Below are 108951 nucleotides of genomic sequence, written 5' to 3'. Positions count from 1 at the left end.
GACACCGGTGCCTGGCCACCAAGCAGGCTGCTGTGGCTGAGGCGGCCGACGTGCCAGAGCTGGGCGAACATGCGCCCGCCCGCGGCATGCACAGCCTCGGTGACCAGGCGCCAGCCGTCGATCTGCGCCTGGGTGTGGATACCCGGGGTGCGGGCGTAACCCTTGCCCAGTGGCGAGATCCAGGTGCCTTCACTGACGATCAGCCCGGCACTGGCGCGTTGTGCGTAGTACTCGGCCATCAGCGCGGTCGGTACATCGCCAGGCTGGGCAGCGCGGGAGCGGGTCATCGGTGGCATCAGCACGCGGTTGGCCAGGTTAAGGGCGCCGAATTGCAGGGGTTGGAACAGTGGATCTTGAGCCATTGCGAGCATCTCCGTAAGGCGAATCTGGGGTCAGGCGCGGCTGACGACAGGTTGTGGCTGGGCAGGTACGCGGCGGTCGAGGCGGCCGCTGTACAGGGTCAGGGCCAGGGCACCGAGGGTGACCAGCGCGGCAATCCATGGGGTGTGGCCGAGGCCGAGCTGTTGCACCACCTGGGCACCGCCCCAGGAGCCACCGGCCACACCCAGGTTGAAGGCGGCGATGTTGAAACCGGCCGCCACGTCGACTGCGTCGGGGGCGACCTTTTCCGCCTGCTGCACCACGTACACCTGCAGGCCCGGCACATTGCCGAAGGCCACCGCGCCCCAGGCCAGTACGGTGATTACCACCAGCACCGGATGCGGCGCGGTGAAGGTCAGCGCCAGCAGCACCACGGCCAGCAGCAGGAAGATGATCGACAGTGCCTTGACCGGGCCTTTGCGGTCGGCCAGGCGGCCGCCCCAGATGTTGCCCAGGGCAACCGAAACACCGTAGGCGAGCAGCACCAGGGCGACGCTGTTGGCGCCGAAGCCGGCGAGGTCCTGCAGGATCGGGGCAAGGAAGGTAAAGGCGATCAGCGAGCCGCCGTAACCCACGGCAGTCATGGCATACACCAGCAGCAGGCGCGGTTGCAGCATCACCCGCAGTTGGCGCAGCAGCGGTGCCGGCTGGCTGTGCTGGATGCGCTTGGGCACGAACAGCAGTGCGCCGAGCAGCGCCACCAGGCCGAAGGCAGCCACCACCAGGAAGGTCACGCGCCAGCCGAAGTGCTGGCCGATGAAGGTACCCAGCGGGATACCGGTGACGAAGGCCACGGTCATGCCACTGAACATGGTGGCGATGGCGCTGGCGGCTTTTTCTTTCGGCACCAGGCTGGTGGCGATGATCGAGCCCACCGAGAAGAACACCCCGTGGGCCAGGCCGGTGAGGATGCGCGCCATGATCAGCGATTCGTAGCTGGGCGCCTGCCAGGCTACCAGGTTACCGGCGGTGAACAGCGCCATCAGGCCGACCAGCAGCAGCTTGCGCGGGACGCGACCGGTCATGGCGGTGAGCAGGGGCGCGCCGATGGCGACGCTGAGGGCGTAAAGGCTTACCAGCAGGCCGGCCGAAGGCAGTGTCACTGCCAGGTCATTGGCGATGGTCGGGATGAGGCCGACGATCACGAACTCCGTGGTGCCGATGGCGAAGGCCGCCAGGGTCAGGGCTAACAAGGCGAGAGGCATTTGAGAATCACCTGTGGAAGGTTGGGATGGGTGGATTCTCGGGGGGACGTGGGGATGGGAAAAAGATGGGCGCGGGACAATGAGTTTTGATCTGGAAGCAAAGGTTGCGACTGGGCTGTTGCGAAAGGGTCAATCTTTTGTGTTGCCTGACAGACGCATTCGCGGGCACGCCCGCCACCACCGGTGCAGCGCTGCGGGTCGACGGCGGCGTGGTCGACAGCCTGGCTATCTGAATTCAACCCCGGCTACCAAGCGACCGAAGCGCTGTTCAAGGCCATCTATGAAGGTGGCTTGGAAGCCTTGGCGAAAACCCCCGGCTAAGTGAATTGGGGCTGCTTTGCAGCCCACACCCGTCTCGAAAGGACCCGCACCCAATCGCTGGCGCGTGACGGCAGTTTTGCCGAGCTCTGCCTGCTCGATGCAAGCCTGGTCATGCATATCCACAGCGCGCTCAGCGACACCGCCGCGGCCGCCGTGCCCTGCCCCGCCCTGACCGCCTGGCAGGCCTTGGCCAAGGTTCCCGAAGGTGCCACAGCGCCGCGAGTTCACCTTCTCTGCTTTGCCACAGGCTCTGCGGCAGCTGAAAGAGGGCCAAGGCACAGGCAAATGGGTGACGCGCCTGGACTGAACGCTAAATGCGAAAACTTGGATCCCATTCTGCTACAAGGTATGCTGAGCAATAGCTAAACGCCACTACTTAGGCAGGCTTCGTGCCTGCCTTCAAGGACGAGCCCTTTGCCCAGCCACCCTACCCGCCACACCATCGCCCGCCAATGGCAGTTGCTCAAGCTGCTGCCAGGCCGTCACCCGGGGATGAGTTCCACCCAGTTGCAGGCCGCCCTGACCACCGTTGGCCATATCACCAGCAAACGCACGGTCGAACGCGACCTGGTCGAACTCGCGGCACTGTTCCCGCTGCAGTGCAACAGCAAAGGCATGCCCTACGGCTGGTACTGGCAAGCGGGCCTGAGCCCTGGCGAAGCGCAACAGCTGCAGCCCGATGCGCTCACACCTGCGGAACAGGTCGAGTTGCACGCCTGGGTCGATGATGCCCTTGCCCGGCGCCTTGAGGCGTCGCCGCTGTCGGCAGATATGCAACTGACGCTGCAGGCGGAAGGTGGTGCCACCCTGGTAGCTACCGTCGACGACAACCGCTCGCTGATGGGCTGGCTGCTGTCCCAGGCCGGCTCGATCCGCGTGCAGGCGCCGCAGGCATTGCGACAGGCCATGCTCGTGCAGTTGCGCCAGAGCCTGGCGCTGCACGAGGGTGGTTGTTGACCGGCAAGAACACCAACCCCGTGGCGAGTCACTGACTACCAGTGCCATTGGGCACTGACCTGTAGGAGCAGCCTTGTGCTGCGAAGAGGCCGGTACTGACCAAACATGTGTATCGCTCGTACCGGCCTCTTCGCAGCACAAGGCTGCTCCTACAAATGTGTATGACTGAAAAAACGGGTAACGATCTGCCAACGTCGGTAGCGTCTGGGATCTCTATTGTAGGTATCCCACACGGAACGGATGCGAGGAAGATTACATGGATCGTGCTGAGGCCAACCGGCTAGGTCGGGGGCGTTTTTCAGAGCCTGGCAGGCTGTACCTGCTGACCACTGTCACCCATGCACGCAAGCCACTGTTTCAGGATCTTCGTACAGCTCGCCTGGTCATCAGTGAGCTGAGGCAGACGGAACGCCTTGGCGCTTGCCGCTCACTTGCCTGGGTGCTGATGCCTGACCACTTGCATTGGCTGGTGGAGCTGCGTGCCGTCACATTGAGCAGCCTGATGCGACAGTTCAAATCGCGATCTGGTACGGCACTGTGCAAGGCGGGCGTGAGCCCGGGCCCAGTCTGGCAACGCGGGTTTCATGACCGAGCGCTGCGCCAGGAAGATGATGTGCGCAAGGTAGCCCGATACATCGTTGCCAACCCTCTGCGGGCTGGCCTGGTAGCAGAGATTGGCGATTATCCACACTGGGACGCAGTATGGCTCACTGACAGCCTGCACAACTCCTTGTAGGAGCAGCCTTGTGCTGCGAAGAGGCCGGTACAGGCGATACACATGTTCAGTCAGTACCGGCCTCTTCGCAGCACAAGGCTGCTCCTACTGGTGAGGCGTTCAGTGCGGGTTACGGCGCGACAGGCAGGCATACCCCAGGCCCAAAACGCTGGCCGCCAATACGCCCAGCAGCATCATCAGCTCGCGGCTGTAGCGGGCCACCCAGGCCGGGAAACCGATGACCTCGCGGTAAACCTGTATGTCAGCCTTGCCATCGGCGTGACTGATGCTGACCCCGCCCTGGCGGATCTGCGAATAGTCTGCATCGAAATACACCCATACCTTGCATACGCCACCCGGCTCGATGGTGGGGATATCCGCTTGCATGGTGGAGGTTTCCACGATGGTGTCATTGCCAGCTGCATCGCGCACCTGCACCAGGCCTTTCGCCGGCAGGCGGATTTTCACCTGGCGCACTTGCGCATCACCACGGTTGCGCAGCTCGATGAGCAGACCGGTACGGTGGTCGACCAACCCGGCCTCGAAGGGCTTGGCGAACAGCTGGGCATACGGCGCCTGGGCCATTTCGATCAGCCGCTCGACCTGATCGTGGCTCAGCCCGCCCTCGCTGATGGCATTGATACGCCCCTGCAACTGCTCGTACTTGAGCTGTTCACTGGCTTTGGTGATGCGTTCGCTGAACTGGCTGGGATAGGTGAGGTAGGCATAGGTCAGCGATGCCTCCAGGCGCGGGTTACCCCTGAGCAACCCATAGGCGGCCAGCAGGACCATCAGGCCAAGCAGCACGGCTACGAGGAGTTTCCCCACCTTGTCCCAGCTCAATGCGAACTTCCTTCTGTCGTGATACAGAGATTCAAACTGACCAAGGGTGCCAAGTTCATGGTCCCCAGGCAAGCCTGACTAAGGCTCCTGCTCGCCTCCCCGAGCCTGGCGCAACTGCTGCAACTGGCCGTCGATCAGCGCCTTGGCCATGCCTGCCAGGTAGTACGTGGCCTGCATCATCGCCTTGCGGTCACCGGGCCGGTCGATGGCCTTGCGGGTGAGTTCGGTAATACAGCCCATGATGCTCGAGGCCTCCATCAATGCCGTGCGCATCGGCAATTGCGCGTTCATCTGCACCAGTTCGGCACCGCCGTTGCCAAAACGGCCCGCTGCACGCACGACATTGAGATTGCCGCTTTCTTTCGGAGTGTCTTTGTCCATGTCCATTTCCTCGGGTTACGAGCGTGCCGAGACTAGGGCGCTGCCTGCCCCGCCACAATAACCTTGGGGGTGGAAAGGCTTACTTTCGGAAATGGACTACAAGAACCCTACAAAGAGGACGCTCCGCCACCCCGCTGGCTCTTGACCGGCAAGCGGCAGTGACGGACGATCAATCCCCCCTCACAAGGATGAACATCATGCTACGGATATTGGGCAGAGCCTCCTCCATCAATGTGCGAAAAGTCCTGTGGGCATGCGCCGAGTTCGAGGTCGCGTTCGAGCGCGAAGACTGGGGGGCGGGCTTCAAGCCCACGGACAGCGCCGAATTCCTTGCGTTGAACCCGAACGCCATGATCCCGGTGATCCAGGATGGCGACTTCACCCTGTGGGAATCCAACAGCATCATCCGCTACCTGGCCACGCGCTATGGTGCCACCGCGTTCTACCCGGGCGAGGCGCAGGCGCGGGCCAGGATCGACCAGTGGATCGACTGGCAGGCCTCGGACCTCAACCGTTCCTGGAGCTACGCGTTCATGTCGCTGGTCAGGCATTCGCCGGCCCACCAGGACCCACAGGCCCTGGCCGCCGGCTGCGCGGACTGGGCGCGCTACATGCACATTCTCGACCGCCAGCTGGCAAGCACCGGTGCCTACGTGGCCGGCAGCCAGTTCACCTTGGCCGACATCCCCATTGGCCTGTCGGTCAACCGCTGGTTCGAAACGCCCTTCGAGCACCCGCACCTGCCGGCCGTGCGCGACTATTACGAGCGGCTGAGCGAGCGCCCTGCCTATCACCTGCATGGCCGCAACGGTACGCCGTGATGGGCAAGACTGTGGGGCTGCCTTGCAGCCCATCGCGACACAAGGCCGCTCCTACAAGGAATCGCGGTTTCCTGTAGGAGCGGCCTTGTGTCGCGATGGGGCGCAAAGCGCCCCCGAAGATCTCCACCTGTTACACAGCAACTTGACTCGCCGCAGCCCCCGCCCGCCCCCGCCAAGCGAACAGCAGCACCATCACCAGGCCCAAAACCGCCATCGCCGCCCCCGCCAGGGAAACCGCCGAATACCCAAGCCCGGCATTGATCACCGCTCCACCCAGCGCCGCACCTATCGCGTTACCCAGGTTGAACGCACCAATATTCACCGCCGACGCCAGGTTGGGCGCATCCTTGGCCGCCTCCATCACCCGCATTTGCAGCGGCGGCACCAGGGCAAAGCTGGCAGCGCCCCACACCAGGATCGCCAGCGCAGTCGGCAGCGGCCAGTCCATCACCAGCGGGAACACCAGCAACACCGCAATCAGCACGGCCAACGACAGCATCAGGGTACGGTCGATCGAGCGGTCCGCGGCCTTGCCACCCCACACGTTGCCCAAGGTCAGGCCGACACCGAACAACACCAGCATGGCCGTGACGAAGGTGGTGGACGCTGCCGCCTCGCTCTGCAGGATCGGCGCGATATAGGTGAATACCGTGAACATCGCACTGGAGCCCACCACGGTCAGCAGCAACGCCGCCAGCACCGGCCCGTGGCCCAGCACGCGGATTTCGGCCATGGCCCCGCCACCCTTGGGCGACGGCACATCGGGTAGTGCGTACCAGAGGGTTGTCATTGCCACCAAGCCGAGCCCGGCGATGCCCCAGAACGCCGTACGCCACCCCAGCATTTCACCGAACCAGGTCGCCAGCGGCACACCGCCGATGGTGGCCAGGGTCAACCCCATGAACATGGCGGCCACGGCACCGGCGCGCTTCTCGGGCGGCACCACGCTGGCCGCGACGATAGAGCCGATGCCGAAGAACGCACCGTGGTTCAGCGAGGTGACCACACGGGCGACCAGCAGGCTGGCATAGTCGCTGGCCAGGGCCGACATCAGGTTGCCGAGGGTGAAGATGGCCATCAACCCGATCAGCAGGTAACGCCGCGGGATCTTCACCGTGGCCAGGGTCATCAGCGGTGCACCGATCAGCACACCGATTGCATAGGCACTGACCAACAGCCCGGCTGCTGGGATGGAGACGCCAAGATCGGTGGCGATGCTGGGTAACATGCCCATGGGGGCGAACTCGGTGACACCGATGCCGAAGGCACCGATGGCGAGCGCGACAAGAGGTGGATTGATACGCATGGCAAGCTCCTTATCTGTGCTGCAAATGCTACGATCCGAAGCTGAGCCGCACTAGACTGCATTTTTGCGAACCACCTTTGCCAAAGAGGCACAAATGGACTTCAGTGGAAGATCCGGAGAGATGGAAATCTTTGCCAAGGTGGCCCAGGAGGGTAGCCTGTCCGCCGCCGCCCGCGCGCTGGGCCTGACGCCGTCGGCGGTGAGCCGCATCCTCGCGCGGACCGAACAGCGCCTGGGCACCCGCCTGCTGCTGCGTACCACCCGGGCGATCACCCTCACGCCTGAGGGCGAAGCGTATCTGCGCGGTGCACGGCGGGTGCTGGCCGACATGCTCGAAGTGGAAGAGGCCATCACCGACCAGGGTGTGCCCCGCGGGCGCTTGCGGGTCAGCGCAGCACTGGGCCATGGCCGGCTGACCGTGGTGCCGTTGCTGGCGGCGTTCAGCGCGCGCTACCCGCAGGTGCTGGTCGACCTTACCCTCAGCGACGAAGTGGCCGACATTCTCGGCGGCCAGGCCGATGTGGCGCTGCGCTTCGGCCACCTGCCGGACAGCTCGTTGAGCGCCCGTGCCATTGGCGAAACCGGCCAGGTGATCGTCGCCTAGCCCGAGTACCTGGCGCGCTGCGGTACGCCGCTTGTGCCAGAGGACCTGGCCCGGCACAACTGCCTGCGTTTCAACTTCCGCCGCGCCGCACCCGACTGGCCGTTCCGTCGCGACGGGCAGGCGTTTTCATTGAAGGTGACGGGCAATATCGAATGCAGCAGCGGCGAGGCCCTGGCGCAGTTGGCCAGGCTCGGCGCCGGCGTGGCGCGCATCGGTACCTTTACCGTGGCCGATGACCTGGCCAACGGGCAGCTGGTGCCGTTGCTGCAGGCGTACAACCCCGGTGATCGCGAGCCGATCCATGCGGTGTTCGTCGGCGGCCCGGCGATGCCGGCGCGGGTGCGGGTGTTCGTGGATTTTCTGGTGGAGCAACTGTCAGGCATGCCCAGCGCCTTGTAGGAGCGGCCTTGTGTCGCGAAAGGGCTGCAGAGCAGCCCCAACAGACTATGCACAGTTGCTGAAATCCAGGGGCCGCTTTGCGGCCCTTTCGCGACACAAGGCCGCTCCTACAAGGGGCCACTGGATCCATGCGGCATCCGCTGATCTGGCAGTACAATGCCGCACTTTTACATCCACCATGCAAAGGACCGCCCATGCTTTACGTCGTCATGCTCGGAGGCCGCCACCCCGGCGCCAAGATCGAAGTTCACGATGTGGTGTTCGCCCTGGCCGACACCTTCGAACAGGCCTACCCGCAGTTGCGCCAGGCCTGGTTCGGCAGCCCGAAAGGTTTGCACATCGATTCATGGCTGGAAGTGCATGGTGTCGACGGCCAGCGCATCGAACTGCGCCCGCACGCCCCCGCCCCCGGTGCGCTGCGCCTGTACTTCATCAACCTCGGTGGTTATGAACGCGAAGTATTCGGCGAGGCCCACCGCTACCTGCTGGTCACCGCCCACAGCAAGACCGAGGCCAAGGCCCTGGGCAAGCAACGCATGCAGGCGGACTGGCTGAAGCCGCATACCGATGCCTTGCTGGATGTCGACGACTGCCTGGCGATCGACCAGGTGGCAGGGCAGTTCGTGCACCTGGTCGAAGGGGCGCATGAGCCGCTGATGGTGCGTAGTGACTACATCCTCATCTGATGCCGATAGCGCCTGTGGGTACTGAGGGCTTTCGTCACAGCGCACGGGTACACTTGCCTTCAGCTCACGCAGGAGTTGTTTCATGCCCTACCCCATCGAACAGAAACTGGTCATCGGCGTTGCTTCGAGTGCGCTGTTCGACCTCACCGTCTCGGACGACATCTACCAGACCGAGGGCGTCGAGGCTTACCGTCAGCACCAGCAGCAGAACCTGGACGAACCCTTCCCCAAGGGCGTGGCGTTCCCGTTCATTCGCCGCTTCCTGAGCATCAACCAGGCCTTCCCCGAGCAGTTGCCGGTGGAGGTGGTGCTGCTGTCGCGCAATTCGCCGGAGACCGGCCTGCGGGTGTTTCGCTCGATCAACCACTACCAGCTGGACATCACCCGCGCGGCATTCATGTCGGGCCGCTCGCCCTACGAGTACATCCCGGCATTCAATGCCTCGCTGTTCCTCAGTGCCAACGAGGAAGATGTACAGAAAGCCATCGACGCCAACTACCCGGCCGGGCGGGTGCTGCCGACGCGCATCTACGATGACGAGATCGACACCGAATTGCGGGTGGCCTTCGACTTTGACGGGGTGATTGCCGATGACGAGGCCGAGCGCGTGTACAAGCGCGACGACAACCTGGACGAGTTTCAGGAGCATGAACGTGTGCGCAAGGGGATCCCGCATTCGCCGGGGCCCTTGGCGGACCTGTACCGCAAGCTTTCGCTGATTCGCATGCTCGAGGACCGCAAGTTGGCCGAAGACCCGGCGTACAAGCGCATCTTGCGGATTGCCATCGTGACGGCGCGCAATGCCCCTTCGCATGAGCGGGTGGTGACGACGCTGAAGGACTGGGGCGTATCGCCGGACGAGTGCTTCTTTCTGGGCGGGATGGAAAAACCCAGGGTGCTGTCGATACTGAAGCCGCATGTGTTCTTTGATGACCAACGCAGCCATTTGCAATCACCGGCGGGGGATTTGCCGATGGTGCATGTGCCGTTCGGGGTGGCGAATCGCGAGCGCTCGGCGGCGGACTCTGCGTTCGACGAGCCAGCTCCCACTTCGATAGCACCGGTTTGATCTGATGCGCAACCTGTGGGAGCGGGCACGCCCGCGAAGGGCCGCAAAGCGACCCCAATCTGTTTAGCTGACAGGCACCAGGGCCTGCGAACACCGGCAGCACCAGCCCGCTTTACTCAGCTCGCCCAGCAGGACTGCCGAATGACGCTGCAGAAATTCCCAGGCCGGAATGCAGGCTCCTTGTCCGCGATCACATCCGCCTTCACGTTGCCAAACGTGGTCTGCGGCTTGTGCCGGATGCCGTCGTAAAACGCCTGAATGATCGCCTCCTTGAACCTTTCCCCACGCGGGTGCGCCTGGACCACGGCGTCCCGTGCGGCAATTTCCAGCCCTTCGTGGTGCAGCCCCAGCACATCGGTCTCCACCCCCGCCGTGACCAGGGCGATCAGCGGGTGCATGTGCTCTGGAATGCCCGGCGTGGTATGCAGCGCGATCGCCGTCCACACACGCTCGACATCGCGCTCGTCCACGCCGTGGCGCTGGAGGAAATCGCGCGCCGCATTGGCACCGTCCACCTCGAAGCGGCAGCAATCGCTGCTGTGCTGATGGGTCAGGCCCATGTCATGGAACATGCAGCCTGCGTACAGCAGTTCACTGTCGTAACGCAGCCCAAGCCGCTGCCCGGCAAGGGCCGCGAAGTAGAACACCCGGCTGGAGTGGTGGAACAGCAAAGGGGAAGCCGTGTCACGGACGAGCTCGGTGATTTCCCGAGCCATGGCGCTGTCGGGCACCTGGATACCGGCGATGGATGAGGACATGGTCGCTCCTGGGTGGGTTGATGACGAGCCCAGTCTGCGGTCATGGGCCAATGTCCTCAATTGACTTGTACAGCCAAATACTGCCATTGTCGGCGGATTACGGACTTGCGGCGCAACGCCCGGAGCCACCATGCCCTCTGCCCCCATCACGGTCGCCATACTGGCCATGCCCGGCGTACAACTGCTGGATGCCTGCGGCCCGCTCGATGTATTCGCCGAAGCCAACCGCCAGGCCGGCCGTGACGCCTATCGCCTGCTGTTGCTGGCTTGCGAACCGGGGCCGCTGGTGAGCTCTTCCGGTACACGCCTGGTCGCCGACGGCTGGATCGGCGAAGACCTGGAAGCCATCGACACCCTGCTGGTCGCCGGCACACCGCAGGCTGCCGAGCAATACCTGCGCCCCGGCATTCTCGACTGGCTGCAGCAACGCGCGGGCGCTTGCCGACGTTACGGCTCGGTGTGCACGGGGGCGTTTGCCCTGGCGGCTGCCGGGTTGCTGGATGAACGGCGTGTGACCACCCATTGGGCGGTGGCGCAGCCGTTGGCCGAGCGTTATCCGCGGGTGCAGGTGGATGCCGATGCCATTCAGGTGCATGACGGCAACCTGCGTACCGCTGCGGGGGTAACGGCCGGGTTGGACCTGGCGCTGGCCCTGGTGGAAGAAGACCTGGGGCGGGATATTGCCAAGCAGGTTGCCGGGCACCTGGTGATGTACTTCAAGCGGCCTGGCGGGCAGCTGCAGTTCAGCCGGCAAGGTGGGACATCACCGGTCGGGCGTTCGGCATTGCAGGGGTTGCAGCGTTACGTGGCCGCCAACCCTGCAGTGGACCACGGGGTTGCCAGCCTGGCTGCGCGGGTTGGGCTGAGCCCGAGGCATTTTGCGCGGGTGTTTCAGAGTGATGTGGGGATGACCCCGGCCGCGTGGGTGGAGCTGGCGCGGGTGAATGCTGCGCGGGCGCGGCTGGAGGCTGGGCGAGAGCCACCGAAGCAGGTGGCGGCGCTGTGCGGGTTTGCCAATGCGGATACGTTGCGGCGGGCGTTCGTGAAGCATGTGGGGGTTACGCCGGCGGAGTATCGCAAGCGGTTTGGGCGGTCGGGCTGAAATGAACCGTGGTGTGCGTGCGCTCGCGCCGGGTACGCTTTTGCGTCCCGGCCGAGGAGCGTTGCCTGTGGTTGCGGCTTGCAGCGCCGTAAAGCAGGCTAGCCCATCCGCCAATCATCGCCCGGCATGATACGCCGCATGAACTCATCGAAAAGCGGCACAGTGAACGCCGTATCACCGTGGTTCGGGCTGTAGATCATCCCTTTCTCGATCAATGCACTGCGCAGTGGTGCGAGCGTGGAAACCTTCCGCGCCAGGCTGGCGGCGATATCACCAGAACGATGAGGGCCGGCCCCCAGATCCGCCATGCCACGCAGGTACTTCTTTTCCGCAAGCGTAAGGCGGTCAAAGCGCACCCGGAAGAAGCTCTCATCCAGTGTGGCAATGGCCTGCTCTGAAGCGGTTTCGACATCAGCGCTGGTGATGGGGCTCTGCGAGGCTACATCCCATGAATGCTTGCCCCACTCCTGACTTATACCAAGATTAGGAAAGTTATCGAATTTGGATAACTTAACTAATCTCTCTTGATTCGGCAGTGTCAGCAAGAGCGGGCCCCTGTGCGCAGCACTTTTCTTGAGACCCGACGGTGTAGCCGCTAGCACTTCCGGGCCGTTGCTGGACACCTTTCACAACCAGAAGCGACAGTGAACCTTTGTGGCATCAGTGGCTCAGTTGTGCAAAGCGCGCTTACCACTCCGACAAGGGATTGCCATGAGACCTGCCCCGTCTACCGCCCCTCCCCAGGTTCGCATCGAACGTGAACTGAGCCCGCGGGCGGTGCTCACCGGCGTAGCGCTGGGCATTCTGCTGACGCCCTCGAATGTGTACGCGGGCCTTCGGATCGGCTGGTCGTTCAACATGTCGATCATCGCCTTGCTGGTCGGTTTCACCCTGTGGCAGGGCCTGGCGGGGCGCAGCAAGGGCCGGCCCGCATGGACGTTGCACGAAAGCAACATCAACCAGACAGTGGCCTCGGCCGCCGCTTCCATCGTTTCTGGCGGGCTGGTCGCGCGCATTTTCGACGTTCTGACCGGTGGCCGCCCGGACACCAGCAGCGGCCGCGTCGTTCTGCTATACCTCATTGCCTGGCTCACCCCAACGAGGATGGATTCTCATGGAGCCACTGTGCACCACGCACCCGGGCGACGAGGATGGCGTGCCTGGCCGTTCGCCCGCCATGCAGGCGCTGCAGGCCTTGCTGCGGCGGGTGGCGCAGAGCGACCGGCCGGTACTGATCTTCGGCCCGACGGGAGCCGGCAAGGAAGTCATCGCCCAGCAACTGCACCGCTTGAGCGCGCCGGGCAAACCATTCATCGACCTCAACTGCGGGGCAATACCCGAGCCACTGCTCGAGTCCGAGCTGTTTGGCCATGCCCGCGGCGCGTTCACCGGCGCGGTTGGCGAGCGCATGGGCCACCTGCAGATGGCTGGGGCGGGGACACTGTTCCTCGATGAGATCGGCGAACTGCCCCTGGCCCTACAGCCGAAGCTGCTGCGGGTGCTGGAAACCGGGCAGTACCGGCCGCTTGGTAGCAGCGAAAACCGGCGCTTCCGCGGCAGGGTGGTGGCGGCCACCCACCGTGACCTCAAGCGCCTGGTGGCCGAGGAGCGCTTTCGCGAAGACCTGTACTACCGCTTGTCGGTGTTCGAGCTCGAACTGCCGGGACTGAACGAGCGCCGTGAGGACATCCCGGACCTGATCGAGCATTTTTGCCGCCAACAACGGCGACCGCTGCGCTTCGATGCAGCAGCGCTGGAGCTGCTGTGCCAACGAGACTGGCCTGGCAATGTGCGCGAACTGCGCAATTCGATCGATCGCATCGGCACCCTGGCCCCGTCACCACTGGTCGATCGGGAAACCCTCGAACAATTGCTGGTACCGCCCTCGCCCGCCTCGGCGCCTGCCGTAGAGCTGGCCGAAGCGCTGCTCGGGCTTGAGGGGCCGGACAAACTGGCAGCGGTGGAGACACTGCTGATAGAGCATGCGCTGAACCGCTGCAACGGCAACAAGAGTGCTGCGGCGCAGCTGTTGGGGGTCAACCGCAAGGTGATCGAGCGGCGGGTCCGGTTGCGCCAGGACTTGCGCCTGACCGTGGAGCGCTACCTGGCCGAAGGCCGCAAGCTGATCGACGGGGCCGACTTCCGCGGCGCCCTGGGCCCTTTGCAGAAAGGCCTGGAAGTGGCCGAGCGGGTCTACGAGGGCAAAGACCTGTGGCGTTTGCAATTTGAGTTGCACCGGTTACTGGGAGTTAGCTTTCGCAGTATCGAGGGCTGGTTGAGCATCACCAGCCTGGCCAGCTACCGGGACGCCCAGGCCTTGGCCGCGCGTCAAGGCCAGCCGCAAGAGATGGCGTCGGTGTCGTTCGGCCTGTGGACCACCCTGTTGATGGGCCTGGAGCTGGCAGAGGCTCGCGCTACGGCACAACAGATGCTGCAGCAGGCGCAGATAGCCGGTGGCGAGGCACTGCGCATCGAGGCCCACCTGGCCATGGCCAATACCCTGTTCTGGCTCGGCGATTTCGAGGAAAGCCTGGCCTGCCTGACGCGCGGCAGGCTGCTGGAGGAGGACCAGGCCAGTTGGCCATCGAGCCAAGGGCTGGACCTGGTGGGCCTTGCCCGCACTTTCGAGGGCCTGGCCGCCTTCGAGCTGGGCCTGTTCAGCCAGGCGCGCCAGGCGCTGGCCCGCTTGCAGTCCCGCGCCGAGCAGGCGGTCGACAACCCCTTCAACCGCGCGGTCGCCCTGCAGGGCGCGGCCTGGCTCGCTGCAGTGCTGGGCGAGCGCGATGCACTCGGGCGCCTGGGCCGCGAGCTGGAACTGCTCAGTGCGCGCCACGAGTTCTCCTTCTACCGGGGCGTGGGCATGATCCTGCGCGGCTATCACCAGGGCCTATCGGGTGAGTACGAAGCCGGTGAACAGGCCATTGCCGAAGGCTACCAGCAGCATGTGCTGCGTAACGGGGGCCTGTTGTTCCACGGCTTCCAGGCCTGGAAGCGCGGCGAAGTGCTGTTGCTGGGCGGGCGCGCAGAGGCCTGCCTGGAACTGGTGGATGTCGCCCTGGACCTGGCCCAGGACCATCAGGAGCGTGCCTACCTGTGCGAACTGATGTTGTTACGCGGCCGGGCGCTGCTGGCACTTGGCGACGACCGCGAAGCCGAGGCGACCCTGCGCGTCGCCTTGTCCACCGCGCTGACCCTCGGCGTGGTGCCGGCGCGGCTGCATGCCGCCTTGGAATTGGCCCGGTTGCTCGAACGCAGCGAACGTGGCGCCCAGGTGCAGTCGATCCTGATGCGTGCGCTTCGCGGCCTCGACCCGCAACTGGACTACCCGCCCGCCAGCAACGTGCGTAGCTGGCTGGCACGTTTGTCGAGCTGACCCCCTCAACCGGAAAGCAGGAGCACGATCATGGCGTTCGAGCTGGAGCACAAGGATCTGCAAGCGTTGATCAACGGTGGTTGTTTCTTTGGCAGTGGTGGTGGCGGCACCTTGGCGTCGGCCCGGCACTTGCTGGCCGCGTTCAATATCGGGGAATTCTACCCGCGCGACCGCGTCAGGGTGGTCACGGTGGATGAGGCCCGTGCCGGCGACGCCGCGGTAGTGGCGTACATGGGTGCACCGGAAACGATCGGGCGTTGCCAGTACCCCCTCGGGCCGATCCAGGCCCTGGAATGCTTGCGCCAGCGCTTGAATGAACAGGGCCGCGAGCTTGCCTATGTCGTGCCGCCGGAAAGCGGCGCGCTGGGCTTTCTGGTTGCGTGCCTGGCCGCCGCCAAGCTGGGCCTGGCGGTGGTCGATGCGGACGGCGCCGGGCGCGCGGTGCCCTCATTGCCGATGCTCACCTTCGCTGCTGCCGGTATACCGCCGCGGCCGTCGTTCGTGGTCAGCCAGGGCGGACTGGTGGTGGAACTGAATGTAACGCCGCCGGCCGAGGCCCAGGGGTACGCAGAAAACGCCAATGTGATCGCCGAGCAAATGTTGCGCCCTGTGGTCGGCTCGCCGACGTTCGGTGAGTTCGGAGGCCTGGCGCTATGGTGCATGAGCCCCGACCAGCTGCCTTCCGCGCTGCCGCTGCGTGGCACCCTCAGCCGCGCCCTGGCGCTGGGCAGAGCCCTGGCTGCCGGGCAGTTGCACACTTGCCAGGCCGTGCTCGACTGGCTTGGCCAGTTCGGCCTGATGGCTCGGTGCCTGTCTCGCAATGCGCGCCTGACCCATGCTGGCGTGACTACCCAGGGCGGCTTCGACATCGGCCGCATCGACCTCGACAGCCACGAAGGAAGCTTGCGCCTGTGCTACGAGAACGAGTCGCTGTTGCTGTGGGACAAGCACCAGCCGCAACCGCTGGCCATGGCCCCGGACAGCATTGCCTGGTTCTTCGAAGGTGCGGGGCCGGCACTGGCCTCCAACGGCGACCTGGTGCGCGCCGATGGCTCGCTGGACCCGAGCTATGCCGGGCGCCCTGCCTGCCTGATCGGCTGGCAGGCGGCGGCGCCGCTACGCCAGCCCGGTGGGTTGATCGCGTGGAGCTTCGAGCAGTTGCTGGCAGACCTGGGTTACATGGGCGCTTACCGAAGCATCGAGCAACTGCAGGAGTTACGACCATGAGCCTGCGTATTGCGGTTCTCGCACCGGTCAACAGCAGCGACTACAACGAGGGCCTGCTGGCCTCGATAGCCCCAGTGGTGCCCCCGGATGTCGAGGTCCAGGTGTACAACATCGACCAGGGCAGCCCGTGTATCCAGAACCGGCTGAATCTCGCCGAGAACGCCCTGGCAGTGGTGCGCCTGGCCCAGCACCTTGAGCAGCAGGGGTTCGACGGCATCTGGCTGAGCGATTTCGACATGTGCGGCGTGGAGCCTGCCCGCGAAGTGATCGATATCCCGATCATTGGCGGCTTCCCCACCTCCGCGTTCAGTGCCCTGGGGTTGTGTCAGCGGTTTTCCATCATCACCATCCTGCAGAGCACCCTGGCCCTGCAACGCGGCCATGTGGCCAATTACGGCCAGAGCATCAATTTTGCCTCCATCCGTTCCATCGACTGCCCGGTGGCCCAGTTGGGTAATGTCGAGGTGGTACTGGTCAAGGCATTGCAAGCCGGGCTGGCGGCCATCAAAGAGGACGGCGCGCAGGCACTGTTGCTTGGCTGTACCGGCTTCATGGGTGTCGCCGAGCGCTTGTCGAAGCTCATCGAGCAGGACCTTGGCTGCTACGTACCGGTGCTGGACCCCAACCAGTGCGGGTTCGGCTTCCTGCTGTCGCTGGTGCGGATGAAGGTGCGTCCGAGCCGTTTGTGCTACGCCAGGGCGCCCCTTGGTTGAGGTGGTCGGATGCGTCCGTCGCGAGCACCCCGAGGTGGACGAAAACGTCCACCCGCCCCCTTGTTTTTCAACCTAACTGGTTGAAAAGCAAGCGATCAGCAGCTTGGCATGATCGATGCTCCTGTCACTGGGCCGAGCGCGTGACCCCATGCCCTCGGCCCACATGACAAGGAGAGCATCATGAGCACTGACTACTATGTCGACTTCGATAACCAGACCAACGATACCTGGACCCTCGCGGTCTACCAGACCTTGCCAAGCTCGGTAGGGCTCGACAGCGTGTCGTGGAAGCAGACCACCGTGCCCACCCAGGGCTACAGCGGGGTGGAGTGGACCATCGACTACAACGTGGTGATTGCCAATTATCGGCAAGTCGGGGGTGTCGGGGTGTACAAGGCCAGCCAGACGCTGTCGACGCAGCTCGGGTCGGTCTGGGATTGCGTGTTCAAGGACAACGTCCAGCAACTGGTGCTGGGTAGCGGCTCCGCGCCCGCAGACAGCATCCAGATCAACAACAAATCGAACTTGCCTGCCAACCTGGGCATCGGCATGAGCGGCCAGGGTTCGGTGTTCAAGCCGGATGTGGTCGGTGGCGGCCAGGCCCAGTTCAAGGTGACGCCCACGTATTACCTGGGGCTGTTCCAGAAGGTACAGCTGGGTGAAGTCATCAGCAGCAACGTCGTAGTCGGCCCAATGCAGATCCAGTTCCCCAGTGGCATGAACTGCGCAACAGCGTCTGCGCGCATGGATGGCGCCAATATCAAGCTGACGCTCACCTACACCCAGGTGACCAAGGTGTCCTACGAGGCTACTCAACGGTTGATCGCGGCCCGCAAGGAACGCCTTGGCAGGGTCCTCGAACACGCCTGAGACCACGGCCGGCGCGCAGCAGCGCGCCGGCCCGCTGTCGCCGGATTCGGCAAGGAGCTGGAAATGAACAAACCCCTAGACATCGCCCTCATCTACGCCGGGCCGCTGGCGTTTGCCGCCGAGCCAGAAGTGACCGGCGCCCAGTTGCTGGACTTCGTCCATACCGTGGATCGACAGATCGAAAGCGTCACCAAGGGCCTGGTCGAGCAGTTGAAGAAGGGCAACATCAACGCCCGCGTGGTGCAGCAGGGCCGTGAGTACCTGGTCATCCAGGAGGGCCTGAGCCCGGCGTCGCTGCCACCGCACGACGGCGTGGAGACCGATCCCGCCCCACAACCCTCGCGCATCCGCATCTTCGTCCGCAGCAGCGACGCACCACCCACCATCAATGCGATGCGACTGTTCTTCCGTGACTGGCGCGCAGTAGCAGGCCTGATCGCGGTAGGCGGCGCTTGGTATGCAGGCCAGTGGGTGATGCACGTGCGCCGACAGGACGAGTAGCAGCGCCCGTGGATGCGATGGGCTGCTGCCGGGCAGCCCATCGCCAGTTCACCCTTGACCCACACCCTCCACCCACCACATGCTCGATCGCTCCACCCACGCTCAAGGAACGATTGCATGAAGCTGGAAACCCTCGCTATCCACGCAGGCTTCAGCCCCGACCCGACCACCCGGGCAGTGGCCGTACCGATCTACCAGACCACCTCCTTCGCCTTCGACGACACCCAGCACGGCGCCGACCTGTTCGACCTGAAGGTGGCCGGTAACATCTACTCGCGCATCATGAACCCCACCAACGACGTGCTCGAGCAGCGCATGGCCGCCCTGGAGGGCGGGGTTGGCGCGCTGGCGGTGGCCTCCGGCATGGCGGCCATCACCTATGCCATCCAGACCGTCGCCGAGGCCGGCGACAACATTGTCTCGGTGGCCAAGCTGTACGGCGGCACCTACAACCTGCTGGCCCACACCCTGCCGCGCATGGGCATCCATACCCGCTTCGCCGCCCATGACGACATCGCCGCCCTCGAAGCGCTGATCGATTCTCGCACCAAGGCGGTGTTCTGCGAGTCCATCGGCAACCCTGCCGGCAATATCGTCGACATCGCCGCGCTGGCCGAGGCCGCTCACCGCCATGGTGTGCCGCTGATCGTCGACAACACCGTGGCCACCCCGGTGCTGTGCCGGCCGTTCGAGCACGGTGCCGATATCGTCGTGCACTCGCTGACCAAGTACATCGGCGGGCATGGCACCAGCATCGGCGGCATCGTCATCGACTCCGGCAAGTTCCCCTGGGCGGACAACAAGGAGCGCTTCGCCCTGCTCAACACCCCCGACCCGTCCTACCATGGTGTCACTTACACCGAAGCCTTCGGCCCCGCCGCCTTCATCGGCCGCTGCCGCGTGGTGCCGTTGCGCAACACCGGTGCAGCGCTGTCGCCGTTCAACGCCTTTCTGATCCTGCAAGGCCTGGAAACCTTGGCCTTGCGCATGGAACGCCACACCGAGAACGCGCTGAAGGTCGCCCGTTACCTGCAAGCCCACGAGCAGGTAGCGTGGGTGAAATATGCAGGGCTGCCTGACCACCCCGAGCATGAACTGGCCCAGCGCTACACCGGCGGCAAACCAGCTTCGATCCTGTCGTTCGGCATCAAGGGCGGCCAGGCGGCCGGTGCGCGCTTCATCGATGCGTTGCAGCTGGTGGTGCGCCTGGTGAACATCGGCGACGCCAAGTCGCTGGCCTGCCACCCCGCCTCTACCACCCACCGCCAGCTCAATGACGAGGAGCTGGAAAAGGCCGGCGTGCCACGGGACATGGTGCGCCTGTCGATCGGCATCGAGCACAGCGACGACATCATCGCCGACCTGGCCCAGGCGCTGGAGGCCAGCCGCAGCTGATTCATCTGCGCCCTACCAATATCGACGGCGGGCGCACCTTTCGCACATCTGGATAGCCCTGCGATGACCCTGTTCTACCTCAAGCTGATCGTCACCCCGCTCCTGATGTGGGCCATCTCCCTCGCCTCGCGTCGCTGGGGCGGCCTGCTCGGTGGGTTGCTGTCCGGCCTGCCGATCACTTCGGCCTTGGTAATGACCTTCCTGTGCCTGGAACAGGGCACGGCCTTTGCCCTGGGTGCGGTGCCCGGCGCGCTGGGCGGCCTGGCGGCGGTGCAGGCCACGTACACCTTCTACCTGTTCGCCACACGCAGGCTCGGCATCGGCTGGGCCGTATTGCTGGCGATGCTGTTCTATGGCGTCGCGGCCTACGCGTTTACCCACGGGGGCAACCTGTACCTGTCGATTGCCGTGGCGCTGGTGCTGATCGGCGTGCTGATACGCGCCAGCGGCCGCGAGCCCAGGCCGGACACCCTGGTCCGGCCCCGGCATCGATTTTGGGAAATCCCTCTGCGCATGGTGTCTGCCACTTCGTTGCTGATGGTCACCACAAGCTTGGCCAACTGGCTGGGCCCGGCGACCAGCGGGATGCTGGCGCCGATCCCGGTGATTGCCTGGCCGCTGGTGGTGTTCGCCCATGTGCAGACTGGCCGTGCAGGAATGGCGGCGATGGTGCGGGGCAATGCGATCGGGGCGGTGGGGGTGATTGCGTTTTATCTGGTATTGGCGGGGCTGCTCGATGCCTGGGGTGTCGCAATTGCCATCAGCCTGGCCATGCTTTGTGCCGTGGTCCTGACAGTGGGGCTGGCGGCTGCGTTGCGACGGGGGTGATACGCCGGCGAGCATGCCAGGGGGCTGCTGCGCAGCCCATCGCAGGCAAGCCAGCTCCTACAGGATCACCACAACCTTCAAGGCAGCCACAGTACCTGTGGGAGCGGGTTCACCCGCGAACACCGGCGCAGCCGGTGCCAGCCACCGCGCTGGATTCTTCGCGGGCTTGCCCGCTCCCACAGGATCACCACAACCTTCAAGGCAGATGCAGTACCTGTGGGAGCGGGTTCACCCGCGAACACCGGCGCAGCCGGTGCCAGCCACCGCGCTGGATTCTTCGCGGGCTTGCCCGCTCCCACAGGATCACCACAACCTTCAAGGCAGATGCAGTACCTGTGGGAGCGGGTTCACCCGCGAACACCGGCGCAGCCGGTGCCATACACCGAGTTGGATTCTTCGCGGGTAAACCCGCTCCCACAGGGGCCTGCCCTATCAATGGTCATTCCCTGCGCTGATCCAGGTCTACCGCGGGCTGCTCCACGCTCTGCCTGCCGTCATCAGCCAAGCTGTCTTCCTCCTGCCAATCAGCACCCTCTTCTTCGTTCATGAGCGGGTCGTCGTCAGGGGCGGGTATGGTCGGGCGGTCGGGGTCAACGGCCAGGTCAGGTGAAGTGGGCATGTCCAGGTTCGTGCCGCCTTGTGCATTCGGATCGGGGCTCATCGCTGCATACCTCGCAAGAAAAGGTGTGAACCGCATTCGTTCCGGGCAATTCCGTCAGCGAGGCTGCGGGTGCTCGGCAGAAACCGAATTGTTGGCCTGCACGTCCTCCATCTCCTCCTCGATCGGGCCTTCGTCATCCGAAGGTAGCGGGATCTCTCCGTCACCGCTGCCGGGCTGGGATTCGGTTTGCTCGAGGCCGGGGTCATTCTGATCGTTTGCCATGGACGTTCTCCTGGGTTTGCGCGTTGATCGCGCATACAGATCGGACGGAAAACGGCCAGCAGCAGTGCCTTGGGTTCGACAGGTGGCGCAAAAGGCCGGGGTACCGATCATGGCCCCATATAGAGCTAAACCATTATTCAGAGACGTTTCCTACAAGCTTTTAGGAAGCCCAATGCCTCTCTAGAAAGCGATTCCCCGTTAGTGTTCAGGGGTCGACAAGGCCCTGTCCAACACGAGGATCGCTCATGACCATCAGCCAACGTATTGCCCTCGCGATCGCCGAAGCCGGGCTGCCGCACGACCAGTGCATGTTCTGCGAGCGCCAGGGCCTGCCGATCCTGCCGCTGCGCCGCGCCCTGGTGCCCGATACCCGCCCCGAGTGTGTCTCCACCGTGGCGGATAACCGGCATATCTCGACAAAGATCGGCTTGCGCACCTTGCGCAGGGGCTTCCTGTATGTGCTGCTCGACCAGCAGGTCTGGCATGCCTATGCCGTCAGCGAGCAAGGTCATCTGCGCCGCTTCAACCCTTACGAGCCGCCAGATGGCCCGCCTTCGCCGCTGCCCGAAAAATGCGTGAACGCAGATCACGACATTCCTTCGGCCTTTCTCAACATCGATACCAGCAGGTACGCCAGCGCCTGGCTGGCCTTCTCCAGCGATCCTTGGCCGGTGTGCGTGCTGAACGCCTACAAGAGCGGCGCGTCGCCTGCGCATCGCTTCGAGGGCCTGGACCTGATTCAGGCCCGCAACAATCCCGAACTGCTGGGCATCGCCATGACGCCCGATAAGCTTGGGGTCGACCAGCAGGTGTTCGAGTATGCCCAGCATGGCTGCGCCCCCTTCGACAGTGCGCATGGCTTCCACAGCCGCTGGTTGCGCCGGTTCGCCCTGCGTGGGTATCTGGTCAATGCGATCAACCGGCACCAGCTGGAAAACGGCGTGCTGGCGGTGGTGCTCGACGACACCGTCGGGCTGATTCAGGAATACAACCATCAGCGCCTGAACTGGGTACTGAAGCGTCAGGCCTGGCGTGAAGAACCGATGCGGGCTTATCAGCTGCAGACCTCGCAGATCCTGCAGATCATTCGTGCCACGCACAGGGAATGGGCGGCGCAGAAGGTGCCGTCGCTGGTACCGATGACGGGCGATGGGCCGCCGGTGTTCACCGACCCGGCTGTCGAGCGGCAGCTGTTGGTCGAGCGTGCGCAGCAGGAGAGTGACGAGCGGCTTGAAGAGCGCTACCACGAACCGCAGCGGGCCGCGTTCCAGGCTGAATACGAGCAGCAGGAGCGCGAGTTTCAGCGTTACATCGACAAGGACACAAGGGCGTACGTTGCCTTGTTCGATACGCCCATGTTCAAGGTGGCCGAGGCGTACGACTACGACGGTAACGATCGTGAGTCCGGGGTGGCCTACGCCAAGACCATGGCCCTGTGCCTGGGTGGCGGCATTACGGAAGCTGTCGTCCCCCGCCTTGAACCGCATGTTCCCGCTTCCGGCACCAGCGAACTGCTCTGGTTGAAATGGCTAAAGGACCCGGACAGCCCGCCCTACCGCGCCTTGCTGATGCGCGACCAGGCACTGCTGGCCGGGCTGCTGCCCAGTTTCTCCGCCACAGAAGCGATCAACTGGAACGACAGCGACAAGCTCTACGGCATGCTGAGCAAGATCATCGCCAGCGATGACGCCGGCCTGCGCATGCGCAATACCCTCAAGCAGGCCATTGCTGAAACGCAGAGCGCGCTCAATGCGGCCAGTCAGCGGCTGGCGCCATGCCTGTCGCCTGGCATTCAGAAGGCCGTGCGGCATCTGAACAGCGCCACGCAGTTTCTCTACAACGGCGTCCACCTGATCGAGCTGGAAGTGAAGATGAAGCTGGGCGAGTACTACGCCTTGCAGAGCGCCCACCTCCGGGATTTGCAGCACAAGGCCAATGCGTCGATCGCCGAGGCGCGGGACCGGATGCGCCGCAATATCGATGACTTCGAGTTTGGCTCGATGAAGGCCATGCGCAAGGTGCGGCCGATCATCCAGCATGGCTTGATGAGCCTGGCAATGCTCGACCCGCGGTTCACCAATACGATGATCAGCGTGACGGTGTGGGTCGAGGGCAAGGCCGAGGAAGTGCATGGGCGGTTGTTCAAGGAGGCCAGCATGGGGGTAACCCAGGCGAGCAGCGTGGCGGAGCTTGCCTTGGTGGATATCTCGGTGGCGGCAGGGACGTTGGAAGCCGATGCGCGCAAATTATTGCAGGGGATGAAGGTCACGTCGCAGCAGGCGGCCCGATTGGTAAAAACCGGTTTTTCCGGGTTGCGCGGGATTGCTGGCAGCTGGGAAGTCCTGCTGGCGATAGGCGGGTTGTATCTGCAGCAGGACAGCCTGGGCAGGAATCAGGAAAAGGCGGAAACGGAGATCGGGCCCAAGGCGCATGAGGCCAGGTTGGCGTTGCAAGGATCGCAGTTGGGCGTGTTGGGAGGGCAAATCGAACTGGTTGGGCTCATTTTGAGATCAAGTGCTGGTCCACTGAATTTGGGGTGGGCAAAGGGTGTTGCAGCCAGTGGGGGGGCCTTGATAAGGCTTGGTGCTTTGGTGAGTGCGGTTGCAGGGGTCTTTGATACGGCTCAAGCAATCAAGGCCATGAAGCGCACCGCCGCTGCGGGTGATGATGCAGCGAGAAGCCAACACTTCTTTTCCTTCCTCTTATATGGCTCGGGCACTATGGTGTTTAGTGTTGCAGTACTCAAGCCCTTGTTTTTCGGCCCGTTGGGACTGGCGATAGCCCTCACGCTTGCTGCTTATCAACTAAGTAAACTGGCTCAGGAAAATGAATCAACTGATCTGGAGCGGTGGGTAAGGCGATGCTGCTTTGGAAAAGCAAACGAAAAGCCGAGCATTCATTGGAATGCTCCGGAACATGCGGATATCGCTTTTGCCGAACTCAATGCTGCCACGCTAGGCGTTCAGGCGAAGTTGAATTTTGAGTCGCGCTTGGCCACTGATCCAGGACTTCCGAAAATCGGTGGCTTGATTAATACCGAAATAACTAAAAAGCTAAAATTCTTGATCGCATTGCCTATGTACGATGAGCGGTCCTCGGGATATCGCTGGAAATTGATTGTGCATCGTCACGGTGACGGCAATCACCCTGATTACGTTGGCGGGGAAACTATTGCTTCGGGCAATTTCTTTGCAAACGCTGAACAACCTCTCTCACCGTCCTCTTCATTTTCCAGCTTTGCATCGCCACGGATCCCCGATCACGACCGCAGTATTTCAATTAGCGAGAAGCAGAAACCTTATTCTACTGGACTCTGTCAGTTAGAGATTTCTGGCTCAATATCGCTTATGGCGACTATAGGAAAACACACGATTCTGGCAGCTACGCTGTTGGTGATGTACTGGCCGGATCGGAGCTTGCCAAGTGGGTACATTGAGATTAGTGTCAGGGAGATTAACGAGTGAAGCGTGATGGTAAAGTTCTGTGGGAGCGTGGTTTTGGCTGGAGCCATGACCTTCCCAAGGTGGATGAAGGGCCAAAGTGGAGAAAAGTGTGGGCGAGTGTCAAACCGTCGCCCAACTATTTCGATGATGTTTATCTCGAGTTGCCACGGAGCAGCACCATCCTTCGAGGCGCTATATTTCTAATCGGTGTTGCGGGCCTGCTTTTTCTTTTTGGAATGACGCTTTACTTGTACTGGGATTTATTATACGACGACTGGCGGCACGACTGGCTGATGAATCTATCATTGGTAATTACCGCCTCAGCAATACTGTGGGCCTTGATTCCTTACATCAAGCTTGATCTGGTTGCCCCTAGAGACGAGCCTATTCGCTTCAATCGACTACGCCAAAAAATATATATTTATGAGTTTCGATATGACCGTATCTTCATCTTCAGTCGCAAACGCTGGGGCGTCAAACCGGTCGCCTACAACTGGGACGATGTAACCGCCGAAGTCTACCGAGTCTACGCCCCCGGCCACGGTGGCCTGATCGAAAACGTCATGCTGTCAATCCGCAACCCGGAAACCAACGAAGTTATCGACCGTGTGTTCTTCACCTATGACCTGTACCAAGGCGAAGCCTACTGGGCTATCGCCCGGCTATTCATGCAGCAAGGCCCAGAAGCCCTGCCAGCGTTCGTACACCCACCCCGTGACTGGAACGATGACGATGGCCTGAGCCACATGCATTGCCTGGCACCAAAGGTTCATTGGCCGGAGGAGATTGACCGTGAATCCCGCACTGCCCCATCTGACTGAGAAGGCCGATGCTTTGACGCAGCAGTTTTATACGGCCCGTGTCAGATGCCGAATCCATCTAAATATGGCGGCATGATCCGGAACTAAACTAACAAGTGGCACTTGTTTGCGAGGATAGGATCATGGCCTATGTCGATTGGCGATTGCGCGGCGCAGGGGTCGACCTTTGCAACTGCGATTATGGCTGCCCCTGCCAGTTCAATGCCTTGCCCACCCATGGCACTTGCGAAGCGGCAGTGGGCTATCACATCGAGGAGGGGTACTTCGACGAGGTGTCGCTGGCCGGCTTGAATGTGGCCTGCACCTTCGCCTGGCCTGGGCCCATCCACGAAGGCGGTGGGCAATGCCAGGCCTTTATCGATGAACGCGCCAGTGATGCCCAGCGCCAGGCATTGCTGACCATTCTCAGCGGCCAGGAGCAGGAACCCACGGCCTTCTTCGCCATTTTTGCCAGCACGGTGCAGACCATGCACGCACCGCAGTTCGTGCCGGTTGAGGTGCACACCGACCGCGCCGCACTGACCGCCAGCATCCACGTGCCCGGGGTGCTGGATGGCCGGGCCGAGCCGATCCGCAACCCCGTGGACGGATCGGTGCACCGGGCCAGGCTGGTGCTGCCAGAGGGCTTCGAGTTCGGCGAGACGGACTGCGCCAGCGCCACCTTCAACTGCTCCGGGGCGGTGAAGCTGGACTATGCCGGGCGAAACGCCATGCTCTACGACCTGGATATGGGGCCAAATGGCATCATCCGCGGCTAGCCGCTGGCCAGCCCCGGGCGCGCTGCTGACCGGCGCGCTGGCGCTGATGATCAGCGCGCTGGGTTGGTGGTGGCACGTCGAGCAGGCAACGACCATGGCGGCGATGGGCGAGATGCAGATGCCACCCACCGCCTGGTGGTCGCGCCAGGGCGCGCTGACCCTGCTGATGTGGTTGGCGATGATGCAGGCGATGATGCTGCCGGCCGCCCTGCCGGTGTTCCTGCTTTACCGACGCTGCCTGCTGCGCGACAGCACCGGCCCATTCAAGCTGCTGCTGTTCTGCGCGGCCTATGCGCTGCTCTGGTGTGGCTTCGCCCTGCTGATGACCCTGCTGCAGGCCCTTGGCGAATGGCTTGGCTGGCTCGATCCCATGACCCTGCGCCTGCCACCGCTCATGGGTGCGCTACTGCTTCTGCTGGCCGGTGGCTACCAGATGAGCCAGGGCAAGGCCGCTTGCCTGGAGCATTGCCAGAGCCCGCTGTTCTTTCTTCAGCACCATGTACGCCCGGGCCTTGGCGGCGCCTGGAGGCTGGGGTTGCAGCATGGCCTGTACTGCATCGGTTGCTGCTGGGCGCTGATGCTGGTGCTGCTGGTGGTTGGCGCCATGAGCCTGTGGGGCATGGCCGCGCTGGCGATGCTGGTTCTGGCGGAGAAAGTGTTGCGGTTGGGCGCGGCCTGGCGCCGCTACAGTGGCGCCCTGCTTATCGCTGGTGGACTGCTGCTGGCGCTCTGGCCGCATATCTGACAACCCGCCCGGGCCTGCCCGGGCGGGGTGCAGCGGTACCACGCCGAAGCCCTTGGCGTCAGGCCAGCGCCTCGCGGCTGTGCTGGCCGTCGACCAGGCGTTGCAGGCCCAGCGGGTTGGCGTTTTTCAGGGCGTCGGGCAGCAGCGCATCCGGGTAGTCCTGGTAGCACACCGGCCGCAGGAAGCGGTCGATGGCCAAGGTGCCGACCGAGGTCCCACGGGCATCGGACGTGGCCGGGTATGGCCCGCCATGCACCATGGCATCGCACACTTCGACACCGGTCGGGTAACCATTGACCAGCAGGCGCCCGGCCTTGCGCTGCAGCAGCGGCACCAGCGCGGCGAAGCGCTGCAGGTCTTGTGGCTCGGCAATCAGCGTTGCCGTCAGCTGCCCGTGCAAGGCTTGCAGCGCGCGGCGCAGTTCGGCTTCGTCGGCCACCGCCACGGCCACCGTGGCCGGCCCGAACACCTCCTCCTGAAGCAACGCATCACCGTCAAGCAGCAGGCTCACATCTGCCTGGAACAGCTGCGCCTGCGCCTGGTCGCCAGCCTGGTCGGCGCCGGCCAGATGACGCACGCCCGGGTGCTGGTGCAGGCGTTGCACGCCCTGGGCATAGCTGCGCAATGTACCGGCATTGAGCATGGTCTGCCCGGGCTGGTCGGCCAGCTGCGCACCAAGGGCCGCCAGGAAGTTGCTGAACGCCTCGCCGGCAATACCGATGACCAGCCCGGGGTTGGTGCAGAACTGCCCGCAGCCCAGCACCACCGAACCGGCCAGCTCCCTGGCCACCTGCTCGCCCCTGGCCTGCAAGGCCGCAGGCAAGACCAGCACCGGGTTGATGCTGCTCATTTCGGCGAACACCGGAATCGGCTGCGGGCGCGCTGCAGCCAGCTCGCACAGCGCACGGCCGCCCTTGAGCGAACCGGTGAAGCCCACGGCCTGGATCGCCGGGTGGCGCACCAGCGCTTCGCCGACACCGGCACCGTAGATCATGTTGAACACGCCTGCGGGCATGCCGGTGGCCACCACTGCCCGCTCGATGGCCTCGGCCACCCGTTCGGCAGTGGCCATGTGGCCGCTGTGCGCCTTCACCACCACCGGGCAACCGGCGGCCAGCGCCGCGGCGGTATCCCCCCCTGCGGTGGAGAAGGCCAGCGGGAAGTTGCTGGCGCCGAACACGGCTACCGGGCCGACGCCGGTACGGTATTGGCGCAGGTCAGGGCGCGGCAGCGGCTGACGCTGGGGTTGGGCACGGTCGATGCGCGCCCCCAGGTAGTCGCCACGGCGAAGCACCGTGGCGAACAGGCGCATCTGGTTGCTGGTGCGCGCGCGTTCGCCCTGGATGCGCCCGGCCGGCAGTGCGGTTTCGCGGCACACGGTGGCGACAAAACTGTCGTCCAGCGCATCCAGCTGGTCGGCAATGGCATCGAGGAACTGCGCACGGCGCTGCGGCGCCAGGACGTTGTATTCGGCGAAGGCCGCTTCGGCAGCCTGGGCGGCGGCGTCCACTTCCTCCGGGGTGGCTTGGGCAAAGGCCTGCGGAAGGGCTTCGCCGGTGCGCGCGTCGAGGCTTTGCAGGCGCACGCTGCCGGCAGCGCTGCGCTGGCCGCCAATGAAGTTGCTTCCGGTCATGGTTGGCTCCTGTAATGAGGAAAGAAGATTCAAAGGTTCATGTCAGCCATGGAGTGCACATGGCCCGTCATGTCAGCAGGCCCCCCTGTGGGAGCGGCTTCAGCCGCGAACACCGGCGCAGCCGGTGCCATGCACCGCGCCGGGCCCTTCGCGGCTAAAGCCGCTCCCACAGGTACGCGGGCGAACCCGACACACTGCTCGCCTGACTGCTCAAAGGCTTTTCACCACCCCGGGGCGAACCTGCCCGGGCGCGGCGGCAATGCCATTGCGCAGCGGCTGGCCGAACGCGTCGAGGCTGACTTCGAAGGTGTCGCCCGGGCGCGCCTGGATGCCGTCGGCGAACGACAGCGTGGCAGTGCCGAAGTAATGCACGTGGATATCGCCGGGGCGCAGGAACTGGGTGTACTTGAAGTGGTGGAATTCCAGGTTCTCGAAGCTGTGGCACATGTTCTGCTCGCCCGAGAGGAACGGCTTGCGCCACAGCTCCTGGCCGTCGCGCAGGATGCGGCTGGTGCCTTCCAGGTGGGCCGGCAGCGCACCCAGGCGCAGCTCTGGGCCGAAGCTGCAGGCGCGCAGCTTGGAATGGGCCAGGTACAGGTAGTTGCGCCGCTCCATCACATGGTCGGAAAACTCGTTGCCCAACGCATAGCCAAGGCGGTAAGGCGTACCGTCGGCACCGATCAGGTACAGCCCGACCAGCTCTGGCTCCTCGCCGGCATCCTCGGCGAACACCGGCAGCGGCAGGTCGGCGCCAGGGCGCACGACGATGCCACCGTCGCCCTTGTAGAACCACTCCGGCTGCGCGCCCTCCTGGCCTGCCGGCGGCCGACCGCCATCGAGGCCCCACTGGAACATGCGCATGCTGTCGGTCACCGCGCCTTCGGCCTGCTGCTGATGCATCTTGTCGCGGGTTGCGGCACTGCCCAGGTGGGTCAGCCCGGTGCCGGTGACCAGGCAGTGCGCCGGGTCCGGGTGGTCCAGTGGTGGCAACACGCGGCCTTCGGCCAGCAGGGCCAGGTAGTCGTGGCGCTCGCCCAGGCCGGCAGCCTGCACTTCAGCGGCCAGGTCACGGCCGGCGGCAATGGCTTGCAGGGCCAGCTGGCGGGTGCTGCCAGCGCCCTGCACCTGCAGGGCGTAATCGCCTTCCACCACGCCCACGCAGCGCTCGCCGGTGGCGGTTTCAAATTGGATCAATCGCATATTTGTGCTCGCTTCTCGGTTGCGAAAATTAGCGGGAGGCTTCGGCTGCCCGCGAGGAAGCCAGGCGCTGGCGGCGCTCCAGGCGGTTGTAGACAACCCCGGTGAGCAACAGCCCGAACAGCATCACCACAGCCAGGAAATACAGCCCCGACGAAAGTTGCCCGGTGTGCTCCTTGAGCGCGCCGATACCGAACGGGCCCAGGTAGCCGCCGAGGTTGCCGATCGAGTTGATCAAGGCGATGCCGGCTGCGGCGCTGGCCCCGGAGAAGAACCGGCCCGGCAAGGTCCAGAAAATGGCGGTGCAGGAGAACAACGCGAATGCCACCAGGCACAGCGCTGCCAGCTGCATGACCGGCACGCTAAGCCAGGCACTGAAGAACAGGCCGATCGCACCCAGGGCATACAGCAGGCCGAGGTGGCCATAGCGGTCGTTCAGGCGGTCGGAGCTACGCGGCACGATCAGTAGGCCGATGATGCCGAACAGGTAAGGCACGGCCGAAACGAAACCGGTGACCAGGTCACTGCCGCCAAACTGGTGGATCAGCGTCGGCAGCCAAAGGCCCAGGCCGTAGATGCTCAGAGTCACCGGCAGGTAGAACAGCGCCAGCAACAGCACCCGGCTGTCCTTCAGGGCATGCAACGGATTGCCATGGCGGGTCTGGCCGAACTCGCGCAGGTCGTTGGCCAGTTGTTCCTGCAGCCAGCTGCGCTGTTCGTCGCTGAGCCAGCGCACCTTGGCCGGGCTGTCTGGCAGCAGGCGCAGGGTCGGCCAGGCCAGCAGCACCGCGGGGGTACCGATGCAGATGAACAGCCATTGCCAGCCATGCAGGCCGTAGATGCCATCGAGCCCCAGCAGCGCGCCCGAGAGCGGCCCGGTGATCAGCATCGCCAGCGGCTGGGAGAGGATGAAGAAGCCGAGGATCTTGCCGCGATGGCGCACCGGGTACCACTGGGTGATGTAGTACAGCACGCCCGGAAAGAAGCCCGCCTCGGCCGCCCCCAGCAGAAAGCGCATCACGTAGAAACCGCTGGGCCCGGTAACGAAGGCCATTCCGACGGTGATCGCGCCCCAGGTGACCAGGATGCGGGCGAACCAGCGGCGCGCGCCAAAGCGGTCGAGCAACAGGTTGCTCGGCACCTCGAACAGGAAGTAACCAATAAAGAAGAGCCCGGCGCCAAGGCCGTAGGCCGCGTCACCCAGGCCGATGTCGGCGCCCATGTGCAGCTTGGCGAAGCCCACCGCGGAACGGTCGACATAGGCCACCAGGTAAAGCAGTACCAGAAAAGGGATGAGTTTCAGTGTGATCAGGCGGACGAGCCGCTGCTCCTGAATCATGGCGATGTCTCCAATTGTTCTTGTAATGGGTACAGCACCTGGTCGGGGACTTTTTGGCAGACCTCTGACCTGGGTGAATGATCTTATAGTATTACTAATTGAGCCAACAAGCCTTCACAGAGACCATTTTTATCAGTACAGTCGATCTCACAACGACAAATAGTAATACTAATTAGGTGTTCCCATGTCTGATAGCAAACGCCCACTGCGCTCCGCCCAATGGTTCGGCACCGCCGACAAGAACGGCTTCATGTACCGCAGCTGGATGAAGAACCAGGGTATTCCGGACCACGAATTCCAGGGCAAGCCGATCATCGGCATCTGCAACACCTGGTCGGAGCTGACCCCGTGCAACGCGCACTTCCGCAAGATTGCCGAACATGTCAAAAAGGGCGTGCTGGAGGCTGGCGGCTTCCCGGTGGAGTTCCCGGTGTTCTCCAGCGGCGAGTCCAACCTGCGCCCCACCGCCATGCTCACCCGCAACCTGGCGAGCATGGATGTGGAGGAAGCGATCCGTGGCAACCCGGTGGACGCCGTGGTGCTGCTGACCGGCTGCGACAAGACCACCCCGGCGCTGCTGATGGGCGCGGCGAGCTGTGACGTGCCGGCGATCGTGGTTACCGGCGGGCCGATGCTGAACGGCAAGCACAAAGGCAAGGACATTGGCGCCGGCACCATCGTCTGGCAGATGCACGAGGCCTACAAGGCCGGCCAGATCGACCTCAACGAGTTCCTCTCGGCCGAGGCCGGCATGTCGCGCTCGGCGGGTACCTGCAACACCATGGGCACCGCCTCGACCATGGCCTGCATGGCCGAAGCGCTAGGCACCTCGCTGCCGCACAACGCCGCCATCCCGGCGGTGGATGCACGCCGTTACGTGCTGGCCCACCTGTCGGGCATGCGCATTGTCGACATGGTGCGCGAAGACCTGCGCCTGTCGAAAATCCTCACCCGCGAAGCCTTCGAGAACGCCATCCGCGTCAACGCCGCCATCGGTGGCTCGACCAACGCGGTGATTCACCTGAAGGCCATCGCCGGACGCATCGGCGTGGACCTGCAGCTGGAAGACTGGACCCGCATCGGCCGCGGTACGCCAACCCTGGTCGACCTGCAGCCTTCGGGCCGTTTCCTGATGGAAGAGTTCTACTACGCCGGCGGCCTGCCTGCGGTCATCCGCCGCCTGGGCGAACACGGCCTGCTGCCCAACCCTGGCGCGCTGACGGCCAACGGCAAGAGCCTGTGGGACAACTGCCAGGCCGCGCCGCTGTACGACGAAGAGGTGATCCGCCCGATCGACAAGCCGCTGGTGGCCGACGGCGGCATCTGCATCCTGCGCGGCAACCTGGCGCCCAAAGGCGCCGTGCTCAAGCCATCGGCCGCCACCCCTGCGCTGATGCGGCATCGTGGCCGCGCCGTGGTGTTCGAGAACTTCGACGACTACAAGGCACGCATCAACGACCCCGAGCTGGATGTGGACGCCAGTTCCGTGCTGGTGATGAAGCACTGCGGGCCCAAGGGCTACCCGGGCATGGCCGAGGTCGGCAACATGGGCCTGCCGGCCAAGCTGCTGGCCCAGGGCGTGACCGACATGGTGCGTATTTCCGATGCCCGCATGAGCGGCACCGCCTACGGCACCGTGGTGCTGCACGTGGCGCCGGAAGCGGCAGCTGGCGGGCCGTTGGCTGCCGTGCGCGAAGGCGACTGGATCGAGCTGGATTGCAAGGAAGGCCGGCTGCACCTGGACATTTCCGACGAGGAACTGGCCGGCCGACTGGCCGACCTGCAAGCCCCGCCGCAGTTGATCAGCGGTGGTTACGCCAAGCTGTACCTGGACCACGTCATGCAGGCCGATGAGGGTTGCGACTTCGACTTCCTGGTCGGATGCCGCGGGGCGGCGGTGCCCAAGCACTCGCACTAAGGCCTGAAGCCTGTCGGTTAGCGTCATCGGGGCTGCTGCGCAGCCCATCGCCGGCAAGCCGGGCTCCCACAGGTACGGCGCCCCCCCAAGAGCTACGCGGTCCCTGTGGGAGCCCGGCTTGCCGGCGATGGGCCGCAAAGCGGCCCCCAGACCGCTTAATTGACTGGCATCAGGGCATGCCCGCGAACACCGGCAAAGCCGGTGCCATCCATCGCGCCGGATTCTTCGCGGGTAAACCCGCTCCCACAGGTACCGCGCTAGCTTCGAGGTGACGCTACACCTGTAGGAGCGGCTTCAGCCGCGAACACCGGCGTAGCCGGTGCCATCCACCGCGTCGCCTGCTTCGCGGGTGAACCCGCTCCCACAGGGGCGGCGCAGGCTTCAGGCTCACGCGGTACCTGTGGGAGCGGCCGTGGCCGCGAACACCGGCGCAGCCGGTGCCATGCACCGCGTCGACGCGCTAATGCTATGATGCTGCCCCCGCCCGAAGGATCCGCCCCGCCCCACATGAACTACCGCCAACCCACCACGCGCAAGAGCATGCACGCCACCCTGGTCCAGGACCTTGGCGTACAGATCGTATCCGGCCAACTCGCACCCGGGCAGAAGCTGCCTTCCGAGGCCAGCCTGTGCGAAGCCTACGCGATCAGCCGGCCGGTGTTCCGCGAGGCGATGCGCGCCCTTACCGCCAAGGGCCTGATCGAGGCCCGCCCGCGGGTGGGTACCCTGGTTCGGCCGCGCCATGACTGGCACATGCTCGACCCGGACGTGCTGCACTGGCTGATGCAGGCCACGCCACAGCAGGAATTCTTCAACATGCTGAGCAGCGTCCGCTGGGTCATCGAGCCCGCCGCCGCCGCACTGGCCGCCACCAACGCCAGCGCCGACGACGTCAATTCGATCGCCGAGGCCTACCAACGCATGGAAGCCGCCCGCAACCATGAAGAACGCCTGCAACCGGACCTGGACTTCCACGCCCGCATCGCCGACGCCACCCACAACGACCTGCTGGCCTACCTGTGCAACATGCTGTCGATGGCGCTGCGCGAGTCGGTGCGCTACTCCAACCAGCGGGCGAATTTCGACGAACTCGCCCTGCCCCGCCACAAGGCGATTCTGACCGCTATTCAGAACGGTGACGCGCTGGGCGCGCGGCATGCTTCACTGGTACAGCTTGAAGATGCCCGCGTGGCGCTGGCCAAGGTACTGGGGCAGGACCCGACAAGCTGAGGTATCGACCGAGCCTACCTCAGCCACCGGGCCCGCCGATCAGAACACCGACCAGCCGATCCGCGAACTGAGCAGTTCGAGCGCCGCCATCCCGGCCAGGGAGTTACCCGCCGCATTCAACTCCGGCGACCACACGCACACGGTAAATTGCCCCGGCACGATCGCCACAATCCCGCCCCCCACGCCACTCTTGCCCGGCAACCCCACCCGATAGGCGAAATTCCCTGCTTCGTCATACAACCCGCTGGTGGCCATGATCGAGTTCACCTGCTGGGTCTGGCGCCGGGTCAGAATCTGCTCACCGCTGTGCTTGCAGAACCCATCATTGGCCAGGAAACAGAACGCCCGGGCCAGGTCCAGGCAATTCATCTGGAGCGCGCAGTAGCTGAAATAGCTGCGCAGTACCGTTTCCACCTCGTTATGGAAGTTGCCGAACGACTGCATCAGGTAAGCCATGGCCGCGTTGCGCGCGCGGAACTGATACTCCGAGTCGGCAACGCGGGCATCGATCGCGATATGGGGATTGCCCGATAGCCGCCGCACGAAATCGCGCATCGACAACGTGGGTGCAGCGAAGCGCGACTGGTTGATATCGCAGATCACCAACGCACCCGCATTTATAAAGGGGTTGCGCGGCCGGCCGCGTTCGAACTCCAGTTGCACCAGCGAGTTGAACGGTTGGCCGGAAGGCTCATGGCCAAGCCGCTGCCAAATGGCTTCCCCGGAGTGCCCGATCGCCTGCACCAGGCTGAACACTTTGGAAATACTCTGCACCGAGAACGGCACCAGCGCGTCGCCTGCACAGTAATAGCTGCCATCGTTGCCATAGACCGCGATGCCCTGCTGGTTCGCCGGCACATCGGCCAGCGCGGGAATGTAGTCAGCCACTTTGCCCTTGCCGATCAAGGGACGTACTTCTTCGAGAATCTCGTTCAACAGCGTTTGCATGGAAGGCCCTGTATCAGTCCCCAGACGACGGCTAAGGGGTAGCATCCTTGACGAAGATCGAGCGAAAGAAATCACACTCCCGGCAAGAAATTGTCGGCCGACCGTGCACCACGCCATGGCCTATGCTGTGCTTGTTTCGACGGTATACAGACCGCGCACCCGCCAGGTACCCAAGCCAACCAAGGAACGGAGGACCCACAATGCCAGCTTGCCCCTTGCCCGCTGACGAAGCGCTGCGCCAGCGCACGCTCGACGACATGAACCTGGTCGACACGCCAGCCGAGCATTACCTGGATACCCTGGTGCGGCTCACCCAGGACCTGGCCCATGTGGACACTGTGCTTATCAGCCTGATCGACCAGGACCGACAGTGGTTCAAGGCCCGCATAGGCCTTGAGGCAAGCGAGACGACGCGCAGTGTTTCGTTCTGCGGCTACGCCATTCTCGGCGAGGACACACTGACGGTGCCCGACGCCCTGTGCGACGAACGATTCGTCGACAACCCGCTCGTGCTGAACGCGCCCTACATCCGCTTTTACGCCGGCCACCCCTTGCGCGCCGGCAACGGTAAAGCCATCGGCACGCTGTGCATGTTCGACCCGCGCCCGCGCGTGCTCAGTGAGGCTCAGCAAGCGAACTTCAGGGACCTGGCGACGCTCGCCGAGGGGTATCTGCAGCTGCGTACCTTGGCCCAGGTGAACCGCGATCTGCGGCTTGAAATGGATCGCGAGCAGCGCAAAGCCCTGCTCGACCCTTTGACACAACTGTGGAACCGCGGCGCGTTGTCGGCGTTTGAAGCGCATGAACGGCGATTGGCCGAGGTGAACGGCTTACAACTGGGTGCGGTTTATGCCGACCTGGATCACTTCAAGTCCATCAACGACAAGTTCGGCCATGGCGGCGGTGACAAGGTGCTTTGCGAAACTGCGCGTCGCCTGCGCGCTGCACTGCGCCCCGATGACCTGGTGGTGCGCCATGGGGGTGAGGAGTTTGTTGCAATTTTGCAGGTGAAGGACAGCGAAGAGCTGACCCGGATTGCTGAGCGGATTCGCGAACAGGTGGGTGCTAGCCCGATGCAGTTGCCCTGTGGTCAGTTGAACGTAACCCTGAGCATCGGGTGCACCCTGTTTGCCAAGGGTGAAACGCTGGATGACGCGCTGGAACGCGCTGACAAAGGGCTTTATGACGCCAAACAGAATGGACGAAACCGGGTTGTCTACATAGCGCCACCTCTCTGAGACGAGCACGATCCGGGCTGTACGGCATCTCTTCTCGCGTCTCAGCCCGGCTATTCATTGCCCCAGCCCCCGCCCCGCTCGACACTCCCGCTCCGCCAAGGCTGGATTATCTGAATGCCCCAACACAGCGCTCAAACCCTGCGCGCACCCCTGTGGGAGCGGGCGCGCCCGCGAACACGGGCGCAGCCCGTGCCATCCAAGGTAAACCCGCTAAAAAAGCCGCAAGCCACTCATCAATAAGCAGAACCGCACACAAAGGGTCTCCACGAACAAATCCGCCCTCAAAACTGCTCACATCTCCCTGAATTAGCAGGTCCCGCTGTAGGAGCGGCTTCAGCCGCGAACACCGGCGCAGCCGGTGCCATGCCCACGCCAGATTCTTCCCCGCCCAAACGCAATACTCAGGGCCATGAGACCACAGCTACCCGCCTCCAAAACCCAAGGCCTGGCACCTTGCCCAAAGGCACCTGCCAAATCGATCAGCCATATGCAGTTCCAGGACAACTGGCCAACGCCCAAAACAACCTGCCAATCGCCCCAAGCCCCGTCACTGCACCCCTGCCCCGCCAGCCCCGATCTCATCCATGAAATCCGCAAGAAACACTTCAAGCCGAGCATGACGTTCAGCAGCCAGCCGAGAGCATGCTCTGCAGTAACGACATGCCTTGTTTCAGATCATTGTCACGGCTGCGATTGATGTAACGCTTGTCATCATTGGCAGAGATCGAGGTGTGGCAAATATGATGAACCTCGTCATCCCCCTGATCGACCCACTTGATGACGTATTCATCCCAAAGCACCCGCATACGCCAAAGCAGGTCGATGAACCCTTGTGCCCTCGCGGTACGCTGCTCGGGCTCCGCCGGCTGCAGTAAATGGGACTCGAACAAGGTAAGCAGGTGCCGATCCAGCACGCGGGGCAGATCCGGCTGCCCTTGCTCTTTCAACCAGATACGCAGCACATGCAGAAGGAACAAAGGGAAGCCAATGATACTGCGCGCCCATGGTGCCTCCCCTTCGTCCGCCGCGATGGTCGCGTATCCATTGTCAAACTCGGAATCTGCACCGTTGACGATGTTCTCCAAGGTCAGTCGTTCAGCAGACTCCGCTTGTGCAGCCTCAGCTCTTCGCGACAGCAGCCCGTGCACAGCTACTGCGTGAAGCAACTGCCCTTTGCTATAGAGATCACCCAAACGGTGAGCCTCAAGCTGGGTATCTTGGCAGAGATTACGTTCGACAAAGCCACTCATGTCGGCACAAGCGTTCCACAAAGCTGCGTAACGGGAACGACTTTCGGCGGGGATGTCGCGCAGTAGCCTTGCCTTGAGAATTTCGTGATGCTGAAGCTGGATCCCGCGGTTGTTGATGACCTCAAACAACTTGTTCAAGTCCATCCCCTCAGGCACCTGTGTGAGCACGAGAGAAACCTTGCGGTAAACGAAGGAAGCCAGCTCCTTGAGGTATTCGTCATCCACAGGCTTGCCATCCGCACGCTTGTAGGTCTGCTTGAAAGAGGCCATCAGTTGCTGAGCTTCTCTCATGCTTTGAGTATCCGGGATCTCTGGGCTTGCTCCACTTTTGCCAGGCATCATGCTGGCAAGGAAGGTGTTCACCTGCTCGCGTATCGAGAAATGCAGGCGTGGAATCACGCTGTCCTTCAGCACTACCCTGCTGAAGTCGCCCATCACTTGGTTCCATATGGCGACCGTGCTGAGCATCCACAGCGTCGTGAAGCGCTGCTGCCCATCGATTAGGTCGAAGCGGCGCAGCCCCTTAAGGCGATCTTGCTCAGAGGTTTTTTCGACCAGCAGGGCACCACCCAGAAAAAACTGGTCTTCGCCCCGATCAAAGGCATTCGCCATATCGGTCAGCAATGTCTTGATCTGATCATCACCCCAGACGTACAGGCGCTGGTAGATAGGCACGTTGAAGCACCAGGCCGCGTCGTCTTGATTAACTAGCTGTTCCAAGGTGAAGAGACGGGAATCAATACTCATGGCGATGTTCCTGGCAAGCCTTCAAGTACGTTTCGAGCCATCGCGATTTACCCGCAAGGGTCGAGCAGTCGGAGTCCAACTGCCCTTGATAGAAATCCAGGACTGCCCTCTTGTATCGCCCCTGCACCCCCTGCCCTGCTGATACCGTTTCGTTAGCATACGAAGACGCCACCGCTTGTTGTCGGTGCTGAAGGAAATCCAGCACCTGCTTCGGGTGGTAACTCTGGGCAATCACATCCAATAGGTTCAGCTCGGCCAGCCTGAAGAAATTGGCCGCGGTTTCCTGCTTGACCTGTTTTTTCTCCAGGCGAATCGCGCCCAGCAAAAACTCCAAGCGCAGGGCAAAAGCGGTCAATTGCTCAACGTCGAACTGATCGACATACATCAGGCTACAGAGCATGAAGATCTCGCGCAGGTACTCCTGGTTACTACGCAGCAGCTGTTTGTAAATCGTGCGGAACCTACTGACCTGCGGACAAGGCGCAGGACCATTCATTAGCCGTTGCAGCAACGCTGCGTACTTGTCTGCGTATAGAAAGAACCCTACACCTTCATGGATGGGCTGACGCAACGCGATAGGCAGGCTTGCAGGATTTTGCCCGACTCGCAGCTGGCTACCCTGCAGCACATAATCACCATCTCCCGCCAGCGTCATGCAGGACGCTAGCCGATTGTGCCGGGTCGCGTAGAGCGGCACGCTGTCAATACGGCTACGGCTGTCGGCGGCGTGGGGCCAAGTGTCACGCTGGAATTCTGCCAGGAGCGGTTCGTGCTTCCCCGCAGGCGTGTGCGATCCGCGCCAACGCCGCGCACGCCAGAGAAAACGATTGAATAAGTTAGGGGCGAAGTCCTGACCTGGGCTCAGCACCGCCGGGTGGCGTTGCAGCCTCTCCCAGCGCTCTGCACAGTCCCGCTGCAGTGCAGCCTTGAGTTCAGTCTTCCCTTGCGCGTAGTCGATCGCACGCAGGTGATAGGCCTTGAGCAGGTCAGTGGCCTCCAAGCGCACCCCGCGGTTGTTCTGGGTGTCGAAGAAGGTGAAAGCGAGGTCAGTGCTGTCCACTTCGATCACTGTCAGCCGCAGCCTTTCGATGATCTGCGGCGCAATCGCCTCCATTTGCTTCAATGCTTGCAATCCCTCAGCAATATGTCGCGCGGATTGGCCCGAATAGCTGAGTACCTGCCCCACTGGCAGCTTGCCGGTAGAGCGGTGGTACAACAGTGAGAGCGCGGTGATGCGCTGCTGACCATCAATAATGAACCGCTTCGACTGGCTTGCATCACGATGCAGCAGTACACCACCCATGTAGTAAGGCAGGGAGGTATCCGCCTGTGCTGCATATGTTGCTAGGTCATTGACCAGTTGCGTCAGCTTGTCTGGCCCCCAGACGAAACCACGCTGATAGCTGTCCAATGCCAATGGCCAATCGCTTGCATTGAGTAATTCTGCGAAAGACAGAGTACTGACCCGTACAAGCGAACTCGGCTTCGCGGGTAAAATTTCCCGATTCAATTTTCGTCCCAACGTTTACGCAGCGTCCTGATCAGCGCGTTTCCTCGCAACGCGCGGCCGTCTGGCCCACAGAGTGCGACAGAGCCTTCCGGTAATCCGAAGACATCTTCGATCCTTGCCCGTATGGTGCTCACTTTCGCATCCGAGCGTGCGGCCCGATAGCGAGCCGCCTTCCGGTTTCCGATAACGACCGTCGAGTCTTCTTCCTGATCATCAGAAGCCTCCTGGTCCTCGGCATCCCAGCTCTCTTCCGCATCATCCTCCTCGATCAGCTCGCCATCGTCGTAAGCCTCTTCAGCCTCGTCGACTTCAGCGGTCAGGTCAGCCAGCGCTTGGGCATGGGAGTACCATGTGCTGGCATCCTCTTGTTCCCACACTAAGCCATCCTGGACATGGAAGGTGCGCAGGGCTGCGGAAGACGGAACGTAATCACTGAAGCGCGACTTCACGGCTGGCAAGCGTTCAAAACCGGCCCCCAAGGCGCGCAGCACCTTTTCTGGACCTGCAACCAGCAAAAACTCAGACCAGCACGGCTCGCGGAAATTGACGCTGACAGTACCGTACATGTAGAGAGTCGCCCGCAGTGATGCGTCCTGCTCAGCCAATTGGCTGAGTACCTGCATCACCGTGCGGTGGATGCTGAAACCTGCGTCCTCGATGGACTGCGAATCGACCTCGACTGTGGGTAAGGGCGATTTACTGTTGACGAACGCGAGCTCCGTCACCGATTTCTTGATCATTGCCTTCATTCCTTGAGCGGGACCTTGGGTGGGCGTCACGAGCTGGTTCGCCACGATTGCAAACGTTGGAGATGAGCTCACAGTGCGGCTAAGGCCTTTCCCTGAAAACAGCATGGCGCAAGGGCATAATGCCACCATATCATGTTAAAACTCTACCATCCCTCCTCGAACCTGTTGTCATGGGGGGCCACCTGGTACAGCAGCGTCAAACCAGATCAACTGCGTGACTGCGCCAACCACTACCCCTCTGAACAACCTGCGCAAGGCTATAGCTGAAACCTGCGACGACCTGAGCCTAATCAAGGAGCTGACCGAGACGTTCGACCAGCAGATCCAAAAGCAGGAGCAGGCGGTAGAGCGCGAGCTGCGAACTCTGAGCCAGAAGGGCGTCACCGAAATGCGCAGTTTCGTCAACCAGCTGTTCAACGGGCCCCGCACCGACGACGCGCAGCTTCAGCTGCGCGAGCGCCTGGCCACGGTGCTAGGCAAGCTGACTGGCGAGGCGATAAAAGGCATAGGTGAAAGCCAGCAAAATACGCTGCAGCGTGCGTTCGACACCAGCCGTCTCGGCGCTATCCCTGCTTACCGGGAAGTTACGGTCGAGAAGGAATACACCAGCGGCACCCGCAGCAGCACAAAAACTGCCTGGGGCGCTGGCGGGGCGGTTCTCGGTGGCGTCATTGGCTTCTTCGTTGGCGGCCCCGCGGGCGCAGCTGCGGGGGCCTCGCTGGGGAGTGCCGCGAGCATGATTGGCCGTGGCGCCGAGGCCATCCGCGCCAAACACAACGTGGTCGTCGGCGACAACCTGGAAGAACAACGCCAGGTGGCCATCGAGCAGTACGCCAATGCCCTACCAGATTATCTGACCGAGCAGGTACGGGGCATCTACGAGCCGCTAAGGGACTCCATGCTCGAGTACTGCCAAATCCTGACCATCGAAATGGAGCGCCTGCGTCAGGCACTCATCACCCTCGAAACGAGCACTGCACAATGACCCAACCAGGCCCGATGACCCAACTGCTGGCCCTCTATGAGGAAGTGGATGGACTGTGTGAAACCTATAACCCGCAGGCTGTCGCCAGCATTCGCGAACTGAGCCGGGCGAAGAAGGCCCAGGCCGGCGCGAGCATCATGGTGTACGGCGTCTACAACGCCGGTAAAAGCACGCTGATCAATGCCTTGCTCGGCCAAGAGCTGGCCTCGGTAGCCGATGTGCCGGAAACCGCCCGTGTGCAAGGCTATCGCTGGGGCGATTTCGAAGTGCTCGATACGCCCGGCATCGACGCGCCGCTCGAGCATGAAGCCATCACCCGAGAGCAGCTGGTGCAGTCGGATGTGGTGATCTTCGTAGTCAATCCGCTGGGCGTGGTCGAGGAAGAGAAAACGCTCGATGTGCTGCTTGAGCTGGTACTTGCCGGCAAGATGATCTTCCTGGTACTCAACTGCAAGAGCCGTTTCGACCCGATCGACCTGGCCCGCATCAAAGACGAACTCAGCGAACGCATTCAGCAGAAGGCCGGTAACCAGAAAGTGCTTGGGCATATCCCGATCGTCGAGGTCAACGCCCGCTCAGCGCTCAAGGCGAAACTGGAGAACAAGCAGAACCTGCTGAACAGCTCGGGCTTTCCGAAGTTCGAAAGCGATCTGGCTGGATTCTTTGCATCCGTAGAGCAAAAGGCCATCGTCGCACGTGTCGCCACCGAACTGCGCAGCTTCCTCGACGCGACGGTAGCCGAGCTGGACAAACACCAGGACCAAGCCTCGATTAAACGCCTGGACGCTTTCTATGGCGAAATCGCGCGTCGCGAGATCGATATTCGCCACGGTTTGAAATCGTTGATCGAAGCCAAGGCCGCCTTCGTCGGCAAGAGCACGATCACTGCGCTGAACCAGAACATCGATGGCGCTCAGGGCAAGATCGAGCAGCTTATCGGGCAGGCCAACGAACAGATCTGCAGCGAGCTTGAAGACGCACTCACTCGCCTGGGTCTAGACGCTTCAGAGATGCTCGACGAAGTCATTCGAGAGGTGCAGGTACAGCCACAGGCCTACAATACCCAGGCTGCACCGGACCTCGATACACCTGAAGCTCCCGCCGACCAGGCGCCCGTATCTCAAGGCATCGACCTGAGCCTACTCGAGTCCGGCGTCCGCCAGGCCAGCAGCATGCTCAAGGCCGAGCATGTCGTCAGCGTGCTGAAAGTCGGCAAGCAGTGGCTGCCGACACTGTTCAAAGGCGTCGGCCCGGTCACCATGGGCAAGGTTGCCGAGCAGATCGTCGGCAAGGTCATCCCGGTTATCGGTATTGCTTTTCAGGTAGGCAGCACGCTGTACTCCGCCTTCGCTGGCGACCCTGACCAGCAGCGCCTGGAGCAACAGGCCAAACGCGAGGCCCATGAGCGCGAGCGGCGCGACCAGGCGATCCAGGCATTTGCCGATGAGACTGCCTGGGAATTCTCGCGGTCGCTGAACACCATGGTCGATACCCACCTGAAGACTAACTTCGCCGAGATCAAGGACAAACTGCAGAGGCTGCGTGGCAGCCTCGGCCAGGAGCAGCGCCGCCTCAGCGAGGACCGCGAACGCCTTGTCCAGTGCCAGGCCGCAATGGGTGAGTATGCCTGACATTCCCTTGCCCTTTGCCTGCAGCCGCTGCATGGAATGCTGCCGACGCGTGCATCTGCTTGCCGATACCGCCGCGATGGACCGCGGCGACGGTGTCTGCCGGCACCTGGATGAAAACAACGCCGGTTGCCGCATCTATGACCAGCGGCCAGACGCCTGCCGTGTCGATCGGCAGTACGAATTGCATTATCGTCAGGCAATGAGTTGGGAAACGTTCGTGAGAATGAATGAAGCCGGATGCAGACAATTGCAATCTCTCGGAGCTAGCGAGGCTACCCGAACAATCCCGGCGTCTACAGACAACCGCTACACACAACCATAGGGACTTCAGAATGGGTATTAGCTACCGCGCGGATGATGATCTGGCCTTTCTGCAATATTGCCGGGAAGGCGATATCCGCAACCTGGCGGCCTATCTCATGTTCGACAAGGACGGAGAAAAGCGCAGGGCAAGCGAAATCGCTGATGATCCGCAATTCAAGAAGCTGCAGGGCCAGCCAGATCAATGGCGGCGCTGCTGGCAACTGGTTGCTGGTGAGCTACAACATTTCGCTGGTGACTCAATCGTCAACCTGTTCCGCCGTCAGGGCGTGCTTTACAAGGAAATGCTCTGCGACGTCTGCGACAAGACCGATGTGAAATACGACAGCAAAGCCAGCGCCTACGCGATCGAAAACCAGCTTATCGAGAAGTTGGTGACTAAGAGCTGGGAACAAATGTCGCCAGACCAGCGGCGTAGCACAGCCGAAGAAATGAACATCAACGGCTCGCTCGGGGCGGTGCCTCTGGTCGCGATCCTCAATGCAATTCGTGCAGGTGGTCTGGGCTCATTGCAGTGGTCATCCTGGCTTGCAAGGGGCGCCACTGCTTCATTCAGTAATGCAGTCGGGGTAACCCTGGGTGGCGCTGCGGCTCTGGTAGGTGGGCGCGCGGTTGCGGCCATAGCCGGGCCCTTGGCAGCGCTCGCCGTCACCGTTCCTCTGCTCAGCGGTACGGCGTACCGGGTCACTATCCCAGCTGTCATTCAAATCGCGTTCATGCGGCGACAGTATGAAAAAGAGGATCACTTCTAATGCAGGCAGCAGCAGAACTTCTGGAAAAAATCTGGGTGCTCGACGAGGAGGCTTTTTCGAAAGCCCTTATCGATGCGCTGGCAGCAGGCAAGGCAGTCATTCATGACGGCGTGGCTTATTACGCGGCGGGCAGTGGTAAGACGGGGGTCATCCAGCATCTACCGTTCAAGGAAACCGTGTTCAAGTCCGCCGAAGAAGCACTCAAGGCCGCTCAGATGACCACCGTGATGGCGACCGCCGCGTCCACCTGTGTGATTCTCGGTGCGCTGATTATCCAGACCAAATACCTGGCGGCAAAACTCGACAAGATCCAGAACACCGTCGACGAAATCGCCAAAGAGTTGCATACCCAAAACATCGTCTATTACATGGACAAGGTCACCGACTACATCGGTAGTATCGAAGTAGCCCGCACCTTGCTAAAGGACCGCAGCCTGGCTAGCGAAATCAAGGAGATGGCCCTCCCCTTGCTGGCATCAGCCGCAGCGAAGCGCAATCATGCGATGTCGTTCATCGACAACATTCTGGCGTTGGCGCAGAACAGCAACGAGTTGAGCAGCAAGCACTACGAGCTGGTAGTGAACTTCGCGCACATGATGCTGGAGATCATGCCGCTCGGCATTCATACGGAATATTTGCTGGCGGCCCGGGTAGGCAAACCGATGCTCGCCCAACTCATACTGGAAGATGGCGCAGAGCGTTATCAGGGCGCAATGCAACAATACAAGGCATTCCTCAATGCCCAACATCGTGAACTGGTACGGGGTAACATGGGTGACAAAACCGTGGTCCTGCAGCGTATCGAAGACAAGGCTCGCCACCTGATTCAATCGCAAGAGAATCAACTACTGCTCACGTTGCCCTACGGCCGTATGGCAACGCTCGAGGCTGCATAAGCTCACTAGCAAGCACAGTCGAAAAGGGGCTCGGAGATGAGCCCCAACTCGGCTGGATCAGACGAGGCCCGCTCGCCAGCCAGCCGCAGGTGTTTTCTCAGCATGAACAGCTTACGTTCACCTGCGCAGTAGCTGATGCCGGAAGCGCGCCTCCAGCGAGGGTATTTCCAACAGTACATCTTCATCCTCATAGACATCGTAGGAACGCTCCAACTCGATTTCTCCAGCCATGAATGCCTCATCAAATGGCGCATCTTCGTCGATCTCTTCGTGCAGCGCAGATGTGTAACCCTTGACCCACAGCTTGCGCTTGTCCGCGCTGACAACATAACCCGAGGTGTATTCAGTGCCCGCCAGACGATCTGGTTCGGCAGTACCCTTACGTGCCAACCCAGTGATTGCAATCACCAGATGCGCCAACTCATCCATGTCCGGGCAAACGAACTCGTGAAAGGCCGGCCAAAACGCCATGTCCGCCTCCGAAGCGCGCCACCCCTTGGTGTCATTGACCTCACTCAGATCTTCGTAGGGGTGCGAATGGAACGTACCAATCAGCTCAAGCTGCGGCCAGTATTCGCCGAAGAAATCCCGCTTCATCGCGATGGACTCGAAATCAGGCCGCACCCAGTCGGTGTGCCTCAGTGCCGAGGTCTCGACAGTGGCGACCACCGCGACTAAGCGCGCCGGCACTCCGTTGCGCACCGGTAACGCATACCCCCACAGCAACCCGAACGTCTCGAGCTTCTTGTTGCTTCGACCCCGAGCATGAGCTCTGTGTGACACTTCGTAAGCTTCAATGGCCGAAGTAAGCAGTTGTGGCAGAACATGATCCTCGACGATGACCTGCGTTCGCATTTATTCCTCCTTGGTTTCTGATTGCTTGCCATGTTCCGTGAGGCGCCTATTCATCTTCCATCCAGTACCGGCAAATTGCTGTAACTTTAACCGGTTTTTCAGCCGAGTGCCGGGCAGAGCCCCAGTAGTACTCATTGGTCGAATGCAAATGCATAAATTAATGACAAACTTTCAGCTCCGTAGCCTTCCCGATATCCTCGAACAGGTCGTCAATGCCACAACTCGGCGCACGTCAAACCGAACCGGCGGCGGCCTCCCGCGCCGCTTTCTCACGCTTCATCTCGCTGTATTCGCGGTACAGCTCATAACTCTTGGTAGCGATCACGATAAAACCGACAACGGCAAAGATATTCTTCATGGCTGAATGCTCCTGATTGATCGACTTGTCCGCCTATACCCTAGGCTCTGTACGAAATCCCGAGAAACCCGATCGCTGCCCCTTGAACGCTGAGATTTTGTAGAGTCATCCGCCATCTACGGAAAGGAATTCTGTGATGGCTAAGCGTTACGAACTCTCGGATGAGGCTTGGGCTTTGGTTGCCGATCTCTTCACTGAAACCCATGGTCGGGGGCGGCCCCGCCTGAGTGATCGGCTGATGCTCGATGGCGTGCTCTGGGTGCTCTGCTCGGGTGCTGCGTGGCGAGATATGCCGGAGCGATTTGGCCCGTGGTCAACGGTGTATCAACGGTTCCGGGACTGGCGAAACCAGGGGACGTTCGATCAGATGCTCAAACGCTTGCACCTGAAATTGAATGAGCAAGGCTTGATCGATTTGCAAACCTGGATGATCGACTCAACTGCTGTACGCGCAACCCGAGCCTCTTCTGGCGCCGGGAAAAAAGGGGGCCTGACGAGCCTGCCGATCACGCTCTAGGCCGCAGTCGCGGCGGCCTGACAACCAAGATCCACATGCTCTGCGACGCCAACGGAACACCGTTGCGCTTCCTTCTCTCTGGCGGTCAAGCCAGTGACATCAGCTACGCCCAGCCACTGCTGGACGAAGTCAGCATTCCATCAAGCCAACGAGGTCGTCCGCGCAAGCGCTGCAAATGGCTGCTTGCTGACAAAGGCTACGATGCCGAAGCGCTGCGCCGCTACTGCGACCAGTACCGCATGCAACCCGTCATCCCGATGCGCTCAATGAAGCGCAAACCCAAGCCTGGCTTACCCAGATTGTTTGATCGGCCCAAATATCGACAGCGCAACATCATCGAGCGCATGTTTGGCTGGCTGAAAGAGAACCGCCGCATCGTGACGCGCTTCGACAAGCTCGCGAAAAGCTATGCCGCCATGGTCTCACTGGCTTGTTCCATGCGGTGTCTGCGACATCTCTTTTCGTACAGAGCCTAAAACCGCCGCCGCGCCAGCAACTCCGCCACCGCCCCCGCAAGCCACCCGGCAGTACGCACCTTCAACGCCTTGCCCCCACACTTAGGACACTGATCAATCCACTCCCCCGGCGCCAACGCATCACTGCGCGGCGCCACTGTTTTCGTCCAACCACACCCTTCACATTCAAAAGTGAGGGGCCTGGGTTTGATCGGCATGTTCAATCTCCTTGATCCCTACGCAAACTCACTACCTTCAATGCGTTCAACTCCCGGGATAAGCCAGTTCAATTTGCTCATCAAACTCGCCCCCCACCCCGCAGTACTCCCGCGGAACACGCTCGATATCTTCAGCCACCTGCGCAATCACCTGCCGCAGCTCCAGGCACTCAAGCCACCGGTCAGGAATAGCGCCAGCGCCATACTGCGCCCCCAGCAAGTGCCCGACGACCAGCCCTGTACTGCTGCTGTCACCACTGTGATTAACCGCCGCAATCACCCCTTCTTCAAATGACCGCGCTGTCAGCGCGCACCACAGCCCAATCGCCAGCACCTGTTCAGCGCCCCAACCACCGGCAAAATCGTCTATCCGTTGAGGGCTGGGTGTGTATCCCTCGTAAAAGAAGAACATCACGCGCTCGACAAGGCTGCGCGTTTCCTCGATACCAGGCACCTGCCCATACCTGGCCAGACTCTGCGTCACAGCGTGCTCCAAGCTATCTTGTCGATCGACAACACGCTGCAGAATGTCGGCGAACAGCCCAGCCGCCAAGTAACCTGTCGGGTGCCCGTGCGTCAGGCGCCCGGATTGCGTTGCGTAGTCAAATGCATTGGCAAAGAACGCACAGGGTGCAACATGTACCAAAGCACCGCAGCCCTTGCTGTTGTTTTCGGCAATCATACCCAACCGTCCGCTGACCTTGAGCGCACTCATGCAGGTTATGTCTGGCGCACGACGCGACCAGAGCTCCATTTGCCTGATCAGCCAGCCATCTGTGGCGACCGGTATCAGCGAAGGTTGATCCTGGGTCGTCAGCCAGCGCAGCAGCGCGTGATGAACAATGCTGGGCACATGGCATGCCTGCAGCGAACTCCCTAGCACATAAGCCCGCAGCAAGCCTTCTGCGGTAAAGAGCATCATCTGTGTAGCGTCGCTTATCGCACCGGCGGTGCCATAAGCCGGGGCAAAATCAATGGTGCCCTGCGGCCCGAACCTGGCCTCGATCACAGGCCACTCAAGCAACTCCACCGGGGAGCCTAGCGCATCTCCGACGGCGCCCCCCAGTAGGCAGCCGCTGATCCGTTCAATTCTGTTCATATCGTCCCTTAACGCTCTTCTGCAGAATCCAGGTCCTGCAAAATCACTAACTTGCGCTGCAACTGCGCAACATGCTCCCGCTCTGCACGCAACGCCGACCGCAGCTCGCGGTTTTCCATTTCCCAAATCTGCAGCCAGCGCAGATCCCTCTGGCAGTGCTCGACCTTTTTCCCAAGCTCGCCGAGCCTCAAAGCCTGCTGAATCAGCACCAGCAGGATGATCCCCATCGCCACCAAGGCCCCAGTCGCAACCACTTCCGCCATCGTCATGCTCATATCCTTTGCTGCCCCCGATGTATTCCGAAGACAATCTAAAGATATGTAATGCAAAATTACACGTCTAGAATGTAGACTTATACAGGTAAAGTAATCGCGCACATGGAGAGGGTATGAAACGCAAGCAATCCATCGAGCAGGTACGCTGGGACCTGGCACTTCGCTATCGTTTGATCGAGACCGTTGCCTGGTGGGAAGGCCGGCTGACCACGGGGCACCTGATGCAGAGCTTTGGCATCAGCCGCCAGCAGGCGTCTAAAGACATCAACACCTACATCAGCGAGCATGCGTCCAGAAACTTGACATATGACAAGCGGATCAAAGGCTACGTACCTACGCCGCACTTCAAACCACGCTTCATCGACCTCAGCGCCAGCGCCTACCTCGATATGCTTGCCCAGAACAATGAACGAGCCCCGCATATCGAAGGGCTGAAGCTCGCCTATGCGCATACATTGATGTTGCAAGTTCCCGATCGCAGCATTCAGCCTGAGGTGCTTCGCCCCCTTTTACGGGCTTGCCGGGAAGGGTTGCGACTAGAGGTCGAATACGTTTCGCTGGCCAATCCCGAGCCTGAGATTCGCTTGATCGAACCGCACACACTGATTCATACCGGCATGCGCTGGCACGTTCGGGCCTACTGCGAGAAAAACAGCGCTTACCGCGACTTCGTGCTCAGCCGCATGCGCGGCAAGCCAGACCTACTGGACGGCAATGGCAACGGCATAGAAGGCGATACAATCTGGAACACTGATGTATCGGTGATCCTGGAACCTGACCCGCGGCTCGACGCCGCGCAGAAGGCGATCATAGAGGGTGACTACGGTATGCTGAATGGCCGGCTGGAGATCCCGAGCCGGCAAGCGTTGGTCAAATATGTGCTGCAACGCTATCAAATCGACCCCAAGAACTTGGACCCTAAGCCAGAAGCGCAGCAGGTCGTGATCGCCAACTTGAACGCGCTGAAACCTTGGCTCTACGACTGACTCAACGCGCTCATTGCATCCCATAACCACAAAAACTGCACTCAAGGAAGGAACACACGCTCATGACAGCCGTATCTCCCCCCACATCCAACCAGCAAAGCTCATCCCCCGCTTCAGCGCCCGCCCCCTCCGCCTCCAGCAGTCCCCGACAAGCACTATTCAAACTCCTCTCCGATATCAAATGGTGGCTGCCAGTAGTTTCAACGCTTATCTCAATCTCACTCCTCACCAAGTACCTCTGGGTAATCCATCACCCCGAGTTGATCCTTAGTTCGTTAGGTAATCCTTCGAACCTCGTCGCCTGGTTATTCTTCAACCTGCTGATACTCGCGTCGCTGCTGCTCATCGTATCGGTGCCGTCTTTGGTCTTCACGTTGAGCATGTCTGTATGCACCGTCGATAGAGAGCTGGAAAAGAGACTCGCCTTACGCTTTGGCCTCATCGTAGGCGGGGGCTACCTACTGCTATCGCTCAACCTGCTGGGCGCCCTCTTTGATCACACCATGGCCCCAGGCTACTTCTTCCCTATCGTCGTAGTCGCTGCCGCTTGTGCCGTGATAGTTCTGCTTCGCCGCGATGCGCTCCTGCACAACAAAGTACTGGAGCTGCCGCCTAGTCCTCGCAAACCCTTGCATCGCAAACTCTATTACACAGCCCTCGTTGGCTGGCTAGGTACGCTGCTAGCTTTTACTTCGATGAGTGGAGTCATGCCCGCCCAGCTAGCCATCATGACGTGGCGAGGCGGAGAGAGCGACGAAGAGGCATTCGGGGCTATCGCTCTCTGCTTATTGATAATGTGCCTCTACCTAGCGCCAGTCCTCGTCTTTTATTTGACAAACGGCAATGCGATGCAGCGCACTGGCCGAGCCGCACTGGTGCTGCTCGGGTGCATCTTCGTCAATGCCATGCTGTTGCCGGCCCTCTTGGACCTGTGGGTCTATTCCGCCGCCAATCTGATCAAAATCAGGGACAATACCGAGTTGAGCTATGTGTTGAACGAAAAGGATTATCCGAAGGAGGTATTCAGTAGCGCCCCGTGGCAACTGGAGAGCTACGAGGGGCCGAATGGTTTGTACAGTGTCAGGGCGTTTCGTCAGTTCCGCTTCGGCGATACGTTGTTGATCTGTCCCGCTAGCTACCGAAATATCGCTTTGAAAGAGATCGACAGCTACGCACATCGCTGTATTGCGTTGTCCGAGGCCAAGGTGCATGTAGCCGCTCCTGTATTAAGCAAGGATGCCGCAACGGTAGCCAAGCCGAATTGATCCTGCCCCCATGCCTACTCACGTTCCGGTGTTGATTGAATACCGGAACGCAAGATCTAAATCTGTCCCCTTTTATCGCTCACCTTGCAGATCGGCCCGTCGTCACGCTTCCATGATGCCGTGACGCTGATGTTCTAACAGCCACTGAAACCCCTTGGCTGTCTCTGCGCCCCCATTGACAGGATGACCCGACGGTATTTTTCCAAGATGTGCTGAAGGACTGTTTGTCTTCAGCTGGCTGTCCGATTGGTGCCAAGGGCGCATGGATTACTGTGTTGGATATTTTCCGGTGCCAATCTGTTAGCTGCCGCACAAAAAAGTGCTCAAAAAGCACCTTCCATCGGAATCCAGATCACGCTGCGTTCCAACTGGTATTCCAACCAAGTTGACCCAGAGAATATTAACTAGAAAAAATAGATAGATACCGACTTGTTTAAAATCACCCCGGCGCTCTCGATGCATAGGTCGCGCACTCCGTAGCACGACCAGTGACAAGCTGCTTACGGTCCAACACAAGAGTTCAGCCCGCAAATCTATTCGCCCACACAGCCCCTCATCGCTTAGCGCAGGGAGCATCCGTAGCTGGACAGCGAATTGAACCAGGGTAGCCCACCCCTTTACGAAACGCCTGCTCAGTTACGAGGCTCGCGAAACGATGGGCACAGCTATCTTGCCTAACCGAATCACAAGATTGATTAATGAAACAAGCGAAGCCTCTAAAAAACCAAGAACTCCAGAAACAACAAAGCCACCCGAAGGTGGCTTAGTCGTTTAAATAATGGTCGGGACGGAGTGATTCGAACACTCGACCCCTTGCACCCCATGCAAGTGCGCTACCGGGCTGCGCTACGCCCCGACTGGGCTTTGAAGCATGTTCTCAATGTTACCGAGAACGTTGAAGAATGTACCCTAACCTCCTGATAAATGAAAGCTTTTTCTCAAAAAAATTCACTCATCAAAAACCCAGGTCACTTCTTCAACACCACCAACACATCCTCCAACTCGACAATCATCTGCCGAATCAGCTGCTTGTACTGGCTAGACTCATCCTTGGCCTCATCACTGGAAAGCCTCAACCGAGCCCCGCCAATGGTAAAGCCCTGGTCATAAAGCAGCGCACGAATCTGGCGAATCATCAGCACATCCTGCCGCTGATAGTACCGCCGATTCCCCCGCCGCTTCACGGGATTGAGCTGATCGAACTCCTGCTCCCAATACCGCAGCACGTGCGGTTTTACCGCACAAAGCTCACTCACCTCACCAATGGTGAAGTACCTTTTGCCCGGTATGGGGGGCAGTTCGTCGTTATGGCTTGGTTCCAGCATAGGCCTCAACCCGGGCCTTCAACTTCTGCCCTGGACGAAAGGTGACGACGCGCCGTGCAGTGATCGGGATTTCTTCCCCTGTCTTGGGGTTGCGGCCCGGCCGCTGGCGTTTGTCGCGAAGGTCGAAGTTGCCGAAACCGGACAGCTTGACCTGCTCGTTCTCTTCAAGTGCGTGCCGAATTTCTTCAAAAAACAGCTCGACCAGCTCCTTGGCCTCACGCTTGTTAAGCCCCAGCTCCTCGTACAGCCTTTCGGCCATCTCAGCTTTCGTCAGAGCACCCATGCCGTTATTTCCTTAACGTGGTGTTCAACCTTTGTTCGAGCGAGGTGAGGATGTTTTGCAGTGCGGCGTTCACCTCATCGTCGTTAAGAGTGCGCGATGGATGCTGCCAGGTCAAGCCGACGGCAAGGCTTTTTCTATCAGGATCAATGCCTTTACCTTGGTAGACATCAAACAGCCTGAGGTCTGTGAGCCATTCGCCTGCATTGTCACGAATTACTTCAAGCACCGAGCTAGAAGCTACATCACGTCCTGCGATCAAAGCCAGGTCGCGGCGGGTTTCCGGGAACTTGGACAGCTCGCTGAACTTCGGCAGGCGGCCTTCGACCACGTCGCCCAGCACCAGTTCGAACAGGAACACCGGGCGGTCCAGGTCCAGGGCTTTTGCCAGCTCTGGGTGGATGGCGCCGAGGTAGCCGACCAGCTTGCCGTCACGCTCGATGGCGGCGGTCTGGCCTGGGTGCAGGGCTGGGTGCTTGCCGGCGCTGAAGGTGAAGTCGCTCAGGGCACCGGAGTAGCCCAGCAGGGCTTCCACGTCGGCCTTCACGTCGAAGAAGTCGACGCCGTCGCGGCCGTTGGCCCAGCCTTCTGGCAGGCGGCTGCCGGTGACTACGCCGGCGATCATCGGCTGCTGCTTCAGGTCGCCGAGCTGGCCGACGAAGCGCAGGCCGCTTTCGAACAGGCGCACGCGGTCTTGCTGGCGGTTCAGGTTGTGCTGCAGTGCCTTGACCAGGCCCGGCCACAGGGACGCGCGCATGGCGGCCATGTCGCTGGAGATGGGGTTGGCCAGCAGCAGCGGCTCTACGCCCGGGCTGAACAGTTCGAACAGTTTCGGGTCGATGAAGCTGTAGGTGATGGCTTCCTGGTAGCCGCGGGCAACCAGCAGGCGGCGCAGGGTCGGCAGGTCACCGCGGGTTTCCGGCTTGCCCTGGGGGGCCAGGCGGGCTTGCGGGTAGCGAACCGGCAGGTTGTTGTAGCCGTACAGGCGGGCCAGCTCTTCGATCAGGTCCACTTCCAGGCTGATGTCGAAGCGGTGGCTCGGCACGTTCACCGTCCACTGCCCTTCCCCGCTCTTGGTGGTGGTCAGCTCCAAGGCGTTGAGCAGCTGCTCGACCTGGGCTGGGTCCATTTCCATGCCGAGCATCTGGGTGATGCGTTCGGCGCGCAGGGTGACCGGGGCCACTTGCGGCAGGTGCTGTTCGCTGACGGCTTCGACAACCGGGCCGGCTTCGCCGCCGACGATGTCCAGCAGCAGCTGGGTGGCGCGTTCCATGGCTTCGCGGGCCAGCTGCGAGTCTACTCCGCGCTCGTAGCGGTGCGAGGCGTCGGTGTGCAGGCCGTAGGAACGGGCTTTACCGGCGACGGAGATCGGCTCGAAGAAGGCGCTTTCGAGGAACAGGTCGCGGGTTTTTTCGGTGTTCACACCGCTGTGCTCGCCACCCATGACGCCGGCGATGGCCAGGGCGCGGGTGTGGTCGGCGATTACCAGGGTGTCGGCGCGCAGGGCAACTTCCTGGCCGTCGAGCAGGACGAGCTTCTCGCCCTCTTCGGCCATGCGTACGCGGATGCCGCCGTTGATTTCTGCCAGGTCGAAGGCGTGCATCGGCTGGCCGAGTTCGAGCATCACGTAGTTGGTGATGTCGACGGCGGCGTCGATGCTGCGCACGTCGCTGCGGCGCAGGCGTTCGACTATCCACAGCGGGGTCGGCTTGCTCAGGTCGACGTTACGGATGACGCGGCCCAGGTAGCGTGGGCAGGCAGCCGGGGCGCTGACTTCGACCGGGCGCACTTCGTCGTGGGCAGCCGGTACGGCTGGCACTACCGGGCGGGTGACCGGGGTGTCGTACAGGGCGCTGACGTCGCGGGCCAGGCCTGCGATGGACAGGCAGTCGCCGCGGTTGGGGGTGAGGCCGATTTCGATGCTGGCGTCGTCCAGGCTCAGGTACTGGCGAATGTCTTCGCCAACCGGGGCGTCGGCAGCCAGTTCCAGCAGGCCGTCGTTCTCTTCGCTGATTTGCAGCTCGGCAGCCGAGCACAGCATGCCGAAGGACTCGACGCCGCGCAGCTTGGCCTTCTTGATCTTGAAGTCGCCTGGCAGTTCGGCGCCGATCATGGCGAACGGGATCTTGATGCCTGGGCGGGCGTTAGGGGCGCCGCACACGACCTGGAAGGTTTCCTGGCCGCTGCTTACCTGGCACACGCGCAGCTTGTCGGCGTCCGGGTGTTGTTCGGTGGCGAGGATTTCGCCCACGACGATGCCGCTGAACTGGCCGGCAGCGGGGGTAACGCTGTCAACTTCGAGGCCGGCCATGGACAGGCGGGCAACCAGTTCGTCACGGGAGACTTGCGGGTTTACCCAACCGCGCAGCCACTGTTCACTGAATTTCATGCTGTTCTCCTGAAAGTTGCGTCGGGCATTGACCTAGCGGAATTGCGCGAGGAAGCGCAGGTCGTTGTCGAAGAACAGACGCAAATCGTTGACGCCGTAGCGCAGCATGGCCAGGCGCTCGGCGCCCATGCCGAAGGCGAAGCCCTGGAACTCTTCAGGGTCGATGCCGGACATGCGCAGCACGTTCGGATGCACCATGCCGCAGCCCATCACTTCCAGCCAGCCGGTCTGCTTGCACACGCGGCAGCCTTTGCCGGAACACATCACGCACTGGATGTCGACTTCGGCGGACGGCTCGGTGAAGGGGAAGAACGATGGGCGGAAACGTACCGCCAGTTCTTTTTCGAAGAACACGCGCAGGAACTCTTCGATGGTGCCCTTGAGGTCGGCGAAGTTGATATCGCGATCGATCAGCAGGCCTTCGACCTGGTGGAACATCGGCGAGTGGGTGATATCCGAGTCGCAGCGGTATACGCGGCCCGGGCAGACAATGCGGATTGGCGGCTGGGTGGACTCCATGGTCCGCACCTGCACCGGCGAGGTGTGGGTGCGCAGCAGCATGTTGGCATTGAAGTAGAAGGTGTCGTGCATCGCCCGGGCCGGGTGGTGGCCGGGGATGTTGAGCGCTTCGAAGTTGTGGTAGTCGTCTTCCACCTCTGGGCCTTCGGCAATGCCGTAGCCGATGTGGGTGAAGAACTGCTCGATGCGCTCGAGTGTACGGGTGATCGGGTGCAGGCCACCGGTGGCCTGGCCGCGGCCTGGCAGGGTGACGTCAATGCATTCGGCAGCCAGGCGAGCGCTGAGCTCGGCTTCTTCGAAGGCGGCCTTGCGGGCATTGAGCACAACGGTAACGCGCTCTTTGGCGTCGTTGATCAGCGCGCCGACTTTCGGCCGCTCTTCGGCTGGCAGGTTGCCCAGGGTCTTCATCACCTGGGTCAGCTCGCCTTTCTTGCCGAGATAATTCACCCGGATCTGTTCCAGGGTATTGATGTCTTCAGCGCGCTCCACGGCCTCTAGGGCTTGGGAGACCAACGCATCCAGGTTTTCCATGTACAGACTCCAGATACGAAAATAGGGGAAGAGCTTTGAAGGCTCTTCCCCTATCGATGACGTTCAATGCCCGACGGCGCTAGCGCCGCCGGGTGATTGTCGCGGGTACTTAAGCCAGAACGGCTTTAGCTTTCTCGACAATCGCAGCAAACGCCGCTTTTTCGTTCACTGCCAGATCGGCCAGAACCTTACGGTCGATTTCGATCGAAGCCTTTTTCAGGCCAGCAATCAGACGGCTGTAGGACAGACCGTTGGTGCGGGCACCGGCGTTGATACGAGCGATCCACAGTGCGCGGAACTGACGCTTCTTCTGACGACGGTCACGGTAGGCATATTGACCTGCCTTGATGACAGCCTGCTTGGCAACGCGGAATACGCGCGAGCGTGCACCGTAGTAGCCTTTAGCCAGTTTCAGAATTTTCTTGTGACGCTTACGAGCGATGACGCCACGCTTAACACGAGCCATGAGTAACTTCCTCTATCTAAACCAGAATTAACGTACGCGCAGCATGCGCTCGACTTTTGCCACGTCAGACGGGTGCAGCAGGCTGGCACCGCGCAGTTGACGCTTACGCTTGGTCGACATTTTGGTCAGGATGTGGCTCTTGAAAGCGTGCTTGTGCTTGAAGCCGGAAGCGGTCTTCAGGAAGCGCTTCGCAGCACCGCTCTTGGTTTTCATTTTTGGCATGTTGGAACTCCGCATTCGATAAAATTACACAATAATCATCAGGCCTGCCGTGCCCGGGAGATTACTTCTTCTTTTTGGGGGCGATGACCATCATAAGCTGGCGTCCTTCCATCTTCGGATGCTGCTCAACGGAGCCGTATTCGGCGAGGTCGGCTTCGACCCGCTTCAACAGCTCCATGCCCAGCTCCTGGTGGGCCATCTCACGGCCGCGGAATCTCAGAGAGATCTTGGCCTTGTCCCCATCGGTAAGGAAACGTACCAGGTTGCGTAGTTTTACCTGGTAATCCCCTTCTTCCGTCCCTGGACGAAACTTGATTTCTTTGATCTGGATCTGCTTCTGGTTTTTCTTGGCTTCGTTGGCCTGCTTCTTCTTCTCGAAGAGGTGCTTGCCGTAGTCCATCACCTTGCAGACGGGCGGTTGCGCGTCGGCGGAGATTTCCACCAGATCCAGCTTCGCTTCATCAGCGATACGAAGCGCTTCATCAATCGAGACGATGCCAATCTGCTCGCCGTCAGCGCCAATTAACCGAACCTCGCGTGCCGAGATATTCTCGTTGATCGGGGCTTTCGGTGCAGTTCGTTTATCGTTTCTCATTTCACGCTTAATAGTCATTACTCCGATTCTAGGCGACCGCGCTGGGCAACAGCGCTGTTGAGCAGCTGCGTGAATTCAGCCACCGGCATGGAGCCGAGGTCTTTGCCTTCACGGGTGCGTACGGCGACGGTCTGCGTTTCGACTTCGCGATCCCCTATAACCAAAAGGTACGGGACCTTGAGCAAAGTATGCTCGCGGATTTTAAAGCCGATCTTCTCATTTCTCAAGTCCGACTTGGCACGGAAACCGCTACCGTTCAGGGTATTTTCCACCTCGAGGGCGAAATCGGCCTGCTTGTCGGTGATGTTCATGATCACGGCCTGGGTTGGGGCCAGCCAGGCCGGGAACACGCCGGCGTAGTGCTCGATCAGCATGCCGATGAAGCGCTCGAACGAACCGAGGATGGCGCGGTGCAGCATGACCGGGCGAACACGGCTGTTATCTTCGGCGATATAGCTGGCATCCAGGCGTTCTGGCAGGTTCGGGTCGTACTGCAGGGTACCGCACTGCCAGTTACGGCCGAGGCAGTCGCGCAGGGTGAACTCGATCTTCGGGCCGTAGAAGGCGCCCTCGCCCGGCTGGTATTCCCACTCCAGGCCCGATTCGTTCAAGGCGTCGGCCAGTGCACCTTCGGCACGGTCCCACAGCTCTTCGGAACCCACGCGCTTGGCCGGGCGGGTCGACAGCTTCATGGCGATGTCGGTGAAGCCGAAGTCCTTGTACACGTCCAGGGTCAGCTTGATGAAGTCGGCGGCTTCTTTCTTCACCTGTTCTTCGGTGCAGAAGATGTGCGCGTCGTCCTGCACGAAGCCACGCACGCGCATGATGCCGTGCAGGGCGCCGGACGGCTCGTTACGGTGGCAGGCACCGAACTCGGCCAGGCGCAGCGGCAGGTCGCGGTAGCTCTTCAGGCCCTGGTTGAACACCTGCACGTGGCACGGGCAGTTCATCGGCTTGACCGCGTAGTCACGGCTTTCCGACGAGGTGGTGAACATGTTCTCGGCGTAGTTGGACCAGTGGCCGGAACGTTCCCAGAGAATGCGGTCGACAACCTGCGGGGTCTTGATTTCCTGGTAGCCGTTGACGCGCTGGACCTGGCGCATGTACTGCTCGAGTACCTGGTACACGGTCCAGCCGTTGGCGTGCCAGAACACCATGCCCGGGGCTTCTTCCTGCAGGTGGAACAGGTCGAGCTGCTTGCCGATCTTGCGGTGGTCGCGTTTTTCGGCTTCTTCGATGCGCTGGATGTACGCAGCCAGCTGCTTCTTGTCGGCCCAGGCGGTGCCGTACACGCGTTGCAGCTGTTCGTTCTTGGCATCACCGCGCCAGTAGGCGCCGGACAGCTTGGTCAGCTTGAATGCCTTGAGGAAGCGGGTGTTCGGCACGTGCGGGCCGCGGCACATGTCGACGTATTCTTCGTGGTAGTACAGGCCCATGGCCTGCTCGTCCGGCATGTCTTCGACCAGGCGCAGCTTGTAGTCTTCGCCACGGGCCTTGAACACGTCGATGACTTCGGCGCGCGGGGTCACCTTCTTGATGACGTCGTAGTCCTTGTCGATCAGCTCCATCATGCGCTTTTCGATGGCGGCCATGTCTTCAGGGGTGAAGGGGCGCTCGAAGGCGATGTCGTAGTAGAAGCCTTCGTCGATGACCGGGCCGATCACCATCTTGGCGGTCGGGTACAGCTGTTTCACCGCGTGGCCGACCAGGTGGGCGCACGAGTGACGGATGATCTCCAGTCCCTCTTCATCTTTAGGGGTGATGATCTGCAGGGTGGCGTCGTTGCTGATCAGGTCGCAGGCATCGACCAGTTTGCCGTCGACCTTGCCGGCCACGGTGGCCTTGGCCAGGCCGGCGCCGATGGAAGCGGCGACTTCGGCTACGGATACGGCATGATCGAACGAACGTTGACTGCCATCGGGAAGAGTAATAACGGGCATGGCGCCTCCTCTCCTAGTGGTGACCCCTACCAAAGGTCACGTGGGTTGGGATGAGCCAGTACAAGATCCGACCTGCCTTCCCGCAACGGGAAGCCTGCCTCACAGTGGCAGAAGCCTTTCGGCTTGCCAGGGACGAACCAGAGTGACTGGAAAGAAAAAAGATAGCTGCAAGCTGCAAGTTGTCAGCTGCAAGCCGGGCATGCTAGCACGCGGGTTGCACGCCAGGCAGAAATATTTGGAAATTACGCCGCAGCGGTGAACTAACGCGGAAAAATTCCTATCAGACCTTGGGAAGCAACCTACTCTTGATGAGACCTTAACCCAAGGAGTAACTGGTTATGCGAGTTCCGTCTCTTCTGGCCCTGGCGGCCGCTGGGGCCCTGCTGCTGCCCATGGCTGCGAACGCCGGCAACTTCCCGGCCGGGAAGGAAGCCGCCTACATGACCCAGTGCACGCAAGTGGCTCAAGGCCAAGGCGTTGACGCTGCGGCCGCGAAAAAACACTGCGACTGTGGCGCGCAAACCATCAAAAAGAATTTCACCGACGCGGAAATTGCCGACCTCGACAGCAACGATGGCGTGGACGCCAAGCTGATGCAGAAGGCCCAGATGGTCGTGAAACAGGCCTGTGCACCGAAGAGCTGAAACCTTAAAGCCAGAGCAGACCAGCCATTCTTTGAGCTGGATCAACATCCTGCGAAGGTAAAAGGCGCTAGATGCGCAGAATTAGACTATGATGTGTTCCGTGCTCCGTAGCCTCGGCCGCATTGCACCACTGAAAAAACTAAATGTTCTGGAGATTCACCCATGTCCAATCGCCAACAAGGCACCGTCAAATGGTTCAATGATGAGAAAGGCTACGGCTTCATCACCCCAGCAGGCGGCGGCGACGACCTGTTCGTTCACTTCAAGGCCATCGAATCTGACGGCTTCAAGAGCCTGAAAGAAGGCCAGACTGTTTCCTTCGTCGCCGAGCGCGGCCAGAAGGGCATGCAGGCTGCACAGGTTCGTCCGGAGTAATTCGGATAGCTGTAAAAAAACCCGCCCTTGTGGCGGGTTTTTTTATGGGCGTTTACCAGGCTGCACGCGCTCGCTTTTTTTGTAGGAGCGGCCTTGTGTCGCGACGGGGCGCGAAGCGGCCCCTGGGTTTCAGCTTCGCAGCATCAATGGCCGGGGCCGCTTTGCGGCCCTTTCGCGACGCAAGGCCGCTCCTACAAGGACCGCGTGTCAGCCGCAGTTGACGCGAACCACCTTGCCCTGCTCGTCCACATTCAGGTTCAAGCGTTCGGAACGGTACTCGAGGGTAACCACGTCGTGCGGCTTGAGAATGCGGGCCATCTGCGAGCCACTGGCCTTGCGCGCCTGCTCCAGCAGCTCGGCGCTGGCCGGCTTGCCAATGGCAAAATCGGCGCCGCTGGCTTCGCAGCGGCCATCGTTGCCTGCCGGCGTGGCTGGCGCAGCGCCACCAGCAGAATTGCCACCAGTGCTGCAACCAGCCAGCACAGCAGCCACCGCCAGGGTTGCCAGGTAAGCACGGGTACGGAACATGAAGCCTCCTAAATCGGTCCGGGAACTGTCTGATCCGACAGTTCCGCTGATCTTTTGTTGCAAAACCGGTCAAGTCTGCCTGAACTCGCCAGCCGAGGCGAAAACGCAATCGTGACCGGATTTTGCACAAGCCGCTGCGTTTGCCATATGCTTAAGCCGCAAGGTCACTGACGCAAAGTCATGATTTAGTGCAAGAAGTGGAGCGCACCCCGCCTCCATCGAACACCAGGGTCAGGTGTTCGCCCCTTCGTCCCGGGCCCCAAGCGAGAGCCTTTCATGAGCAGCCACAGCATCGAAGCCGATATCAAGGTCAAATGGGCCGAAGGCCAGAGCGCGTACAGCCCTGGCACGCCGGAGGAGTTGCTGCTGATTGCCATCGACCTGCTGGTGCGCGATCGCGGCGCCGAGGCGGCACGCAGCTTCTTCGACCAGGTGTTCGAGCGCTACGCGCCGCACACGGCTATTCCAATCGCGCCAAACGGGCGCTGAGCAGGTCGAACAGGCCCTGGGCATCGCCCTCGCCCACCCACATCACGTTAGCCGGCTGCTTGAGCACGCCGTACCAGTCGGCAAGGGTCTGGCCGAAGCTGGGGCCTTCGCGGCTGTCGATGCTCATGTGGATACGCCGGCCGCTGAACAGTTCGGGCTTGAGCAGGTAGGCGATGACGCTGGCGTCGTGCACCGGGCCGCCGGGCATGCCGTACAGGTCCATGTCGTGGGTGATGTAGGCGTTGAGGATATCCACCACCCGCTTGCTGGCCTGGTTGTTCACCGCCGCCAGTTGCTTGAGGCGGGCGTCGCTGGTCAGCAGCTTGTGAGTGACGTCCAGCGGCAGGTAGGTCAGCTGCACGCCGCTGGCCAGCACCACTTCGGCGGCATGTGGGTCGGCATAGAGGTTGAATTCCGCCGCCGGGGTGATATTGCCACCGTTGAAATGGGCACCGCCCATGACCACCACTTGCTTGATGCCTTTGGCGATATCCGGGCGCTGGATCAGCGCCAGGGCCAGGTTGGTTTGTGGGCCGAGCATGGCAATGGTAATGCTGTGGGGCTTGGCGGTGCCCAGGGTGTCGACCAGGTATTGCACGGCATTGCCCTGGGCCAGCGGCGCTTTCGGTTCGTGAACCTGGATGCCGGTGAGGCCTTCTTCGCCGTGCACCTCGGCGGCGTAGATCGGCTTGCGCACCAGCGGGCGGGCGGCGCCGGCGTACACGGGGATGTCTTCGCGGCCGGCCCATTCGCGGGCCAGGCGGGCGTTGCGCGAGGTCTTTTCCAGGCGCACGTTGCCGGCCACGGTGGTGATGGCGCGGATGTTCAGCTCGTCGGGCGAGGCCATGGCCAGGAACAGCGCGACCACGTCGTCGGCGCCGGGGTCGGTGTCGATGATCAGGTCGATGGGGGCGGCCTGGAGGGTGGTGGCTGCGGCCATGAGGGCGATTCCTTGTAGCAGGGGTTTGAGCATGGGTGGCACTCCTGTTGCCTGGGTGGTGGTTTCTGGGGCCGCTTTGCGGCCCAATCGCCGGCAAGCCAGCTCCCACAGGTACTGCATCGGCCTCAAGCATTGTGCAGTACCTGTGGAAGCTGGCTTGCCGGCGATTCGGGGGCGCAGCCCCCGCCTTCAGAAAGTCACGCCGGAAATCAGCGCGATGTTGCTGTAGGGCTGGCACTCGCCGGTGCGCACTACCGCACGGGCACTGCGTGACAATGCCTTGAAATCTTCATGGCTCAGCCATTCGCGCTTGCCCAGCTTGCCCTTCAGCCGCTCGATCTCGACCAGCGCCGGCGGCACCACTTTCTGCATCTCTTCGGCCAGCACGTGGCGCTCTACCTGCAACTCGCTCAGCACAACCCGCAACACGCTGGCGAAATCCGGCAGGCCAGGCGTGACGGCCAGGTCGATCAGTTCGACGCCCGGCGGCACCGGCAGCCCGGCATCGCCGATCACCAGGATGTCGCCATGCCCCATGCCGGCGATGGTCCGCGACAGGGCAACGTTCAGCAGCGGGGTTTTCTTCATGGCGCAAGCTCCGCCAGGTAGGGAATCGACGGCTGGGCACCGGCGCGGGTAACTGACAGGGCCGCGGCGCGCTGGCCGAAGGCGATGGCTTCGCCCTCCTCCAGGCCGCGCACCAGGCCTGCGGCAAAGCCGCCGATGAAGGTGTCGCCGGCTGCCGTGGTGTCCAGCGGCTGCACCACCGGCGCGGGGAAGTGCTGGTGGCCCCGAGGGGTGACCAGCAAAGCCCCTTGCGCGCCCAGGGTGATGATCACTTTGCCCGCGCCCAGTTTCAGCAAGCATTCGCCGGCACGTCGGGCGCTGTCCAGGTCAGTCACCGCCACGCCGGTCAGGGCTTCGGCCTCGCTTTCGTTGGGCGTCAGGTAGTCGATGCGGGCGAACCAGTCCGCCGGCAAGGGGCCGGTCGCCGGCGCCGGGTTCAGGATCACCCGCTTGCCCAGTTCATGCCCCCGGGCCAAGGTCCAGGCCACGGTGTCGGCCGGTACTTCCAACTGGCAGATGATCACCTCGGCCGCCTGCAGCAGCGCATCGAACCGCTGCACCGACTGCGGCGTCAGCAGGCCGTTGCCACCGGGGACGATGACGATGCAGTTCTGGCTGGCGGCATCCACGGTGATCAGCGCCACCCCGCTGGACACGCCCTGGCAGGTGCTGACGCCCTGGCAGTCGATGCCTTCCACATACAGGGCCCGGTGCAGTTGTCGACCATAGTCATCGTCGCCAACGTTGCCGATCATCGCCACGCTGCCACCCAGGCGCGCCACGGCCACTGCCTGGTTGGCCCCCTTGCCGCCCGGCACGGTGAAAAAGCTTTCGCCGGGAAGTGTTTCGCCGGCCCGGGGCAGGCGCTGCGCGCGGGCCACCAGGTCCATGTTGAGGCTACCGACTACCACAACCTTGGCATTCATGACATTTCCTTAGCATCAGCGGTAATCGTTGAACAGGTCCGGACGCGGCCCGGTGGACTCGCGCAGCACAATGCGCGGGGCGACGATGCGTTGCTCTGCCGCGCCCTGCCGGGGGGTGCCGATACGCGCCAGCAACAGCGACGCGGCGCTCTCGCCCAGCTCGCGAATCGACTGGCCCACCGTGGTCAACGGCGGGTACACATAACGGCTGAGCTCGATGTCGTCGAAGCCGATCACCGACAGCTCGCCGGGCACGTTGATATTGCGTTCGGCCGCGGCACGCAGCACACCGAAGCCGATCATGTCGTTGCCGGCAAAAATCGCCGTAGGTCGCTTGCCCTCCAGCAGCCGGCCCGCGGCTGCATGGCCGCCGGGGCTGGTGAAATCGCAGTGCAGCACGCGGTCGTTGCGCACCGGCACACCGGCTTCGGCCATGGCGCGGCGGAAGCCGCTCAGGCGCAGCTGGGTCACACCGGTCTCGGCGGGGCCGCCGATGTAGGCGATGTCATGGTGACCAAGTTCCAGCAGGTGCTGGGTGGCCAGGAAGGCGCCCTGCTCGTGGTCGATGCGCACCAGGTCGGCATCGACACCGTCCAGTTCGCGGTCGACGATCACCATGGGCGTGCGCACGCCAGCCAGGCTTTGCAGCAGGTCGCTGTCCTGCCCTACCGAAGCCACTACCAGGCCGTCGATGCGCTTTTCCAGCAGCACGCGCAGGTAGCTGCGCTGCTTCTGCGGGTTGTCGTCGGAGTTGCACAGGATCACGCAGTAGCCGTTGCGCTCGCAGGCGTCTTCGATGCCCCGCGCCAGTTCGGCGAAGTACGGGTTGACGCTGTTGGGTACCAGCAGGCCGATGGTGGCCGTGCTGCGCGCCTTCAGCGAGCGGGCCACGGCGCTGGGTACGTAGTCGAGTTCGGCGATGGCGGCTTCGACTTTCAACCGCACCTGCTCGCTGACCGGCCGGGTCTTGTTCAGCACATGGGACACGGTGGTGTAGGAAATGCCCGCCAGTGCCGCGACGTCTTTGATGGTTGCCATGTTTTCAGTTCCGCCGGCCTGCACGCCGGCTACGGTAAGTGTCGAGCACCACGGCGATGACAATCACCGCCCCGGTGATGATGCGTTTGGTCGGTTCGCTGGCACCGATCTGCGCCAGCCCTGCAGCCAGCACCGAAATGATCAGTACGCCAAAGAAGGTGCTGATGACCGAGCCGCGCCCGCCCATCAGGCTGGTGCCGCCAATCACCACGGCAGCGATTACCTGCAGCTCCAGGCCGGAGCCGGCATTGGGGTCGGCGGCTTCCAGGCGCGAGATCTGGAACAGCGCGGCCAGGCCGGCGAGCAGGCCCATCAGGGCGAACACCAGCACCTTGTACGGGCGCGGGTCGATGCCGGCCAGGCGCACGGCCTCTTCGTTGGTGCCGATACCGATCAGGTAGCGGCCGAACACCGTGCGGGTCAGCACCAACTGGGCCAGCACGATCACCAGCAAGGCGATGATGAACGCCGGCGAGATGCCGAATGCGATGGGGTTGGAGAACCAGGCATAGGCATCACCGATATAGGCGGTGCGCGAGTCGGTGAACTGGTAGGCCAGGCCGCGGGCCATTTCCAGCACCCCTAGCGAAACGATGAACGACGGAATGCGCCAGGCCACGGTGACGCCGCCGGTGATGCTGCCGGCCAGCGCGGCCACGGCCATGCCCAGCAGGGCCGAAGGCAGCACGCCCCAGCCCCAGCCGAGGATCGCCACGCTGACCGTGGAGGCCGCCAGCGCCAGTACCGAGCCCACCGACAGGTCGATGCCGCCGATAATCAGCACGAAGGTCATGCCCACCGCCAGTACCATCAGGTCGGGGATCTGGTTGGCCAGGGTACTGAAGGTGTTGTAGGACCAGAAGTGGCTGCTGAGGAACGAGAACAGCACGATCATCGCCAGCAAGGCGCCGGCCAGGCCCAGGTAGGTACCCAGGCCAAGATAGGTGCCACTGCGGCGCACCGGTGCGGCGCCTTGGCTGTCGAGCGGGGTGGTTTTCATGCATCCATCCTGGGAGCTGCTTCATGCAGCAGTGCGTCACGTTTCTGATAACCGGCAAAGGCCGCGGCCAGCAACTGGTCCTGGCTCCAATGGTCCCGCTCGAAGGTGTCGATCAGGCGACCGGCCGACAGCACGGCGATGCGGTCGCATATCAGCATCAGCTCGCGCAGGTCACTGGACACCACCACCAGGGCCTTGCCCTGGCGCGCCAGCTCGGCCAGCAGGCCATAGATGTCGAACTTGGCGCCGACGTCGATGCCACGGGTGGGCTCGTCGAACAGCAGCACCTGGCAGTCGCGCTCCAGCCAGCGGCCGATCACCACCTTCTGCTGGTTGCCGCCAGACAGCTCGCCTACCACCTGCTGCGGGCCGGCACTGCGAATGCGCATGGCCTGGATCTGGCGTTCGGCCAATGCCGCTTCGGCTTCGCCATCGAGCACCCCGGCCCGTGAAACCGCACCGAGGTTACCCAGGGCGATATTCGCGCTGATCGACTGCGTCAGCAGCAGGCCCTCGCCTTTGCGGTCTTCGGTGATCAGCGCGATACCGGCCTGCACCGCAGCCTTGGGCGAGTCGATGGTGACAGCCTTGGGCGGCTGGCCGAGGGCGATGCTGCCGCTGTCGGCACGGTCGGCGCCGTAGATCAGGCGCAGCAGTTCGGTACGGCCGGCACCGATCAGGCCGGAAATGCCGAAGATCTCCCCTGCCCTGACCTCGAACGACACTTCACGCACCTTGTCGGCACGGCTGAGCCTGTCGACCTTGAGCAGCGGCGCGCCGATCTGCCGGCGGCCCAGGTCGATATGCTCGCCCAGCTCGCGGCCGACCATCAGGTTGACCAGTTCGGCGCTGCTATAGCGCTGTATCGGCTCATCGCACACCAGTTTGCCGTCGCGCAGCACGACGATGCGCTGGGCCACGCGCTGCAGTTCTTCCAGGCGATGGGAGATGTAGACGATGGCCACGCCACGTTGGCGCAGGCGCTCGATCTGGGTGAACAGCAGCTCCACTTCGCGCGCGGTGAGCATGGCGGTGGGCTCGTCGAAGATCAGCACATGGCAGTCGCCAATCAGGTTGCGGGCGATCTCGACCATCTGCTGATGGCCGATGCCCAGCTCGCCGACCGAGGTGTCCGGGTCGATGGCGTCGAGGCCGACCTGGGCCATGGCGGCCGTGGCCAGTTGGCGCAGGCGCTTCTGGCTGATCCAGCCGAAGCGGCCGGGCAGGTTGTCGAGGAACAGGTTTTCCGCCACGGTCAGCGTGGGCAGCAGGTTGAGTTCCTGCATGACCATGCGCACGCCAAGGCGCTCAGCCTCGCTGCGGCTGCCAGGCGCGTAGGCCTGGCCGCGGTAGCGCATGTGCCCGGTGGTGGGGGTTTCCAGCCCACTGATGAGCTTGGACAAGGTGCTCTTGCCGGCGCCGTTCTCGCCGGTCAGGGCCAGCACTTCGCCGGCACGCAGGTTCAGGCTGACCTCGCCGAGCACGGGCTGGGCGTAGGTCTTGCCCAGGCCACTGGCGGCGAGCACTACTTCGTTGGCCGATGCAGGCATGGCCGTTTCTCCTGCCAGCGATCAGGGCTTGGTGATGAGTTGGACCGGGGTCTGGATGACGTTGTCGGCATCCACGTCGGGTTTCTCGCCCTTGACCATTTTCAGCGCCGCCTGGATGCCGTACACCGCCTGCTGGCTGGCCGCCTGGTCGAGGGTGGCAAGCACACGGCCATCGGCGAGCATCGGCTTGATGGCGTTGATGTTGTCGTAGCCCACCACTTGCACCTGGCCGGTCTTGCCGGCGGCACGCACGGCCGACACCGCGCCCAGGGCCATGCTGTCGTTGCCGGCCAGCAGGGCTTTCAGGTCGGGGTATTCGTTGAGCATGGAGGCGGCGACGGCGTTGCCTTTGTCGATTTCCCAGTTGCCGCTCTGCACCGATACGATCTTGATCTGCGCGGCGTCCATGGCGTCCTTGAAGCCGGCGGTACGCTGCTGGGCGTTGGTGGTGGTCGGCACGCCTTCGATGATGCCGACCTGGTCGCCGGCCTTGAGCTTCTCGTTGGCCAGGTAGTCACCGACCAGGCGCGCGCCCTTGCGGTTGTCGGGGCCCACGAAGGGTACGCTGATGCCTTTGCTCTTGAGCAGTTCAGGGTCCAGGCGGTTGTCGATGTTGATCACCACAACGCCCTGGTCCATGGCCTTCTTCACCGCCGATACCAGCGCCTTGGAGTCGGCCGGGGCAATGACCAGGGCCTTGGCGCCCGCGTTGACCATCTGCTCGACGATGCGGATCTGCTCGCCGGTGTCGGTCTCGTTCTTGATGCCGTTGGCGATCAGCTCGAATTCATCGGCGTGGGCTTTCTGGTAGTCCTTGGCGCCGTCTTCCATGGTGCGGAAGAACTCGTTGGCCAGCGACTTCATGACCAGGGCAACCTTGGGCTTGTCTTCGGCGTGGGCGGGGGAAAATGGCAGGGCCAGGGACAGCGAGGAAATGACCGCGAGGGCCAGCAGACGACCGGGGAACGGCAGTTTCATGGACGATGACTCCGAATCTTGTGTTTTTTGTCGGATCGCAAACGTTTGCGTTGCCTAACTATGGAAACAGGACCGGGGTTTGTCAAATCCGTTTGGCTGTCGGAGGTCAAGTCGAACTTGGCGCAGTTTATCCGGATTTTTTCCGAAAAGCCGAACGTCTTTTCCTGCATTTGTTCGGAATCTCGAATGGAACGCACCTTCATGTGGGGGCGGCCTTGTGTCGCGATGGGCTGCGCAGCAGCCCCGGCAATTTGTGCATTTGCCAGTGAATCCGGGGCCGCTACGCGCCCCATCGCGACACAAGGCCGCTCCTACAGGCAGCGCACACATGCCTGGTACGAAACCTGCCTTGCACCCTGTGCGACAAAACAACCATCTCATTAGGAAGAGAGAGAACAATAACGATGAATGCCGCACTGAAAATCTTCGCCCCCAGCGCACTCGCCGTGCTGCTGGCCATTCCAGCCACCGTTTCGGCCAAAGAGGCTGAAACCCAGCAGAAGCTGGCCAACGTGGTCATCCTCGCCACCGGCGGCACCATTGCCGGCGCTGGCGCCAGCGCCGCCAACAGCGCCACCTACCAGGCCGCCAAGCTGGGCGTCGACAAACTGATCGCCGGTGTGCCGGAGCTGGCCGACCTGGCCAACGTCCGCGGCGAGCAGGTCATGCAGATCGCCTCTGAGAGCATCTCCAACGACGACCTGCTCAAGTTGGGCAAACGCGTTGCCGAACTCGCCGAAAGCAAGGACGTCGACGGCATCGTCATTACCCACGGCACCGACACCCTGGAAGAGACCGCCTACTTCCTCAACCTGGTGGAAAAGACCGACAAGCCGATCGTGGTCGTCGGTTCGATGCGCCCGGGCACCGCCATGTCCGCCGACGGCATGCTCAACCTTTACAACGCCGTGGCCGTGGCCAGCGACAAGCAGTCGCGCGGCAAGGGCGTGCTGGTGACCATGAATGACGAGATCCAGTCCGGGCGCGATGTCAGCAAGGCAGTGAACATCAAGACCGAAGCCTTCAAGAGCGCCTGGGGCCCGATGGGCATGGTGGTGGAAGGCAAGTCGTACTGGTTCCGCCTGCCGGCCAAGCGCCACACGGTCAACTCCGAGTTCGACATCAAGCAGATCAGCAGCCTGCCGCAGGTGGATATCGCCTATGGCTATGGCAACGTCACTGACACCGCCTACAAGGCACTGGCGCAGAATGGCGCCAAGGCACTGATCCATGCCGGTACCGGCAACGGTTCGGTGTCGTCGCGGGTGGTGCCGGCGCTGCAGGAGCTGCGCAAGAACGGCGTGCAGATCATTCGCTCGTCGCACGTCAACCAGGGTGGCTTCGTGCTGCGCAACGCCGAGCAGCCGGATGACAAGAACGACTGGGTCGTGGCCCATGACCTGAACCCACAGAAAGCGCGGATTCTGGCGATGGTAGCGATGACCAGGACCCAGGACAGCAAGGAGCTGCAGCGCATCTTCTGGGAGTACTGATCGCCAGCCGCCCCCCCCCCCGGAAATGCAAACAGCCCCGCTGCCCAGGCGGGGCGTTTGCTGTCTGACTGTTGCGAAATTACTTACAGTGAAATACTGTATGCGCATACAGCAAAAACAAGGAAACACTTGTGTCCAGCACCGCCTCCGCCACCCCAAGCAGCTATGAACAACTGGGTATGCGCATTCAGAAAATCATCAACAGCCCCACTGCCCAGCGCAGCCGTGCGGCGTTGATTTTCCGTCTGGAGCAGGAAACCCCGGAAGATTGGGAAACCCTGCTAGAGGAAATCGCCGAAAACGATAACGTCACCCTCGCCCACCGCGACGATGGCGGCGTGCAGATTTTCTGGACGGTACCGAAGGAAGACTGACTGCATTCAGCCTCAAGCCAAGGCCTGCAGGTAGGCGCTGGCTTCGCGGTAACGCGCCAGCCGTGCCAGGTCGGTGGGGCCTGGGCACGGGATGCGCGAAAGGTCGCTGTTGTCGGCCAGATCGGCCAGCTTGACGGTGCGCGCCAGCGGGTCACCGCCCAGGCGCACCACGAAGTCCTGGTAGGCCTCGCCCTCACGGCGGCTGAGCGCCAGCAAGGCGGCAAGGATTTTCAGCGCGAAACCCTCGCGCGCCAGGTCGGACAGGGTCAGCGGGGTGTCTTCGATCACATCGTGCAGCACCGCGACAATCCGTTGTTCGGTTGTGGAAACCCGCATCATCACGCGTAGCGGGTGGAGGATATAAGCGGCCCCACCCTTGTCGTATTGCCCTTCATGCGCCCTGGCGGCCACGGCAATGGCCCGCTCCAGTGTAGACATGAGGCCCTCCCCGTTCGGCTTCTTCCTGACAAGCATAGCCAAAACTGTGCGGACAATGTCTAGCGCGCGTGTGACTGCTCGAAATCCGGAAGCTGGCGCATGCCCTGTAGGAGCGGCCTTGCGTCGCGACGGGCTGCAAAGCAGCCCCGGGATTCGGCATCACAGCAGATTCTGTGGGGCTGCTTCGCAGCCCGTCGCGACACAAGGCCGCTCCTACAGCCCCCACTCACACAGAGTTTTCAGCGCGCTGCGCCGTGCTGGATCACCACCGAATCGGTACCCAGCTTGGCCATTACCTCGGCCTTGCGCGCTTCGGCTTCCTCACGGGTGGGGAATGGCCCCATCAGCACCACCGGCTTGCCGTCGCGGTACTCCACCGAGGACGGGATGCCCTTTTCGATCAGGCGTGCAGTCATGTCGCTGAGCGCGCCCATGTTTGCACCCTGGATCACTTCCACATCCCAGCCTTGCGGGGCCGGCTGGCCAGCCAGGGCCTCGGCGCGGCGCTGCAGCTCGGCGCCGCCGCACATTTCGCGGATGCGCAGGTTGTTGCCGCTGTCGTCGACGATGATTTCGTACTGGCCATCGCGCTTGATGGCCACGTAGCTGCGGTAGGCCTCGTACTGCCCGGCATCATCCTTGCCACGGACCTGGCCGCAGATGGTGCCCTGGGTGTCGATCCGCACGTTGCCGAACTTGGCGGTCTTGGGGTTGTGCAGGTGTTCGGCCACCTGTTTGTGCACGCCTTCGACCTCGTTCTCACAGCCCGCCAGGGCGAGCACTGCCATTACCACAGCCAGTTTGCGCACGCGTGTACCTCCAGATTCGAAGGGGCGGATTCTAGCACGCCGGGCAATGCCCCGAACCGCGACCAAACGTTACACGCTGCTTCATGCGCACAGCAAAAAGGGCGATCATTGCTGATCGCCCTTTTTCGATTTGGTAGGCACAATTGGACTCGAACCAACGACCCCCACCATGTCAAGGTGGTGCTCTAACCAACTGAGCTATGTGCCTGTCGTGTGGTGCGCATATTAGTGATCGAATGCGTACCTGTAAAGCGTTTTTTTCAGAAAAATCAAAAACTTTGCGAATTCGTGCATAAGGGCCTGCTGCGCAGCACCAGGCCGCGAGAACCCAATGAAAAAAGGGGTGACCCTTGCGGATCACCCCTTCTTCGATTTGGTAGGCACAATTGGACTCGAACCAACGACCCCCACCATGTCAAGGTGGTGTGCGGATAATCGTTAAGCCATTGATTTTAATGGTCTTTCCTTGCTCACCTAGAGCCCCGAAAAAGCCGAAATAAGCCTATAACAATCAATAAGTTAGCTACGGGTTTTGCAAATAGACCTGCGTAAAGAATATTGCGCACGCCCTCCGCGCCACGAAACCGAGGCTCGCGATTCTGTGGCGCGTGGCGCAGATCTCCGACCTATCGACACGCCGAAACAGCCGCCTCAAGAAGGCGTTCGTACCCGATCCGCTGCCGGCGCTCAGCCAGCAGCGCCCTCACCTTCACTTCAAGGCTGTCGTCCCTGCGCAAGCCGGCGGCCGCCCAGGGCGGCACCGCGACTTCTGGTGCACGGCAAGGAACCTGCACCGGCACTTCGACGCGCAAATAGCGGATCTCTGGCTCCGCCTTCATCGCGCAGCCGGCAAGGTACAGCAGGGTTACCACCACCCCGCTCCCACAGGCAAGGCCCCGTATTACGCGGCGTGCAGGCCAGAAAATGCCCATTCCGCTCCTACAGGTCAGCGAGTTCACCACCACCGTCATAGCCCAAGCTCCTTGTCGATAATCGAGGTGGCTGCTGTGCACTGGTCGCCACCGGTGCGCTCCTGCTGCAGGCGGTTTGCCGCGGCGTAGTCGACTTCCGCGCTGGCCTTCGCCTTGCCAACCGCCTGCTCAGCCCCGGCCTGGCGAGTCTTTGCCGCCAGGGTCAGGTCGCCCATGGCCTTGCCCTGCTCCACCGCCAACCCGCTGAGATTGTCCCGAGCAGCTTTGCAGCTGGCCACCTGGTTCTGCTCAGCGTCCAGCAGCGGCCGGAAGTGCCCTGTAGCGGACCAGATACCCAACAGGACGCCCAGCAGGATCAACAGGCCGGCGCCAAGAGCACGCATAGCCAAGGACGTCATGCCAACGCCCTCCGCACACCCTCGTCAATCACCTGATCCGTGTACGGGTTGCCGCCGTTCTCGTGGACGATGATCCCTACCACTGCCTCGCGCAGCACCTGCGGCTTGGAGATGTCGATTGAGTCGCGCACGCCGACGCCGAGACGCTTGGCAATGGCCTGGGCGTAGGCCAGGGTGTTGTTCTCGCTGGACGGCGCCCAGCGGCTGATGAACTCCAGCGGGGTGTCGATGCCAGGGCGGCCGACACCGGGCATACCGTCCTTGCCCCGGTAGTTCAGCAGCAGCTTGCCCAGGGCACGAATACCATTCTCGGCCTGGTCGAACCTGGCGAAGCGCGGTTTGGCCACGCCCTCCTCCATGCCCAGCTGGCCCTGCCAAGCGTTCCTCGGGTTGAAGTCGATATTGCCGGGGTTGTTGTTGCGTACACCGCGTGCAGTCATGGGGTTGCTCCAGGCAAAAAAATACCGGCTCGCGGCCGGTTGTGTTCTTTGGACAGCAGGTAAGTTCAGCTGGATCAGGCCGGAGGCGTGGGCCAGTTGATGGTCGTTGGGTACCCTTCCTGCTCGGGAAGACGGCTCAGCGCCACGCGGTAGCGCTTCCACTCTTTCAGCAGGGCTGCCTCAGTCTCGGTGGCCACCTCAAGATCAACCGCGTCCTGCAGCGGCGCGATCGCGGTGTCTACCACGAGGCGGCGGGCGGTGATCTGATCGGCAATCTGGACGAGCAGAACAGCCGCCTCCTGCTCCTGCTTCATCACTGCGGTAATCACCTGACTCCAGTCGATTACGCCGGCCATGATCGGCGGCTGCGATGGCTCCGACTCAAGTCCTGGAAGCTGAATGACGCCGTCAGCAGGGCTTACGATATCTACAGGGAATCTCGCCGATTCTGGCGCATCTACCGCATGAGGCATGATCAAAGTAATCTCGATATCCGCACCGCCACGCGCTACGTCTTGGGTAATCCAGTCGCTGGATATCGCTTTTGCCGGAAGGGTCTCGCCGTCCTTAAGTCGCGAAAAATCGAATGACACACCATTGACGACAAGGGCATCACCCGCTTTGGTGACTGACAGCATCGAATCAGAACGAACTGGCGACAGTTTGATAATCATTACATCCATCTCCCGATAGCAATGGCCTTGCATCCCACCGATGAGGCCATGTAGGTAAGGAACGTAGTGCCAGTTGTTGTCGTCCCTTGATACTGCGACTGACAGGCGTAGCTTCTGATGTCGGAGCCCTGCCCAGGCTCTGCGATCAAGTCTACGAACGCAGGAACCCCCCCAAGGAATTGGGCCGGGAAAGTCCAGCCCACATAGCCTATGCCCGCAGGGGGTAAGAGGGTTGCACCGGCGGTCTGACAGATCATCAAACCGCCGGCGAGTTTGCAGTACGTTCCATTTGAATTACTTCCGTATTCGACAACGGCACCTCCGCCTTGTGTGACGCTGCCCACCAACGCAGCTGTGGCAGCTGATCCCAGGCCCAACCCGGTCCTCGCAGAGGACTGCGTATCACCTCCGGTTCCTCCTTTAGCCACGGGAACTACGTTCTCGGTCGAGACGGAGCCGAGGCGGGCCAGCGTAGAACCCCATTGATCGACTATCTGGCGCAGACGGTCTGCAGACTCCTTCACGTACCCCTGCATAGGGGCCAAGCCGTAGGCTCCTCCGGATACGGTCGACCCTTGGTAGGCTGGCAAAATGCTCAGCACCGTACCGCTGGCAATGTTGGTCACTTCATACCAGCGGCCATCAGGGCCTTGAAACGCATCCCCTACCCGCGAGTTGGCGGAGAAGTTGGTGCCGGCACCGGTCACCGTCGTTTGGCCGGCCGTGATCGCAACCGTGCCCGTTCTGTACCATGGCATGCTTGGTTCCTTTTAAAGAGGTTTCATTGGTCGAGATGCGAAGAGGGTCCGACCATTTGCTGTAAGTGGGTTAATCCCTGAACCGTTGTCGCAATACATCTGCAGCACAGACCTGTTTCCAGGCAGAAAACCGCCGAAATTGGCGCGAAATGGTTGGGTTGTTTGTCCAATGGCAGTGACAGAAAACAAAGCATTCGCCAATACATAGTCTTGGTAACTACCGGTCCAAGGCATTTGATTGCTAGGCGCATACCAGGCCCCACCTGTGAGCGGATCTCCAGCCACAACAAAGGAGTTGGACGCAGGCTGACCGTTGAGCAACGCCAGATTAGCGGTGGTGACAAAGGTCCGATTGCCTGCGGCGTCCCGGACCGAGGCTCCGTATTGCCCGGGAGCTGCATCCGGCACCATGTAACTCGCGCAGAACCAATTGATCATCATCGGATAAAGCGCAGCTTCTCCATGCCCGGGTTGGTAGTTCCAGGCTTTAAGCCTGAATCCTGTCCAGTTCCCCGGGCTACCTTTCACCGAAAAGTTACCGACCATCATGTAGTCATCGGCATTCAGAAAGACCATTGGTCTTTCATATGTGGTGATCGGCGCAGCAAAATTCACATCAGCCCATTGAATCTGGTTTTTGCTACCAGGTCCTTGGAATCCAATGTTGAACCTCCCGTTGTAACGAACCGTTAGCACCTGGTTAATTGAATCGATCTGCGTTCGAATGTTGTTGTTCGAAGCGCGGATGCCAAAAGAACCAGGTGCAGCGAACGGCTCGCCACCCAACGACAGAATCATCACCTGCCAGGTCTGGGTGTAGGGTTGCCGCAATTGCAGTTGCCCCGTGGAGTACCATGCTTGGGGGCTGCTTGTGTATTCTCCTCCGTCGTACAGTGCATCCACGACCACGAAAGACTGCGCCTGGATCTCTGGAATGGAGATGTACTGGTCGAACGCACCATTTCCAGCGACCTGCATCATTTTCAGCGACCGCACCGAAGTGATAGTGGTGTCCAGGGTGGCAACCCCGGACGCATCACGCGTCCGGAGCCCATAGAGATCGGCCATCAGGTCATCCTCCCCAGTGCAGCGCGCTCCACGCCGTTCAGGTCATACACGTAGATGCCACCATTGGTGATCAGCACATTGCCACTGGCGTCCTGGCCGCGCAGGGTGAACGTGCCGTTGACCATGTTCAGTTCGATCAGCGGACGCCCAAGGGAGTCCACGGCCTGGGATCGCAAGGTCATGCCGAGGATGATCTGCTGAATGAAAGCCTGGTTGATGAACGCCTGATTGATGAAGACCTGGCCGTCCTGCACCACGAACGGCGCTGACAGCGTGCCGTTGATGCCGTTGACCACTGCAAACCTGTCAGCACTGACCAGGAACTGGCTCTGCAGGCCGGCAGGACCGTTCTCGATACCGAGCCCGACGCCCGCGGCAACGTACTGCCCCTGGGCGTTCACCTGGAGCTTCACGGACCACATAGCATTTGCTTTGCCATCAATATTCGCTATCGCCTGGCTGGAGGTCTGAACCGAAGCATTCGTCTTCGCCAGCTCGCTGTTCGTCTGCCCGATGGACACCTGCAGCGTTTCGGTGCGAAGCGCCTGCGCTTGGTCGCTGGCCGCCCTAACCTTCGACTCATCAGCGATTTTGGCCGTGGACTCCCACGACTTCATTGCGCTTGCAAGATCACCCTCCCCGTCTTCGTCACGGTCGGCCTGCGGCGTTACATAACTCGCCTCCATCAGCCCGATCCGCTCCGCCAGAGCCTGGTCCCCATCAGTCCTTGCCACCTCCTCCTGGGAAAGTCCGGCTTCGTTCTCGCCGACCCGACTTTCCAAGGTGCTGAACCTGGTCGCGGAAGACTGCTCATTGGAAGCCACGACTCTCTCCAGCTCACCAATGGAAGCGCTGTTGCCGCCTACGTCCGCATCGAGCTTGGTTATCCGCTCCACCACCGCAAGGTTTTCGCTTGCCCTCGTTCGTACTTCCTGTGCGAAGCTGGCCTTCGAGTTCCATCCGTCGATGGCGTCAGAGAGGTCCCCCTCGCCATCATCATCGCGGTAGGCGGCCTGAACGGCCTGCAGCATCGCAGCCTGCGCTGCGACCTTGCCGTCAATGACCCCGATATCGCTGGTGTTCTTGCTCACCGCGCTGGCCAGCGCGCTCGACGTTTCCGCGATACTGCCGATGTCCACCCAGTAGGCCGGATTCGGCGGAGCGTTGGCACCGCTCGCCGCTGCCGGAACTGGCGCGATTGCCAGGTACAGGCGCTGTCCCGAGCGAACACTGTCGTTCTTGGCGTAGGCCTGGGTGGCGACATACTCGAGGGGGTCCTCCATGTCGCTGATCAGCTCCTCCAGCTCCTGCTTGGCCTGGTTGATTCGATCGTTGACCGACCCGGGAACATCGCTGGAGATCTTCTCGATTTCTTCCTGCAGGTGCTGTGCGAGCTGTGTTTCTTCGATCTGACCGGCCAGAGCCTCGAGCATCGCGGTAACGTCGTTCGACGTGGACGCGGCACTCTTCAGGAAGCCACTGACCCCGTAGGCGTTGCGGGAGCGGATGAAGTAGAAGTAGTTGGTGAAGAACGCCAGGCCGGTGTGCGTCAGGCTGAGGCCCTGCCCCAGGTAGGTCGCCTGCGCAGCGGTAGCCTGCGGATCTTCGCTGTAGAAGTACTCGTAGGTGCCGCCGTTCAGCCCGTGCTGGACGTTGCTCGGGAACAGGGTAATCGTGTCGATGGTGGACTGAACCGTGCACGCCTCGGGAATTGGCGGCCCGTCAATGTTCACGGTGATACTGGCTTCGCCGGAGCGGGTCAGCGGACCGAGAGCGGCCACACTCATGGTGTAACTACCAGACGGCAGGCCCGACAGTGGCAGCTTGAGCGCCGTAGCCGGTACCTGCTGGGCCTGCACTGCGGCCGCGCCTTGGCGAATCGTGATGGCGTAGCCCGTGACCACGCCGTAGGGCGCCACCCACGCCAGGGTACCCTGTACCGACTCGGCATTTTCCTCGGTCGCCCAGGCGAGTCCGGTTGGACTACCCAGACCGCCAGCTGGCAGTTTGATGAAGCCGATCGGATTGTACGGCTGGCCCACGGCGTCGTCGAAAATTGCCGGTTCGTTCTGGGCAACCGAGACGTTGCAGCCACTGTCGGCGCTCATCGACCAGTCAGTGACGATGAACTCGCCCACGATATTCAGGGATGGCAGGTTGACCTTCACCGAGCGGCCAGGGCGGCAGTTGTAGCCCATGAAGTTCATGGGGATCGACAGGGTGCCACCTGCGCGCCGGCGGCGCAGTTCGATGTTCGCCAGGCGCTGGGCCTGGTACGGGTTGCTGACGTAGGAGAACGACAGTGTTTCTGCCGCCTCACCGCCGTCGGCCACCACCCATTCGCTCACCGACACCTCGGGATAGTCCGTCTCGGCCCAGGCCTGTGTCGGGTCCACGAAGGTACCGCGAACGGTATTGATCGCCGAGTCGTTGGTCGGCTCGGTGCTGCCGGTGACGGTGCCGATCACCATGTCCTCAGTGATCTCGAAGTCGTACGGGCCGTAGTAGGCACCGACCTGCAGCATCCAGCGACCGCCGACACGGATCAGCTTGCCACCGCATGCCGCCTCCAGCTTCTGCATCACCTGGGTGCGCGACTCGTCGGCGCCGATGACACAGCCGGAGCGGTATCGCGCCGAGGTGCTGCCGTCTGCGTTGGCCAGCATCTCATCGCACACGCTGGCACTGTTGGCGAAACTCGCGAACACGATCTCATCATCCGGCACGCCGCACCGGTTGCGCAGGAACCAGAGGATGTGAAGTGCGGTGTTTTCGCTGTAACCGGCGGTCCCGGTCCGAGGATCGTAGATATCCCGGCGCCCGCGAAGTACGAAGCGTACATCCGGGATGCCAGAGGGATACTTCTCGGCGCTGTACTTGAACGACAGCCGGACGAAAGACAGGCCTCGGCCAATCTGGGTGTCGCGCCAGTCCGGGCTGTTGGCTTTCAGGAAGGCATTCACCTGAGTCGGGTTGGTGACCAGTTCATAGGAGGCGTGCTCGCCGTAAGCCTGAACGACCTCCTCCCCCAGGAAAATGTCTTCCAAGCCATCGATCTCCCCCTCCGACAGCACGTAGACCATGTGCAACCATTCGCCGTCAGTCTGGTCGCCGGACTGCTCCTGCCCCCAAGCTAGAACGCCACCAGTGCTCACCCGGCCCAGCACGTACCGAGCAGCCGCCTTGGACGAGCGCAGGGTCTGGCTGGAAGGCTCACTGGTGCGCAGCGAGCCGGTATCGAGCTTGTCCTGCTGAGACGCAACGTAGAACGCCATCGCTGCGCCCGCCAGCGCGCCCCAAGGCCCGCCCTGGATGAAGCCGATGGCCGCGCCGATAGCGACCTGGGCAACCTTCTTGACTGCTGAACTCATTCAACTCTCCACACCGTCAAAGGTTCGCACTCGATACGCCCGACCCCATCGGGGGACACCGACCAGAACTCATCCGCCCAGAACACCGCCACGCCTCGCCCGTTGGGGCCGTCGTACAGAGCGATGTCGCCCCGCTGCAGCAGGCCTGGCTGGATGCGGACAAAGCAGGCATCCCAGGCGGCCTCCAGCGAGCCGTGCAGCTTCTTCAGCAGGCGCTTGGCTCCGGCCTCAGATGAATACCGGCCCCGATAGGCTTCGGCAGGATCGACACCGCACACCGCCTGGGCGCAGTCGGCTGCAAACAGGCAGCAGTCAAAGTCGCCCCATGAAAAAGGCCGCTCGGTGGCGGCCTTGATCGTGTTGGCAAGCTGTGTCGTCCAATCGCGCTTTCGCATGGCTATGTCTCGTAGGTGAACTTCGGTGCGTCCTTGGAGGCGCCCCAGTAGATGGGCCAGTCGGCGATTTGGGCGATGGCGAAGAAGAAGCGGTCGTCCTGCCGGCGAGCCCGGTGATTCTCGTCGGTCCAGCGCTCGGTACCGGTCCGGTTCCACTCGGCCATGCGGTCGATAAGGGGAACCGTGATGCTGTTGCCCTCCTCGCCGTTGCCCGCATAGGAGAACTTGGCGGCGTCCATGCGCCCACTGAACAGGATATCGGCGGCATAGCTGCCGTCCTGGTCGAACACCACGAACATCAGCTTGCCGTTGCGCCCCCGGCACCCCTTCAGCGAGGTTTCAGTGATGATCTGGGCGTCCAGGCCGTTGAGCGTCAGGTCCACCGACATGGGCGAACCCGAGTTGCTGCTCTCCTGCGACTGGCCGACCTCCCCGAAGCTGCCGACGCCCTGATAGGTGATGCCACCGATCACCAGGTCGCCGGTACCGGTATGCGCGAAGACCATCCCATCGGGGAAATCCAGCTGGCAGGCGTAAACCGCCATGAAGTTGCCCTTGGCGATGATGTCGACGACTGTCTGGCTGAACGGAAAAACACCGGTGGCCATCAGAATGCCTCTCGAAATTGCAGAGTCGAGTTCGAAACCACCGGCTGGGTAGTCCATTCGTTGGTGTCATCCATGCGGCGCATCTCGCAGTAGGGATTCTTGTACTCCACCGCACTGCCGATCGGGATCAGCTTGCGGATGCGCTTGTTCACCGCAATCACGGCTTTGCCAGCAGCGTCGGTGGAGGCGTGCTCCACCACCTCGAACATCTCCCCGCTGATGGTGATGAGATCGCCGCGGCTGAATACCGGCCGGCTGGCCAGCATGCCTTGCAGCTGCATGACGCTGGCCTGGGCATTGGCGACTGCTACCGTCGGCGTGCCGATGTTGTCCACCCGCGCTCGGGTGAGGTACGGGATGTTTACCGTGCCGAACATCCCGTGCAGGCGGCCCAGCAGCGAGGTCAGTTCGCGTTCGTCCTCCTCATACAGAACGCCGAAATTCATGGTGCATTTCCAGTAGGAGCCAGGCTGAGCCACGATCTGCTGCGAATTTGACAGCGAAGAACTGAAGCCCCGGTTGTTGTAGACGACACCCCAGGTGACCTCAGTGGGCTCCAGGTCCTCGGGCCATTCCTCCGCCATTGGGTCACTCCAAAAAGAAAGCCCGCCGAAGCGGGCCGAGCATAGTTACCGCCGCTGCAGCATCTGCCGCCCGGCGCCGTTGGTTTTGAAGTCTCGCAACATGAGCTCGTAGCCATCCCGCGCCCCCTGCTCGGCGGCACGCCGAACATCGGCCAGGGTGGCAGCGTTGGCCTGCCCTGACACCTGGATGTGCTGGGTGATGCCGCCAAAGGTAATCGAGGACTCTCCGCCACCTCCGCCAGCGCCAGCGGCCATGACGCCAAGGGAGCCATCCGGTCCCCGGTGAAGCGGCAGAATTGCTTCAGGCCCGGCCTCAGCGAAGATGCCCGCCCCCTTGGCGAAGGCGAGCATCTGCGGGCTGTCGTACACCCCGCCGGAATAGGCCGACAAGCTTGGCGAATCGTAGACCCCGCCCTTTGCGTTCGCGACGAACGAGCCTTCGCTGAATCCGGTCATGGTGCCCTGCCCCAGCGCCGCCCCACCGCCGCCCAGTAAGCCGAACGCCGAACTGAGGAAGCCAGCGGCCGCCTGGCGCACCTGGATGCGAATCAGGTCCTCAATGATCGCGTCCGCGAAGTCCTTGAACGACGCTTTGCCAGTCTTGATGAACTGGACAATGCCATCCTCAAGGTTGCTGAACGCATTGGTGAATAGTTCCTGAGTCTGGCCAGCGACATCGGCAGCGCTGTCGAGATAGTTCTCGAAGGCAGCCGATGCTCCATTGCTCCAGTCGGCCTGAGCCGCATCGATTTTGGTGAAGGTGTCTTCCTGAACCTGCACCAGCTTTGCGCCATACTCCTGGCGCAGGGCGATCTGCTTCTCCAGTTCCTGCCGCTGCTTCTCGTTCGAAGCTGTGGCCAGCTCGTCGCGCAGCGCCAGGATCTTGTTGTTGTTCTCCTGCTCGAGCGCAAGTCGAGACTGGGTACGACTTGCCCGTTTGTCGCCCATCCCAACCGACGCGGCGGCGGCATCACCCTGCTCCTGCGCAATCGCCAGTTGACGTTCTAGATCGGCCTGGTACTTCATCGCCTGGGACAAGCCGGTGGATGCCTGGACGGCCTGGTTGAACTGGGCAGCCAACGCAGCAATCGCACGACCATACTCTTCGGTGGTGATCTTTTTCTGGGTCAGTAGCAGGTCCAAGCCTTGGGTCTGCTTCTTGAATTCATCAGCGGCCGCACCAACCGGGTCGTAGACCTTCTTCAGCTGCTGGTAGGCGGTTTCCGCCTCTTTCAACTGCTGGGTCAGTTTTGACTGCGCCGAGGTGGCATCCTTCGTTTCGGCCTTGGCCGATTTGTCGGCCTCCTTCTGGGCGTCGACGGCTTTTGCGCGATCACGGATCTGCTTCGCCAGGTCACTCTCGGACTTGATCTTGTTGTCCGTGATGAAGCGCTCAGCAGCCTCGGCCGCCGTCTTGTCCTTGAGCGTGGCAAGCTGCTTGTCCAGTGTATCGAGATACGTCTGTCCGGCAGAGGTGGCTTTCGCGTCAGCATCGGAGGCAGCGTTGGTCGAGACGGTTTTGCTGTTCTGCTCCTTGGTATAAAGAGCCACGACGTCAGCAGCTTTCTTCGCGGTCTCGCTAGTCTTGGAGTAACTACCGGCAGCCTCGCGCATATTGCGCAACGCTTCTTGCGGGATGTTAAAGCGCGTACTGAGATCGTCCAACCAGTCGGACAGACCCTTGCCGGCATTGCGGGCTTCATCTGCCTCTCCAGAGATTCGAGCTGCAACCGTAGAGCCGACGCCCTGTCTCACGGTGGAGAGAAAGTCTTTGTAGGATTGCTCTGCATCAGCAGCGGCCTGCTCCTGCTGCCGCATCGCGCCCACCAACATGGCGCCGCGCTGGTCTTTATCCAACTCCTTGAATGCCTTGCGAAGCTCTTCTATCGGCCTCTTCAGCCCCTCCAAATCCTCCCTGGCCGACTGAGCATTACTTCCCATGGTCAGGAAGGCAATGCCCGCCCCGACAGCCAAGGCCGCCAGACCTGCTGGCCCGCCGAGGACGGTCATGAGTACCCCTGAGGAGGCTTTCACTGCGGCCTGGGCTACTCCAAGTCGAGCGGTTGCGGCTGTTTCAGCCATCCTGGCTTGGGCTAGCTCAAGCGACATTGCAGTCTGAACGGCAGTTCCCCGAGCGGCATCGGCCTCCTTCTGAGCTCGAAATACTGCCGAAGTCGCAGCGATCTGATCGGCCTTCGCTGCCATCAACGCCGCTTGCGCCTGAGCGTTGGTGGCTCGGGTGCTTTCGACGGTGGAAACGAGCCCCTTGCCGAGAGCTGCGACGTACCCGATGAAGCTGGCTGTCAGCTTGGTGCCGATCGCACCCAGCAGAATATTCACGTTATCCGCCAGGAACGCGATAGCGGTGCCCAGGGCTTCTGAGGCGCCATTGTCGGTCATCCCTTGGAGCTTCCTGGTTACGCTCTCGATACCAGGAAGCAGCCCTACGACCAACTGGCGGGTCGCGCCATCCCATGAGTTTTCGAGGTCTTGAACTGACTTGTTCAGCTTGACCATCTGGCCAATATCGAACGCCGAGATGATTGCTCCGGATTCATCGGCTCGCTCACCCGCCTCCTTGAACCCCTGCCCCGCGTTTTTGAGCAGCGGAACAAGGGCAGTGGCTTCATCAGCCATCTGCTCCATATAGCTGGTTATCTGCTGCTGGCTGGCACCGGCCTTCTCGAGCGAGGTGTAGTAGAGCTGTAATGCTTCCGGACCGGATAAGCCCTTGAAGCTTTCAGCTGTTACTCCTACCTGAGGGGCGATCTCCTTGAAGAAGTCCTGTAGCTCACCGCCGCCGCGGGAGATGAACTCCCCAACCCTGTCGGTGGTGTCTTTGAAAATGTCGGCAAGCTTATCCTGCTCTACACCTACAGACTTTGCGCCTACCGCCAACCGCTGGAAATCTTCTACAGATGTGTTAGACAGAAGAGCCAGAGTTTGAACTTCTTGGGCGTAGCTGAGGGTCGAAGTGGTCAGCGCAACCAAGCCAGCAACCGCACCAGCTGCTGCAAGCCCAATGCCCGTGAAAGCACTCCCTACCGCTTCGCGCAGCGCGACGGAGTGCGATTCAACTCGGTCAAAGGCATCGTCGACCTGCTTGAGGCTTTTATCAATGCTGCCACCAGTCTTGGAGACTGCTGAGTCAGCTCTCGCCATCTCTTGTCTCAGCTGAGCGGTAGTTGCCTCAATCCGTACAAGCATGCCCTGAATGTCGGTGTCGGCCATGATTTTCCCCGTATCATAAAAAAACCCGCCGAAGCGGGCTTTGTCATTGCAAGTCTCTAGATGCCGTGATGCACATCATCTGCATCTACTGGAAGATAGAATCTGTACTTATCTATTAAGCTAAACTTTAAGCTAGGGAAATATAGAGAATCCCTAGCCACTTGCCTCTGATCTACATAAAATGACTTTGGATGCACGTAATCAATACTTCCGCCATCAGTCACTCTCTGCGCTTCATAAAAGCAATTTGCTTCATGCAACCTGCCGCTTGCCCTATATGAGAACTGAACAATAACCGTGACGGGCTCAAGCCAACCTTCAACGTAACTTCTGTGGTGAGGAGCAGTTGGATCAGATTTCTTATCTTGGTCCGGTATCGCCCCGGAAAGGATTTTCTGCACGGCCAGATCCTTTGTATCCGGAGCACTTTCCTTGATTTGCCCTATGCATTGTTTCATCAGCCGAGATGAGGCGGCAGCGTTGTTATCTACCATCAGTCCTAGTCCAACAACAGCAGCAAGCACCGCGCACAGAGATCCAAAGATAACCAGAAGAACTTTCACGATAACCCTCCTTGATTGAAGGAGGCACCATAGCACCTAACCTCGTCTTCCTGTCAGTGCCATCCTCAGCTTGTCAGCGACATTCGATGCAGCTGGCTTCTCCTTCGCTCCCTGCTTCTTCCCGCTGCCGAACGGATTGGTCATTTGAGTCCACTCAATTCTGGCATCCATGGCCATGAACAGTTCAGGAAGCGGCGTAGACCAGGCCACATCAGGCGCCCAACCCAACCAGCCGGTGGCGATCCCATAAAGCCGGTCAACGTAGCTGCCGTCCTCGACAGCGCTTACGCCGTCCCGGCCTGGTCGTTTCCCGGTTCAACGCCTCGCGGATTGTAGAGAGCGCCAAGGTACCTGGTTACTGGCGGTGTCAGCCCGGCCACACCTTCCTGCCAGACCTTCTCGGGCAACGCTTCGGCAGCCTTCCCTTCCAGGCCGGCGCCGGCGGCAATGATGAAGGCCACCGCATCCACGCCGACTGCATGCAGGGCTCCAGATGCGCCGCGCAGACCGCCGAAGCGGCTCTCGATCGCCCTCACCGCTTTGAGGGTGGGACGAAGGGTGAACTCCTCATCGCCTAATTTCACGGTCATGGTGCCGTGCAGAGTGTTGTTCATAGCTCAGTCCAGTGAGGCCGGGGCCGAAGCCCCGGTTCAGTTATGGGGTGACCGGTGCCGGCAGCAGCTCGAGGATGTCGGAGTTGATGCCGATCGAGATGTTGCGACGAACCACGTTGTCGGCTGCGCCAGGCGCCACGGTGTTGTTCATCACCTTCCCGCGGAAGTAGAACGTAGTCGGGTTGATCACCGGGGCAGCATCCGGGTCGCCGTCGTTGAGGGTGATCTTGATGTTGTAATCGCCCTTGCTGCGGTCCTTGTGGGCAGTCTTGACCGCGTTCTGGCCTGCATCGCCGTTGTCGAGGCCAACGGTGACGGTCAGGTCGCCGGCATCTGCGGTTCCCTTGTACTTGCGCACCCGGCCATCCTTGAGCGAGGTGAAGCTCACGCTGCTGAAGGTGTCACCGAACTCGCCCAGGTCCTCGATCTCGCCAACTTCGACGTAGGTGTCGGCCTTGTACTCGGTTTCGGTGTCCGCGCCGGTCTTGCCGCCGATGAAGAAGCGGCAGCCGGCGGCTGTGTTGAGGTTGTCGTCGGCCATGAGGGTTCCTCCAAAGGCACATTGGATAAAAGCCGCGGCGCGGCCGTTGGGTGGTTCAGTGGGTGGTAATCACGCGGACGGTGATCGAGCCCTGGTATGTGATGCCGTCGGCGTCGCGTTGGGCGTCGGCCTGCTCGACCCGGACGGAAACAGCGCGGCCCACCTCCAGCGGTAGACGGCGCTCGTCGAGCGCGGCGACGACCTCGCCGTTGATGCGCTTGACCTCCGCTTGGCCCACGGCATCGGACCAGACCGACAGGTACAGCAGGCGCGTTTCGCGCTTTCGGCCAGAGATCGGGCTGCTGTTGACCGAGACCTCCCGGTCGATCGACACGTACGGCATCGTCGCATTCAGCGGCGCACCGTCGTAGATCGGGCAGCTAACCTCGGTTTGAAGCCTGGCGAAGATAGCCTCCTGCAAGGCCAGCGATGGATCAGCCATTGCCTACCCCCTGGCTCGCCTTGCGCAGCGTGCGCCGGACAGCTTCCTGAAGGTCGGCCATCACGAATTCGCGGTTGACGTCCAGCGACGGTCGCAACCACGGGTGAGCCGGCCTGGCGGGTATGTCCGGGTACTTACCAAAGAAGTGCTGCCCATCCGACTTGTTCTTGGTGTCGCGCTGACGAAACGCATTGCGGCGCCCTTTCAGCTTCGACTTGTCGCGGTTGTTGGTGTGCACACCGCCAACCGCGTTGCGGTCGGCCCGCTGGTACATGCTGCCGGAATAGCCCTTGGTGCCATACTCGAGGAACCGCAGGTAGAAGAATCGGCGGTTGTCCCGCTTGCCTCTGATGCCGACCTGGGCATCCAGCCCGCTTGGGGCGACGTAGACCCGCAGGGCCGCCGACGCGGCGCCAGTGTCCTTCGGGATCAGCTGCTGCTGGGTGGCCAGCACGCGTGCAGCCGCTTTGGCCATGGCCGGCTGCAGTTCGTTGTCCATCGTCTGGTGTATGTTGCGCAGCGTCCGGCGCAGCCGGATATCGCCGCGGATACTGGACCGGCGAGCCATGACCTACTCCTTGGCCTGTGCGGCCTTCGCTGGCTTTTCGGCCTTCTCGATCATCTTAACGGCGTAACCGCGAGCGATCAGGCCCTTGGCGTACTCATCCTCTACATCGAAGATTTCACCCTTCTCGCGCTCGCCAGAGGCGCCTGTCAGCGGCCCCAGTGCTTGAATTTTCATGGTTCACCTCATGGGTTGGGGACGCTGGAGCACAGCAGCCGCAGCATGTCCCGTTCGTTGTTGAGCAGCGGCGCCTCGACCTGGTAGGTCATGCCCGTGCGCTTCTCGGTCAGCCGCCACCCGGCGATGATGTCCGAGCGCGGCCGTATGCGGATCTCGGCGCTGATCACCGCCTGCATCTGCTCGGCCACAGGTGAAACCCTGCCAGTGGGCGTGGTGACCTCCGCCCAGACTTCGCCGACCTCCAGCCAGGTTTCAGTGGCCCCGCCGGAGCGGTTCTGCTCGCGATGGGGTTTGAAGATCCGGCAGCGATGCCGCATTGGTCCGGCTTTCATCAGAAGCGCTTCCTGTACCAGAGCAGCCTTTCAACGGCGAGCGGCATGGCAGTGGCGATGGTGCCCACGGCAACAGCCTCGCGGTTGGCGTACCAGTGGCCGACCAGCAGTAGGACCGCCTGCTCGACATCGCCGGTCAATCCCATCTCCTCGGGCTCAACTGGGTCAGTCCCTACCAGCTTGCGGTCGCAGTGCTGCTCGACATGGGCCTTGGCCGCTGCGATGTAGCCGCTGATCAAAGCGTCTTCCTCGTCGCCGTCGACCCGCAGGTGCATCTTCACGGTGGCCAGGTCGATCATCACTTGCTCTCTTTCGGCGCGGTAGGCTTGGTTTCCTTGGGTCTCACCGCCTTCGCCTTACCGTCGCTATCGACTTCTTCGGCTAACCCCTTGCCGATCAAGGCGTGAGCGTATTCGTCATCAGCCTCATCGAAGGTTTCACCGGCCTTGACCTTGTTCGAAGTTCCGCCCAACAGCGCCCCGTTGCCGACGAAGCCCCACAGAATCTTGATTTTCATGCTGCCTCCAGAAATGAAGAGGCCGGCAATATGCCGGCCTTCAGTGGGGTTAGGCGGTCGGGAAGCGCCCTTTCACCAGAGCTTCCTTACGGCGAACGCCGAGCCCCAGGCGCTCCTCGACCAGCAGCGCCCGCTCGTTCTTGATGAACTGATCGTTGATCAGGCCCATTTTGAACACGAACGACATGCGGTCGAACAGCGTGGTGGAGCGAGCGAAGTTCGCCACCAGGAACTCACCACCGTTGGTGCCATCGCCCTCGTCCATGCTGTCGGAGGTGATCACCGGACGCCCCCAGAGGATTGGGGTGACCAGGCCTTGCAGGTTCGCGAACAGGTAGCGGTTCTCGCCGTCCTTTTGCAGCTCGATGTTCATCCAGTCCAGCTCGGTCATCACCGTACCGTCGGCGGACATTTGCGACTGCTTGCGCACCTGGTAAATGGCGCGACGAACCAGGTCGATAGCGGTATCGCCGGCTTTGCTCAGGGCGGTGTCGTAGGTGGTCGCCTGGGTCATCAGACCCGGCAGATTCTCACCGGTACCGTCACCCTTGAGGATCTGCGCCTCCTCTTCCAACTTGAGGTCGTAGCGGAGCAGTTGCTGAAGGTAAGCGAACATCTGCGGTACGTCATCCAGCGCCTCGTCGGTAACTGGCATCCACACCGCAAGTTTCTTCACGCGATCGGTGACCGGCTCGAAGGTGACGTTGCTGGTCGGCTTCAGGCCGCCCTCGGCCACCGGTGCGGCGCCCCGGGTGTGCAGTTTCTCGCGGAAGTAGGTGTACTGCTGGCCGGTTACCGGGATCGATGTCAGCAGGTCACGGATGCGCAGCTCCTGGCGGATCCCGGGTTGAATCACTGGATCGTAAACTGGCGCAACGATGCCGGCGCTGGTCACCTTCATTTCTTTCATGCTGGCCATGTCAGACTTGGTGACTTCGAGTTGAGCCAGCGCGGCGTTCTTCTGATTCAGCGACTTGTAACTCTCGTCGCCCTTGATGAGGTCGATGAAGCTCTTACCCTCGCCGGGCTGGCCTCGCAGTTTGACGCCCTTCTGCTCCAGGTCCACGACCTGGTCGATGACTTTCTGCAGCTCGCCCTTCTGGTCTTCGATCTGCTTTTTCAGATCAGTGGTGACCTGGTTGCCCTTCTGGACTTCATCCATGGCTGCATCGTACTTTTTCTGCAAGCCATCAAAGCCGGCCTTCAGTTGCAGCTCCAGGGAATCCTTCAGTTCTTTCACTTCGCTCATGGCGACACTCCGAAATATTGGGTGAACAAGTTGGGAATTTCTTTCAGCTCATCCACGATCGCCGTGGCCTCGCTCCCGCCATCACGGCGTAGCGCGGTGTAGCCGAGCGAAGCGACTGCCGCCGCTTCCTTCTGCGAGAGGCCCATGCGTTCGCGCAGGGCCTTCTCGAAAAGCCTGATGTCCGACTTGACGCTGAGAACCTGGGCCTCCGGGTTCATGCCGAACGGGACGAAGGACGCCTCCCAGAGTTCGGCCTCCTTGATGAGGCGCACACGCCGGCCTGCGCGGTCCTCGAAATCTGCCTTGATGGTGTTGAAGCCGATCGACATACTGTCGAGGATGTCGGCCTTCATGAGCTCATAGGCGTCGCGGGCGTAGCTGACATTGAGGTTGACCTGGCCCTTCAGCAGCAGGCCGTGGTCGTCCTGGGTGTAGTCGGCGGCCCCCACCAGACGGGTCAGGTCGTGGTACAGGGCCAGCTTCAATTTGCCGTTTCGGGTGGCCTTCACCCGGGTGAAGGCTCCGGGCATGATTACGTCGTCGCCCAGGTCGACGTTGTTGAACACCGCGGCGTAGCCTTCGAAGTTGCCGGCTTCGTCTACGGCCTTGAGTTCGAACGGGACTTCAAGGTTCGCCATTGGTTTGCATCTCCCATCGGGTGACCCGGTTGTATTCTTCGCCTTCCAGGGGAGGCAGGTTTTCCTTCAAGCGGACCTCGTTGATGCTCATCCAGCCGGAACCGCCTGAGCCGCCGAGAGCGCCGCCGTAGTAGGTGGATCGACCAGCACTATCGGCACGCATTAGCCCCTCGACGACGAACTCGAGGAAGCGCCCGGACGCACCAAACAGCTTGCTGTTGAGCTCGTCCTCGATGGTGTCGATGTAAGGCTTTAGGCCAAAGGTGATGAAGCCGATCAATTGCTGCTCCAAGTTGGAGCCCATGATTGAGGTCTTGCCGGCGCGGTTGGCTAGCCAGAGTGGCACGCCGTAGATGCCCGCCAGCGCTTCTTCCTGGAACTGCTGGGATTCAATGAACTGCGCATCCTTCTGAGAGATTCCGGCGGGGTGAATCTTCGGTCCGCCCTGCAGGATCGCCATCTTGCCGATGTCGTCAGTGTCAGCCTTACGGACATCCGGGAATCGCTTGAGGATCTGTTCTTGCTGCTGTTCGGTCAGAAAGCCGTCGTAGATGACATAGCCGCCGGTAAAGCCGCCTTTGCGCATGAACCGGGCCGACCACTGCTGGCCCGCTTTGGCCAATCCCATGGTCTCAGCCTGGTACTCAAGCGGGGAAAGGCCAACAATCCCATCCAGGCTAAATAGCTTGAAATGCAGCATGTTCTCGGGCGACACCGGAAACGGGTCACCCTCTGCGGGCGTCACCGTGTAAAGCAAATCGTCTTCGGTATCGATCTTGACCGTTCGGCCGTCCAGCGGGACCAGACCGATCACATCACCCTGCCCATTGCGCTCGATCAGCGCGAAGGCGTTGCCACGCAGCGCCATGTTCACAACCACGAACTTGAGAAAGTTCAGCATCGTCATGTACGGGTTGGGCTTGCGCAGCAGCTTGAGCATGCGGTCGTTGCCGCTGATCATCTGCCGGCCGCCCTGCTTGTCCTCGTACAGTTTCAGCGGCAGGCCACTCAGCGATTCGGAAAGCACCTTGACGCAGGACCAGACCATGCTGATGGACAACGCAGTCCTCGTCGTGATCCGCACGCCCGCCTTCGTCCGCCTTCCACCAACCTCCAGATCGGCCTCGACGTAGTTTCCGGTGGCCGGATCGGTGTAACCGAAAAATCCCCAGGTCGCGGGGTTGTACCATTTGAATGCCATGGTCAGCCTATGAGGTCGAAGAAGCCGTGATTGAGGTAGTTGTCCATACCGCTTTTCGCTTCTGGATTGAGCGCCATCAGCGTCACGGCGTTGAACAGCGCCATGAGCGGGTCGATCTTCGCCGAGCCGCTGGCCTGCTTCGTGATCAGGATCGAGTTACCTCGCGGCTCAACACGAGCATTGCCGCAGCACCACGCCATCATTGGCTGACCGCCGTGCAGCAGAGCGCCCTCTGCCAGCTTGCGCTCCGCAGTCTTGATCGATCCGCCCAAGCGCCAGCCTTGCGATATGCCGTCGATCTTGTCGCGAGGTATCCCGGCCGCCTCCAGGGCGTCGAGAATGGCGCCGACACCGGCCGGGTCGAGGCCTACCTTGTCCAATAGCCCTGCCTGCTCAACCTTCGCGACCAGCTGCGCCACATCATCGATGTCGTCGCCGATCCGGTTGACCAGAGTCAGGTGCCCATCCTTGGCGAAGTCCCGAATGCGCGATGCTTCTGACTTTCGGCGCTCCAGCACCGAGGGGTGCGCCCAGGCGTGAGTCCAAGTCAGCCAGCGCCGAGTGCCTATTTCACGCCCGATGGCAGCCAGCCCCAGCAGGTCGTCCAGCCCGCCACCGTCGATGCCGATGTCGATCACCTCACAGCGCTCGATCAGATCATCCAGGGTCTTGCACAGCTCGGAGGCTTGTTGCTCCCAGTAATCAGTGCCAGCCCAGCGATCAGACAGCAGGGCCAGGCCGATCTCGACGTTAAGGTGCTTGGCCAGGAAGCCGCGAAATGACTCTTCCCCGTCCATCTGGGCTTGGGCATAGCCCCGCTCAATGAACGGCTCATCTACAGACAGCCCCAAGTTGGGGTTGGTGATGTAGGCGTTGGAGAAATCCCGATGCGCTCCGGCGTCGAGCATCGCTGTTGGGAACTCGTACAGCACCGGCAGGAACGACTTGTCGACGATCTCGCCGTCGCGCACCTTGCGGGCGTAAAGCAGTTTCTGCCGGAACACGCCGGCAGGCGGCGCATCGGACTGGGTCGTTGCCCAGATGATGAATCCCTCAGGCCGAGAGGCCAGGCCACCGGTTGCTTCCCGAAGCATCGCCTCGGCGTTGGCGCGCTTGCCGAAGACCCACAGTTCATCGACGAACACACCGATGGCCTTCTTGCCTGACACCGTCTCGCTGTCAGCGGCTACCACCTTGAGCGTGGCGTTCGTCTGCCGGTGGGTGACGGTGCGCAGGTGATCCTGCACCTTGAGCAAGGCGTCAAGCTCCTCATCCGCCCGCACCATGTCGCGGATCGGGATGTAGGAGTTGTCAGCGATCTCCTTGGTCGGCGCCAGGATGATGAACTCACCCGACGGGCGCCAGTTCAAGATCAATGCGGTCAGCATGATGCCTGCGGCGATCGTGGACTTGCCGTTTTTCTTGCTGATCAGCAGCATGAATTCGCTGATCAGGCGCCGGCCCTCATCCGGGTCATAGGCACCGAAGATGGCGGCCACGAACTGGTTGACCCAATCGCGCACTGTCTCGGACATCAGCGGGCTGCCGGTGGCATCCACCATGCGGAGCGCACCAAACACATCAAGGGCTTCCTCGGCCTCGGTCGGAAACAGCGGCTTGAAGGGAATCAGACTTTTTCGCGCAACGATGCGCTGCTCCCAGTCGGGGCATGCAGTTGTCCATTCCTTCATTTCACCGACCTCAGCGGCCCGCGCCGGGCGCCAAACTTGCCAGTCGATGCCTGTTCAGCTTTCGCCTGGGCCTGATCCTTCTTGCCGCTCTCCCCTTTGCGAGGATGCACGAAGGGCATCAGTGCCTTGGCTGCATCAACACGCAGCTTCGGCTCAGACTCCAGGTCGTTCATCACCGACAGCAGGAAGTCCTTCGGGTCGCGGTGCAGCAACGCCTGCATGAGGTCGAAGCCGGCAGGCTCCGGCTCGGCGCACTCGTCCTTCGCGCCGGCGGGTTCGGTCACTGACTCAGCCTGCGTCGATGGCTCCGGCGCAGGCTTGGCTTTAACATGCGCTTTAACATCTGCTTTAACATCTGACGGCATCAGACCCAAGGCGCGGAGCTTGGCCAACTCGGCCGCCACGTCCTTGTCCTTTACCAGCCGAGACCCCGCCGCAGACGCGGTCTTCTCGGAATAACCCGCTGCTACAGCTGCGTCTCGATTGGACGCACCTTCCCTCAGCGCTGCGATGAAAGCGCGCTTGCGGGATGTTAAAGCCATTTAACAAAAATCCTGTGGGGGAAAAAAATCTGTACGTGGGGTCGGTGGCGGTCTAGCTACGTGAGAATCGCTATTATTTGACCACCCCCTACCCCGAGGCACGCCACTGCCGTGCTGCGAAGCGCCTTTTGACGATCCGCGCCGCCTAGCGACCTCAGCCAGCCAGACCAGCAGCCTCCTCGGCCTGCTTGACCCTACGACTAGGTGGGCCAGATCTACCCTTCCTGGGCGAGAACACATCCTCATGCCGCCAACCGGCTTTGAGTCGATATTCAATGGCGGCGCGCGAGATGCTGAGGTGCCTGCTCCATTCACTGAGACACATCGTCTTGCCGTGCGCCGTGTAGCGGCGGTCAGACTTGAGCTGTTGTGTCCTTGTCATCTTGGGGAGGCCGCGCTTCTGGTTACAGCGAGCGCAGCTCGCCACCAGATTATCTGGCCGGTTGTCATCGGTTCGGTCGTTGAGGTGATCGACATGCATGTCATCCCAAGTCACCTGGGCTGAGCACCAGTGACATGCAAATGGGCCATCACCATGATGAGCGTGATACACGATGCGGTGTTCATAGACGCGGTTGCTTTGCCGGCGCAGCGGATGATCTGGCGAGTGCGCCAGCTTGTAACCGTAGGCGTTGGTCAGCAGTCCCGACTTGACCCTGCTCACCTGATCGGTCGTGCCTGTCCGGCGTTGTCGCGTGTAGTGCTTCTCGCACATCCTCGCCCCTTTACGGTTGGCCACAGCGAGGCAGCCAGGTACACAGCACAAGGCTGCCTGGGTTGCTTTGGGCATACAGGCCTCTATCGAAGGGGGGTTTGGTTCTCTTCTTTCTGCTTGACCGAAGAGTGGCAGTGGGTGCACAGGGACACCCACAGGCTCTGGTCCCAGAAGATCTGCTGATCACCACGGTGAGGCACGCTATGGTCCACCACCGTGGCCGCGGTGGTGCGACCGAGCCTGGCGCAGTAGACGCACAGAGGGCGGTCGAGCAAGTGGCGCTCGCGTGCCTTCTGCCAGCGGTAGTCGTAGCCACGCTGGGAGCTGGTCATGCCGCTCCGCCAGCTGCCAGGTGTGACCACCTTGACCCGCGACCCTGAGCTCTCCTTGATGCGTGAGCCGAGTGTCTTGAGCCTGGCCATCAGCCTTGAGCCTTTCGGGACAGGAACAAATCGGAGTAGCCGCGCAGCTTCTCCACCCCCATGAAGCCGACCATGCCGCCGGCGAAGGTGGCCATGCCCTGTGGCAGGCCCATCCATTCGAGCAGCGGTACTAGGGCCAGGGTGATGAGGCCACACAGGGCGCCCTCCAAGAACATCTGCCTACGGGTGCCGCCGCCATAAACCACCCGAAGGACGGCGATCGCGACGGAAAGGCCAGCGGCGTACAGCTGAGGCTGGTGGGCAAGCACCCAAGCAATCAGGGCGGCCCACAGGCCGGGATCTTTCTCTGGCATATGGTCCATCTCGATTCCTCCCGTTGCGGGGAGCGGAAATAGAAAAGGCCCGCCGTTGTGGCGAGCCCAGGAGTGGGTGCGGAAGGCTGGGGCGACCAACCACCCAGCGAGAACAGTAGAGGAGCCTTATGCCCAGCGAGGTGGCTGCGCCTGGGCCGAGGTCGGTCGGGCCATTGCTTGCTCCGTAAATGAAAATTCGTGCACCGACGTAAAACCGGTCGGATGCTTGCCTAGGAATCCCCTAGAGGCTAAAAGGAATGTTGCCCGATCTGGCCTCACTAGAGGGAACTAATAAATGCCGATCAGTGACATTTTTGTAATCGCTTACAAGCTCCACGGGGAGGCTCGCGAATTCATCGTCCGCGCCGAGCGAATGAATAACGCTGAGGCTTGGCACTGGGCTGCCTGCGAAGCCGGCGTTGGAGTCATCCCTAAGTTCACTGCTTCGGATATCAGAAAAGTCTCTCGGCCTGCTGCTGAGCGCTTCGGCATAACTGACGTCCAATGGCGGAGGTCCGGCAACCTATGAAATACCGCATCGACTACAACCTCAAAGGCCATACCAGATTCTGGATATGCGATTGGCCTAGCACGCCGAACGAAGACAATGTGCTGACCGCTCTCCTCCGTCTGCATGCCCCCGCTGACCCCTTGTCTGAGGCGCGCGCGCCGTGCCGCTTATCACATGATGATCTCCGCATTGCGATCGCCGATTTGGGCATCTCGGATGTACGCATTGAGGGGGATAAATAGCTATATCGGGATACCCAGGCCAACGCTGGCAAGTACGCCGGTCACTGCAAGGGCGCCGGTACTCGGCTCGGCCATAGGTGATGCTCCAGAAACGAAAAGCCCCGGCAAATGCCGAGGCTTGAAATAGTTCGCTCGATCTTCACGCCCAAACCCTAAAGTAGTTTCGCATGTCCTTGCGCTTCGGAAACATCGAACAACTGCCTGATAAATTCAAACTCATCAGCAGTCAGACCTCGTTTCGGGGAATGCTCCGCGAGCATTGATGATTTATGTTCTAGTGCGGCTTGCTATGCCTGCTGCCAGATAGTCCATTCGAGGTTGGTAGACGCATCCAAATAGCCTTCATTCAACCGGGCAAGCAAATGTTCAGGCCTGGAAGCCTCAAACTGGTCGCGCATTGTCTCTTTTTCACGCCTAACGGTTATTCGAGCCTAGGGTATCGGCATGGCCACTCACAATTTTAGGCTTATCGCAAAAAATCGAGAATGGATAACTGGCATCGGGAGATCGTCAGAAATTAAAGGCGCCCGCGAAATGGCGAGGCCTTGGAATAAGTTGCGGAGGGCCGGTGCATACCCGGCTTGGTGGCCTGGATCGCTGGGTCACATACCCCAGACTCTCATCGCGTAGCCGATCAGGGAGCGCACGGCTTTGATCGACGCCACTACCGACTTAGCCCAGCTGCCTGAGCGTGTCATCCGCATAAAAAAGCCCGCACAGGGCGGGCAAAGAGGGATCGTGCTTTTTTAAATCTGGTGGCTGTAGAACAGCGAGTACGACTCGATACCGTCGTTGGGCTGCTTAATGCCAGCGTTGGAGTAGTGAATCGCTCGGATGCCAACCTTCTGCGTCTCGCCGATCTTCAAGCCCGCACCGATGCGGTCTTCGAAGTTGAAGGCCGAACCAAAGTCCTGGTCACCTGCGGACGTACCAGAGAAGACCGCCAGGCCGATGCCAGCCTCAACGAATGGCTTCACGTTACCGCTGCCGAACTCGTAAACGAAAACTGGCGCAAAGGACAGCGAGTGAGCGCCACCGGAAGCATCTCCTGCTTCCCAATAGGTATACCCAGCATCCCAGTAACCGGTTAGACGGCCAGTACTGGATTCAAACCAGCTTTTGTCCCAGTTAAAGCCAATGCCGACGCGCGCTGTAAGACCACCTTGGCCTGTCGCGCCAAGCGCTCCGGATAGCTCAGCCGCTCCGGCGGACGCAGCGAAAAGGGAAAGCGCCACAACGGCGAGAACGTTTTTCATACTCACGGTCTTCCATGTTATTGAGTAGCAACCTATCAGAATCATAGCGCTATCAAAACGTTCCCTCATACAAGAAAAATGCTTTTTCTGGAGGGCTACCTGAATCTAAGCCCCTCAAAAACACAAAACCCCGACACGATGGCCGGGGTTTGTCTGTGTCGCGTAACGTTGCAAGCTGGACACGCTGCTATGAAAACAGGTGTTTATCCGCCCGCATAGAACTTTTTACGCCGCCTCTCGAATTTCTTCGAGCGCACAATCGATCCATGCAACGCCGGCCTTGATGATCTCCCGCGCCTTGCGCTCGGACATGCCTGCCTCCCTTCCAACTCGCATGGCCGGGTGCTTCGATCCGTAGTAGGCCCACACGAAATCCCCCATCTGCTGGTTGCGCTTCGTCAGCCTGGCCACAGCGCCGTCGATGATCAGGGCCAGGTCGTCAGTGATCACATGCTGCCGGGCACCTCCTTCACTAGGCACGTTGTCACGCATGAGCGCGTAAAGCGGCGACACGTACCGGGGCACACCCATCTCACTCATCCGCCACCAGCCCCACTGCTCCAGCAGGTACTCGGTATCGCCCAGCGCCTTGTCCACGTAGGTTCGTTTCTTCATGCAGCCCTCCGGGGCGTTGGGTCGGTGTCCAGGCCGAACAGCTCGCATAGGAGTTGGTGGGCCGCTTTACTCTTGGCGCCGCCCTGGATGATCCAGGCCTTGGCATATTGCTCAAAGCCCTGCACGGCTCTCGATCCGTGCCAGTCAGCCACGATGTCCATCAGGGCGGCCGACCCCATGCGTCCATTGGGCTTGTCCAGCATCATGCGGTTGCCCTTCTTCAGGAACTCTCGCTCTACGGGGGTCAGATTCTTGCGCGGCATGACCGCGATAGCGTCACTCATGGCCAACTCCTGGGTTGAATTCTTGGTCGTGCATCCTCCCTTGGGATGGATGCTGTGCGGTGCTGCAACCCGCGCCGGTAGTGGCGTCAACGGCTACAGGCCCGGTTTTCTGTCCCGGCAATGTCTCGGTGTGAATGGCGGCGAATCCCTGCCCGTCGAGGTGCTTGTGCCAGGCCTCCAGCGCCTGACGTTTCAGCCCTTCGGCCGTGGTGTGGATGTAGGTGGCGTCGAGATCCTTCATGGCGTGGTTCAGCAGCAGCTCGCCCACCATGTAGTCCACGCCGAGGTCGGTCCACGCTGTACGGGCCACCTTGCGCAGGTCGTGGCTCGACCATTCGCCCTTGGCCAGATCGGTGAACAAGGTGTTGGCCTTGCTCGGGCTCAGCGGTGCACCGTGGCTGCCCGGAAACAGCAGCAGACCGGTGTAACCCTGGGCGGTCTGCAAGCGCTGGTACCGGCGCAGCAGTGCGCAGGCCTGGGCGGTCAATGGCAGCGTGTGCTCGGCCTTCGTCTTCGTGTCACCCGCCGGAATGAACCAGCGGCCCGCTTCAAGGTTGACGTTGCGCCAGCGCGCCAGCCGGGTCTCGCCCAACCGCGAACCGTGGCACAGCATCATGAGAGCCAGCATGCAGCCCGCCGGCTCCGCCTCGAAGCGCTGGGCCACCACCACCAGCAGGCCCGGCACATCATCCCCGCGCAGTCGTGCCGGTCGCGGCCTGATCCGGGTCCGCACGAAGTCGGTGAACTTCAACGAGGCCATGGGGTTGGCGGGCAGCATGTCCAGACGCAGGGCCTGGCGGAACGCCACCGAAAGCACGCCGTAGACCGAACGCACGAAGGACAGGGCATAGCGCTCCTGCAGCGGCCACATCAGGCGCTGATCGATCGCCTGCTTGTTGGTCTCGGCCAGCAGCAGATCACCAAGGCGAGGCATCAGGTGGCGATCCAGCGCCGACTTGGCACTGGCCTTGCGCTTGGCGGACAGGCCTCGATCACGGTTCATCCGGTCGCGGTACCACGCCAGCACGTCGCCCACCGTGGCCCAGCTGGTGGTGGTGGACTTGGCGTCGGCATCGGCGGCACGGCGGGCCAGGATCGCCGGCAGCGTGGCCAGCATGGTCTTGGTGTTGATCCCCGGGTAATCACCTGCCTTGCCCCAGCGCCCGCGCACTACGACGTGCCAGGCGCCACGGGAGCGGTCAACAGTCGAGAATCGGAATCGCAGCTCCCGGTGACGGGTATCGCGCAGCTGGAAGACTTCGCCGGCAGCGTGCCGGCGGATCTCCGCGTCACTGAGGGTAACGGTGAGGGTCTTGGTGTCGCTCATGCCTCCCTCCTTGGCCACAGGTTCAGGCCTTTCTGATCGCCCGCGTCGTAGCAGGCGCGGGCATTCGCGTGGCGGTTGTTCCAGCTCTCCACGGCGATCCGCATCACATCCACCACCTGCAGGTCATACAGGTGCTCGAACGTGCCCAGGGTCAGCGTGTCGATGTTCGGCCCCTGCGCGCCGCAGTCGTGACACCAGACGTGCGCCGAGACCATCGGGAACTCGTCAGCCGGGTCGAAGGTGCGGCCCTCAGAGATTTCGGTACCGGCTTCATCCTTGGCCGTGATGCAGGGCGGCCCTTCGCAGAAGGGGCAGGGCGCCATCTTGATCGGCTCAGTCACAGGCCAGCCCCCTTGTAGCGCTGGGCGTAGCTGCCACGCCCAGCCTCGACCTCATCATCACTGGGCAGCGATCCGGCGTAGGTGGCGAACCGGCCATACTGCCCCTCCTGCTGGACGATGCAGCTGCCAACCCGCGCATGGCGACACTTGGTCATCAGAATCTCAGTGAGGCCGTTCTGGCCCTCCTCCGTATCCATGTCGCGGTGCACCATCAGGATGCAGCTGGCGTCGGCCTCGATCTCACCGGAGTCGCGCAGGTCGCTGGATTGGGGTTTCTTGCCGGGGCGCTTGGTCGAATCACGGTTCAGCTGGGCCAGCTCGATGACCGGGATGGCCATTTCCTTGGCCAGCTGCAGCAGGGCCTTGCTGATCTTGCCCACCTCCTCGGTACGAGATCGGCCACCACGCTCGCTGCGCACCAGGGTCAGGTAGTCGACCACGATGCCGGCCAGTCCGTGCTCGCGCTGGCACTGCCGAGCCGTGGCGCGAATGGTGGACGGCGTCTGCACGGGGTCGTCACAGACGAATAGCGGGGCTTCCAGGGCCAATCCTACGGCGCCGCTCATCCTGGCCCAGTCGTCCTCGCGCATCTGGGTCGGGTTATCCAGCTTGTGCAGAGCCACCCCTCCCAGCGAGGCGATAGCGCGCAGCCCCAGTTCTTCGCCAGGCATTTCGATGGAGAACACCAGCCACGGCTTCCGCTCCTTGACGGCGTTGTGCTGGGCGATCTGCAGGGCCAGGGTGGTCTTACCACTGCCCGGCAGGCCGGCAATTACCGTCACCTTCTTCGGACGAAGACCTTGGGCCAGCTCATCCAGCTTTTCGAGCCCCGTGGATGGCCACTTCGGCGCCACGCCGCGGTGTTTTTCGTCCACCAGGTCGGCGGCATCTCCCATCCATTGGTCCAACCGCTTGTAGCCCTTTGCCTCCCCATCAAGGTTGCGCAGGTCTGCCATGGCCTGCTGGGCTGCAGCAATTACTTCGCCGGTAGGTGCGCCGGCCTGCACCATTTCCTGCGCGTCACCCGCCACGTCCAGAATGCGGCGGATCACGCCCCACTCCTTGACGTGCTTGGCGTAGGCCTTCCAGTTGGCCAGCGAAGGCACCTTGCTGGCCAGCTCAGCGGCATAGGCCATGACGTTGTCACCACCTGGAAGCAGGCGCTGCACCGCGCCCAAGGTCACCGGATCGATGGGCATGGCTTGCTCGCGGCACTCCAGCATGGCCTCGAACAGTGCCGCATTGTCGGCATGATAGAAGTCGGCTGAGGTCATCTGGCCGAGCATGTCCTCGACCAGGCCCACATCCTGCTGCAGCGAAGCGTGAATGACCGCGCCAAGCACGCCGTGCTCAGCCTCGTCGCTGTAGAGAGCCCTCATGCCGCAGCCCTCTTCGACTCCCAAGTGAACCCGACTTGCTGCCCGCCGTTCTGGCGCAGGCGGTCAAGGGCGCGATCCCCAATGTAGGACTTGAGGCCGTCAGCGCTCAAGTTGCTGATCACCACAGTCGGCAGCACGGACTGATACCGGCGGTCGATGATGCTGTGCAGCAGGCCCAGCTCGTACTCGCTGCCCTTCTGCGCACCGATCTCATCAATCACCAGCAGATCCAAGCCGCCAAGATGGACTGCCACGTCACGATCGGTGTAACCCGATCCGGGCGCCATGGAGGCGCGGGCAATGCTCACAATGTCCCCGGCCGGGATGATCAGCGCACGGCATTGATCGGCCACCACCGTGCGGACGATAGCGCTGGCCAGGTGAGTCTTACCGCAGCCGACATTGCCGGTCAGCAGCAGGGAGCGGCCAGCCCGGAAGTTGGCCGGGAACTGCTCGGCATAGGCCTGGCACTTGGCCAGAGCCCTGTGCTGCGGCTCCGTCTCGGCGCGGTAGCTGTCGAAGGTGGCGCCAGCAAAGCGCGGGGTGATCCCGGCAGCGATCAGCGCTTCGCTGGCTTTCTCGGCCTTGTGCTGGGCATTGGCCAGGGCGCGCTCTGCCGAGGCGCGGGGGGTGGTATGCAGGGCCTCCCAAGCGCAGCGCTTGCAGCCACGCGCCAGCATCGAGCCATCCAGCTGCTCGACTTCACTCATATCGACTCGGCCATGCACTGGGCACTCGCCGGAGAAGATGCGCTTGGCCGGGGTACGGTGGAACAGATCAGAAATTTGGGCGGCCATCGTGGCTCTCCTGGTACATGTCATCGGTGTGCTGCGGGAGGTTGTTGAATGCGCCGCCTTGAGCGGTTGCGCCGGCTGGCTGCAGAACGTCGTGCCAGCGTTCGCCGTTGATCCAGGTGGAGGCCATCGGGATGTACTGGCCGGAGTCCTTGGTCCAGTCACGCGATACGCAATGGCGTCCAAGCGCTGCGATCATCACGGCCTGCAGCTCAGCGTCAGGATTGAGCTTGTTCCAGGCCTTCAGGGCGTCCTTCCGGCTTTTTTTCTTCGGGTACAGCTTCCAGAACTGGTCGAACCCATCCGCCACCGAAGTGCACATAGGTTTAGGTTCCTTGACTGGTTCAGAAGAGTGACTGGTTCTGGGGGCAGCTCCTGCCCCACCCCCTGGGTTATCTCCTGCCCCAGGTGGGTTATCTCCTGCCCCACCCCCTAGGTCACCAGCTGCCCCACCACCGAGTGTGAGATGAAAGATATTCGACTGGTTGAGATCGCCTTTACGGCGATACTCGCGGCGCAACAGTCCAGCCTTTTCAAGTTCCCGGATGTGCAGTTTTACTGTCGACCTGCCGATCTCGCATTGGTCCGCAACATGCTGGTACGAGGGCCAGCACTCGCCCTGGTCGCTGGCGTTGTCCGCCAGCTTGATCAGCACCAGCTTACGCAGCGGGTTGCCAACCTTGGTCTTCATGGCCTTGACCATCAATTCCATGCTCATGGGTTCAGATCTCCAACTCAGCGGTGATCCGCTGGACAAACTGGTCGTAGGGTTCAGCCATGGCGATACCCTGCTCTTCCAATGCGGCCCGATATGCTTTGGCTGTGCTGTAAACCACCCACCGCTCGCGTTCAGGCAAATGGCGAGCCCCGGCGTAGCTGGGCCACGGGAGCATCACCAAGGATTCGCCAGAGCCTTGCTCAGTCGCTGAAGTCAGCCCGTCCGGATCGTTGGCAAGCCGATCAAGGAACGCCTGATTCACCTGCTCCCGAAGCTCAAGTGCCGGGAGTCCGGTTAGTCGCCGAACCAGCACCCGCAAAGCCCACTGAGCCATGAGCACTTCAAACTTGGCTTCGCGCAGGGAGTCTTGCTCTGCCTCATCCGAGAAGAAAATTTCCTCTGCCAGGTCGCAATGGTTCCAGGCCCGGTAAGCGAGCTGATCGTTGGTCAGTGGTTCGAAGTACGCCTCGTTGATCACCACCGGATCAGTTGGCTTCCGGCCAAACAGAGGGATCACGTTGTCGGTCATTGCGGCGCCCTCGGGTTGATCTTGAATCGCCCTTGTGGGATCTCGGGGTGGGTTGCACGCTCGGGTGTGACGTACGCACATTGCTCCACGAACTGGTCAAATCGGCGCGTAATGGCAGGCTTGGGCCAGATCGCGAACGGCTGCCCCCCTTCTTCGGAATGGCGGCTGCGCACCATGGCGAACGGCAGCGGAGCGCCCGAAACCTCACGCATCACTGCGTTTACCACCCAGGCCGGCAGACCATGGCGATTGTTGATACGGTCGCGGATCGTGGTGATGGTCTCGAAACCGCTGGGCACGGAGTCGAGATAGCGGACCTGCTCCAGCCGGCTGGTACGGTCTTCTACCTGCGCCAGAGCCTGCTGCTGCTCCGCCTGCTTGCGCTCGATCGCCACCAGGTGGTTTGCACTGGCCGCGATCAGCTCCGCCTGGGTCATCGGGCGTGCGACTTGCTGCTCCAGTTCCTGCCAGCGATCGACAAGGGCTGCCGTGAACTCTGGGGAGAGTTGGGCTACGACGACGAAGCTATCGCGCTTGTTCACCAGGTACTCTTGCACCACAACTCCATTGCCAGAGCGCGGTCCAGCCACCAACGGTGGCTGGGAAATAGTGCTCTTCTCGGCGAGTCTTTCTATGGTGCGCTTCACGCTGTCATGCCGGGAGCCGACAAGGTCAGCAATCTCCTGCGAGGACATGGTGATCGCTTCGGAGGTGATCAGGCTCATGGAGCACCTCCCACATCCTTCGCTTCATGGAAGGCAGCCGCGTTGCGGTGAGGCCACATAAAGTTTCGCGTGTCGAAAACGACGCGCTCGAACAGACGCTCAAGTTCGCCGGCTACTGGATTATCGAATCCGCCGAGCGAAGGCACGACGTGCGCCCAATACAAGGCCTTGATCAACTTGAATGACTCACGCGCTTCGTTGAAGCGCGCAATGTCCGCTGCCGTGAGGGTCACGTCCTGCACTATCTCGCCGGCAACCGCCATCGGCACCAATTCGGTTCGCGCAATTAGCATGCTGCACCTCCCGCGCCACGAACTGGCGAAGCAGGTTTATGTGGCGCGCGTTGTACAACTTCATTCTGCGGGGCAACTCCAGCATGCGCGGCGATAACCAGCGCTAAGGCACTTTCTGCCGCGAAGAAAACCAGGGTCGCTTGGTTCGATACCGAAGAGATTTGAATCAGCTCGCGAACGCCACCAATTGCCACTTGAAGTCGATCGATTGCTGCGTCAAGAGATTCGTGAACTGGTATACCTCCTGCGGCTTGCAGAACATCATGCAGGCCTTGCACGGAGAATGGATGATCAACGGTTTGAGGTGTGTTTTTCATCGCACACCTTCCGCTAGTTCAACCGAAATTACGCTCGAGTCGATCAACGCTTTGGCCTCGCGCACCAGGGCCCGAATTGCATAGGCCTGATGCACGCTGTCACCGTCGGCAACTAGGTCGCCGAGTAGAGCCTCAGCCGAGGACAGACTCGCACTGGCCACATTCATAGCGTCACCACAGCTGACACCTTCGACTACGGCAAACAGACTGCCACCGCTGACTGGATTGAATTCTGATACTCGGGTTACGAGCAGACTGCCAAGCACGCTCCCTTGCGCGCTGGAATCCGTAGTGTTATTTTTCGGGTGCATGAGATCGTCTCCAAGTGACGAAGATTCAAGAAGGTCCCCGGCAAGGGACCGGATTTAAAGAACCCGCCGGCAAGCGGGTTTTTTGTTGCCTACTGAAAAGTCAGCCAGACAACAAAAACTGAGCAGCGCAGGCGCTCATAAGCTCGCCCGTGCTGTACTGGATGAATTCACAGCAGATTCGTTGGTCTGCGCTTGATGGCTCTTGGCTGGTACCTTTTGATCCAAGGTCGGGAGCGATTCCGCCAGCGAGGGACGAATGCTTGAAGCGGCGAAACGACCATGAGTTTTGGCCTGAATGATTAGGGCCATATCAGCAGAGCAGCCATGAACGCCGCGCACCCAGCCGCTGACAGTGCCTTGCGTCACGCCGAGCGCTTTCGCTGTTGCCACCTGGCCGCCAAAAAACTTGACCAGGTCATTGAAGATTTCATTCATGGGCGTAACGCCAAATAGAGGTATGCCTTTACTGTATTTTAGAGGCATACCTTTTTGCAAGGAAAAAGGCTAACCATTAGATTGGTGCGTTATGGAACTCAAAGATCGACTCAAACACGCCCGCCGCCTGAAAGGGCTTACCCAGACCGAGCTGGCCGAAAAGGCTGGCATCGCGCAAGCCTCAATCTCGGAAATCGAGAGAGGGCTCTCCCGATCCAGTAGCCACCTGGTAAAGATCGCCCAGATCTGCGGGGTTGATGCGCTATGGTTGGCGGAGGGCGTGGGTAGCATTCCCGCCCCAACCGAGCCTGGCTACGCTCTCGTCGGTGAGCAGATACAGAAGCTCTCGGCTGCTGACATGGTCAGGCAGATGCTGGCAAAAACGGGCTCGGGCCTGTCGGAAGAGGCGCGCAATCGTCTACTCCAAGCTGCCGAAGAGACCGATTCACACCCTGGCGACGGCTCTGCAAAGGTGGGTGCTACTCGTGGCTCCGCTGGCGATATGATCCGAATTGCACACTATGACGTGCGAGGAGCAATGGGTGGAGGCCAAGTAACGCACGACTACCCGGAGATGCTCAGAGACGTTCGCGTCAGCTTGAGCCACCTACGTGAACTGGGGCTTGATTTCAAAGAGCCACATCACCTGAAGCTCGTCACTGGCTGGGGTCAATCAATGGCTCCAACAATCAAGGATCGCGATCCATTAATTGTCGACGTGACTGTACGCGACTTCAACGGCGATGGAGTGTATTTCATCTCTTGGGGTGGGCATGAGTACATCAAGCGCCTCCAAGTCGCGGACGATGAGCATTACGAGATGATCTCCGACAACCCTAAGCATAAGGATCGGATGATCCGCAAAGAAGAGACCTACATCCAGGCAAAGGTCCTATACGTCTGGAATGGCAACCTTCTGTAGCGCGCCGAGCGAGGGCACAGCGCGCAATTGCCGCCCTTAAAACGGGGCGGCGACCTCCTCTTCGGATTCTGCCCCATCCATCGCCAAGGTGGAGGTCTGCTCTTCATCGGCCTCCCACTGAAGCGTCACGCTTCCATCATCGCTGAAGGTCATTTCTATCCCTGGGGTTTCAGCAATCATGCTCATGACCTCCTCCCAATTCTGATCGCTATCAGTATCAAGCTGGTGAATTGTGACCCACCTCTGGGTCTGAGCTATTGGATGGTTGATCATCGAAGAAACCCTCAAGACCAAGCGCTCCATGCCTGTCATCTCTGTGCGCTGCTCTGCCGCTTGTTTTTTTTGCTTGGCCACAACCATCTCCTAGTTACTGTATATCCATACAGAAAAGGGTACCCAAGCGATACCGTCCTAGGGAAGTGCTGCTAAAAAATAAAGGCATACCTGTTGACAGGCAAATAAAGGCAAACCATTATTCGCCACATCAACTCACCCGCACGGAGCGAAAAAATGAACGCACTGACTTTCGGTAACTGGACTGGCAGCCTTGGGCTGGGCCTGGCGGAGCGCGAGCTTCAGTGCGTTATGGCTGTGGCATGCGGGATGACAAGCAAAGAAGCAGCCCGTGAGCTCGGTGTAGCCAAGGACACCATCGACAAGCGCCTGCTTGCGGCCAGCACCAAACTCGGTGTGATCAAGCGTGCACAGCTCGTGGCAGAAGCAATGCGAAGAGGCCTGATTTCCCCGATGGTCGTAACTATCTGCGCTGTGTTGGTTGGACATTCCGTATCCAGCACTGACGAATTCACACGCGTACGCCGTCAAGGCGAACGCAAGATTGAAACCCGTGTAGCAACTCGGCGCGCTGAGTGTGCCTTGGCGGTGGCGTGACGCTGCTGGCCTGACCTGATCCAACCCTGATTTTTGCGAAAGCCAACAAACGCGGCAGGCCACCGGCTTGCCCGAAATAAGGAGATTCACATGCTTATGCTCAGCCGGAACATCGGCAAGGCCGTCATCATCGGCGGCAACATCCGGGTCAGTGTGGCCCAGGTTAACGGCTGCCAGGTTCGCCTGGGGATTGAGGCCCCGCGCGGGGTGATCGTTGACCGCGAAGAGATCCACGCCCGCCGCGTGGCTGAAGGTACCGTCGAGGAAGCGCCAGCGTTCAGCATCGACGAGCACGTCAAGCTGGCGGCAGATGCGCGCCGTTACCGCTGGCTGCGTGACCGCGAGCGCATCGAAGATCCTGACGAAGACCTGCTGGTAGTGCGCGGCGATAACTGGCTCTCCGGCGAAGAGCTGGATCAGGAGATCGACACCGCCCTGCGCCTGGAGGCCTTGCAGCAGCAGGTGGTACAGGATCAGCAGCCATGAGCCAGGCCTGCCTGCTCTTGCTGCTGTGGGATGCCCTGCAGCAGCGTCAAACCACCTTTGGCCAAGTGCTGGACTTGTCTGCCGCTTGCGGCCTGGACGGGCGCCAGGTTCTGGCCGATCACTTCCGGGGGTTCCCATGCTGATGAAGTCCGAGCACGCCCGCCGGCTGGCGGAGCTAGCCAATCGCGGCAACGTCGAACCTCTGATCTCGCTGATCATTGCTCGGCGTTTTACGCGGCACCTGTGCTCCCAACGCGAACACGATCACACCTACTACGCCGCGCAGATAAAGGCAGCGAAGGCGGGCCTGCCATTCACTGCCAACAAGGTGAAAGAGCTTGAGGCGCAAAGTGACGCTCGGCGCGTCTGGCGCAGGAAGAACTTCCTGGCAATCGCGGACTGGCTCCTGCGTGCCGACGACTACTTGACCGTCGTGCATGGGCTGGACGTGATCCTCGATGTTCTGGCGGTCAACCCGGTACACCGGGCTGAAGCTGCCGAGTACGCCGCCGAGGCCAAAGGCACACTCTCCGGGGTCGTGTTCGTGGCCGGCCTGGAAGACAGCGCCAGCACCAAGTCGGGCCGCAAAGAGCGTGACTTCAAGGACGGCCCTCTGTTCAACGCCTGCATGCGCCAGTTCGAGCAGATGCTGCTGGACAACCCCGGCGCCCTGCCCGATCCGTTTGCACCTGACGGACCGTTCTACGGCATCCCTACCTACACCCAAATGCCCGACGGCTCCATGGTGAGGAATTCGCCAACGGTGACGGTGCATGACGCCGAGGGCAGTCGAGTAGTTACGGGCAAACCGAGGATTGCAAAATGACCAAGCGTCGTTCAATCAACCCCGCCGCCCTCCCCGCCGTTGGCCAGCCGCTTGGTGGTGGCTTCTTCGCCGGGCGCCTGTTCTTCGACGGCGCCGAGCACGCGGTTATCGATGCAGGCCGGGACTTTGAAGTCGCCGCACACTGGTGGCAGGAGGAAGGCCCGCGCCCACGCATCCGTGGCGCCACGTCACGCTTTGACGGAATGGCCAACACCCAGGCCATGGCCGCCGAGGGCAGCGCTATTGCCCGCAAGGTGCTGGGCATGAACATCCGTGGCGCCTGGGGCTGGCATATCCCGTCCATCGAGGAGCTGCAGGTGCTTCGCTGCAATCTCTTGCAGCTTCCAGAATGGGGGCACGACGGGTCGTACACAGTCAGGGGCGCGGCCCAGGCGTTCGGCCTCAGCGAGTACTGGACCAGCAGTCAGAAGTCGAACGCGGCTACTGCGTGGTACCTGCACATGTTGCCCTGGTGCGTGCCTGACACGAACTGGGTGAGCAAGTGCAAGGGCATCCGCCCGGTTCGCACCCTGCTGATCAGCCAGGAGGCTTTCGTGCACGCGCCATCGACAGACACGCCACTCACCGAGGCGGATCTGCGCGGCCTGGCCAACCAGCAGGCTGTGGCCACCGTGCTCGAGCGGTTCGTGAATGAGGATGCCGGGAAGTTCTACGGGCGCACTGAGGCGCTGGTGGCTGAGCTGGCAGAATTGGCAGGAGGTCGGGCATGAGCATTGTGCTGCGCGAACACAAACTGAACCAGCGCCAGCTGGACGCCATCACGCCGACCATGAACGACCTGATCCAAGGCCGGGTCAGCCAGAGGGCTTTCGAGCAGGCTTGCGTCGACGCCTTGGAAAGGGCCGGCTGT

General features: G+C 61.5%; 120 protein-coding genes, 3 tRNA genes and 2 pseudogenes (2 of these 125 only partly in view). 43 read left to right on the top strand and 82 right to left on the bottom strand.

Annotation, left to right across the window (positions count from 1 at the left end; genetic code table 11):
- Both GYA95_RS07025 and GYA95_RS07020 read right to left on the bottom strand, forming a co-directional pair.
- Nucleotides 1-362, bottom strand: the 5' portion of a protein-coding gene (locus tag GYA95_RS07025; protein ID WP_054572951.1) for an alkene reductase. 745 nt of this gene lie to the left of the window's left edge; 362 of the gene's 1107 nt are visible here — the first part of the coding sequence; it begins with the start codon at nt 360-362; the stop codon falls past the left edge of the window.
- A gap of 30 nt (nt 363-392) precedes the next feature.
- Nucleotides 393-1586 (bottom strand): MFS transporter, encoded by a 1194-nt coding sequence (locus GYA95_RS07020; protein WP_015269936.1) that lies wholly within the window; start codon nt 1584-1586, stop codon nt 393-395.
- A 735-nt stretch (nt 1587-2321) separates the two neighbouring features.
- Between GYA95_RS07020 and GYA95_RS07015 the strand changes: the two genes are divergently transcribed.
- Entirely contained in the window at nt 2322-2864 is a 543-nt protein-coding gene (locus GYA95_RS07015) for a WYL domain-containing protein (protein WP_015269935.1), read from the top strand.
- 256 nt (nt 2865-3120) lie between these two features.
- A complete protein-coding gene (locus GYA95_RS07010; protein ID WP_015269934.1) occupies nt 3121-3600 on the top strand; it encodes an REP-associated tyrosine transposase in 480 nt (159 codons plus the stop codon).
- A 99-nt stretch (nt 3601-3699) separates the two neighbouring features.
- Here GYA95_RS07010 and GYA95_RS07005 read toward each other — a convergent pair whose 3' ends face one another.
- Both GYA95_RS07005 and GYA95_RS07000 read right to left on the bottom strand, forming a co-directional pair.
- Complete coding sequence (locus GYA95_RS07005; protein WP_015269933.1) at nt 3700-4422, bottom strand: hypothetical protein; 723 nt, start codon at nt 4420-4422, stop codon at nt 3700-3702.
- Nucleotides 4423-4500: 78 nt separating this feature from the next.
- A complete protein-coding gene (locus GYA95_RS07000) occupies nt 4501-4803 on the bottom strand; it encodes a DUF3077 domain-containing protein (RefSeq protein WP_015269932.1) in 303 nt (100 codons plus the stop codon).
- A 197-nt stretch (nt 4804-5000) separates the two neighbouring features.
- On the opposite strand from GYA95_RS07000, the gene GYA95_RS06995 reads away from it, so the two are divergent.
- Nucleotides 5001-5624, top strand: coding sequence for a glutathione S-transferase family protein (locus GYA95_RS06995; RefSeq protein ID WP_015269931.1), 624 nt, complete (start codon nt 5001-5003; stop codon nt 5622-5624).
- A gap of 130 nt (nt 5625-5754) precedes the next feature.
- Here the strand turns inward: GYA95_RS06995 and GYA95_RS06990 are convergent, their stop codons facing one another.
- Nucleotides 5755-6930: an MFS transporter gene (locus GYA95_RS06990; protein WP_015269930.1), complete on the bottom strand. Its 1176-nt coding sequence runs from the start codon at nt 6928-6930 to the stop codon at nt 5755-5757.
- Between the two features lie 94 nt (nt 6931-7024).
- Between GYA95_RS06990 and GYA95_RS06985 the strand changes: the two are divergent.
- The 3 genes and pseudogenes from GYA95_RS06985 to GYA95_RS06975 all read left to right on the top strand — a co-directional run bounded on the left by GYA95_RS06985 (nt 7025) and on the right by GYA95_RS06975 (nt 9688).
- A pseudogene (locus GYA95_RS06985) lies at nt 7025-7933 on the top strand (LysR family transcriptional regulator).
- Between the two features lie 194 nt (nt 7934-8127).
- Nucleotides 8128-8619, top strand: a complete 492-nt coding sequence (locus tag GYA95_RS06980) for a DUF1543 domain-containing protein (protein WP_013972028.1) — start codon at nt 8128-8130, stop codon at nt 8617-8619.
- 82 nt (nt 8620-8701) lie between these two features.
- Nucleotides 8702-9688, top strand: a complete 987-nt coding sequence (locus GYA95_RS06975) for a 5'-nucleotidase (protein WP_015269929.1) — start codon at nt 8702-8704, stop codon at nt 9686-9688.
- 116 nt (nt 9689-9804) lie between these two features.
- Here GYA95_RS06975 and GYA95_RS06970 read toward each other — a convergent pair whose 3' ends face one another.
- Entirely contained in the window at nt 9805-10446 is a 642-nt protein-coding gene (locus GYA95_RS06970) for an HD domain-containing protein (protein ID WP_015269928.1), read from the bottom strand.
- Between the two features lie 130 nt (nt 10447-10576).
- On the opposite strand from GYA95_RS06970, the gene GYA95_RS06965 reads away from it, so the two are divergent.
- Complete coding sequence (locus tag GYA95_RS06965) at nt 10577-11548, top strand: GlxA family transcriptional regulator (RefSeq protein WP_015269927.1); 972 nt, start codon at nt 10577-10579, stop codon at nt 11546-11548.
- Nucleotides 11549-11646: 98 nt separating this feature from the next.
- On the opposite strand, the gene GYA95_RS06960 is transcribed toward GYA95_RS06965, so the two are convergent.
- Nucleotides 11647-12093: a hypothetical protein gene (locus GYA95_RS06960; RefSeq protein WP_015269926.1), complete on the bottom strand. Its 447-nt coding sequence runs from the start codon at nt 12091-12093 to the stop codon at nt 11647-11649.
- A gap of 166 nt (nt 12094-12259) precedes the next feature.
- Here GYA95_RS06960 and GYA95_RS06955 point away from each other — a divergent pair.
- The 8 genes and pseudogenes from GYA95_RS06955 to GYA95_RS06920 all read left to right on the top strand — a co-directional run.
- A pseudogene (locus tag GYA95_RS06955) lies at nt 12260-12640 on the top strand (OPT/YSL family transporter); the annotation flags it as partial.
- Nucleotides 12641-12662: 22 nt separating this feature from the next.
- Nucleotides 12663-14921: a sigma-54-dependent transcriptional regulator gene (locus GYA95_RS06950; protein ID WP_015269924.1), complete on the top strand. Its 2259-nt coding sequence runs from the start codon at nt 12663-12665 to the stop codon at nt 14919-14921.
- A gap of 30 nt (nt 14922-14951) precedes the next feature.
- Nucleotides 14952-16148 carry an S-methyl thiohydantoin desulfurase domain-containing protein gene (locus GYA95_RS06945; RefSeq protein WP_015269923.1) on the top strand — a complete coding sequence of 399 codons (1197 nt, stop codon included), beginning with the start codon at nt 14952-14954 and terminating at the stop codon, nt 16146-16148.
- Nucleotides 16145-16861, top strand: a complete 717-nt coding sequence (locus GYA95_RS06940) for an aspartate/glutamate racemase family protein (RefSeq protein WP_015269922.1) — start codon at nt 16145-16147, stop codon at nt 16859-16861. The genes GYA95_RS06945 and GYA95_RS06940 overlap by 4 nt, the downstream gene beginning before the upstream one ends.
- A 180-nt stretch (nt 16862-17041) precedes the next feature.
- On the top strand, nt 17042-17731 hold the full coding sequence (locus GYA95_RS06935) for a hypothetical protein (RefSeq protein WP_015269921.1): 690 nt from the start codon (nt 17042-17044) through the stop codon (nt 17729-17731).
- 63 nt (nt 17732-17794) lie between these two features.
- Complete coding sequence (locus tag GYA95_RS06930; protein WP_015269920.1) at nt 17795-18232, top strand: hypothetical protein; 438 nt, start codon at nt 17795-17797, stop codon at nt 18230-18232.
- Nucleotides 18233-18349: 117 nt separating this feature from the next.
- Nucleotides 18350-19627: a bifunctional O-acetylhomoserine aminocarboxypropyltransferase/cysteine synthase gene (locus GYA95_RS06925; protein WP_015269919.1), complete on the top strand. Its 1278-nt coding sequence runs from the start codon at nt 18350-18352 to the stop codon at nt 19625-19627.
- A gap of 63 nt (nt 19628-19690) precedes the next feature.
- Nucleotides 19691-20455 carry a hypothetical protein gene (locus GYA95_RS06920; RefSeq protein WP_015269918.1) on the top strand — a complete coding sequence of 255 codons (765 nt, stop codon included), beginning with the start codon at nt 19691-19693 and terminating at the stop codon, nt 20453-20455.
- A 439-nt stretch (nt 20456-20894) separates the two neighbouring features.
- On the opposite strand, the gene GYA95_RS06915 is transcribed toward GYA95_RS06920, so the two are convergent.
- A complete protein-coding gene (locus GYA95_RS06915) occupies nt 20895-21074 on the bottom strand; it encodes a hypothetical protein (RefSeq protein ID WP_170303997.1) in 180 nt (59 codons plus the stop codon).
- A 96-nt stretch (nt 21075-21170) separates the two neighbouring features.
- Nucleotides 21171-21338 (bottom strand): hypothetical protein, encoded by a 168-nt coding sequence (locus GYA95_RS27605; RefSeq protein ID WP_167506594.1) that lies wholly within the window; start codon nt 21336-21338, stop codon nt 21171-21173.
- A 245-nt stretch (nt 21339-21583) separates the two neighbouring features.
- Between GYA95_RS27605 and GYA95_RS06910 the strand changes: the two genes are divergently transcribed.
- The 4 genes from GYA95_RS06910 (at nt 21584) to GYA95_RS06895 (ending at nt 27105) form a co-directional block, all read left to right on the top strand.
- On the top strand, nt 21584-24802 hold the full coding sequence (locus GYA95_RS06910; protein ID WP_102059409.1) for a T6SS effector BTH_I2691 family protein: 3219 nt from the start codon (nt 21584-21586) through the stop codon (nt 24800-24802).
- Entirely contained in the window at nt 24799-25602 is an 804-nt protein-coding gene (locus GYA95_RS27860; RefSeq protein ID WP_226989605.1) for a DUF6708 domain-containing protein, read from the top strand. The genes GYA95_RS06910 and GYA95_RS27860 overlap by 4 nt, the downstream gene beginning before the upstream one ends.
- 122 nt (nt 25603-25724) lie before the next feature.
- Nucleotides 25725-26360: a DUF1326 domain-containing protein gene (locus GYA95_RS06900; RefSeq protein WP_013972018.1), complete on the top strand. Its 636-nt coding sequence runs from the start codon at nt 25725-25727 to the stop codon at nt 26358-26360.
- A complete protein-coding gene (locus GYA95_RS06895; RefSeq protein WP_015269915.1) occupies nt 26341-27105 on the top strand; it encodes a DUF2182 domain-containing protein in 765 nt (254 codons plus the stop codon). Before GYA95_RS06900 ends, GYA95_RS06895 begins: the two co-directional genes overlap by 20 nt.
- Before the next feature lie 58 nt (nt 27106-27163).
- Here the strand turns inward: GYA95_RS06895 and GYA95_RS06890 are convergent, their stop codons facing one another.
- The 3 genes from GYA95_RS06890 to GYA95_RS06880 form a co-directional block, all read right to left on the bottom strand.
- Nucleotides 27164-28738, bottom strand: coding sequence for an aldehyde dehydrogenase (NADP(+)) (locus tag GYA95_RS06890; protein ID WP_015269914.1), 1575 nt, complete (start codon nt 28736-28738; stop codon nt 27164-27166).
- Nucleotides 28739-28948: 210 nt separating this feature from the next.
- On the bottom strand, nt 28949-29938 hold the full coding sequence (gene araD1, locus GYA95_RS06885; RefSeq protein WP_015269913.1) for an AraD1 family protein: 990 nt from the start codon (nt 29936-29938) through the stop codon (nt 28949-28951).
- Between the two features lie 28 nt (nt 29939-29966).
- The gene (locus tag GYA95_RS06880) at nt 29967-31274 is read right to left on the bottom strand and encodes an MFS transporter (protein ID WP_015269912.1); all 1308 of its coding nucleotides are present in this window, start codon (nt 31272-31274) and stop codon (nt 29967-29969) included.
- Between the two features lie 184 nt (nt 31275-31458).
- On the opposite strand from GYA95_RS06880, the gene GYA95_RS06875 reads away from it, so the two are divergent.
- Both GYA95_RS06875 and GYA95_RS06870 read left to right on the top strand, forming a co-directional pair.
- The gene (locus tag GYA95_RS06875) at nt 31459-33192 is read left to right on the top strand and encodes an IlvD/Edd family dehydratase (RefSeq protein ID WP_015269911.1); all 1734 of its coding nucleotides are present in this window, start codon (nt 31459-31461) and stop codon (nt 33190-33192) included.
- Nucleotides 33193-33699: 507 nt separating this feature from the next.
- Nucleotides 33700-34422, top strand: coding sequence for a FadR/GntR family transcriptional regulator (locus tag GYA95_RS06870; RefSeq protein ID WP_015269910.1), 723 nt, complete (start codon nt 33700-33702; stop codon nt 34420-34422).
- 39 nt (nt 34423-34461) lie between these two features.
- On the opposite strand, the gene glsB is transcribed toward GYA95_RS06870, so the two are convergent.
- Complete coding sequence (gene glsB, locus GYA95_RS06865) at nt 34462-35370, bottom strand: glutaminase B (RefSeq protein WP_161551360.1); 909 nt, start codon at nt 35368-35370, stop codon at nt 34462-34464.
- Nucleotides 35371-35570: 200 nt separating this feature from the next.
- Here glsB and GYA95_RS06860 point away from each other — a divergent pair, with 200 nt between their 5' ends.
- Nucleotides 35571-36608, top strand: a complete 1038-nt coding sequence (locus GYA95_RS06860; RefSeq protein ID WP_015269908.1) for a GGDEF domain-containing protein — start codon at nt 35571-35573, stop codon at nt 36606-36608.
- A 623-nt stretch (nt 36609-37231) separates the two neighbouring features.
- Here GYA95_RS06860 and GYA95_RS06855 read toward each other — a convergent pair.
- The 3 genes from GYA95_RS06855 to GYA95_RS06845 all read right to left on the bottom strand — a co-directional run bounded on the left by GYA95_RS06855 (nt 37232) and on the right by GYA95_RS06845 (nt 40855).
- Nucleotides 37232-38605, bottom strand: a complete 1374-nt coding sequence (locus GYA95_RS06855; RefSeq protein ID WP_161551359.1) for a DUF262 domain-containing protein — start codon at nt 38603-38605, stop codon at nt 37232-37234.
- Nucleotides 38595-40022 (bottom strand): DUF262 domain-containing protein, encoded by a 1428-nt coding sequence (locus GYA95_RS06850; RefSeq protein WP_015269891.1) that lies wholly within the window; start codon nt 40020-40022, stop codon nt 38595-38597. Before GYA95_RS06850 ends, GYA95_RS06855 begins: the two co-directional genes overlap by 11 nt.
- A gap of 89 nt (nt 40023-40111) precedes the next feature.
- The gene (locus tag GYA95_RS06845; RefSeq protein WP_015269890.1) at nt 40112-40855 is read right to left on the bottom strand and encodes a hypothetical protein; all 744 of its coding nucleotides are present in this window, start codon (nt 40853-40855) and stop codon (nt 40112-40114) included.
- 223 nt (nt 40856-41078) lie between these two features.
- On the opposite strand from GYA95_RS06845, the gene GYA95_RS06840 reads away from it, so the two are divergent.
- Genes GYA95_RS06840 through GYA95_RS06825 form a run of 5 tightly spaced genes read left to right on the top strand, consistent with a single transcriptional unit; the run spans nt 41079 to nt 45449 of the window.
- Entirely contained in the window at nt 41079-41849 is a 771-nt protein-coding gene (locus GYA95_RS06840) for a hypothetical protein (RefSeq protein ID WP_232914305.1), read from the top strand.
- Complete coding sequence (locus tag GYA95_RS06835; RefSeq protein WP_015269886.1) at nt 41846-43480, top strand: GTPase; 1635 nt, start codon at nt 41846-41848, stop codon at nt 43478-43480. The genes GYA95_RS06840 and GYA95_RS06835 overlap by 4 nt, the downstream gene beginning before the upstream one ends.
- Complete coding sequence (locus tag GYA95_RS28270) at nt 43473-43802, top strand: YkgJ family cysteine cluster protein (protein WP_332875593.1); 330 nt, start codon at nt 43473-43475, stop codon at nt 43800-43802. The genes GYA95_RS06835 and GYA95_RS28270 overlap by 8 nt, the downstream gene beginning before the upstream one ends.
- 10 nt (nt 43803-43812) lie before the next feature.
- Nucleotides 43813-44553 carry a DUF3944 domain-containing protein gene (locus tag GYA95_RS06830; RefSeq protein WP_015269884.1) on the top strand — a complete coding sequence of 247 codons (741 nt, stop codon included), beginning with the start codon at nt 43813-43815 and terminating at the stop codon, nt 44551-44553.
- Nucleotides 44553-45449: a hypothetical protein gene (locus GYA95_RS06825; protein WP_015269883.1), complete on the top strand. Its 897-nt coding sequence runs from the start codon at nt 44553-44555 to the stop codon at nt 45447-45449. Before GYA95_RS06830 ends, GYA95_RS06825 begins: the two co-directional genes overlap by 1 nt.
- Before the next feature lie 117 nt (nt 45450-45566).
- On the opposite strand, the gene GYA95_RS06820 is transcribed toward GYA95_RS06825, so the two are convergent.
- Nucleotides 45567-46304, bottom strand: a complete 738-nt coding sequence (locus GYA95_RS06820; RefSeq protein ID WP_015269882.1) for a hypothetical protein — start codon at nt 46302-46304, stop codon at nt 45567-45569.
- Between the two features lie 232 nt (nt 46305-46536).
- Nucleotides 46537-46662: a hypothetical protein gene (locus GYA95_RS28150; protein WP_256592549.1), complete on the bottom strand. Its 126-nt coding sequence runs from the start codon at nt 46660-46662 to the stop codon at nt 46537-46539.
- 136 nt (nt 46663-46798) lie between these two features.
- Between GYA95_RS28150 and GYA95_RS06815 the strand changes: the two genes are divergently transcribed.
- A protein-coding gene (locus tag GYA95_RS06815; protein WP_085986357.1) for an IS5 family transposase occupies nt 46799-47655 on the top strand; the annotation gives its coding sequence in 2 pieces (ribosomal slippage) (nt 46799-47140 and nt 47143-47655; 855 coding nt in all).
- Between the two features lie 243 nt (nt 47656-47898).
- Here GYA95_RS06815 and GYA95_RS06810 read toward each other — a convergent pair.
- Together GYA95_RS06810 and GYA95_RS06805 are read right to left on the bottom strand one after the other, a co-directional pair.
- Nucleotides 47899-48951 (bottom strand): ADP-ribosylglycohydrolase family protein, encoded by a 1053-nt coding sequence (locus GYA95_RS06810; RefSeq protein ID WP_015269879.1) that lies wholly within the window; start codon nt 48949-48951, stop codon nt 47899-47901.
- An 8-nt stretch (nt 48952-48959) separates the two neighbouring features.
- Nucleotides 48960-49220 (bottom strand): hypothetical protein, encoded by a 261-nt coding sequence (locus GYA95_RS06805; RefSeq protein WP_015269878.1) that lies wholly within the window; start codon nt 49218-49220, stop codon nt 48960-48962.
- A 119-nt stretch (nt 49221-49339) separates the two neighbouring features.
- Here GYA95_RS06805 and GYA95_RS06800 point away from each other — a divergent pair, with 119 nt between their 5' ends.
- Both GYA95_RS06800 and GYA95_RS06795 read left to right on the top strand, forming a co-directional pair.
- Nucleotides 49340-50212, top strand: coding sequence for a helix-turn-helix transcriptional regulator (locus GYA95_RS06800; protein ID WP_015269877.1), 873 nt, complete (start codon nt 49340-49342; stop codon nt 50210-50212).
- Nucleotides 50213-50274: 62 nt separating this feature from the next.
- Nucleotides 50275-51477 (top strand): hypothetical protein, encoded by a 1203-nt coding sequence (locus GYA95_RS06795; protein WP_015269876.1) that lies wholly within the window; start codon nt 50275-50277, stop codon nt 51475-51477.
- A 779-nt stretch (nt 51478-52256) separates the two neighbouring features.
- On the opposite strand, the gene GYA95_RS06790 is transcribed toward GYA95_RS06795, so the two are convergent.
- The 9 genes from GYA95_RS06790 to thrS all read right to left on the bottom strand — a co-directional run bounded on the left by GYA95_RS06790 (nt 52257) and on the right by thrS (nt 59744).
- A tRNA-Pro gene (locus tag GYA95_RS06790) sits at nt 52257-52333 on the bottom strand.
- 112 nt (nt 52334-52445) lie between these two features.
- The gene (locus tag GYA95_RS06785) at nt 52446-52802 is read right to left on the bottom strand and encodes a MerR family transcriptional regulator (RefSeq protein WP_003250681.1); all 357 of its coding nucleotides are present in this window, start codon (nt 52800-52802) and stop codon (nt 52446-52448) included.
- Nucleotides 52783-53085 carry an integration host factor subunit alpha gene (gene ihfA, locus GYA95_RS06780; protein ID WP_003250679.1) on the bottom strand — a complete coding sequence of 101 codons (303 nt, stop codon included), beginning with the start codon at nt 53083-53085 and terminating at the stop codon, nt 52783-52785. Before ihfA ends, GYA95_RS06785 begins: the two co-directional genes overlap by 20 nt.
- 4 nt (nt 53086-53089) lie before the next feature.
- Nucleotides 53090-55471, bottom strand: a complete 2382-nt coding sequence (gene pheT, locus GYA95_RS06775) for a phenylalanine--tRNA ligase subunit beta (RefSeq protein WP_015269794.1) — start codon at nt 55469-55471, stop codon at nt 53090-53092.
- A 33-nt stretch (nt 55472-55504) separates the two neighbouring features.
- Entirely contained in the window at nt 55505-56521 is a 1017-nt protein-coding gene (gene pheS / locus GYA95_RS06770) for a phenylalanine--tRNA ligase subunit alpha (protein ID WP_013972006.1), read from the bottom strand.
- 109 nt (nt 56522-56630) lie between these two features.
- A complete protein-coding gene (gene rplT, locus GYA95_RS06765; RefSeq protein ID WP_003250671.1) occupies nt 56631-56987 on the bottom strand; it encodes a 50S ribosomal protein L20 in 357 nt (118 codons plus the stop codon).
- A gap of 27 nt (nt 56988-57014) precedes the next feature.
- Nucleotides 57015-57209: a 50S ribosomal protein L35 gene (rpmI, locus tag GYA95_RS06760; protein WP_003250667.1), complete on the bottom strand. Its 195-nt coding sequence runs from the start codon at nt 57207-57209 to the stop codon at nt 57015-57017.
- A 61-nt stretch (nt 57210-57270) separates the two neighbouring features.
- On the bottom strand, nt 57271-57822 hold the full coding sequence (gene infC, locus GYA95_RS06755; RefSeq protein ID WP_013972005.1) for a translation initiation factor IF-3: 552 nt from the start codon (nt 57820-57822) through the stop codon (nt 57271-57273).
- On the bottom strand, nt 57822-59744 hold the full coding sequence (gene thrS / locus GYA95_RS06750; protein WP_015269792.1) for a threonine--tRNA ligase: 1923 nt from the start codon (nt 59742-59744) through the stop codon (nt 57822-57824). The genes infC and thrS overlap by 1 nt, the downstream gene beginning before the upstream one ends.
- Before the next feature lie 338 nt (nt 59745-60082).
- On the opposite strand from thrS, the gene GYA95_RS06745 reads away from it, so the two are divergent.
- Together GYA95_RS06745 and GYA95_RS06740 are read left to right on the top strand one after the other, a co-directional pair.
- Nucleotides 60083-60388, top strand: coding sequence for a hypothetical protein (locus GYA95_RS06745; protein ID WP_015269791.1), 306 nt, complete (start codon nt 60083-60085; stop codon nt 60386-60388).
- Between the two features lie 162 nt (nt 60389-60550).
- Nucleotides 60551-60763: a cold-shock protein gene (locus GYA95_RS06740; RefSeq protein WP_003250656.1), complete on the top strand. Its 213-nt coding sequence runs from the start codon at nt 60551-60553 to the stop codon at nt 60761-60763.
- A 207-nt stretch (nt 60764-60970) separates the two neighbouring features.
- Here the strand turns inward: GYA95_RS06740 and GYA95_RS06735 are convergent, their stop codons facing one another.
- Complete coding sequence (locus GYA95_RS06735) at nt 60971-61291, bottom strand: I78 family peptidase inhibitor (protein WP_003260961.1); 321 nt, start codon at nt 61289-61291, stop codon at nt 60971-60973.
- A gap of 276 nt (nt 61292-61567) precedes the next feature.
- Here GYA95_RS06735 and GYA95_RS06730 point away from each other — a divergent pair, with 276 nt between their 5' ends.
- The gene (locus tag GYA95_RS06730) at nt 61568-61780 is read left to right on the top strand and encodes a hypothetical protein (protein WP_003260960.1); all 213 of its coding nucleotides are present in this window, start codon (nt 61568-61570) and stop codon (nt 61778-61780) included.
- Here GYA95_RS06730 and GYA95_RS06725 read toward each other — a convergent pair.
- The 7 genes from GYA95_RS06725 to GYA95_RS06695 form a co-directional block, all read right to left on the bottom strand.
- The gene (locus GYA95_RS06725; protein WP_043935508.1) at nt 61752-62753 is read right to left on the bottom strand and encodes a nucleoside hydrolase; all 1002 of its coding nucleotides are present in this window, start codon (nt 62751-62753) and stop codon (nt 61752-61754) included. The two genes, GYA95_RS06730 and GYA95_RS06725, sit on opposite strands and share 29 nt — an antisense overlap.
- A 156-nt stretch (nt 62754-62909) precedes the next feature.
- Nucleotides 62910-63308 carry a D-ribose pyranase gene (gene rbsD, locus GYA95_RS06720; protein ID WP_015269789.1) on the bottom strand — a complete coding sequence of 133 codons (399 nt, stop codon included), beginning with the start codon at nt 63306-63308 and terminating at the stop codon, nt 62910-62912.
- Nucleotides 63305-64213, bottom strand: a complete 909-nt coding sequence (gene rbsK / locus GYA95_RS06715) for a ribokinase (protein ID WP_015269788.1) — start codon at nt 64211-64213, stop codon at nt 63305-63307. The genes rbsD and rbsK overlap by 4 nt, the downstream gene beginning before the upstream one ends.
- 15 nt (nt 64214-64228) lie before the next feature.
- Nucleotides 64229-65251 carry a LacI family DNA-binding transcriptional regulator gene (locus tag GYA95_RS06710; protein WP_015269787.1) on the bottom strand — a complete coding sequence of 341 codons (1023 nt, stop codon included), beginning with the start codon at nt 65249-65251 and terminating at the stop codon, nt 64229-64231.
- A 4-nt stretch (nt 65252-65255) separates the two neighbouring features.
- A complete protein-coding gene (locus tag GYA95_RS06705; protein WP_015269786.1) occupies nt 65256-66251 on the bottom strand; it encodes an ABC transporter permease in 996 nt (331 codons plus the stop codon).
- Nucleotides 66248-67801 carry a sugar ABC transporter ATP-binding protein gene (locus tag GYA95_RS06700; protein WP_015269785.1) on the bottom strand — a complete coding sequence of 518 codons (1554 nt, stop codon included), beginning with the start codon at nt 67799-67801 and terminating at the stop codon, nt 66248-66250. The genes GYA95_RS06705 and GYA95_RS06700 overlap by 4 nt, the downstream gene beginning before the upstream one ends.
- A 21-nt stretch (nt 67802-67822) precedes the next feature.
- Entirely contained in the window at nt 67823-68779 is a 957-nt protein-coding gene (locus GYA95_RS06695; RefSeq protein WP_013971996.1) for a sugar ABC transporter substrate-binding protein, read from the bottom strand.
- Between the two features lie 404 nt (nt 68780-69183).
- On the opposite strand from GYA95_RS06695, the gene GYA95_RS06690 reads away from it, so the two are divergent.
- Together GYA95_RS06690 and GYA95_RS06685 are read left to right on the top strand one after the other, a co-directional pair.
- Entirely contained in the window at nt 69184-70272 is a 1089-nt protein-coding gene (locus GYA95_RS06690) for an asparaginase (protein ID WP_015269784.1), read from the top strand.
- A gap of 131 nt (nt 70273-70403) precedes the next feature.
- Nucleotides 70404-70646 (top strand): DUF1654 domain-containing protein, encoded by a 243-nt coding sequence (locus GYA95_RS06685; protein ID WP_003260955.1) that lies wholly within the window; start codon nt 70404-70406, stop codon nt 70644-70646.
- A 12-nt stretch (nt 70647-70658) separates the two neighbouring features.
- Here the strand turns inward: GYA95_RS06685 and GYA95_RS06680 are convergent, their stop codons facing one another.
- The 31 genes from GYA95_RS06680 to GYA95_RS06535 all read right to left on the bottom strand — a co-directional run bounded on the left by GYA95_RS06680 (nt 70659) and on the right by GYA95_RS06535 (nt 94887).
- A complete protein-coding gene (locus tag GYA95_RS06680) occupies nt 70659-71084 on the bottom strand; it encodes an HD domain-containing protein (protein WP_003260953.1) in 426 nt (141 codons plus the stop codon).
- Between the two features lie 239 nt (nt 71085-71323).
- Nucleotides 71324-71893, bottom strand: coding sequence for an SPOR domain-containing protein (locus GYA95_RS06675; protein ID WP_003260952.1), 570 nt, complete (start codon nt 71891-71893; stop codon nt 71324-71326).
- 131 nt (nt 71894-72024) lie between these two features.
- Nucleotides 72025-72101: transfer RNA gene (locus GYA95_RS06670), tRNA-Val, on the bottom strand.
- Between the two features lie 166 nt (nt 72102-72267).
- Nucleotides 72268-72376: transfer RNA gene (locus GYA95_RS06665), tRNA-Val, on the bottom strand.
- Between the two features lie 143 nt (nt 72377-72519).
- Complete coding sequence (locus tag GYA95_RS06660; RefSeq protein ID WP_161551358.1) at nt 72520-72864, bottom strand: hypothetical protein; 345 nt, start codon at nt 72862-72864, stop codon at nt 72520-72522.
- The gene (locus GYA95_RS06655; protein ID WP_161551357.1) at nt 72861-73223 is read right to left on the bottom strand and encodes a hypothetical protein; all 363 of its coding nucleotides are present in this window, start codon (nt 73221-73223) and stop codon (nt 72861-72863) included. The genes GYA95_RS06660 and GYA95_RS06655 overlap by 4 nt, the downstream gene beginning before the upstream one ends.
- Complete coding sequence (locus GYA95_RS06650; protein ID WP_161551356.1) at nt 73220-73663, bottom strand: structural protein P5; 444 nt, start codon at nt 73661-73663, stop codon at nt 73220-73222. Before GYA95_RS06650 ends, GYA95_RS06655 begins: the two co-directional genes overlap by 4 nt.
- Before the next feature lie 74 nt (nt 73664-73737).
- Nucleotides 73738-74337 carry a tail fiber assembly protein gene (locus GYA95_RS28145; RefSeq protein ID WP_275101020.1) on the bottom strand — a complete coding sequence of 200 codons (600 nt, stop codon included), beginning with the start codon at nt 74335-74337 and terminating at the stop codon, nt 73738-73740.
- A gap of 770 nt (nt 74338-75107) precedes the next feature.
- A complete protein-coding gene (locus GYA95_RS06640; RefSeq protein ID WP_137108987.1) occupies nt 75108-76163 on the bottom strand; it encodes a hypothetical protein in 1056 nt (351 codons plus the stop codon).
- Entirely contained in the window at nt 76163-79534 is a 3372-nt protein-coding gene (locus tag GYA95_RS06635; protein ID WP_161551355.1) for a phage tail protein, read from the bottom strand. Before GYA95_RS06635 ends, GYA95_RS06640 begins: the two co-directional genes overlap by 1 nt.
- Nucleotides 79531-79929: a DUF6950 family protein gene (locus tag GYA95_RS06630; protein WP_015271413.1), complete on the bottom strand. Its 399-nt coding sequence runs from the start codon at nt 79927-79929 to the stop codon at nt 79531-79533. Before GYA95_RS06630 ends, GYA95_RS06635 begins: the two co-directional genes overlap by 4 nt.
- A 2-nt stretch (nt 79930-79931) precedes the next feature.
- On the bottom strand, nt 79932-80537 hold the full coding sequence (locus GYA95_RS06625) for a hypothetical protein (protein ID WP_015271414.1): 606 nt from the start codon (nt 80535-80537) through the stop codon (nt 79932-79934).
- Entirely contained in the window at nt 80537-81121 is a 585-nt protein-coding gene (locus tag GYA95_RS06620; RefSeq protein WP_015271415.1) for a hypothetical protein, read from the bottom strand. Before GYA95_RS06620 ends, GYA95_RS06625 begins: the two co-directional genes overlap by 1 nt.
- 45 nt (nt 81122-81166) lie before the next feature.
- Nucleotides 81167-84352, bottom strand: a complete 3186-nt coding sequence (locus tag GYA95_RS06615; protein ID WP_161551354.1) for a phage tail tape measure protein — start codon at nt 84350-84352, stop codon at nt 81167-81169.
- A 56-nt stretch (nt 84353-84408) separates the two neighbouring features.
- The gene (locus GYA95_RS06610) at nt 84409-84915 is read right to left on the bottom strand and encodes a hypothetical protein (protein ID WP_103462141.1); all 507 of its coding nucleotides are present in this window, start codon (nt 84913-84915) and stop codon (nt 84409-84411) included.
- A gap of 284 nt (nt 84916-85199) precedes the next feature.
- Complete coding sequence (locus tag GYA95_RS06605; RefSeq protein WP_015271417.1) at nt 85200-85529, bottom strand: hypothetical protein; 330 nt, start codon at nt 85527-85529, stop codon at nt 85200-85202.
- Nucleotides 85530-85569: 40 nt separating this feature from the next.
- Nucleotides 85570-86070 carry a hypothetical protein gene (locus GYA95_RS06600; protein WP_015271418.1) on the bottom strand — a complete coding sequence of 167 codons (501 nt, stop codon included), beginning with the start codon at nt 86068-86070 and terminating at the stop codon, nt 85570-85572.
- A gap of 55 nt (nt 86071-86125) precedes the next feature.
- A complete protein-coding gene (locus tag GYA95_RS06595; RefSeq protein ID WP_015271419.1) occupies nt 86126-86512 on the bottom strand; it encodes a DUF3168 domain-containing protein in 387 nt (128 codons plus the stop codon).
- Nucleotides 86505-87080: an HK97-gp10 family putative phage morphogenesis protein gene (locus tag GYA95_RS06590; RefSeq protein WP_015271420.1), complete on the bottom strand. Its 576-nt coding sequence runs from the start codon at nt 87078-87080 to the stop codon at nt 86505-86507. Before GYA95_RS06590 ends, GYA95_RS06595 begins: the two co-directional genes overlap by 8 nt.
- Nucleotides 87081-87083: 3 nt before the next feature.
- Nucleotides 87084-87254 carry a hypothetical protein gene (locus GYA95_RS27600; RefSeq protein ID WP_015271421.1) on the bottom strand — a complete coding sequence of 57 codons (171 nt, stop codon included), beginning with the start codon at nt 87252-87254 and terminating at the stop codon, nt 87084-87086.
- A gap of 8 nt (nt 87255-87262) precedes the next feature.
- Nucleotides 87263-87589 carry a phage head closure protein gene (locus tag GYA95_RS06585; protein ID WP_015271422.1) on the bottom strand — a complete coding sequence of 109 codons (327 nt, stop codon included), beginning with the start codon at nt 87587-87589 and terminating at the stop codon, nt 87263-87265.
- Nucleotides 87589-87888, bottom strand: coding sequence for a head-tail connector protein (locus tag GYA95_RS06580; RefSeq protein ID WP_015271423.1), 300 nt, complete (start codon nt 87886-87888; stop codon nt 87589-87591). Before GYA95_RS06580 ends, GYA95_RS06585 begins: the two co-directional genes overlap by 1 nt.
- Complete coding sequence (locus tag GYA95_RS06575; protein WP_015271424.1) at nt 87888-88106, bottom strand: hypothetical protein; 219 nt, start codon at nt 88104-88106, stop codon at nt 87888-87890. The genes GYA95_RS06580 and GYA95_RS06575 overlap by 1 nt, the downstream gene beginning before the upstream one ends.
- 49 nt (nt 88107-88155) lie before the next feature.
- The gene (locus tag GYA95_RS06570) at nt 88156-89355 is read right to left on the bottom strand and encodes a phage major capsid protein (RefSeq protein ID WP_015271425.1); all 1200 of its coding nucleotides are present in this window, start codon (nt 89353-89355) and stop codon (nt 88156-88158) included.
- Nucleotides 89352-89993, bottom strand: coding sequence for an HK97 family phage prohead protease (locus tag GYA95_RS06565; RefSeq protein ID WP_015271426.1), 642 nt, complete (start codon nt 89991-89993; stop codon nt 89352-89354). The genes GYA95_RS06570 and GYA95_RS06565 overlap by 4 nt, the downstream gene beginning before the upstream one ends.
- Nucleotides 89980-91194 (bottom strand): phage portal protein, encoded by a 1215-nt coding sequence (locus GYA95_RS06560; protein ID WP_043935848.1) that lies wholly within the window; start codon nt 91192-91194, stop codon nt 89980-89982. Before GYA95_RS06560 ends, GYA95_RS06565 begins: the two co-directional genes overlap by 14 nt.
- Before the next feature lie 2 nt (nt 91195-91196).
- Nucleotides 91197-92885, bottom strand: a complete 1689-nt coding sequence (locus GYA95_RS06555; RefSeq protein ID WP_015271428.1) for a terminase large subunit — start codon at nt 92883-92885, stop codon at nt 91197-91199.
- Nucleotides 92882-93427 (bottom strand): terminase small subunit, encoded by a 546-nt coding sequence (locus GYA95_RS06550; RefSeq protein ID WP_015271429.1) that lies wholly within the window; start codon nt 93425-93427, stop codon nt 92882-92884. The genes GYA95_RS06555 and GYA95_RS06550 overlap by 4 nt, the downstream gene beginning before the upstream one ends.
- Nucleotides 93428-93581: 154 nt before the next feature.
- Complete coding sequence (locus GYA95_RS06545) at nt 93582-94217, bottom strand: HNH endonuclease family protein (protein WP_043935849.1); 636 nt, start codon at nt 94215-94217, stop codon at nt 93582-93584.
- 8 nt (nt 94218-94225) lie between these two features.
- Nucleotides 94226-94564: an HNH endonuclease gene (locus tag GYA95_RS06540; protein ID WP_015271431.1), complete on the bottom strand. Its 339-nt coding sequence runs from the start codon at nt 94562-94564 to the stop codon at nt 94226-94228.
- The gene (locus tag GYA95_RS06535; protein ID WP_015271432.1) at nt 94564-94887 is read right to left on the bottom strand and encodes a phage holin, lambda family; all 324 of its coding nucleotides are present in this window, start codon (nt 94885-94887) and stop codon (nt 94564-94566) included. The genes GYA95_RS06540 and GYA95_RS06535 overlap by 1 nt, the downstream gene beginning before the upstream one ends.
- A 286-nt stretch (nt 94888-95173) precedes the next feature.
- Between GYA95_RS06535 and GYA95_RS27845 the strand changes: the two genes are divergently transcribed.
- Complete coding sequence (locus tag GYA95_RS27845; RefSeq protein WP_103462139.1) at nt 95174-95407, top strand: DUF6555 family protein; 234 nt, start codon at nt 95174-95176, stop codon at nt 95405-95407.
- 970 nt (nt 95408-96377) lie between these two features.
- Here the strand turns inward: GYA95_RS27845 and GYA95_RS06530 are convergent.
- From GYA95_RS06530 to GYA95_RS06475, 13 genes are all read right to left on the bottom strand, one after another.
- Nucleotides 96378-96887, bottom strand: coding sequence for an acyloxyacyl hydrolase (locus GYA95_RS06530; protein ID WP_016489223.1), 510 nt, complete (start codon nt 96885-96887; stop codon nt 96378-96380).
- 225 nt (nt 96888-97112) lie between these two features.
- Complete coding sequence (locus GYA95_RS06525; protein WP_161551353.1) at nt 97113-97502, bottom strand: antiterminator Q family protein; 390 nt, start codon at nt 97500-97502, stop codon at nt 97113-97115.
- On the bottom strand, nt 97499-97786 hold the full coding sequence (locus GYA95_RS06520; RefSeq protein WP_009685280.1) for a hypothetical protein: 288 nt from the start codon (nt 97784-97786) through the stop codon (nt 97499-97501). The genes GYA95_RS06525 and GYA95_RS06520 overlap by 4 nt, the downstream gene beginning before the upstream one ends.
- Nucleotides 97779-99113 (bottom strand): tyrosine-type recombinase/integrase, encoded by a 1335-nt coding sequence (locus tag GYA95_RS06515; protein ID WP_161551352.1) that lies wholly within the window; start codon nt 99111-99113, stop codon nt 97779-97781. The genes GYA95_RS06520 and GYA95_RS06515 overlap by 8 nt, the downstream gene beginning before the upstream one ends.
- Nucleotides 99110-99454, bottom strand: a complete 345-nt coding sequence (locus GYA95_RS06510; protein WP_161551351.1) for a Lar family restriction alleviation protein — start codon at nt 99452-99454, stop codon at nt 99110-99112. The genes GYA95_RS06515 and GYA95_RS06510 overlap by 4 nt, the downstream gene beginning before the upstream one ends.
- Nucleotides 99451-100833, bottom strand: coding sequence for a replicative DNA helicase (locus GYA95_RS06505; protein WP_161551350.1), 1383 nt, complete (start codon nt 100831-100833; stop codon nt 99451-99453). The genes GYA95_RS06510 and GYA95_RS06505 overlap by 4 nt, the downstream gene beginning before the upstream one ends.
- Complete coding sequence (locus GYA95_RS06500) at nt 100830-101630, bottom strand: ATP-binding protein (RefSeq protein WP_161551349.1); 801 nt, start codon at nt 101628-101630, stop codon at nt 100830-100832. The genes GYA95_RS06505 and GYA95_RS06500 overlap by 4 nt, the downstream gene beginning before the upstream one ends.
- Nucleotides 101611-102345, bottom strand: a complete 735-nt coding sequence (locus tag GYA95_RS06495) for a helix-turn-helix domain-containing protein (protein ID WP_161551348.1) — start codon at nt 102343-102345, stop codon at nt 101611-101613. The genes GYA95_RS06500 and GYA95_RS06495 overlap by 20 nt, the downstream gene beginning before the upstream one ends.
- A gap of 4 nt (nt 102346-102349) precedes the next feature.
- Complete coding sequence (locus GYA95_RS27595) at nt 102350-102874, bottom strand: hypothetical protein (RefSeq protein ID WP_170303993.1); 525 nt, start codon at nt 102872-102874, stop codon at nt 102350-102352.
- Complete coding sequence (locus GYA95_RS06490; protein ID WP_161551347.1) at nt 102871-103599, bottom strand: Rha family transcriptional regulator; 729 nt, start codon at nt 103597-103599, stop codon at nt 102871-102873. The genes GYA95_RS27595 and GYA95_RS06490 overlap by 4 nt, the downstream gene beginning before the upstream one ends.
- Nucleotides 103596-103892, bottom strand: a complete 297-nt coding sequence (locus GYA95_RS06485) for a hypothetical protein (protein WP_161551346.1) — start codon at nt 103890-103892, stop codon at nt 103596-103598. Before GYA95_RS06485 ends, GYA95_RS06490 begins: the two co-directional genes overlap by 4 nt.
- A complete protein-coding gene (locus tag GYA95_RS06480) occupies nt 103886-104209 on the bottom strand; it encodes a hypothetical protein (RefSeq protein WP_161551345.1) in 324 nt (107 codons plus the stop codon). Before GYA95_RS06480 ends, GYA95_RS06485 begins: the two co-directional genes overlap by 7 nt.
- Nucleotides 104210-104655: 446 nt before the next feature.
- Nucleotides 104656-104955, bottom strand: a complete 300-nt coding sequence (locus tag GYA95_RS06475) for a Cro/CI family transcriptional regulator (protein WP_161551344.1) — start codon at nt 104953-104955, stop codon at nt 104656-104658.
- Between the two features lie 91 nt (nt 104956-105046).
- Here GYA95_RS06475 and GYA95_RS06470 point away from each other — a divergent pair, with 91 nt between their 5' ends.
- Entirely contained in the window at nt 105047-105877 is an 831-nt protein-coding gene (locus tag GYA95_RS06470) for an XRE family transcriptional regulator (protein WP_161551343.1), read from the top strand.
- Nucleotides 105878-105913: 36 nt separating this feature from the next.
- Here GYA95_RS06470 and GYA95_RS06465 read toward each other — a convergent pair whose 3' ends face one another.
- Nucleotides 105914-106231 carry a DUF1654 domain-containing protein gene (locus GYA95_RS06465; protein ID WP_161551342.1) on the bottom strand — a complete coding sequence of 106 codons (318 nt, stop codon included), beginning with the start codon at nt 106229-106231 and terminating at the stop codon, nt 105914-105916.
- A gap of 156 nt (nt 106232-106387) precedes the next feature.
- On the opposite strand from GYA95_RS06465, the gene GYA95_RS06460 reads away from it, so the two are divergent.
- The 6 genes from GYA95_RS06460 to GYA95_RS06440 form a co-directional block, all read left to right on the top strand.
- Nucleotides 106388-106768 carry a LuxR C-terminal-related transcriptional regulator gene (locus GYA95_RS06460; protein WP_110677970.1) on the top strand — a complete coding sequence of 127 codons (381 nt, stop codon included), beginning with the start codon at nt 106388-106390 and terminating at the stop codon, nt 106766-106768.
- A 90-nt stretch (nt 106769-106858) separates the two neighbouring features.
- Nucleotides 106859-107254: a carbon storage regulator gene (locus GYA95_RS06455; protein ID WP_015271453.1), complete on the top strand. Its 396-nt coding sequence runs from the start codon at nt 106859-106861 to the stop codon at nt 107252-107254.
- Nucleotides 107251-107397, top strand: a complete 147-nt coding sequence (locus tag GYA95_RS27590) for a hypothetical protein (protein WP_170303996.1) — start codon at nt 107251-107253, stop codon at nt 107395-107397. The genes GYA95_RS06455 and GYA95_RS27590 overlap by 4 nt, the downstream gene beginning before the upstream one ends.
- Nucleotides 107391-108080, top strand: coding sequence for a hypothetical protein (locus GYA95_RS06450; RefSeq protein ID WP_161551341.1), 690 nt, complete (start codon nt 107391-107393; stop codon nt 108078-108080). The genes GYA95_RS27590 and GYA95_RS06450 overlap by 7 nt, the downstream gene beginning before the upstream one ends.
- A complete protein-coding gene (locus GYA95_RS06445) occupies nt 108077-108811 on the top strand; it encodes a hypothetical protein (RefSeq protein WP_161551340.1) in 735 nt (244 codons plus the stop codon). Before GYA95_RS06450 ends, GYA95_RS06445 begins: the two co-directional genes overlap by 4 nt.
- Nucleotides 108808-108951: the start of a hypothetical protein gene (locus GYA95_RS06440; RefSeq protein ID WP_161551339.1), read on the top strand. The gene runs 387 nt beyond the window's last position; the window shows 144 of its 531 coding nt (coding positions 1-144); the start codon lies at nt 108808-108810; its stop codon lies beyond the right edge, outside the window. Before GYA95_RS06445 ends, GYA95_RS06440 begins: the two co-directional genes overlap by 4 nt.

The organism is Pseudomonas asiatica (genome assembly GCF_009932335.1).
Classification (GTDB): Bacteria; Pseudomonadota; Gammaproteobacteria; order Pseudomonadales; family Pseudomonadaceae; genus Aquipseudomonas; species Aquipseudomonas asiatica.
Note: the sequence above shows the minus strand (reverse complement) of the source record. Positions and strands in the feature narration are given on the sequence as shown.

Excerpts from the sequence above, each read along its gene's own strand:
- GYA95_RS07020 (WP_015269936.1), bottom strand. The coding sequence starts at position 1,586 with ATGCCTCTCGCCTTGTTAGCCCTGACCCTGGCGGCCTTCGCCATCGGC.
- GYA95_RS07010 (WP_015269934.1), top strand. The coding sequence starts at position 3,121 with ATGGATCGTGCTGAGGCCAACCGGCTAGGTCGGGGGCGTTTTTCAGAG.
- GYA95_RS07000 (WP_015269932.1), bottom strand. The coding sequence starts at position 4,803 with ATGGACAAAGACACTCCGAAAGAAAGCGGCAATCTCAATGTCGTGCGT.
- GYA95_RS06995 (WP_015269931.1), top strand. The coding sequence starts at position 5,001 with ATGCTACGGATATTGGGCAGAGCCTCCTCCATCAATGTGCGAAAAGTC.
- GYA95_RS06990 (WP_015269930.1), bottom strand. The coding sequence starts at position 6,930 with ATGCGTATCAATCCACCTCTTGTCGCGCTCGCCATCGGTGCCTTCGGC.
- GYA95_RS06980 (WP_013972028.1), top strand. The coding sequence starts at position 8,128 with ATGCTTTACGTCGTCATGCTCGGAGGCCGCCACCCCGGCGCCAAGATC.
- GYA95_RS06975 (WP_015269929.1), top strand. The coding sequence starts at position 8,702 with ATGCCCTACCCCATCGAACAGAAACTGGTCATCGGCGTTGCTTCGAGT.
- GYA95_RS06970 (WP_015269928.1), bottom strand. The coding sequence starts at position 10,446 with ATGTCCTCATCCATCGCCGGTATCCAGGTGCCCGACAGCGCCATGGCT.
- GYA95_RS06965 (WP_015269927.1), top strand. The coding sequence starts at position 10,577 with ATGCCCTCTGCCCCCATCACGGTCGCCATACTGGCCATGCCCGGCGTA.
- GYA95_RS06950 (WP_015269924.1), top strand. The coding sequence starts at position 12,663 with ATGGAGCCACTGTGCACCACGCACCCGGGCGACGAGGATGGCGTGCCT.
- GYA95_RS06945 (WP_015269923.1), top strand. The coding sequence starts at position 14,952 with ATGGCGTTCGAGCTGGAGCACAAGGATCTGCAAGCGTTGATCAACGGT.
- GYA95_RS06940 (WP_015269922.1), top strand. The coding sequence starts at position 16,145 with ATGAGCCTGCGTATTGCGGTTCTCGCACCGGTCAACAGCAGCGACTAC.
- GYA95_RS06935 (WP_015269921.1), top strand. The coding sequence starts at position 17,042 with ATGAGCACTGACTACTATGTCGACTTCGATAACCAGACCAACGATACC.
- GYA95_RS06930 (WP_015269920.1), top strand. The coding sequence starts at position 17,795 with ATGAACAAACCCCTAGACATCGCCCTCATCTACGCCGGGCCGCTGGCG.
- GYA95_RS06925 (WP_015269919.1), top strand. The coding sequence starts at position 18,350 with ATGAAGCTGGAAACCCTCGCTATCCACGCAGGCTTCAGCCCCGACCCG.
- GYA95_RS06920 (WP_015269918.1), top strand. The coding sequence starts at position 19,691 with ATGACCCTGTTCTACCTCAAGCTGATCGTCACCCCGCTCCTGATGTGG.
- GYA95_RS06915 (WP_170303997.1), bottom strand. The coding sequence starts at position 21,074 with ATGCCCACTTCACCTGACCTGGCCGTTGACCCCGACCGCCCGACCATA.
- GYA95_RS27605 (WP_167506594.1), bottom strand. The coding sequence starts at position 21,338 with ATGGCAAACGATCAGAATGACCCCGGCCTCGAGCAAACCGAATCCCAG.
- GYA95_RS06910 (WP_102059409.1), top strand. The coding sequence starts at position 21,584 with ATGACCATCAGCCAACGTATTGCCCTCGCGATCGCCGAAGCCGGGCTG.
- GYA95_RS06900 (WP_013972018.1), top strand. The coding sequence starts at position 25,725 with ATGGCCTATGTCGATTGGCGATTGCGCGGCGCAGGGGTCGACCTTTGC.
- GYA95_RS06895 (WP_015269915.1), top strand. The coding sequence starts at position 26,341 with ATGGCATCATCCGCGGCTAGCCGCTGGCCAGCCCCGGGCGCGCTGCTG.
- GYA95_RS06890 (WP_015269914.1), bottom strand. The coding sequence starts at position 28,738 with ATGACCGGAAGCAACTTCATTGGCGGCCAGCGCAGCGCTGCCGGCAGC.
- araD1 (WP_015269913.1), bottom strand. The coding sequence starts at position 29,938 with ATGCGATTGATCCAATTTGAAACCGCCACCGGCGAGCGCTGCGTGGGC.
- GYA95_RS06880 (WP_015269912.1), bottom strand. The coding sequence starts at position 31,274 with ATGATTCAGGAGCAGCGGCTCGTCCGCCTGATCACACTGAAACTCATC.
- GYA95_RS06875 (WP_015269911.1), top strand. The coding sequence starts at position 31,459 with ATGTCTGATAGCAAACGCCCACTGCGCTCCGCCCAATGGTTCGGCACC.
- GYA95_RS06870 (WP_015269910.1), top strand. The coding sequence starts at position 33,700 with ATGAACTACCGCCAACCCACCACGCGCAAGAGCATGCACGCCACCCTG.
- glsB (WP_161551360.1), bottom strand. The coding sequence starts at position 35,370 with ATGCAAACGCTGTTGAACGAGATTCTCGAAGAAGTACGTCCCTTGATC.
- GYA95_RS06860 (WP_015269908.1), top strand. The coding sequence starts at position 35,571 with ATGCCAGCTTGCCCCTTGCCCGCTGACGAAGCGCTGCGCCAGCGCACG.
- GYA95_RS06855 (WP_161551359.1), bottom strand. The coding sequence starts at position 38,605 with ATGAGTATTGATTCCCGTCTCTTCACCTTGGAACAGCTAGTTAATCAA.
- GYA95_RS06845 (WP_015269890.1), bottom strand. The coding sequence starts at position 40,855 with ATGATCAAGAAATCGGTGACGGAGCTCGCGTTCGTCAACAGTAAATCG.
- GYA95_RS06835 (WP_015269886.1), top strand. The coding sequence starts at position 41,846 with ATGACCCAACCAGGCCCGATGACCCAACTGCTGGCCCTCTATGAGGAA.
- GYA95_RS28270 (WP_332875593.1), top strand. The coding sequence starts at position 43,473 with ATGCCTGACATTCCCTTGCCCTTTGCCTGCAGCCGCTGCATGGAATGC.
- GYA95_RS06830 (WP_015269884.1), top strand. The coding sequence starts at position 43,813 with ATGGGTATTAGCTACCGCGCGGATGATGATCTGGCCTTTCTGCAATAT.
- GYA95_RS06825 (WP_015269883.1), top strand. The coding sequence starts at position 44,553 with ATGCAGGCAGCAGCAGAACTTCTGGAAAAAATCTGGGTGCTCGACGAG.
- GYA95_RS06820 (WP_015269882.1), bottom strand. The coding sequence starts at position 46,304 with ATGCGAACGCAGGTCATCGTCGAGGATCATGTTCTGCCACAACTGCTT.
- GYA95_RS28150 (WP_256592549.1), bottom strand. The coding sequence starts at position 46,662 with ATGAAGAATATCTTTGCCGTTGTCGGTTTTATCGTGATCGCTACCAAG.
- GYA95_RS06810 (WP_015269879.1), bottom strand. The coding sequence starts at position 48,951 with ATGAACAGAATTGAACGGATCAGCGGCTGCCTACTGGGGGGCGCCGTC.
- GYA95_RS06805 (WP_015269878.1), bottom strand. The coding sequence starts at position 49,220 with ATGACGATGGCGGAAGTGGTTGCGACTGGGGCCTTGGTGGCGATGGGG.
- GYA95_RS06800 (WP_015269877.1), top strand. The coding sequence starts at position 49,340 with ATGAAACGCAAGCAATCCATCGAGCAGGTACGCTGGGACCTGGCACTT.
- GYA95_RS06795 (WP_015269876.1), top strand. The coding sequence starts at position 50,275 with ATGACAGCCGTATCTCCCCCCACATCCAACCAGCAAAGCTCATCCCCC.
- GYA95_RS06785 (WP_003250681.1), bottom strand. The coding sequence starts at position 52,802 with ATGCTGGAACCAAGCCATAACGACGAACTGCCCCCCATACCGGGCAAA.
- ihfA (WP_003250679.1), bottom strand. The coding sequence starts at position 53,085 with ATGGGTGCTCTGACGAAAGCTGAGATGGCCGAAAGGCTGTACGAGGAG.
- pheT (WP_015269794.1), bottom strand. The coding sequence starts at position 55,471 with ATGAAATTCAGTGAACAGTGGCTGCGCGGTTGGGTAAACCCGCAAGTC.
- pheS (WP_013972006.1), bottom strand. The coding sequence starts at position 56,521 with ATGGAAAACCTGGATGCGTTGGTCTCCCAAGCCCTAGAGGCCGTGGAG.
- rplT (WP_003250671.1), bottom strand. The coding sequence starts at position 56,987 with ATGGCTCGTGTTAAGCGTGGCGTCATCGCTCGTAAGCGTCACAAGAAA.
- rpmI (WP_003250667.1), bottom strand. The coding sequence starts at position 57,209 with ATGCCAAAAATGAAAACCAAGAGCGGTGCTGCGAAGCGCTTCCTGAAG.
- infC (WP_013972005.1), bottom strand. The coding sequence starts at position 57,822 with ATGACTATTAAGCGTGAAATGAGAAACGATAAACGAACTGCACCGAAA.
- thrS (WP_015269792.1), bottom strand. The coding sequence starts at position 59,744 with ATGCCCGTTATTACTCTTCCCGATGGCAGTCAACGTTCGTTCGATCAT.
- GYA95_RS06745 (WP_015269791.1), top strand. The coding sequence starts at position 60,083 with ATGCGAGTTCCGTCTCTTCTGGCCCTGGCGGCCGCTGGGGCCCTGCTG.
- GYA95_RS06740 (WP_003250656.1), top strand. The coding sequence starts at position 60,551 with ATGTCCAATCGCCAACAAGGCACCGTCAAATGGTTCAATGATGAGAAA.
- GYA95_RS06735 (WP_003260961.1), bottom strand. The coding sequence starts at position 61,291 with ATGTTCCGTACCCGTGCTTACCTGGCAACCCTGGCGGTGGCTGCTGTG.
- GYA95_RS06730 (WP_003260960.1), top strand. The coding sequence starts at position 61,568 with ATGAGCAGCCACAGCATCGAAGCCGATATCAAGGTCAAATGGGCCGAA.
- GYA95_RS06725 (WP_043935508.1), bottom strand. The coding sequence starts at position 62,753 with ATGCTCAAACCCCTGCTACAAGGAATCGCCCTCATGGCCGCAGCCACC.
- rbsD (WP_015269789.1), bottom strand. The coding sequence starts at position 63,308 with ATGAAGAAAACCCCGCTGCTGAACGTTGCCCTGTCGCGGACCATCGCC.
- rbsK (WP_015269788.1), bottom strand. The coding sequence starts at position 64,213 with ATGAATGCCAAGGTTGTGGTAGTCGGTAGCCTCAACATGGACCTGGTG.
- GYA95_RS06710 (WP_015269787.1), bottom strand. The coding sequence starts at position 65,251 with ATGGCAACCATCAAAGACGTCGCGGCACTGGCGGGCATTTCCTACACC.
- GYA95_RS06705 (WP_015269786.1), bottom strand. The coding sequence starts at position 66,251 with ATGAAAACCACCCCGCTCGACAGCCAAGGCGCCGCACCGGTGCGCCGC.
- GYA95_RS06700 (WP_015269785.1), bottom strand. The coding sequence starts at position 67,801 with ATGCCTGCATCGGCCAACGAAGTAGTGCTCGCCGCCAGTGGCCTGGGC.
- GYA95_RS06695 (WP_013971996.1), bottom strand. The coding sequence starts at position 68,779 with ATGAAACTGCCGTTCCCCGGTCGTCTGCTGGCCCTCGCGGTCATTTCC.
- GYA95_RS06690 (WP_015269784.1), top strand. The coding sequence starts at position 69,184 with ATGAATGCCGCACTGAAAATCTTCGCCCCCAGCGCACTCGCCGTGCTG.
- GYA95_RS06680 (WP_003260953.1), bottom strand. The coding sequence starts at position 71,084 with ATGTCTACACTGGAGCGGGCCATTGCCGTGGCCGCCAGGGCGCATGAA.
- GYA95_RS06660 (WP_161551358.1), bottom strand. The coding sequence starts at position 72,864 with ATGACGGTGGTGGTGAACTCGCTGACCTGTAGGAGCGGAATGGGCATT.
- GYA95_RS06655 (WP_161551357.1), bottom strand. The coding sequence starts at position 73,223 with ATGACGTCCTTGGCTATGCGTGCTCTTGGCGCCGGCCTGTTGATCCTG.
- GYA95_RS06650 (WP_161551356.1), bottom strand. The coding sequence starts at position 73,663 with ATGACTGCACGCGGTGTACGCAACAACAACCCCGGCAATATCGACTTC.
- GYA95_RS28145 (WP_275101020.1), bottom strand. The coding sequence starts at position 74,337 with ATGATTATCAAACTGTCGCCAGTTCGTTCTGATTCGATGCTGTCAGTC.
- GYA95_RS06640 (WP_137108987.1), bottom strand. The coding sequence starts at position 76,163 with ATGGCCGATCTCTATGGGCTCCGGACGCGTGATGCGTCCGGGGTTGCC.
- GYA95_RS06635 (WP_161551355.1), bottom strand. The coding sequence starts at position 79,534 with ATGAGTTCAGCAGTCAAGAAGGTTGCCCAGGTCGCTATCGGCGCGGCC.
- GYA95_RS06630 (WP_015271413.1), bottom strand. The coding sequence starts at position 79,929 with ATGCGAAAGCGCGATTGGACGACACAGCTTGCCAACACGATCAAGGCC.
- GYA95_RS06625 (WP_015271414.1), bottom strand. The coding sequence starts at position 80,537 with ATGGCCACCGGTGTTTTTCCGTTCAGCCAGACAGTCGTCGACATCATC.
- GYA95_RS06620 (WP_015271415.1), bottom strand. The coding sequence starts at position 81,121 with ATGGCGGAGGAATGGCCCGAGGACCTGGAGCCCACTGAGGTCACCTGG.
- GYA95_RS06615 (WP_161551354.1), bottom strand. The coding sequence starts at position 84,352 with ATGGCCGACACCGACATTCAGGGCATGCTTGTACGGATTGAGGCAACT.
- GYA95_RS06605 (WP_015271417.1), bottom strand. The coding sequence starts at position 85,529 with ATGAACAACACTCTGCACGGCACCATGACCGTGAAATTAGGCGATGAG.
- GYA95_RS06600 (WP_015271418.1), bottom strand. The coding sequence starts at position 86,070 with ATGGCCGACGACAACCTCAACACAGCCGCCGGCTGCCGCTTCTTCATC.
- GYA95_RS06595 (WP_015271419.1), bottom strand. The coding sequence starts at position 86,512 with ATGGCTGATCCATCGCTGGCCTTGCAGGAGGCTATCTTCGCCAGGCTT.
- GYA95_RS06590 (WP_015271420.1), bottom strand. The coding sequence starts at position 87,080 with ATGGCTCGCCGGTCCAGTATCCGCGGCGATATCCGGCTGCGCCGGACG.
- GYA95_RS27600 (WP_015271421.1), bottom strand. The coding sequence starts at position 87,254 with ATGAAAATTCAAGCACTGGGGCCGCTGACAGGCGCCTCTGGCGAGCGC.
- GYA95_RS06585 (WP_015271422.1), bottom strand. The coding sequence starts at position 87,589 with ATGAAAGCCGGACCAATGCGGCATCGCTGCCGGATCTTCAAACCCCAT.
- GYA95_RS06580 (WP_015271423.1), bottom strand. The coding sequence starts at position 87,888 with ATGATCGACCTGGCCACCGTGAAGATGCACCTGCGGGTCGACGGCGAC.
- GYA95_RS06575 (WP_015271424.1), bottom strand. The coding sequence starts at position 88,106 with ATGAAAATCAAGATTCTGTGGGGCTTCGTCGGCAACGGGGCGCTGTTG.
- GYA95_RS06570 (WP_015271425.1), bottom strand. The coding sequence starts at position 89,355 with ATGAGCGAAGTGAAAGAACTGAAGGATTCCCTGGAGCTGCAACTGAAG.
- GYA95_RS06565 (WP_015271426.1), bottom strand. The coding sequence starts at position 89,993 with ATGGCGAACCTTGAAGTCCCGTTCGAACTCAAGGCCGTAGACGAAGCC.
- GYA95_RS06560 (WP_043935848.1), bottom strand. The coding sequence starts at position 91,194 with ATGGCATTCAAATGGTACAACCCCGCGACCTGGGGATTTTTCGGTTAC.
- GYA95_RS06555 (WP_015271428.1), bottom strand. The coding sequence starts at position 92,885 with ATGAAGGAATGGACAACTGCATGCCCCGACTGGGAGCAGCGCATCGTT.
- GYA95_RS06550 (WP_015271429.1), bottom strand. The coding sequence starts at position 93,427 with ATGGCTTTAACATCCCGCAAGCGCGCTTTCATCGCAGCGCTGAGGGAA.
- GYA95_RS06545 (WP_043935849.1), bottom strand. The coding sequence starts at position 94,217 with ATGCCCAAAGCAACCCAGGCAGCCTTGTGCTGTGTACCTGGCTGCCTC.
- GYA95_RS06540 (WP_015271431.1), bottom strand. The coding sequence starts at position 94,564 with ATGGCCAGGCTCAAGACACTCGGCTCACGCATCAAGGAGAGCTCAGGG.
- GYA95_RS06535 (WP_015271432.1), bottom strand. The coding sequence starts at position 94,887 with ATGGACCATATGCCAGAGAAAGATCCCGGCCTGTGGGCCGCCCTGATT.
- GYA95_RS27845 (WP_103462139.1), top strand. The coding sequence starts at position 95,174 with ATGCCGATCAGTGACATTTTTGTAATCGCTTACAAGCTCCACGGGGAG.
- GYA95_RS06530 (WP_016489223.1), bottom strand. The coding sequence starts at position 96,887 with ATGAAAAACGTTCTCGCCGTTGTGGCGCTTTCCCTTTTCGCTGCGTCC.
- GYA95_RS06525 (WP_161551353.1), bottom strand. The coding sequence starts at position 97,502 with ATGAAGAAACGAACCTACGTGGACAAGGCGCTGGGCGATACCGAGTAC.
- GYA95_RS06520 (WP_009685280.1), bottom strand. The coding sequence starts at position 97,786 with ATGAGTGACGCTATCGCGGTCATGCCGCGCAAGAATCTGACCCCCGTA.
- GYA95_RS06515 (WP_161551352.1), bottom strand. The coding sequence starts at position 99,113 with ATGAGCGACACCAAGACCCTCACCGTTACCCTCAGTGACGCGGAGATC.
- GYA95_RS06505 (WP_161551350.1), bottom strand. The coding sequence starts at position 100,833 with ATGAGGGCTCTCTACAGCGACGAGGCTGAGCACGGCGTGCTTGGCGCG.
- GYA95_RS06500 (WP_161551349.1), bottom strand. The coding sequence starts at position 101,630 with ATGGCCGCCCAAATTTCTGATCTGTTCCACCGTACCCCGGCCAAGCGC.
- GYA95_RS06495 (WP_161551348.1), bottom strand. The coding sequence starts at position 102,345 with ATGAGCATGGAATTGATGGTCAAGGCCATGAAGACCAAGGTTGGCAAC.
- GYA95_RS27595 (WP_170303993.1), bottom strand. The coding sequence starts at position 102,874 with ATGACCGACAACGTGATCCCTCTGTTTGGCCGGAAGCCAACTGATCCG.
- GYA95_RS06490 (WP_161551347.1), bottom strand. The coding sequence starts at position 103,599 with ATGAGCCTGATCACCTCCGAAGCGATCACCATGTCCTCGCAGGAGATT.
- GYA95_RS06485 (WP_161551346.1), bottom strand. The coding sequence starts at position 103,892 with ATGCTAATTGCGCGAACCGAATTGGTGCCGATGGCGGTTGCCGGCGAG.
- GYA95_RS06480 (WP_161551345.1), bottom strand. The coding sequence starts at position 104,209 with ATGAAAAACACACCTCAAACCGTTGATCATCCATTCTCCGTGCAAGGC.
- GYA95_RS06475 (WP_161551344.1), bottom strand. The coding sequence starts at position 104,955 with ATGAATGAAATCTTCAATGACCTGGTCAAGTTTTTTGGCGGCCAGGTG.
- GYA95_RS06470 (WP_161551343.1), top strand. The coding sequence starts at position 105,047 with ATGGAACTCAAAGATCGACTCAAACACGCCCGCCGCCTGAAAGGGCTT.
- GYA95_RS06460 (WP_110677970.1), top strand. The coding sequence starts at position 106,388 with ATGAACGCACTGACTTTCGGTAACTGGACTGGCAGCCTTGGGCTGGGC.
- GYA95_RS06455 (WP_015271453.1), top strand. The coding sequence starts at position 106,859 with ATGCTTATGCTCAGCCGGAACATCGGCAAGGCCGTCATCATCGGCGGC.
- GYA95_RS27590 (WP_170303996.1), top strand. The coding sequence starts at position 107,251 with ATGAGCCAGGCCTGCCTGCTCTTGCTGCTGTGGGATGCCCTGCAGCAG.
- GYA95_RS06450 (WP_161551341.1), top strand. The coding sequence starts at position 107,391 with ATGCTGATGAAGTCCGAGCACGCCCGCCGGCTGGCGGAGCTAGCCAAT.
- GYA95_RS06445 (WP_161551340.1), top strand. The coding sequence starts at position 108,077 with ATGACCAAGCGTCGTTCAATCAACCCCGCCGCCCTCCCCGCCGTTGGC.